Source organism: Pseudomonas sp. FG29, assembly GCF_057809355.1.
On sequence record NZ_JBMDJU010000007.1, the window covers coordinates 112,915 to 199,560 of the forward strand.

General features: G+C 62.2%; 83 protein-coding genes (1 of these 83 only partly in view). 32 read left to right on the top strand and 51 right to left on the bottom strand.

The features are described from left to right. Positions 1 to 852, bottom strand: partial view of a putative 2-dehydropantoate 2-reductase gene (locus ACODS1_RS10265; protein WP_489085566.1) — the 5' portion only. It extends 60 nt beyond the left edge of the window; the window shows 852 of its 912 coding nt (coding positions 1–852); the start codon lies at positions 850 to 852; the stop codon falls past the left edge of the window. After that, positions 849 to 1,811 (bottom strand): GGDEF domain-containing response regulator, encoded by a 963-nt coding sequence (locus tag ACODS1_RS10270; RefSeq protein ID WP_322980443.1) that lies wholly within the window; start codon positions 1,809 to 1,811, stop codon positions 849 to 851. The genes ACODS1_RS10265 and ACODS1_RS10270 overlap by 4 nt, the downstream gene beginning before the upstream one ends. A gap of 141 nt (positions 1,812 to 1,952) precedes the next feature. Between ACODS1_RS10270 and ACODS1_RS10275 the strand changes: the two genes are divergently transcribed. Both ACODS1_RS10275 and ACODS1_RS10280 read left to right on the top strand, forming a co-directional pair. After that, positions 1,953 to 2,432 (top strand): YajQ family cyclic di-GMP-binding protein, encoded by a 480-nt coding sequence (locus ACODS1_RS10275; protein WP_322980442.1) that lies wholly within the window; start codon positions 1,953 to 1,955, stop codon positions 2,430 to 2,432. A gap of 101 nt (positions 2,433 to 2,533) precedes the next feature. Continuing rightward, the gene (locus tag ACODS1_RS10280) at positions 2,534 to 3,361 is read left to right on the top strand and encodes a mechanosensitive ion channel family protein (protein ID WP_489085567.1); all 828 of its coding nucleotides are present in this window, start codon (positions 2,534 to 2,536) and stop codon (positions 3,359 to 3,361) included. A gap of 55 nt (positions 3,362 to 3,416) precedes the next feature. On the opposite strand, the gene ACODS1_RS10285 is transcribed toward ACODS1_RS10280, so the two are convergent. Together ACODS1_RS10285 and ACODS1_RS10290 are read right to left on the bottom strand one after the other, a co-directional pair. After that, positions 3,417 to 5,219, bottom strand: coding sequence for an AmpG family muropeptide MFS transporter (locus ACODS1_RS10285; RefSeq protein WP_322980440.1), 1,803 nt, complete (start codon positions 5,217 to 5,219; stop codon positions 3,417 to 3,419). A 40-nt stretch (positions 5,220 to 5,259) separates the two neighbouring features. Beyond that, a complete protein-coding gene (locus ACODS1_RS10290; protein WP_489085568.1) occupies positions 5,260 to 5,622 on the bottom strand; it encodes an MGMT family protein in 363 nt (120 codons plus the stop codon). Between the two features lie 198 nt (positions 5,623 to 5,820). Here ACODS1_RS10290 and ACODS1_RS10295 point away from each other — a divergent pair, with 198 nt between their 5' ends. Then, complete coding sequence (locus tag ACODS1_RS10295; protein WP_489085569.1) at positions 5,821 to 6,834, top strand: DUF481 domain-containing protein; 1,014 nt, start codon at positions 5,821 to 5,823, stop codon at positions 6,832 to 6,834. A gap of 54 nt (positions 6,835 to 6,888) precedes the next feature. On the opposite strand, the gene ACODS1_RS10300 is transcribed toward ACODS1_RS10295, so the two are convergent. Beyond that, positions 6,889 to 8,145: a uracil-xanthine permease family protein gene (locus tag ACODS1_RS10300; RefSeq protein ID WP_489085570.1), complete on the bottom strand. Its 1,257-nt coding sequence runs from the start codon at positions 8,143 to 8,145 to the stop codon at positions 6,889 to 6,891. 2 nt (positions 8,146 to 8,147) lie between these two features. Further along, on the bottom strand, positions 8,148 to 8,786 hold the full coding sequence (upp, locus tag ACODS1_RS10305) for a uracil phosphoribosyltransferase (RefSeq protein ID WP_489085571.1): 639 nt from the start codon (positions 8,784 to 8,786) through the stop codon (positions 8,148 to 8,150). 333 nt (positions 8,787 to 9,119) lie between these two features. Between upp and ACODS1_RS10310 the strand changes: the two genes are divergently transcribed. Further along, complete coding sequence (locus ACODS1_RS10310) at positions 9,120 to 9,677, top strand: hypoxanthine-guanine phosphoribosyltransferase (protein ID WP_489085572.1); 558 nt, start codon at positions 9,120 to 9,122, stop codon at positions 9,675 to 9,677. A 29-nt stretch (positions 9,678 to 9,706) separates the two neighbouring features. Here the strand turns inward: ACODS1_RS10310 and dauA are convergent, their stop codons facing one another. Beyond that, positions 9,707 to 11,449 (bottom strand): C4-dicarboxylic acid transporter DauA, encoded by a 1,743-nt coding sequence (gene dauA, locus ACODS1_RS10315; RefSeq protein ID WP_489085573.1) that lies wholly within the window; start codon positions 11,447 to 11,449, stop codon positions 9,707 to 9,709. A 174-nt stretch (positions 11,450 to 11,623) separates the two neighbouring features. Here dauA and ACODS1_RS10320 point away from each other — a divergent pair, with 174 nt between their 5' ends. Further along, entirely contained in the window at positions 11,624 to 11,911 is a 288-nt protein-coding gene (locus ACODS1_RS10320) for a PA4642 family protein (RefSeq protein ID WP_489085574.1), read from the top strand. Positions 11,912 to 12,030: 119 nt separating this feature from the next. Here the strand turns inward: ACODS1_RS10320 and rpsT are convergent, their stop codons facing one another. Beyond that, positions 12,031 to 12,309 carry a 30S ribosomal protein S20 gene (gene rpsT / locus ACODS1_RS10325; protein ID WP_322980612.1) on the bottom strand — a complete coding sequence of 93 codons (279 nt, stop codon included), beginning with the start codon at positions 12,307 to 12,309 and terminating at the stop codon, positions 12,031 to 12,033. A gap of 189 nt (positions 12,310 to 12,498) precedes the next feature. On the opposite strand from rpsT, the gene murJ reads away from it, so the two are divergent. The 6 genes from murJ (at position 12,499) to ispH (ending at position 19,899) form a co-directional block, all read left to right on the top strand. Next, complete coding sequence (murJ, locus tag ACODS1_RS10330; RefSeq protein WP_489085575.1) at positions 12,499 to 14,040, top strand: murein biosynthesis integral membrane protein MurJ; 1,542 nt, start codon at positions 12,499 to 12,501, stop codon at positions 14,038 to 14,040. Positions 14,041 to 14,102: 62 nt separating this feature from the next. Then, the gene (ribF, locus tag ACODS1_RS10335; RefSeq protein ID WP_489085576.1) at positions 14,103 to 15,053 is read left to right on the top strand and encodes a bifunctional riboflavin kinase/FAD synthetase; all 951 of its coding nucleotides are present in this window, start codon (positions 14,103 to 14,105) and stop codon (positions 15,051 to 15,053) included. Then, the gene (ileS, locus tag ACODS1_RS10340; protein WP_489085577.1) at positions 15,050 to 17,884 is read left to right on the top strand and encodes an isoleucine--tRNA ligase; all 2,835 of its coding nucleotides are present in this window, start codon (positions 15,050 to 15,052) and stop codon (positions 17,882 to 17,884) included. Before ribF ends, ileS begins: the two co-directional genes overlap by 4 nt. Next, positions 17,877 to 18,383, top strand: coding sequence for a signal peptidase II (lspA, locus tag ACODS1_RS10345; RefSeq protein ID WP_489085578.1), 507 nt, complete (start codon positions 17,877 to 17,879; stop codon positions 18,381 to 18,383). The genes ileS and lspA overlap by 8 nt, the downstream gene beginning before the upstream one ends. Next, positions 18,380 to 18,817, top strand: coding sequence for an FKBP-type peptidyl-prolyl cis-trans isomerase (locus ACODS1_RS10350; protein WP_322980428.1), 438 nt, complete (start codon positions 18,380 to 18,382; stop codon positions 18,815 to 18,817). The genes lspA and ACODS1_RS10350 overlap by 4 nt, the downstream gene beginning before the upstream one ends. 137 nt (positions 18,818 to 18,954) lie before the next feature. Next, positions 18,955 to 19,899: a 4-hydroxy-3-methylbut-2-enyl diphosphate reductase gene (ispH, locus tag ACODS1_RS10355; RefSeq protein ID WP_489085579.1), complete on the top strand. Its 945-nt coding sequence runs from the start codon at positions 18,955 to 18,957 to the stop codon at positions 19,897 to 19,899. Between the two features lie 174 nt (positions 19,900 to 20,073). On the opposite strand, the gene ACODS1_RS10360 is transcribed toward ispH, so the two are convergent. The 7 genes from ACODS1_RS10360 to ACODS1_RS10390 all read right to left on the bottom strand — a co-directional run bounded on the left by ACODS1_RS10360 (position 20,074) and on the right by ACODS1_RS10390 (position 28,636). After that, a complete protein-coding gene (locus tag ACODS1_RS10360; RefSeq protein ID WP_489085580.1) occupies positions 20,074 to 20,490 on the bottom strand; it encodes a type IV pilin protein in 417 nt (138 codons plus the stop codon). Continuing rightward, the gene (locus ACODS1_RS10365; RefSeq protein WP_489085581.1) at positions 20,490 to 25,562 is read right to left on the bottom strand and encodes a PilC/PilY family type IV pilus protein; all 5,073 of its coding nucleotides are present in this window, start codon (positions 25,560 to 25,562) and stop codon (positions 20,490 to 20,492) included. The genes ACODS1_RS10360 and ACODS1_RS10365 overlap by 1 nt, the downstream gene beginning before the upstream one ends. A gap of 12 nt (positions 25,563 to 25,574) precedes the next feature. Next, the gene (locus ACODS1_RS10370) at positions 25,575 to 26,093 is read right to left on the bottom strand and encodes a pilus assembly PilX family protein (RefSeq protein ID WP_489085582.1); all 519 of its coding nucleotides are present in this window, start codon (positions 26,091 to 26,093) and stop codon (positions 25,575 to 25,577) included. Beyond that, positions 26,090 to 26,959 carry a PilW family protein gene (locus tag ACODS1_RS10375; protein WP_489085583.1) on the bottom strand — a complete coding sequence of 290 codons (870 nt, stop codon included), beginning with the start codon at positions 26,957 to 26,959 and terminating at the stop codon, positions 26,090 to 26,092. Before ACODS1_RS10375 ends, ACODS1_RS10370 begins: the two co-directional genes overlap by 4 nt. A gap of 9 nt (positions 26,960 to 26,968) precedes the next feature. Beyond that, entirely contained in the window at positions 26,969 to 27,499 is a 531-nt protein-coding gene (gene pilV / locus ACODS1_RS10380; protein WP_489085584.1) for a type IV pilus modification protein PilV, read from the bottom strand. Continuing rightward, complete coding sequence (locus ACODS1_RS10385; RefSeq protein ID WP_489085585.1) at positions 27,483 to 28,043, bottom strand: GspH/FimT family pseudopilin; 561 nt, start codon at positions 28,041 to 28,043, stop codon at positions 27,483 to 27,485. The genes pilV and ACODS1_RS10385 overlap by 17 nt, the downstream gene beginning before the upstream one ends. A gap of 80 nt (positions 28,044 to 28,123) precedes the next feature. Next, positions 28,124 to 28,636, bottom strand: a complete 513-nt coding sequence (locus tag ACODS1_RS10390; protein WP_489085586.1) for a GspH/FimT family pseudopilin — start codon at positions 28,634 to 28,636, stop codon at positions 28,124 to 28,126. Between the two features lie 99 nt (positions 28,637 to 28,735). Between ACODS1_RS10390 and thiO the strand changes: the two genes are divergently transcribed. Beyond that, positions 28,736 to 29,833 carry a glycine oxidase ThiO gene (gene thiO, locus ACODS1_RS10395; protein WP_489085626.1) on the top strand — a complete coding sequence of 366 codons (1,098 nt, stop codon included), beginning with the start codon at positions 28,736 to 28,738 and terminating at the stop codon, positions 29,831 to 29,833. Between the two features lie 39 nt (positions 29,834 to 29,872). On the opposite strand, the gene ACODS1_RS10400 is transcribed toward thiO, so the two are convergent. The 4 genes from ACODS1_RS10400 to ACODS1_RS10415 all read right to left on the bottom strand — a co-directional run bounded on the left by ACODS1_RS10400 (position 29,873) and on the right by ACODS1_RS10415 (position 34,176). Next, positions 29,873 to 31,213: a sigma-54-dependent transcriptional regulator gene (locus ACODS1_RS10400; protein WP_489085587.1), complete on the bottom strand. Its 1,341-nt coding sequence runs from the start codon at positions 31,211 to 31,213 to the stop codon at positions 29,873 to 29,875. 2 nt (positions 31,214 to 31,215) lie between these two features. Then, positions 31,216 to 32,811, bottom strand: a complete 1,596-nt coding sequence (locus ACODS1_RS10405) for a sensor histidine kinase (RefSeq protein ID WP_489085588.1) — start codon at positions 32,809 to 32,811, stop codon at positions 31,216 to 31,218. After that, positions 32,801 to 33,043 carry a PP0621 family protein gene (locus ACODS1_RS10410; RefSeq protein WP_489085589.1) on the bottom strand — a complete coding sequence of 81 codons (243 nt, stop codon included), beginning with the start codon at positions 33,041 to 33,043 and terminating at the stop codon, positions 32,801 to 32,803. The genes ACODS1_RS10405 and ACODS1_RS10410 overlap by 11 nt, the downstream gene beginning before the upstream one ends. A gap of 140 nt (positions 33,044 to 33,183) precedes the next feature. Further along, on the bottom strand, positions 33,184 to 34,176 hold the full coding sequence (locus ACODS1_RS10415) for an outer membrane protein assembly factor BamD (protein ID WP_489085590.1): 993 nt from the start codon (positions 34,174 to 34,176) through the stop codon (positions 33,184 to 33,186). Between the two features lie 139 nt (positions 34,177 to 34,315). Between ACODS1_RS10415 and rluD the strand changes: the two genes are divergently transcribed. The 4 genes from rluD to ACODS1_RS10435 all read left to right on the top strand — a co-directional run bounded on the left by rluD (position 34,316) and on the right by ACODS1_RS10435 (position 37,880). Continuing rightward, positions 34,316 to 35,290: a 23S rRNA pseudouridine(1911/1915/1917) synthase RluD gene (gene rluD, locus ACODS1_RS10420; protein WP_489085591.1), complete on the top strand. Its 975-nt coding sequence runs from the start codon at positions 34,316 to 34,318 to the stop codon at positions 35,288 to 35,290. Next, on the top strand, positions 35,287 to 36,018 hold the full coding sequence (pgeF, locus tag ACODS1_RS10425) for a peptidoglycan editing factor PgeF (RefSeq protein WP_489085592.1): 732 nt from the start codon (positions 35,287 to 35,289) through the stop codon (positions 36,016 to 36,018). The genes rluD and pgeF overlap by 4 nt, the downstream gene beginning before the upstream one ends. A 133-nt stretch (positions 36,019 to 36,151) precedes the next feature. Beyond that, a complete protein-coding gene (locus ACODS1_RS10430; protein ID WP_322980412.1) occupies positions 36,152 to 36,742 on the top strand; it encodes a TetR/AcrR family transcriptional regulator in 591 nt (196 codons plus the stop codon). A gap of 28 nt (positions 36,743 to 36,770) precedes the next feature. Beyond that, positions 36,771 to 37,880: an NADH:flavin oxidoreductase gene (locus ACODS1_RS10435; RefSeq protein WP_489085593.1), complete on the top strand. Its 1,110-nt coding sequence runs from the start codon at positions 36,771 to 36,773 to the stop codon at positions 37,878 to 37,880. 119 nt (positions 37,881 to 37,999) lie between these two features. Here ACODS1_RS10435 and ACODS1_RS10440 read toward each other — a convergent pair whose 3' ends face one another. Next, positions 38,000 to 39,202 carry a glycosyltransferase family 4 protein gene (locus ACODS1_RS10440; protein WP_489085594.1) on the bottom strand — a complete coding sequence of 401 codons (1,203 nt, stop codon included), beginning with the start codon at positions 39,200 to 39,202 and terminating at the stop codon, positions 38,000 to 38,002. Positions 39,203 to 39,270: 68 nt separating this feature from the next. After that, entirely contained in the window at positions 39,271 to 40,002 is a 732-nt protein-coding gene (gene cysZ / locus ACODS1_RS10445; protein ID WP_489085595.1) for a sulfate transporter CysZ, read from the bottom strand. Positions 40,003 to 40,302: 300 nt separating this feature from the next. Between cysZ and trxB the strand changes: the two genes are divergently transcribed. After that, entirely contained in the window at positions 40,303 to 41,250 is a 948-nt protein-coding gene (gene trxB, locus ACODS1_RS10450) for a thioredoxin-disulfide reductase (RefSeq protein WP_322980408.1), read from the top strand. Positions 41,251 to 41,294: 44 nt separating this feature from the next. Here trxB and ACODS1_RS10455 read toward each other — a convergent pair whose 3' ends face one another. From ACODS1_RS10455 to yaaA, 16 genes are all read right to left on the bottom strand, one after another. Continuing rightward, complete coding sequence (locus tag ACODS1_RS10455; RefSeq protein WP_489085596.1) at positions 41,295 to 41,669, bottom strand: hypothetical protein; 375 nt, start codon at positions 41,667 to 41,669, stop codon at positions 41,295 to 41,297. After that, entirely contained in the window at positions 41,666 to 42,496 is an 831-nt protein-coding gene (locus ACODS1_RS10460; RefSeq protein ID WP_489085597.1) for an SDR family oxidoreductase, read from the bottom strand. The genes ACODS1_RS10455 and ACODS1_RS10460 overlap by 4 nt, the downstream gene beginning before the upstream one ends. 139 nt (positions 42,497 to 42,635) lie before the next feature. Further along, positions 42,636 to 43,100 (bottom strand): multidrug transporter, encoded by a 465-nt coding sequence (locus ACODS1_RS10465; protein WP_489085598.1) that lies wholly within the window; start codon positions 43,098 to 43,100, stop codon positions 42,636 to 42,638. A gap of 149 nt (positions 43,101 to 43,249) precedes the next feature. Further along, complete coding sequence (locus tag ACODS1_RS10470) at positions 43,250 to 44,686, bottom strand: mannose-1-phosphate guanylyltransferase/mannose-6-phosphate isomerase (RefSeq protein WP_489085599.1); 1,437 nt, start codon at positions 44,684 to 44,686, stop codon at positions 43,250 to 43,252. 96 nt (positions 44,687 to 44,782) lie between these two features. Continuing rightward, complete coding sequence (locus ACODS1_RS10475) at positions 44,783 to 45,430, bottom strand: alginate O-acetyltransferase AlgF (protein WP_489085600.1); 648 nt, start codon at positions 45,428 to 45,430, stop codon at positions 44,783 to 44,785. A gap of 24 nt (positions 45,431 to 45,454) precedes the next feature. Beyond that, positions 45,455 to 46,588: an alginate O-acetyltransferase gene (locus ACODS1_RS10480; RefSeq protein ID WP_489085601.1), complete on the bottom strand. Its 1,134-nt coding sequence runs from the start codon at positions 46,586 to 46,588 to the stop codon at positions 45,455 to 45,457. A 14-nt stretch (positions 46,589 to 46,602) separates the two neighbouring features. After that, complete coding sequence (locus ACODS1_RS10485; protein ID WP_489085602.1) at positions 46,603 to 48,066, bottom strand: MBOAT family O-acyltransferase; 1,464 nt, start codon at positions 48,064 to 48,066, stop codon at positions 46,603 to 46,605. 134 nt (positions 48,067 to 48,200) lie between these two features. Further along, entirely contained in the window at positions 48,201 to 49,274 is a 1,074-nt protein-coding gene (locus ACODS1_RS10490; RefSeq protein WP_489085603.1) for a mannuronate-specific alginate lyase, read from the bottom strand. 8 nt (positions 49,275 to 49,282) lie between these two features. Beyond that, entirely contained in the window at positions 49,283 to 50,713 is a 1,431-nt protein-coding gene (locus ACODS1_RS10495; protein ID WP_489085604.1) for an alginate O-acetyltransferase, read from the bottom strand. 12 nt (positions 50,714 to 50,725) lie between these two features. After that, the gene (algG, locus tag ACODS1_RS10500; RefSeq protein ID WP_489085605.1) at positions 50,726 to 52,258 is read right to left on the bottom strand and encodes a mannuronan 5-epimerase AlgG; all 1,533 of its coding nucleotides are present in this window, start codon (positions 52,256 to 52,258) and stop codon (positions 50,726 to 50,728) included. Between the two features lie 11 nt (positions 52,259 to 52,269). Further along, positions 52,270 to 53,709: an alginate export family protein gene (locus ACODS1_RS10505; RefSeq protein ID WP_489085606.1), complete on the bottom strand. Its 1,440-nt coding sequence runs from the start codon at positions 53,707 to 53,709 to the stop codon at positions 52,270 to 52,272. 14 nt (positions 53,710 to 53,723) lie between these two features. Further along, entirely contained in the window at positions 53,724 to 55,100 is a 1,377-nt protein-coding gene (algK, locus tag ACODS1_RS10510) for an alginate biosynthesis TPR repeat lipoprotein AlgK (RefSeq protein ID WP_489085607.1), read from the bottom strand. A 12-nt stretch (positions 55,101 to 55,112) separates the two neighbouring features. Then, positions 55,113 to 56,276, bottom strand: a complete 1,164-nt coding sequence (locus ACODS1_RS10515; protein WP_489085608.1) for a PilZ domain-containing protein — start codon at positions 56,274 to 56,276, stop codon at positions 55,113 to 55,115. 26 nt (positions 56,277 to 56,302) lie between these two features. Beyond that, positions 56,303 to 57,784: a mannuronan synthase gene (gene alg8 / locus ACODS1_RS10520; protein WP_489085609.1), complete on the bottom strand. Its 1,482-nt coding sequence runs from the start codon at positions 57,782 to 57,784 to the stop codon at positions 56,303 to 56,305. Positions 57,785 to 57,835: 51 nt separating this feature from the next. Continuing rightward, positions 57,836 to 59,146 carry a GDP-mannose 6-dehydrogenase gene (gene algD, locus ACODS1_RS10525; RefSeq protein ID WP_322980393.1) on the bottom strand — a complete coding sequence of 437 codons (1,311 nt, stop codon included), beginning with the start codon at positions 59,144 to 59,146 and terminating at the stop codon, positions 57,836 to 57,838. Positions 59,147 to 59,850: 704 nt separating this feature from the next. After that, positions 59,851 to 60,630, bottom strand: coding sequence for a peroxide stress protein YaaA (yaaA, locus tag ACODS1_RS10530; protein ID WP_322980392.1), 780 nt, complete (start codon positions 60,628 to 60,630; stop codon positions 59,851 to 59,853). Between the two features lie 167 nt (positions 60,631 to 60,797). Here yaaA and ACODS1_RS10535 point away from each other — a divergent pair, with 167 nt between their 5' ends. From ACODS1_RS10535 to moaE, 5 genes are all read left to right on the top strand, one after another. Further along, positions 60,798 to 61,148, top strand: a complete 351-nt coding sequence (locus ACODS1_RS10535) for a hypothetical protein (protein ID WP_322980391.1) — start codon at positions 60,798 to 60,800, stop codon at positions 61,146 to 61,148. A gap of 77 nt (positions 61,149 to 61,225) precedes the next feature. Beyond that, complete coding sequence (locus tag ACODS1_RS10540) at positions 61,226 to 62,617, top strand: PhoH family protein (protein ID WP_322980390.1); 1,392 nt, start codon at positions 61,226 to 61,228, stop codon at positions 62,615 to 62,617. Between the two features lie 148 nt (positions 62,618 to 62,765). Beyond that, on the top strand, positions 62,766 to 63,242 hold the full coding sequence (gene moaC / locus ACODS1_RS10545; protein ID WP_489085610.1) for a cyclic pyranopterin monophosphate synthase MoaC: 477 nt from the start codon (positions 62,766 to 62,768) through the stop codon (positions 63,240 to 63,242). Further along, entirely contained in the window at positions 63,239 to 63,481 is a 243-nt protein-coding gene (locus tag ACODS1_RS10550; RefSeq protein ID WP_268178830.1) for a MoaD/ThiS family protein, read from the top strand. The genes moaC and ACODS1_RS10550 overlap by 4 nt, the downstream gene beginning before the upstream one ends. A 108-nt stretch (positions 63,482 to 63,589) precedes the next feature. Continuing rightward, on the top strand, positions 63,590 to 64,045 hold the full coding sequence (gene moaE / locus ACODS1_RS10555) for a molybdopterin synthase catalytic subunit MoaE (RefSeq protein WP_489085611.1): 456 nt from the start codon (positions 63,590 to 63,592) through the stop codon (positions 64,043 to 64,045). 9 nt (positions 64,046 to 64,054) lie between these two features. Here moaE and ACODS1_RS10560 read toward each other — a convergent pair whose 3' ends face one another. From ACODS1_RS10560 to ACODS1_RS10590, 7 genes are all read right to left on the bottom strand, one after another. Then, positions 64,055 to 64,219 carry a hypothetical protein gene (locus tag ACODS1_RS10560; protein ID WP_322980386.1) on the bottom strand — a complete coding sequence of 55 codons (165 nt, stop codon included), beginning with the start codon at positions 64,217 to 64,219 and terminating at the stop codon, positions 64,055 to 64,057. 70 nt (positions 64,220 to 64,289) lie between these two features. Next, positions 64,290 to 64,628, bottom strand: coding sequence for a Rieske (2Fe-2S) protein (locus ACODS1_RS10565; RefSeq protein ID WP_322980385.1), 339 nt, complete (start codon positions 64,626 to 64,628; stop codon positions 64,290 to 64,292). 62 nt (positions 64,629 to 64,690) lie between these two features. Beyond that, positions 64,691 to 65,089, bottom strand: a complete 399-nt coding sequence (locus ACODS1_RS10570; protein WP_322980384.1) for a YbaN family protein — start codon at positions 65,087 to 65,089, stop codon at positions 64,691 to 64,693. After that, a complete protein-coding gene (locus ACODS1_RS10575) occupies positions 65,082 to 65,669 on the bottom strand; it encodes a biliverdin-producing heme oxygenase (protein WP_489085612.1) in 588 nt (195 codons plus the stop codon). Before ACODS1_RS10575 ends, ACODS1_RS10570 begins: the two co-directional genes overlap by 8 nt. Positions 65,670 to 65,768: 99 nt before the next feature. Beyond that, complete coding sequence (locus tag ACODS1_RS10580) at positions 65,769 to 68,366, bottom strand: TonB-dependent receptor (RefSeq protein WP_489085613.1); 2,598 nt, start codon at positions 68,364 to 68,366, stop codon at positions 65,769 to 65,771. 173 nt (positions 68,367 to 68,539) lie between these two features. Further along, positions 68,540 to 69,424 (bottom strand): FecR family protein, encoded by an 885-nt coding sequence (locus ACODS1_RS10585; RefSeq protein ID WP_489085627.1) that lies wholly within the window; start codon positions 69,422 to 69,424, stop codon positions 68,540 to 68,542. Positions 69,425 to 69,533: 109 nt separating this feature from the next. Further along, complete coding sequence (locus tag ACODS1_RS10590) at positions 69,534 to 70,055, bottom strand: RNA polymerase sigma factor (protein WP_322980610.1); 522 nt, start codon at positions 70,053 to 70,055, stop codon at positions 69,534 to 69,536. A gap of 575 nt (positions 70,056 to 70,630) precedes the next feature. Between ACODS1_RS10590 and ACODS1_RS10595 the strand changes: the two genes are divergently transcribed. Beyond that, a complete protein-coding gene (locus tag ACODS1_RS10595) occupies positions 70,631 to 71,518 on the top strand; it encodes a ChaN family lipoprotein (protein ID WP_489085614.1) in 888 nt (295 codons plus the stop codon). 273 nt (positions 71,519 to 71,791) lie between these two features. Here ACODS1_RS10595 and ACODS1_RS10600 read toward each other — a convergent pair whose 3' ends face one another. From ACODS1_RS10600 to ACODS1_RS10615, 4 genes are all read right to left on the bottom strand, one after another. Then, positions 71,792 to 72,577 carry a cyclic nucleotide-binding domain-containing protein gene (locus ACODS1_RS10600; protein WP_322980380.1) on the bottom strand — a complete coding sequence of 262 codons (786 nt, stop codon included), beginning with the start codon at positions 72,575 to 72,577 and terminating at the stop codon, positions 71,792 to 71,794. Between the two features lie 105 nt (positions 72,578 to 72,682). After that, positions 72,683 to 72,955 carry a TfoX/Sxy family protein gene (locus ACODS1_RS10605; protein WP_322980379.1) on the bottom strand — a complete coding sequence of 91 codons (273 nt, stop codon included), beginning with the start codon at positions 72,953 to 72,955 and terminating at the stop codon, positions 72,683 to 72,685. 112 nt (positions 72,956 to 73,067) lie between these two features. Next, entirely contained in the window at positions 73,068 to 73,412 is a 345-nt protein-coding gene (locus ACODS1_RS10610; protein ID WP_489085615.1) for a pentapeptide repeat-containing protein, read from the bottom strand. 86 nt (positions 73,413 to 73,498) lie between these two features. After that, positions 73,499 to 75,061: a bifunctional aminoglycoside phosphotransferase/ATP-binding protein gene (locus ACODS1_RS10615; RefSeq protein ID WP_489085616.1), complete on the bottom strand. Its 1,563-nt coding sequence runs from the start codon at positions 75,059 to 75,061 to the stop codon at positions 73,499 to 73,501. 114 nt (positions 75,062 to 75,175) lie between these two features. Between ACODS1_RS10615 and mrcB the strand changes: the two genes are divergently transcribed. From mrcB to ACODS1_RS10630, 3 genes are read left to right on the top strand one after another with little or no spacing between them, the layout of a single operon-like run. Continuing rightward, positions 75,176 to 77,494: a penicillin-binding protein 1B gene (gene mrcB / locus ACODS1_RS10620; protein ID WP_489085617.1), complete on the top strand. Its 2,319-nt coding sequence runs from the start codon at positions 75,176 to 75,178 to the stop codon at positions 77,492 to 77,494. 40 nt (positions 77,495 to 77,534) lie between these two features. Further along, positions 77,535 to 78,233 (top strand): tetratricopeptide repeat protein, encoded by a 699-nt coding sequence (locus ACODS1_RS10625; protein WP_322980375.1) that lies wholly within the window; start codon positions 77,535 to 77,537, stop codon positions 78,231 to 78,233. Beyond that, on the top strand, positions 78,233 to 78,559 hold the full coding sequence (locus ACODS1_RS10630) for a YqcC family protein (protein WP_489085618.1): 327 nt from the start codon (positions 78,233 to 78,235) through the stop codon (positions 78,557 to 78,559). The genes ACODS1_RS10625 and ACODS1_RS10630 overlap by 1 nt, the downstream gene beginning before the upstream one ends. Positions 78,560 to 78,571: 12 nt before the next feature. On the opposite strand, the gene ACODS1_RS10635 is transcribed toward ACODS1_RS10630, so the two are convergent. Next, on the bottom strand, positions 78,572 to 79,006 hold the full coding sequence (locus ACODS1_RS10635) for a DUF4124 domain-containing protein (RefSeq protein WP_489085619.1): 435 nt from the start codon (positions 79,004 to 79,006) through the stop codon (positions 78,572 to 78,574). Positions 79,007 to 79,413: 407 nt separating this feature from the next. Here ACODS1_RS10635 and ACODS1_RS10640 point away from each other — a divergent pair, with 407 nt between their 5' ends. After that, a complete protein-coding gene (locus ACODS1_RS10640) occupies positions 79,414 to 81,138 on the top strand; it encodes an acetolactate synthase 3 large subunit (protein ID WP_489085620.1) in 1,725 nt (574 codons plus the stop codon). Positions 81,139 to 81,140: 2 nt separating this feature from the next. Continuing rightward, positions 81,141 to 81,632, top strand: coding sequence for an acetolactate synthase small subunit (ilvN, locus tag ACODS1_RS10645; RefSeq protein WP_003243161.1), 492 nt, complete (start codon positions 81,141 to 81,143; stop codon positions 81,630 to 81,632). 54 nt (positions 81,633 to 81,686) lie between these two features. On the opposite strand, the gene ilvY is transcribed toward ilvN, so the two are convergent. After that, positions 81,687 to 82,568 (bottom strand): HTH-type transcriptional activator IlvY, encoded by an 882-nt coding sequence (ilvY, locus tag ACODS1_RS10650; RefSeq protein WP_489085621.1) that lies wholly within the window; start codon positions 82,566 to 82,568, stop codon positions 81,687 to 81,689. A 124-nt stretch (positions 82,569 to 82,692) separates the two neighbouring features. On the opposite strand from ilvY, the gene ilvC reads away from it, so the two are divergent. The 4 genes from ilvC to msrQ all read left to right on the top strand — a co-directional run bounded on the left by ilvC (position 82,693) and on the right by msrQ (position 86,367). Next, complete coding sequence (ilvC, locus tag ACODS1_RS10655) at positions 82,693 to 83,709, top strand: ketol-acid reductoisomerase (RefSeq protein ID WP_125875246.1); 1,017 nt, start codon at positions 82,693 to 82,695, stop codon at positions 83,707 to 83,709. 138 nt (positions 83,710 to 83,847) lie between these two features. Beyond that, positions 83,848 to 84,663, top strand: a complete 816-nt coding sequence (gene pssA, locus ACODS1_RS10660) for a CDP-diacylglycerol--serine O-phosphatidyltransferase (protein WP_322980370.1) — start codon at positions 83,848 to 83,850, stop codon at positions 84,661 to 84,663. 67 nt (positions 84,664 to 84,730) lie between these two features. Then, complete coding sequence (msrP, locus tag ACODS1_RS10665; protein ID WP_489085622.1) at positions 84,731 to 85,741, top strand: protein-methionine-sulfoxide reductase catalytic subunit MsrP; 1,011 nt, start codon at positions 84,731 to 84,733, stop codon at positions 85,739 to 85,741. After that, complete coding sequence (gene msrQ / locus ACODS1_RS10670; RefSeq protein ID WP_489085623.1) at positions 85,741 to 86,367, top strand: protein-methionine-sulfoxide reductase heme-binding subunit MsrQ; 627 nt, start codon at positions 85,741 to 85,743, stop codon at positions 86,365 to 86,367. Before msrP ends, msrQ begins: the two co-directional genes overlap by 1 nt. An 82-nt stretch (positions 86,368 to 86,449) precedes the next feature. On the opposite strand, the gene ACODS1_RS10675 is transcribed toward msrQ, so the two are convergent. Next, the coding region (locus ACODS1_RS10675; protein WP_489085624.1) for a hypothetical protein at positions 86,450 to 86,646 on the bottom strand (197 nt) is incomplete at its 5' end.

The following is an 86,646-nucleotide window of genomic DNA, read 5'->3' on the forward strand; positions in this document are numbered from 1 at the left end:
GAGGTGCGGCAGCGACAGGCCAAGATCGTTGGCGGCGGCACAGGCGTAGCCCAGCAGGTAGCGAATCTCGGTGCGGCGGCCCTGGCTGACGTCCTGGTACATCGAGGAGTAATTGGCTGCGGTGGCGTCGATCACGCGCAGCACGTCTTCGTGCAGGTGCTCGGCGGCGGCCGCCTGGCCACAGGCCTGGAGCAGCGTGGTGAGTTCGGCGCAGAGGCTGGCGACTTCGCCGGGGTAATCGCGCAGCCCGCCGTTGCGGCAGTCATGCAGCACGGTCAGCGGGTTGATCGCGCAGTTGAGCGCCAATTTGCGCCAGAGCTTGTCGAGGATCTCCGCGCTCCACTGGTGGGGAATGCCGGCTGCCTGCAGGTCGGCCAGCCATTGCGGGGCGGTCGGTCGCAGCGGATCACCCAGCCAGGTGTGCCCGGCTCCGGCGAAGACCACCTGGAAGTCGGCCTGGCGAAAGGCACCTTCGGTGCTCGAGGCATAAACGCAGCGCCTGCCCTGCAAGTGCCGGGCGACGGCGTCCTGGCTGCCGAGGCCGTTCTGCAGCAGTACCACGGTCGCATCCTGAGCGAGGCGCGGTGCCAGGCGTTTGGCTGCATCGAGTGCGTCATAGGCCTTGCTGGCCAGGAGCAGACGCTGGATTGGCGCATCGCTGTCGAGGGTTTCGGCTGCGATGGCGTAGCGCTGTGGTGCACCCTGTTCGATCAGCGTCAGACCGCCGGCTCGCGTGTAGTCGGCCAGGCGTTCCTCGCTGCGCAGGATCAGTCGCACCGGCAGGCCGGCACGAGCCAGGCGGGCCGCCCAGAGCGTGCCCAGGCTGCCAGCGCCGAGGACATGCCAGGTCATGGTTGCGGCAGGCGCAGTGCGGTCACGCGCCCGCTGGCATACGCCTCGGGTAACACACGTTCGGCATGCTGCAGCACCTGTTCGACCTCGATGGGCAGGGCTTTGGCGTCCAGCCCGACCAGGCTGATGCCGGCCTTGAGGCTGATGAAGCCTTCGCTGGTCTTGAATGCCTTGAGGTTGAGGCCGTCATGCAGGCGCTTGAAGCTGCTCGGCGAGCACTCGTGCAGATCCTCGAGCAGGGTGATCAGACCGAAGTGGTGATCGTCCAGGCGCGTCAGCACGTCGAGCGGGCGCACCAACTGCTGCAGGCGGCGGGCGATACCGTGTATCAGCTCGTTGTAGAAACGTTCGCCATGCTTGCTGCGCAGTTCGTTGGCTTCCTGCAGGCCGATCAGCAGGTAGCACAGGGCGCCGCCGCGCGATTCCACCTGGCGCAGGCTGTCAGCCATCTTCTGGCGCAGGTAGCGCGGGTTGCCCAGGCCGGTGAGTGGGTCGACGAGGTTGCGTCGTTCCAGGCTGGCGATGCTCTGGGTGAGCATGCGGTTTTCCTGCAGCAGGCGCTGCAGGGTGTTGCACAGACGGTCGGCTGCGTACACGCGCGGCACCAGCTGCTCGTTCATCGCCGCCTTGCTGATGAAGTCGTCGACGCCGCGGTCGAAGGCTTCGCCCAGCACGTTTTCGCCTTCCTTGCCGGTGAGCAGCATGATGTAGGTGTAGTGATCAGCCATCTCGTCGAGCTGGCGTACCCGGGAGGTCAGCTCCAGGCCGTCGATCTCGGGCATCAGCCAGTCGGCCAGGAGTACGCTGGCTGGGCGTTGTTCGAGTTGCGCCAGCGCCTCCACGGCGCTGCTGGCGAAACGCACGTCCTGATAGCCCGCCTGAGTCAGGGCGCGGCCGATCATGGCGCTGGAAAACTTGGCGTCGTCCACCACCAGGATGCTGAGATGGGGGTTGGGCATGGGGCAGGCTCGCGGGCAGGCAGGAAGAAGGGGGCCAAACGGCAGATAACAGTCTGGGTATAATGAGCCCGCTAAAGTTATCGTCAAGTCAGGCGCGTTCACTCCGTGAAGAGGATCGCGCCGTCCATCAGGAGCTCTCTCATGCCTTCGTTCGACGTGGTGTCGGAACTGGACAAACACGAACTGACCAATGCGGTCGACAACGCCATCAAGGAACTCGACCGCCGTTTCGATCTGCGCGGCAAGTGCAGCATCGAAAGCAAGGACAAGGCGCTGACCTTGACCGCTGAAGCCGAATTCATGCTCGAGCAGATGCTCGACATCGTCCGTAGCAGCCTGATCAAGCGCAAGATCGACTGCCAGTGCATGGAAACCAAGGATCCCTACGCTTCGGGCAAGGTGATGAAGCAGGAGGTCACCTTCCGTGAGGGCATCGACAAGGAGCTGGCGAAGAAGATCGTCGCTCATATCAAGGATGCCAAGCTCAAGGTGCAGGCCGCCATTCAGGGCGAGCAGGTGCGCGTCACCGGCAAGAAACGTGACGACCTGCAGGAAGCGATTGCACTGCTGCGCGGCCATGAATTCGGTATGCCGCTGCAGTACAACAACTTCCGCGATTGAACCTTTGCGGCGCTCGGGCGTCGCAACAAGGCTGATAGCACTTTGACCGCCATGGCCTGCCATGGCGGTTTCGTTTCATGTACGGGAAACAGGAGCAACCCATGGAGATGAACGTCGACGAACTGGTCAAGCTGTCCGAGGCCTGGCTGCCCGTGGTGCTGGAGTACAGCGGCAAGCTGACGCTGGCGCTGATCACCCTGGCGATCGGCTGGTGGCTGATCGGCAAGCTGACCAACAGCATTGGTCGCCTGCTGGAGGTGCGCAAGGTCGACCGCGTCCTGAGCAGTTTCATCGGCAGCCTGGTGAGCATCATCCTGCGCATCCTGCTGCTGATCAGCGTGGCCTCGATGATCGGCGTGGAAACCACCTCCTTCATCGCCATGATCGGTGCCGCCGGTTTGGCCATTGGCCTGGCGTTGCAGGGCAGCCTGGCGAACTTCGCCGGTGGCGTGTTGATCATGCTGTTCCGCCCGTTCCGCGCCGGTGACTGGATCGAGGCGCAGGGTGTATCCGGCAGCGTCGACAGCATCCAGATCTTCCACACCACGCTGAAGACGGCTGACAACAAGGTGGTGATCGTGCCCAATGGTGCGCTCTCCAATGGGCACATCACCAACTATTCGCGTGAATCCACGCGGCGTGCCGAGATCGTCGTGGGGATCGATTATTCCAGCGACATCAAGCGTGCCCGTGAAGTGCTGCTGGATATCGCCAACGACCCGCGCGTGCACCGCGATCCGGCGCCGGTGGTGTTCGTCACCGGGCTGGGTGATAACGCGGTCAATCTGTCGATGCGGGTGTGGGTCAATACTGGCGATTTCTGGCCGGTGACCTTCGAGTTCATCGAGCTGGCCAAGGAGCGCCTGACTGCTGCCGGGATCGGCATTCCCTTCCCGCAGCGTGTGGTGCACATGGCCAAGGCCGACTGAGCGCTGCCCTGATACGCAAGAGCCCCGGCATGTCCGGGGCTCTTTGCATCTGGCCTCAGGCCTTTTCCACTGCGGCGGGTTCGCTGCTCTCGGTCACGCTGGGTGCGTGCAGGTCGCGGCGCCATTGCAGAGCGATCAGCAGCAGGGTGGGCACGCCCATCAGTGCGGTGGCGAGGAAGAAGTGAGCGTAGCCGAGGTGTTCCACCATCACGCCCGAATAACCACCGATCAGTCTGGGTAGCAGCAGCATGATCGAGCTGAGCAGGGCGTACTGGGTGGCGGAGAACTTCAGGTTGGTCAGGCTCGACAGGTAAGCGACGAAGGCCGAGGTGGCCAGGCCGGCGCTGAAGTTGTCGCAACTGATGGTCACCACCAGCATGGGCACGTGCGCGCCCATGCCCACCAGTGCCATGAACATCAGGTTGGTCGCCGCCGATGACAGGGCGCCGACGAAGAGGATCGGCATGATGCCGAAGCGCACGATCAACAGCCCCCCGGCGCCAGCGCCGAGCAGGGTCATCACCAGGCCGAAGACCTTGCTGACGCTGGCGATCTGCTCCTTGGTGAAGCCCTGGTCGATGTAGAAGACGTTGGCCATTACCCCCATCACCGTATCCGACAGGCGATAGGTGGCGATCAGGGTCAGCAGCAGCAATGCCTGCCAGCGGTAGCGCAGGATGAAGTCGTTGACCGGCGTCAGCACTGGCGCCATGCCACCCCAGAACAGGCTGGAGATCGACAGGCCGGTGAGCAGGGTATAAAGCAGGGCGCGCAGGAAGGCGCGGTCGGCATACAGCAATTCCTGCAGGCTGATCTGGCCCTGGAATACCAGGCCCAGGTCGCTTTCGTAGAACTGCGTGAGCATCGCCGGCACCGAGATCAGCAGGATGATCAGCAGCAACACGGAGAGCAGTTGGTGGAAGAAGCCATATTTGGCTGCCGCCGTTTTCAGTACCGGAGCCAGGCCGCCCCAGAACAGCCCCGAGGCGCACACGCAGGCCAGCGTGCTGTAGAGCATGGCACGCAGGAAGGCGCGGTCGTTGTACAGCAGCTCCTGAGCGCTGACGTCACCCATCAGCATCGGCACCAGATCACTCTGGTAGAACTGGATGAACATCGTCGGCACGGAAATCACCAGCACGATCACGGCGAGCAGCGACAGCAACTGGTGGAAGAAGCCGTGCTTGGGCGGTGTGGCATGCAGATGCGGCGGTGCTGGTGGTTCACGCATCCAGATCGAGGTGAGTAACCCTGGCAGCATGAGCAGGGCGAACACCAGGTAGGTGCCGGCCCAGGCACTGAACTGGTAGTCCTTGGCCGTGGAACCGAAGCCCTCAGCGAAGTACAGCGCACCGGCGGTGGCCAGCAGCGCGGCAACCCGATAACCGGTCATGTAGGCCGCCGCCAGTGCCGCCTGATGGGTATCGCCGAGAATTTCCAGGCGGTAGGCGTCGATGGCGATGTCCTGGGTGGCCGAAGCGAAGGCGACCAGCACGGCCAGTGCAATCAGCCAGGACAGCTGCGTCTGCGGATCGAAGTTGGCCATGCCGACCAGACCGACGGCCACCAGGCCTTGCGACAGCACCAGCCAGGAGCGGCGCCGGCCCAGCTTGCCGAGTAGCGGCAGGCGCCACTGGTCGAGCATCGGCGCCCATACCCACTTGAAGGCGTAGGCCAGGCCGATCAGGCTGGCGAAGCCGATGGTCTCGCGGGCCACGCCTGCTTCACGCAGCCAGACCGAGAGGGTGGAGAACACCAGCATGTAGGGCAGGCCGGCAGCGAACCCCAGCAGCAGAAGCGCCAGCGTGGCGGGGTTGGCGTAGGTGGCGAGGGCTTCTCGCCAGGATTTGCGTGGCATCGGCTTCGAATCTGGGGGCTGCGGGTTGATTGCGCGCACTCTAACTGCTGTGCTCCATCGGGCGCCAGCCGTGACGACGCATATCCACACGTTCGTTCAGGATGCTAACGCCCTCGGCACGCAGGCGTGCGCGCTGCTCGGCACCGGACGCAGTGCCCGCCGGCAGGCTGATGCGCCCACCAGCGGCAATCACCCGGTGCCAGGGCAGGCGGCTGCCCTCGGGCAACTGGCTGAGTGTGCGCCCGACCCAGCGTGCTGCGCGGCCCAGGCCGGCCAGGCTGGCCAGTTCGCCATAGCTGATCACCTTGCCAGGCGGAATCTGTGCCAGGGCCAGATAAAGCGCTTCACGTCGGTTATCGAAGGGGACGGTGGCCACGTCCTGGGGCTCTGTCTTTCTATCCATGGGGGCTCTCATTGCACCGCCAAGCTCCATCATGCGTGATCGCCGGGATCATAGCCCGGCGCGCTCAAGGCTGTTGGACAGCACCATCGGGCGGAAAGTGCTGAACTCTGCTGCATCACGTCGGTCAGCTCTTGCTCTGCTGCCGAGCATCCGCATAATGCCCGGCTTTTTGCCCACTCGAGCTGATTATCCACGCTTATGTCGCGCCCAACTTCGTTATCCCTGCTCAGCCTGAGCATCGTTTTGTTCAGCGCCCCCGTACTTGCCGATACCGTCTGGTTGAAGAACGGTGATCGTCTGACTGGCACCATTCGCGTCTTCGACGGCAGCAAGCTGCTGCTGCAGACCGACTATGGCGGCTCGATCCCGCTGGACTGGAAAAAAGTTGCCACGCTGGAAAGTGACCATGAGTTGCTGGTCAAGATGGGCCCGGTCGATGGCGAACGCGCCAAGTCGCTGCTGGCCGCCGAGTCAGGCAAGGTCACCCTGGCCAACGGTGGTGCGCCGAAGACGGTGGAGCTGGCGCAGATCGAGCAGATCATGAAGCCCAAGCCGCTGATCGAAGACTTCGTCTGGAAGGGCAATATCGACCTGGCCATGGACTACAAGCGTGCCGAGCGTGACACCGATGACTACGACGTGGACATCGACACCAAGGCCCGGCATGGCCAATGGCGGCACAACGCTCAGTTCGAGTACAACCGCGAGCTGAAGGACGACGTGGTCAGCACCGACAACTGGTCGACCGAATACGCACTCGACCGCTTCCTCACCGAGAAGCTGTTCTGGCAGGGGCGTCTCGAATACAAGCGTGATCGAGTCGAGGAGCTGGAGCGCCAGCGCACGGTCGGTACCGGTCCGGGTTACCAGTTCTGGGATGACGAGCTGGGCGCATTCTCTGTCGCTACCTTGGCCAACCGCAGCGACTACAGCTTCAGCAACGGTGAGCAGAATCGCTTCTACGAGCTCAGCGTGAAGTGGGATTACAACCGGTATCTGGTAGGCAAGACGGTGGAGCTGTTCAGCTCCGGCGAAGTGGGCAGGCCGCTGAGCGGCGCGGCCGATTTCAGCCTGGATGCCGAGGTAGGCCTGCGCTACAAGGTCACCGATTGGGCCTCGCTGAACATGAAGGCCGAGAAGGACATGGTCAGCGGCGCCGAAGGCGATCTGGACGAGACCCGCTACACCCTTGGCTTCGGTGTCGGCTGGTAAGTTCAGGCTGGCAGTAAAGAAAAAAGCCCGGAATCGCTTCCGGGCTTTTTCGTTTCAGTGCTCTTCCAGGTTCTTGTTGCGCCAACCTTCGCCGCCAGGTAGCAGCAGGTTGAGCACCAGTGCAGCGATGGCGCACAGGGAGATACCCGACAGGGCGAATTCCTTGCCGCCGATCACCATGCCACCGATACCGAACACCAGAGTGATCGAGACGATCACCAGATTGCGCGCCTCGGACAGATCCACCTGATGACGGATCAGGGTGTTGAGGCCGACCACGGCGATGGAGCCGAACAGCAGGCAGAGAATGCCGCCCATTACCGGCACCGGAATGGCCTGCAGCGCCGCACCGAACTTGCCGATGAAGGCCAGGGAGATGGCGAAGATCGCCGCCCAGGTCATTACCTTGGGGTTGAAGCTCTTGGTCAGCATCACCGCGCCGGTGACTTCGGCGTAGGTGGTGTTGGGCGGGCCGCCGAACAGGCCGGCTGCCGAGGTGGCCAGACCGTCGCCGAGCAGGGTGCGGTGCAGGCCAGGCTTGCGCACGAAGTTCTTGCCGGTCACGGTGCCGACCGCAATCACCCCGCCGATGTGTTCGATGGCCGGTGCCAGGGCGACCGGCACCATGTAGAGGATGGCACCGAGGTGGAACTCGGGCAGCATGAAGTTGGGCATGGCCAGCCAGGGCGCTGCGGCGATGCTGCGGGTGTCGATCACCCCGAAGAAGACTGAGAGCAGGCAGCCGACGGCGATACCGGAGAGGATCGGCACCAGGCGGAACAGGCCGCGGCCCATCACCGCCACGAGAACGGTGGTGGCCAGAGCCGGCATGGAGATGAACATGGCGGTCTGGTAGGGCACCAGTTGCGCCGCGCCGTCACCGGTCTTGCCCATGGCCATGTGCACCGCGACCGGCGACAGGGCCAGGCCGATGGAAATCACCACCGGGCCGATCACCACAGGCGGCAGGATGCGATCGATGAAGCCTGGCCCCTTCAGTTTCACGGCCAGGCCCAGGAGCATGTAAACGAAGCCGGCGGCTACCACGCCACCGAGCACCGCCGGCATGCCGAACTCACCCTTGGCGGCGATGATCGGCGCGATGAAGGCGAAGCTCGAGGCCAGGAACACCGGCACCTGGCGGCCAGTCGCCAACTGGAACAGCAGGGTGCCGATGCCAGCGGTGAACAGCGCCACGTTGGGATCCATGCCGGTGATCAGCGGCATCAGCACCAGCGCACCGAAGGCGACGAAGAGCATCTGCGCGCCAGAGAGGATCTGCTTGGGCAGCGGATCGTTGTACTCGTTCATGCTCAGGCGTCCTTCTGCTTGGTGCCGAAGATCTTGTCGCCGGCATCGCCAAGCCCGGGGATGATGTAGCCGTGTTCGTTGAGGCACTGATCGATGGACGCGGTGTAGATGATCACGTCCGGGTGGGCGTCGTTCACCGCCTTGATGCCTTCGGGCGCGGCGACCAGCACCATGGCGCGGATCTCCTTGCAGCCTGCCTTCTTCAGCAGGTCGATGGTGGCGACCATGGAACCGCCGGTGGCCAGCATTGGGTCGATGATCAGCGCCAGGCGCGAGTCGATCTCGGGCGCCAGTTTCTCCAGGTAGGTGTGTGCCTGCAGAGTTTCCTCGTTGCGTGCCACGCCGACCGCACTCACCTTGGCGCCGGGGATCAGGCTGAGCACACCATCGAGCATGCCGATACCGGCACGCAGGATCGGCACCACGGTGATCTTCTTGCCGGCGATCTTTTCGGCCTGCACCGGGCCGGCCCAGCCCTGGATCTCGTAGTGCTCCAGCGGCAGGTCGTTGGTGGCCTCGTAGGTCAGCAGGGCGCCCACTTCCTGAGCCAGCTCACGGAAGTTCTTGGTGCTGATATCGGCACGGCGCATCAGGCCGATTTTGTGACGGATCAGCGGGTGGCGGATCTCGCGGATGGGCATGGGGTGGTCTCTCCGGCTGGCTGAACGTCCGCCCGCACCCCTGCGACGACTCGGCTCTGATGTGAGCGACTGCGCGTCGCGGTCACAGCGGAACCTGAGCCACACCATTGGGCACGGGCGGATTGTGAAAAAATCGCGTTAGATTAAAGCATTGCTCGTGCCAAGTGGTGAGCGATCATGCGCTTGCGCGCTAAATCCTGGGTGCGAAGCTACGCTTGTCCGTCCGGGCTTGTACGAGGCTGCGCGGGTCTGTACCTTTGCCCGTTTTTATCTGACGGCTCGATCAGCTTTTACCTGCTTGCGCCGCCGCCACCAGCCTGAGAGAGAAACGTCATGTCTGCCGATCTCGTGCATATCCGCCAAGTCATGGCGGAAGCCGATTGCCTGTTCACCGAAGCCCAGGTGGAGGCCGCCATCGATCAGGTGGCCGCCCGCATCAATGCCGAACTGGCCGAGCGCAACCCGGTGGTGTTCTGCGTGATGAACGGTGGGCTGATCTTCTCCGGCAAGCTGCTGACCAAGCTGGCTTTCCCGCTGGAGGCCTCCTACCTGCATGCCACGCGTTACCGCAACGAAACCAGCGGTGGCGAGCTGTTCTGGAAGGCCAAGCCGGAAGTCTCCTTCATCGACCGCGACGTGCTGATCATCGACGACATCCTCGACGAAGGGCACACCCTCGGCGCGATCATCGATTTCTGTCACCACGCCGGTGCGCGTGCCGTGCATACGGCGGTGCTGATCGACAAGGAGCACGATCGCAAGGCGCGCCCGGATCTGAAAGCCGACTATGTAGGTCTTTCGTGCATCGACCGTTACATCTTCGGCTACGGCATGGACTACAAGGGCTACTGGCGCAACGCAGCGGGCATCTTTGCGGTCAAGGGGCTGTAAGAGCCCCTCTAGCCTCGGGCGTTAGCGGCTCACGCGCCCGACTCGGATAGCTTCACGGTGCTATCCAGCCAGCGCAGGGCTTTCTCCCGCGCCTGCGGCAGATCACGCACGTAAGCCAGTTGCCCGGCTCGCCGGTGAATGCCGGCGTGGCGCAGTTGCAGCCGTACCTGTGCACTGGGGCCACTGAGGATCAGAGCGATGCCTTGCTGGCGATAGTCGCGCAGCACGTTGTCCAGCGCGGCGATGGCCGTCATGTCCAGCAAGGGCACGGCGCTGATGTCGACGATCACCACCCGAACGCCCGTGCTGAAGCGGCGCAGCACGCTCAGCGCCTTTTCCGCTGCACCGAAGAACAGCGGGCCGCGAATGGTATAGGCCAGCACCGCTTCCGGTAGATCGCGCAATGCCTGGCGTTGCTGGCGATCCAGTGCGGCGGTGTCGGTCAGTTCGCTCATGCGCTTGATGAACAGGCCGGCTGCCAGCAGCAGGCCCACGGCGACGGCCAGCACCATGTCGAACACGACCGTCAGCACCAGGCAGGTAAGCAGCACCAGCACGTCGCCGCGTGGTGCGATGCGCAGAGTATGCAGTACGTGTTTGGGCTCGCTCATGTTCCACGCCACCATCAATAGCAGCGCCGCCAGGGCGGCCATTGGCAGGTAGCTGAACAGCGGCGCGAGCAGCAGGATGGCGGCGAGTACCACGCCGGCATGGACGATCGCAGCCAGCGGCGAGAACGCGCCGGCGCGTACGTTGGCGGCGGTGCGGGCAATGGCGGCAGTGGCGGTGATGCCACCGAACAGCGGGGCGAGCAGGTTGCCCAGGCCCTGGCCGATCAGCTCGGCGTTCGGATCGTGCTTGCTGCCGGTCATGCCATCCGCCACCACGGCGCACAGCAGTGATTCGATGGCGCCGAGCATGGCGATGGCGAATGCCGGGGCGAGCAACTGGCGGATCAGTTCGAATGACAGCTGCAAGGGCTGACCATCGGCGCCCGGCAGATTCCAGGGCAGTGCCAGGGTCGGCAGGAATGGCGGAATGCCGGGATGCTCGATGCCGTCGAGGCTGTAGCTGAAACGCTCGCCGAGGGTCGCCACATGCAAGCCGAAATGTTCCAGCGCCAACGCCAGCAGGGCGCCGAGCGTCAGAGCAATCAGGTGGGCCGGTATCCGCGGCACCAGTCGTGGCCATACCAGCAGGGTGGTCAGCGTGCACAGCGCCACCAGGCTGTCGCCGAGGCTCAGGCTAGGCAGGCCGCGCACCAGCAGCACCAGTGTCTCGGTCAGGTGTTGTGCGCTGCCGGGCAGGGTCAGTCCGAGCAAATCCTTGATCTGCAGGACGGCGATGACGACGCCGATACCGGCGGTGAAACCCAGCGTGACGGGGTAGGGCACGAATTCGATCAGGCGTCCGGCGCGCAGCAGGCCCAGGCTGATGAGAATGAGGCCGGCCATCAAGGTGCACAGCAACAGGCCGCCGAGGCCGTATTGCTGGGTGATCGGTAGCAGGATCACGACGAATGCTGCGGTGGGGCCGGAAATATTGAAGCGCGAGCCGCCGAACAGGGCGATCAGCGGCGCGGCGATCAGTACCGTGTACAGGCCATGCTGCGGGGCGGCGCCGACGGCGATGGCCAGGGCCATGGCCAGCGGAATGGCGATGATGCCGACCGTCAGTCCGGCGCTCAGGTCGCCGCGCAGAGCTTTCCAGGAATAACCGGCGCGCAGGGTCTGGCGCCAGGCGGCAAACAACGGCAATGACAGGCGTGACATGGCGGCTCCCGGTCGGCTGGCCGCCATTATAGGGGCGCCGTCGGTGCGCGTGGTATTGATCTGGGTCGGCTGTGGTGGTTGCAGCACGCCGTATCAGCGTTGGCGGCTGCGCGTTGAGCGTGGCCGGTGGCAGCGTTACACTTGCGCCCCTTTCTACAGATGGCGGAGTGGGCGATGCGTAAAGACAAGAAGCAGGTGATCGGCGAAGAGATCAGCGATGACTCGATCAAGCTGTTCCTCGGCGTGGAACCGGCCGATGCCACGCCACCGTCCCTGCACAAACTGATCAAGGCCTATCGCGGCCTGCGCATCGACGACTTCGAGCGCTTCGTCGGTTTCTTCGTCGAGGCCGGTTATGACCTCTCGGCGTGCGATGCTCAGGGTCATGACTTCATTGCCCTGATTCAGGATCAGCGCAATGCCGAGCCGTACATCGAGGTGATCAAGGCCGCGCGCGGCTGACGCACGCCGGCTGTATCGATGCCCGCGTATCGCAAGAGCGCGGGCATTTTTCCGTGCGTAGATTGCAGGCAATAAAAAACCGGCCACTGGGGCCGGTTTTTCAAGAACCTGCGCGCGGCTTAGGCGGCAGCAGCTTCGCCCAGCGCTTTGATGTGCGCGTTCAGGCGGCTCTTGTGACGAGCGGCTTTGTTCTTGTGGATGATGCCTTTGTCAGCCATGCGGTCGATGACCGGAACGGCAGCGGTGTAGGCAGTCTTGGCAAGCTCGTGGTCTTTGGCAGCAATGGCCTTGACGACGTTCTTGATGTAAGTACGAACCATCGAGCGCAGGCTGGCGTTATGGCTACGGCGCTTCTCAGCCTGTTTGGCGCGTTTTTTGGCAGAAGGTGAGTTGGCCACCGTCAAGCTCCTCGAAAACTGGGGGGTTTACACAAATTAAGGCCGCGAATCATGCCGACATGACTATCGGCTGTCAAGTCCGCGGGCACTTTTCGCCGCTGGCCTGACCAGCGGTGGCTCGATACACTCGACGCTTTTGCGAGCGGGGGATTGTCCACGTTCGCGACCGTCCGGAATAGCCCAACCTTCATGAATTTGCTCAAATCCCTGGCCGCCGTCAGCTCCCTGACCATGCTTTCACGCGTGCTGGGGTTCGTGCGCGACACCATCATCGCCCGTACCTTCGGCGCTGGCGTGGCGTCTGATGCCTTCGTGGTCGCCTTCAAGTTGCCCAACCTGCTGCGCCGTATCTTTGCCGAGGGGGCGTTTTCCCAGGCATTCGTGCCGATCCTGGCCGAATACAAGATGCAGCAGGGCGAGGAGGCGGCGCGTACCTTTGTCGCCTATGTCAGCGGTTTGCTGACCCTGGTGCTGGCGCTGGTCACCGCCTTGGGTGTGCTGGCTGCGCCCTGGATCGTCTGGGCCACGGCGCCCGGCTTTGCCGATGATGCCGAACGCTTCGATCTCACCGCCGACCTGTTGCGGGTGACCTTTCCTTATATATTGCTGATCTCGCTATCCTCGCTGGCTGGGGCGATCCTCAATACCTGGAATCGCTTCTCCGTGCCGGCCTTCGTGCCGACGTTGCTCAACGTCAGCATGATCATCTTCGCGCTGTTCCTCGCGCCTTATTTCGACCCACCGATCATGGCGCTGGGCTGGGCGGTGCTGGTCGGTGGCCTGGCCCAACTGCTCTGGCAACTGCCGCACCTCAAGCGCATTGGCATGCTCGTGCTGCCACGCCTGAACCTGCGCGATAGCGGCGTATGGCGGGTGCTCAAGCAGATGGGGCCGGCGATCTTCGGCGTCTCGGTAAGCCAGATTTCGCTGATCATCAACACCATTTTCGCCTCCTTCCTAGTCGCCGGTTCGGTGTCCTGGATGTACTACGCCGACCGCCTGATGGAGCTGCCTTCCGGCGTGCTCGGCGTGGCCCTTGGGACCATCCTGCTGCCAGCGCTGTCCAAGACCTACGCCAGCCAGAACCGTGACGAATACTGCCGCTTGCTCGACTGGGGGCTGCGTCTGTGCTTTTTGCTGGTGCTGCCCTGCACCCTGGCGCTGGCGATTCTGGCCGAGCCTTTGGTGGTATCGCTGTTCCAGTACGGCAAGTTCGGCGCTGAAGATGCGCTGATGACCCAGCGGGCGTTGGTGGCCTACGCGGTCGGCCTGTTGGCGCTGATCCTGATCAAGATCCTCGCGCCGGGGTTCTACGCTCAGCAGAACATCAAGACGCCTGTGCGCATCGCCATCGTCAGCCTGTTTGCGACTCAGGCGATGAACGCCTGGTTTGTCTTCGGTCTGGAGCTGGCGCATGTTGGGCTGGCGCTGTCGATCAGCCTGGCGGCCTGCCTCAATGCTGGCCTGCTGTACTGGCAGCTGCGCCGTGCTGATATCTTCCGGCCTTTGCCGGGGTGGGGGCTGTTCCTGGCAAAGCTGGTGGTCGCGGTGGTGGTGATGGTCGCGGCGCTGCTGGGCATGCTCCACTTCATGCCGGCCTGGGGCGAGGGTGAGATGCTGGTGCGTCTGCTACGCCTCGGCGCGTTGGTGGCGGTCGGCCTGGTCGCTTATTTCGGCATGCTCCTGCTGCTGGGTTTCCGCCCGCGCGACTTTGCCCGCAAGGCGCTGTGATGCCTGTTGTGCGCGGCGCGCTGTGCGTATAATCGGCCACTTTGTGAACAAGAAGCCTGTGTATGCAGCTGGTTCGAGGTCTTCATAATCTGCAGCCGCCCGAAGGGGGCTGTGTGGTCACCATCGGTAATTTCGACGGCGTTCACCGTGGGCACCAGGCCATCCTGGCGCGTCTGCGCGAGCGTGCCGCCGAGTTGGCCGTGCCCAGCTGCGTGGTGATCTTCGAGCCGCAGCCGCGCGAGTTCTTCGGCCCGGATACAGCACCGGCGCGTCTGACCCGGCTACGCGACAAGCTCGCCTTGTTGGCGGCAGAAGGCGTCGATCTGGTGCTGTGCCTGGCCTTCAATCGCCGTCTACGCGAGTTGTCTGCGGCCGAGTTCGTCCAGCGTGTGCTGGTCGATGGGCTGCGGGTGAAGGATCTGGAAATCGGCGACGATTTTCGCTTCGGCTGCGACCGCGCCGGCGATTTCGAATTTCTCCAGGCGGCTGGCCAGCGCCATGGCTTCAGTGTCGAGGCCTCGACCACCATCGAGGTGCTCGGTGGCCGTGTCAGCAGCACCCGGGTGCGCGAGGCATTGACCGCTGGCGATTTCGAGCTGGCCGAAGCCCTGTTGGGCCGGCCGTTTCGCATCGCCGGGCGTGTGCTGCATGGGCAGAAGCTGGGTCGTCAGCTCAATGCGCCCACCGCCAACATCCAGCTCAAGCGGCGCAAGGTGCCGTTGACCGGGGTTTATCTGGTGAGCTGCGTAATCGATGGCGTGATTCAACCAGGCGTCGCCAATATTGGCGTGCGTCCCAGCGTTGCCGGTGACGGCAGCGCCCATCTGGAAGTGCACCTTCTGGATTTTGCCGGCGACCTCTATGGCCGGCGTCTCTCGGTGGCTTTCCACCACAAGCTGCGTGATGAGCAGCGTTTCGCCTCGCTGGAGGCCTTGAAGGCGGCGATTGCCGCCGATATCGCCGCTGCCCGTGAATATTGGCAGAGCCACCCGCTGATGAAGAGCCCGAAATGACCGACTACAAAGCCACGCTGAACCTGCCCGATACCCAGTTCCCGATGAAGGCCGGCCTGCCGCAACGCGAGCCGCAGACCCTGCAGCGCTGGAACGAGATTGGTCTGTATAGCAAGCTGCGCAAGATTGGCGAAAGTCGGCCGAAGTTCGTCCTGCACGACGGCCCGCCCTATGCCAACGGCAGCATTCACATCGGTCATGCGCTGAACAAGATTCTCAAGGACATCATCACCCGCTCCAAGACCATGGCCGGCTTCGACGCGCCGTACGTACCGGGCTGGGACTGCCATGGCCTGCCGATCGAGCACAAGGTCGAGACTACCTTCGGCAAGAACCAGCCGGCGGATCTGACTCGTGAACGCTGTCGTACCTATGCCGCCGAGCAGGTCGAGGAGCAGAAGGCCAACTTCATCCGCCTCGGTGTGCTGGGCGACTGGGAAAACCCCTACCTGACCATGAACTTCGCCAACGAGGCCGGTGAGATCCGCGCGCTGGCGGAAATGGTCAAGAACGGTTTCGTGTTCAAGGGCCTCAAGCCGGTCAACTTCTGCTTTGACTGCGGCTCGGCGCTGGCCGAGGCCGAGGTCGAGTACCAGGACAAGAAATCCGAAGCCATCGACGTGGCCTTCCCGGTCGCGGACGCCGACAAGCTGGCCGCCGCCTTCGGCCTGGCCAGCCTGAGCAAGCCGACGGCCATCGTCATCTGGACCACCACGCCCTGGACCATTCCGGCCAACCAGGCGTTGAACGTGCATCCCGAGTTCACCTACGCGCTGGTGGACGTGGGTGATCGCCTGCTGCTGCTGGCCGAGGAAATGGTCGAAAGCTGCATGAAACGCTACGACCTGCAAGGGCAGGTGGTCGCCACCGCGCCGGGCGCGGCGCTGGAGCTGATCAACTTCCGTCATCCGTTCTATGACCGCCTGTCGCCGCTGTACCTGGCCGACTACGTCGAGCTGGGTGCTGGCACCGGCATCGTTCACTCGGCGCCGGCCTATGGTGAGGACGACTTCCATAGCTGCAAGCGCTACGGCATGAGCAACGACGAGATCCTTAACCCGGTGCAGAGCAACGGTGTGTACGTCGACTCGTTGCCGTTCTTCGGCGGCCAGTTCATCTGGAAGGCCAACTCGGCCATCGTTGCCAAGCTCGAAGAGGTCGGCGCGCTGCTCAAGCACGAGACCATCAGCCACAGCTACATGCATTGCTGGCGCCACAAGACGCCGCTGATCTACCGCGCCACCGCGCAGTGGTTCGTCGGCATGGACAGCCAGCCGAAGGAAGGCGGCACCCTGCGTGAGCGCTCCCTGGCGGCCATCGAGCAGACCAAGTTCGTCCCGGCCTGGGGCCAGGCGCGTCTGCACAGCATGATCGCCGGCCGTCCGGACTGGTGCATCTCGCGTCAGCGCAACTGGGGCGTGCCGATCCCGTTCTTCACTCACAAGGAAAGCGGCGAGCTGCACCCGCGCACCGTCGAACTGATGGAAGAGGTCGCCAAGCGCGTCGAGCAGGAGGGCATCGAGGCCTGGTTCAAGCTCGATGCCACCGAGCTGCTGGGCGTCGAGGCCGATCAGTACGACAAGAGCCGCGACACCCTGGACGTGTGGTTCGACTCCGGTACCACGCATTGGCACGTGCTGCGTGGCTCCCACGCCGAGCTGGCGCATGCTCAAGGCCCGGTTGCCGACCTCTACCTGGAAGGCTCCGACCAGCACCGTGGCTGGTTCCATTCCTCGCTGCTGACCGGCTGCGCCATCGACGGCCACGCGCCGTACAAGGAACTGCTGACCCACGGTTTCACCGTCGACGAGCAGGGCCGCAAGCAGTCCAAGTCGCTCGGCAACGTGGTCGCGCCGCAGAAGGTGATCGATAGCATGGGCGCCGACATCCTGCGCCTGTGGGTGGCCTCGACCGACTATTCCGGCGAGATGGCCGTCTCCGACCAGATCCTGCAGCGCAGCGCCGATGCCTACCGCCGCATCCGCAACACCGCACGTTTCATGCTGGCCAACCTCAATGGTTTCGACCCGGCCAAGGATCTGCTGCAGCCCGAGCAGATGCTCGATCTCGATCGCTGGGCGGTGGATGCCACCGCGCGCCTGCAGGACGAGCTGACCGAGGCCTACAGCGAATACCGCTTCTGGAACGTCTACTCCAAGGTGCACAACTTCTGCGTGCAGGAACTGGGTGGCTTCTACCTGGACATCATCAAGGATCGTCAGTACACCACGGCGGCCGACAGCGTGGCGCGTCGCTCCTGCCAGAGCGCGTTGTTCCACATCTGCGAGGCGCTGGTGCGCTGGGTGGCGCCGATCCTGGCGTTCACCGCCGAGGAAATCTGGCAGTTCCTGCCGGGTGAGCGCGCCGAGTCGGTGATGTTGGCCACCTGGTACGAGAACCTGGCGCGTCTGCCGCAAGGATTCGAGCTGGACAACGCCTATTGGGAGCGCGTCATGGCGGTCAAGGGCGCGGTCAACAAGGAGCTGGAAGCCATGCGCGCAAGCAAGGCCATCGGCGCCAGCCTGCAGGCTGAAGTCACCCTGTTCAGTGATGACACCTTGAGCGGCGATCTGGCCAAGCTCGGCGACGAGCTGCGCTTCGCGCTGATCACCTCGGCCGCTGCCACCGCGCCGTTGGCGGATGCGCCGGCCGATGCCGTCGTCACCGAGGTGCCGGGGCTGAAGCTGAAGATCGTCAAGTCCGTGCACGCCAAGTGTGGCCGTTGCTGGCACCTGCGCGCCGACGTCGGTAGCCACGCCGAGCATCCGGAACTCTGCAGCCGTTGCGTGAGCAACATTGAAGGCGAAGGTGAGGTGCGCAAGCATGCCTGACGCCCGTTTCGGCAAACTGCCCTGGCTGCTGCTCAGCGTGCTGATTCTGATCGGCGACCGGCTGACCAAGGATTTCTTCGAGGGCAGCCTGAGCATGTACCAGCAGATCGTGGTCATTCCGGACTACTTCAGCTGGACGCTGGCCTACAACACCGGTGCGGCGTTCAGCTTCCTGGCCGACGCTGCCGGCTGGCAGCGCTGGTTCTTCGCCGGTATCGCCGTCGTCGTCAGCGTCGTGCTGGTGGTTTGGCTCAAGCGCCTCAAGCGCAACGAGACCTTGCTGGCTGTGGCGCTGACCATGGTGCTGGGCGGCGCGCTGGGCAACCTGTATGACCGCGTGGTGCTGGGCCACGTGGTCGATTTCATCCTGGTGCACTGGCAGAACCGCTGGTACTTCCCGGCGTTCAACCTGGCCGACACCTTCATCACCATCGGTGCCATCCTGCTGGCACTGGATATGTTCAAGAGCGACAAGTCGGCGAAGGAGGCTACGCAATGACAGATGTACGCATTGGCCCGGATCGGGAAGTGACCCTGCACTTCGCCCTCAAGCTGGAAAGCGGCGACGTGGTCGACAGCACCTTCGATAAGCAGCCGGCGACCTTCAAGGTCGGTGACGGCAACCTGCTGCCGGGTTTCGAGCAAGCGTTGTATGGTTTCAAGGCGGGTGACAAGCGCAGTGTGCAGGTGCAGCCGGAGCAGGGCTTCGGCCAGCCTAACCCGCAGAACGTGCAGATCATGCCGCGTAGCCAGTTCGAGGACATGGAGCTTTCCGAGGGGCTGCTGGTGATCTTCAACGATGCCGCCAACACCGAGTTGCCGGGTGTGGTCAAAGCCTTCGACGACAAGCAGGTGACCATCGACTTCAATCATCCGTTGGCCGGTAAGGTGCTGCAGTTCGACGTGGAAATCATCGAGGTCAAAGCGCTCTAACCAGTAGTGCTGACCCTGTAGGAGCGGCTTTAGCCGCGAGCTCTTCTTGCAGCCTGCACTGATCCCGCGCAGGCTGTATCTTTCGGGATCGACTCAGCATGTCTTTGCGATCCCCGATCAATACCGAGACAGCCAGCATGTATATCAAACTCGCCAATCCCCGCGGCTTCTGCGCCGGCGTTGACCGCGCTATCGAGATCGTCAACCGCGCCCTGGAAGTATTCGGCCCGCCCATCTACGTGCGCCATGAAGTGGTGCACAACAAGTTCGTGGTCGAGGACTTGCGTGCCCGTGGCGCCGTGTTCGTCGAAGAGCTGGATCAGGTGCCGGACGACGTCATTGTCATCTTCAGTGCCCACGGCGTCTCCAAGGCCGTACGCGATGAGGCCGCGCGCCGTGGCCTGAAGGTCTTCGACGCGACCTGTCCTTTGGTGACCAAGGTACACATGGAGGTCGTGCGTTACAGCCGCGAAGGGCGTGAGTGCATCCTCATCGGTCACGAGGGCCACCCGGAAGTGGAGGGCACCATGGGCCAGTACGACGCCAGCAACGGCGGCGCCATCTACCTGGTCGAAGACGAAGCGGATGTCGCCGAGTTGCAGGTGCGTGACCCCGAAAACCTGGCGTTCGTGACTCAGACCACGCTGTCGATGGACGATACCAGCAAGGTGATCGACGCGCTGCGAACGAAGTTTCCTGCTATCGGTGGCCCGCGCAAGGACGACATCTGCTACGCCACGCAGAACCGCCAGGATGCGGTCAAACAGCTCGCCAGCGAATGCGATGTCCTGCTGGTAGTCGGCAGCCCTAACAGCTCCAACTCCAACCGCCTGCGCGAACTGGCCGAGCGCATGGGCACCCCGGCCTATCTGATCGATGGTGCGGAAGACATGCGCTCCGAATGGTTCGCCGATGCCAAAGGCGTCGGCATCACCGCAGGCGCTTCCGCGCCTGAGGTATTGGTACGCGGCGTGGTGGAACAACTGCGCGCCTGGGGCGCTGAAGGGGAGACCGAACTGGATGGCCGACCGGAGAACATCACGTTTTCCATGCCGAAGGAATTGCGGGTGAAGGCGATCTAGTCGTTAAGAGCGCGTGGGTTTAACGCGCCGTTTCTAGCCGCATTCCTGGGCGAATAGAAATGCCTGACAGGAAGCGATACTGCTTTTGAGCCCTATAAGAACGCCGCGACTCCCTTAGGAGCGCGGCGTCTTTTTTGGGCACTTGGCGTGCAGCTATAAACCGGCTTTGGTCAATTAACGCCAGCAGTCGTTTGTGCTACTGCTACCACTCTTGCCTTTTGTTCCTTGGGCATTGAGTGTCAGATTTCCGCACTTCGTATCGTTTGCCTGCGCGCCTTGTGGGGTGGCTGTCAATGTGTAGCCGCCACCACCGCTTCCGACGCTGAGGCTGTATTTGCCCGTTTGCGAGCTGCTGCTGGAGAGCCCCAACTTGCCTATGTCATCTGTTGCCGTGATATAGGCGTTGGTCTGAGCATAATAACGCTCCTGGCGAGCCGCGGCGTCATTCAGCATCGCCATCCCTTCTGCACGATTACTGCGTAACACGTATTCTTGGTAGCTTGGGTACGCGATGGCTGCAAGGATGCCAATGATCACGACCGTGATCATGACTTCCAGCAAGGTAAAACCTGCTGCAGATCGAGCTTTCATCAATCTTTCTCCGGGAGAATTTGCCAACTTTGCCGACCCGATACGCTAGGGCCAAAATTGATATTTACCGATGCACCATCGGTGGTGAAGAACTTGTCACCGCTGAGGGTAAACCCGCCAGCAGGGCTCTCGAAGCCTGAAACGCTCTGGCCATTGTAGTTATCGCTTGCGTTGACGACACCGTCGTTGTTGAAGTCGAAAACCGCAAAGTTGGTGCGTCCCCCAGTATAGGGGTTGATGCCATAGTTGCGACCGACCAGCCCTGCAGCGCACGGGTCGCTGGAAGGTGTCAGTGTGCTGAGGAACAGCACCTGGCCCCTTGCGGCCATCTCGTTGACGATACGTTCACCTTCGGCTGTACCTCCGACGACCAAGTCCAGATACCACCCATATTTCCCAGTGCTCCCGTTACGCCATGTCACCGCTGTATCACTCAATGTTCTTACTGTGCGGCTGATGGTCGTTTGGCCGTTTTGGAAGGTTGCAGTAGTGCTCGTCAAGGACTGCCCTTGCAGATTCGAACGTGAAATGCTGGGAGCGTCGCTACTGGCCGTAGCTTGCCCGGTCGTTTTCTGATCCCAGATTCCGTAGATCGTCTGAATGACGGCATTTTCCTCTCTGGATTTATCCGCCTCCCGGAAGTAGCGGCCTGTACCAAACATGATTATGTAACCATTCATGCTGGGGTGACGGACTAACGAGGGCGGTGCCGTAATGGGCTGTACCTGATCCGTGCCTGTGCGAGCCGTAAACAGTGGGCTACCACCGTAGGACACCTTGAAGTTACTCACGGCAATATTGGACGTATGGCTCAGCGGATTGCGCGCCGTGCCATCTGCATTGGTTCCTGCATTGTCGATCAGGTCGAAGCGCCACAGATTGCCTTTCAGGTCTCCTGCATAGACATAGTCAGCGTAGCCATCACTGTTATTGTCGGCTACCCGAACAGTGGAAAGACCATTATTGGTATCCGCATCTGCGGTAGGAATTTTCTTGATCAAATTGCCTGTAGCGATATCGATCAACATCAGTACAGCTCGACCACTGTCGCTGTCATAACCGTTGCCAGTGACTACAGCCCATTGACCGCTGTGCAGCTTGGCAATAGTGGGAGTGGGGAAGCTGTAACCCATGTCGCTGGGCGTGTTGGCAGGTGAACCGGCAGGGATGTCTTGGCCGACATTGAACTCCCAGAGCAGAGAGATATTCGCAGGATCCGTGATATCCAAGGCGAATAGAGCGCGTCCACCAGCACGCAGTGTGCCGACTAACACAGTGCGCCATTGGTTATCGATGTAGACATCACGAACCACCGGAGTGCCATCGACGTAGAACTTGTGAGCGGCCCCCTGTTCATTGTAGTTGGGTGAGGTGAGTCGATAGAGCTCAGGGATGACGGCTGTGGGCACGAAGGCGAACTGTTCTTCGCCACTATCATTGAACGCATGCAGCATGCCGTCGTTGGCGCCAACATAGATGCGCTTGCTACGACTCGCCTGGGCAGTCGCGAAGTTTCCGTAGTTACCGCTTGGCTCGATGCTGTCAGCCAGATAGGCAAGATACTGGGCTCCACCGACGACGATGGGGTTGGAATTGATGATGTCTCCGAGCAACGAGTCCCGGGCTCGGAAGTTGGCATTCGCAGTACCTTTTACGAAGTCCAGTCTGTTCTGCCCAAGTGTCTGGTTGGCGGTGCTCATGGTGCCATTGGTCATCGTAGCAGGAGTGCCCGTGGCCAGATCAGTTGCCATGGCAGCCTGAAGGTTGACGCGTTGGCCGGCATTATTTACCGCTTCCCGGCTCGCCAGGTTGTTCCAGGTCAGTTCCTGAAGGCCTGTCCCATTTGCAGTCGACATCCGAATGGTTCGTCCAGAGGCTGACAATTGCGAGCTGGCACTCCACAAACGGCTCCTTGTGCCAGTGCTTCTGTCGAGTTGTTCCTTGATCAGGTCACCGCTCCACGTATTGATCCTGTAATCGGTGCGATAGATATAAAGATCGTCGGAGGCTTCGTTACCGGCGACAGAAACGGCAGGGCTGGTTACCGAGTTGTTCGACTGCTCAAGGTTATTGAAGGCCTTGGTCAACTGCTCTCTCAGGGTCAGGGCATTGGTGACCAGGAAATAGTTGTCAGGATCGCCGGTGATCTTGGTGGTATCACGACCTGGCATGCCGTATTTGGCGGCATACCACAGCGGGCTCTTCAGGAGTACCGCGTTGCTTGCACTGGCAGAGGGAGTGAACGTGCGCGATGCGGTTGGCGGAAGCCCTTCACATTCCGAACTGCTGGTATTGGCAACGCACCAACCAGCTGGGCGTCCCGGTGGAGTATTGAGGCGATAGCGGGTTTGTCCGTCACAACTGGCTCTGTTGCCGTTGTTGGCGGTTCTGTCTCTCAGGTCGCATATCTCAAGGTAGATGCCATCCGTTTGTGCTCCGGTGCCGGAAATAACATAGCCCATATGTTGCTGCATACCGCCAGCCGCATATTCGGAGACTAAGTTGACCTGAAGTTGATCGTTGGCAGTGACGGACAAGGTATAGAGCGCAATGGCATCCATGTCATGGTCAGCGCCTTGCTCGACGTCTTCGTAGTTGATCCGGAAAACCGCATAAGGGCGTCCGCCATTGACCGACGTGTCTCGATCACTGCCGTCTGGATCAGTATTCGCAATCTGTTGAACGTAGAAATCGACAATCTGGTTGGTCGGCTGAAACTCAGCTGTATTACTAATACCGCTACCACCCACTGATTTGGCGAAGGGTACCAAGGTGATGCGACTGTTACCTACGGGGAAATTGATCTGAGGCAGAGGTGAGGCAAGTGCAACGGCATAGGTCTGCAACATCCGGCTGCCGCCGATCACGTTTCTGGCGGCAAAGCGGGCAACGCCGGCTGAGTAATAAGTACCTTGCTTACTTGGTTCCTCTGGAGCTAGCCCACGAAGGGTGGCCAAGTCGGTGATGGTCTTGGCCGTTGGTGCGTTATCGGAAACGCCATTGGACTCGCCAATGAATACGCTCTTACCGACCAAGCCTTCTGCCACGCCAATTGCATTAGTTTCAGTCGAGGCATTCAAACCCTGAATGGAGGTGGGGTCATTTGAGTTCGAGAATGCTTCGCCATTGGCCTGCCAGCTGGATTTTCCTCCTGGCAGTTTGTAGTCGTAGGACGGGTTGATATCACTGATGACAGTCATCGCCGGGAGCGAGCAGGCAGGGTAGTTGCCGCCACTTGTGCTGTAAGGCGCAACCCACGCAGGTTTATCCAGCCCCAATGTCTGATCGGCGCCGCTGGTGCCAGTGTAGTTGTACAAGGAAGTTGGAGCGCTTGCGCCAGAAAAATAGCGTAGCGTCTCATACATCATTTCGCCTACAGGGTTACCCCACATGTAGCAGTTGTCACTTTGAGCGAGCGGTCGGGTCGTGATCCAGTCGCAACTGTAAGTGTTGCTGCCATAATTGAAGCTATAGATGCGTAATTTGTTGATGGTCGCAACAATTCCGTTACGCTGCGGCGATGGATTATTTATCGGGTTCGAGCAATAACTGGCATCAGAGGAGCAAAATTGTCCGGTATAAGGATCCACTTCGCGGGTGAAACTGCCCATGTTGGCGCGCAAGATACCGCCGCTCATGCTCTTTTCATAAGAGCCAGTCAGCAAGCCAAAATGCATTCTGTTGGTTTCGCCAAAGTCATGAAGAATGCCTGTAGGCTTAACGGCACCACTGCCATAAATTTTGCAAGTGCTGTCTCTTAATGTCTGACTGCCTGTTGGGCAAACTTCAACGCGTACATTGTAGTCCGTTAGTGTGCTGGTGGCAGCAGCTGGCAACTTCCAGTAGAGCCCCCATTTGTCGCCGCCAGTTCCCTCTTCATGACGGAAAGTTACTTGGTAACTTTGTCCCCCTATAAGGGCAATGCTTCCTGAGTGCTGGTTAAGTGAACCGTCAGAGTTATTATTGGCATGGCCCCCGTACCAAGAGGCTACTAAGGTGCTCCCTATCTGTACGTCGACAGCATCGTCACCATCCACTGCGAACGTATAGTTTCCGGTGCTTGGAGGGGTCAGTGTCGCTGTAATCGTGGTGTGGTAGTTATCATCATTACATCCGTTACCATTGAAAGGGTTGCCATCCCTGTCTTTGAATATCTGTGTGGCCGGGCCGCTTCCACAACGTCTGGGGTTGCCACTGTTATTCGTGAAGAGCGAATCCATTTCAGCTTTGTTATTGGGGCTAGCAACGCTATCCTTCCATGTCGTTACCGTGACATTGCTTAGAACGTTTGCTGGAACCAGCACCCAGCCTGCCGGAGACGGGCCCCCGGATGTGCAGTTCGCCGTGCCACCTGTGCTGGTGACGCACTCGTCCATAGCCACAGGGCGCTCTTTTGACACCCAGTTCCAGACTCGGAAGGTTGTATTGGTAAGAACACGTAATTGTGGAATGCCCGTATCTTGAGTCTTGGATACCACCGCGAACATATGGTGATAACCTGTTGCGGGCTGAGAGAGGGGTGTGAAATCTGTGATGTTGTAGCCATCAGTGGAGTTGTATTCCTTACCCCATGCATGGGCATCGCGAGGAATGTAAGCGCCCTGTAGAAGGGTCCTACTCTCCGTGTCCGTTACACGGAAACCGCCATAAAGCACTTTGCGCAGTGCATCCATGCGCGAGGTGGTCAGATAGTTAAGGTAGTCACCACTCCACTGCCCGCTGCAGCGCTTGTTCGTTGCCAAAGCTGTCGGTACAAACGTTCCATCTGTATAGGTATAGCAAACGTTGGAGTTGAAGTAGCCGAAGTAGTCGATGCCCCCTTGGGTGCTACCAAGATATCCTTTGTAGCCGACATCGATGATGCCATCGCCATTGAGATCGGAGGCATCGTTGTAGGCTTCGTAATAAAGTTTATGGTCGCGCCCCATGACCAGCATATTGAGGGGAGGAGTAGCTCGGCTTACGAATAGTGGCGTCTGCGCGGGATTGTTTGCTCCGCCTGCTGCGAATGCTGGAGTGGCTAGTATTGACAATGTCAGTGCGCTGACCTGAAGGAGTGCATGAGTTCGCATTATGATTTACCTTCAGTTGAATACTTTGGCAGTGGTGGATCGAAGATTGGCGTTTTGCCCGTTTTCGGTATTTCCGGCTTTCGCATTGATTTCGTAACGGAAGGTGCCGATACCCAGCATCATATTGCCGTACTCAGGGTTTTCCGCCTGGCCTTGCGTGGCGCCTGAAGGGGCTGCTACTGCATACCATTTTATCTGCAGGCCACTTTCTCCCGTTACTGGTGTGTAACTTAGAGAAGTGGTGAAGCTTTGAAGATAGGCTGGTTGACTGTTCAAAAAGCAGTAACTGCCTGTGCAGTTATTCTGCTCGCGAGGCTTTAACGGTGTAGTGAGAAGACCTTCGCCTTGTCGGAGCGCTGCTTCTCCATAGTTCACAAGCTTTTGCTGCTCTGCCATATTGCCGGTGATCCGGCTTTCCAATGCGGTTTCACGGGCGCCTGAGAGCGCCAATAGGGTGATGACCAGCAGCATGATCAATGCAATGAAAAGTGCAGCGCCGCGTTCTTTATGGGGAAGTCGGTGGGGCATCATGGCATTAGATTCCTTAACATCACGGTACTTTGCGAAACTTGATAGAGTTGGCCTTTATCATCTGCTTTTAGTGCAGTAACCACGCTGTCGCTGTTCGCCAGGCCAGTCAGTGCCTGCCAATGATTGAGGGCATCGCCCACGGCAACCGATTCTCTAAGATTTGCGCCAGAGCTACGCATCAGTGCGGTATAGCGTACGGCCAGAATGGGAAGGTTCGTCGCGGCTGTCGTGTATTGACTGATATTACGAGGGTCAGCAGCACTGCCTACGCCGAACTCGTAGCGCAGGTCGACAAGCCCGGAGACCAGTTCGCCTGTCTGAGCTGTGCGTCCGTCGAGAACTGCACCTGCCAGATTGGTATGAACCCGTGTGCATTTGAGGGTGCCTGATAGGCTATTGGCGTCTTTCTCGAAAAAAAGCCGCTCAACGACGATCTCATTCGCACTGGTATAAGGCCCTGCTTCCAAAGCCGTCGCTGTCGCTGGCAGATCACCAAGGCAGTTGCGCTCCAGATGATCGCGAGGCTGATAACGAATGCAGATAGAGTCCAACGCCGTCCGTTTGACTGTTACGCCTGCTGCGAATGTCCCACAGCTCGCCAAATTCGTTTCGGAGGGGGCCGGGAAAGCACTTTCCGGTTGCTCGTCTGGACGGCGACGATAACCTGCCTTGGTTAGCTCCTGTTGCAGCATCAAAAGCGCATAGCGACCTGCCTCCAGGTTTTCGGTCTGATTCTGTTGGAAGGAGTAACTGCGCTTGTTATCGATATAGATCTGGGTAACACCCAATATGAGGAAGCTGCTGATTGCGAGTGCAACCATGAGTTCGACCAGCGACAAGCCTGCTTGCGTGCGTTGGTAATTCATTTCGGCACCTTATATCTGAGTCCGCAGGCGGTAGTAGCAAACTGTCGAACTGGTTCCGTCCGCATTCAGGCATTCGCCTGATTTGGCATGCCAGGCGATCTGTATCTCGACAGCATTGCCACTGTTGTTACAAGTGCCTGCTGCACTCGTGCGGCAGATGTGAAAATCACTTTTCAGCAGGCTTTCGTCGTCTTCGCTCAGAGCACCTACTGGAAGCATCTTCGCAACCTTGTCCGCCCAGCAGCCCAACTGTCCTGATGCATTGGCCGGCAAGGGGAAACAAGTTGACGGTTTTTCTGGGAAGTCTGCTGCTGCTGCCTTGTAAAAGCCTGACGAAGCCGGCAACCCCGTTGGCATGGCCCGCATCATTTCAGCCAGGTCGTTGGCCAGTGTCATGGCGACATTGCGTTGAGCTGAGTCCTGTGTGTACTGAATGGTACGGGTCTGCAGCGCAACCATACCAAGCACACCTACGCTTATGAGGAGCAATGTCACCAGGACTTCGATCATGCTGAAGCCGTGTTCAGCTCTGCGCTTCATCGGAGGTTTCCTCTGGTTGCGAGTAGGTGCATGTGCTCATCTGATCACTGGCTTGAGAACCACTCTTGCCCCGGGGCCAGGTGCGCGTGCTACCGCTAGGGGTGACATGGATGGTGTAGCCGTTGGCGGCATCATCACCTTTGCAGGTGATAAAGGTCGCTTCGGTTCCACTGCCGTTGTAACGGAAAGTCAGCTCGCTCGTGCTGGCGCTGATGCTGACTTCAGACGGTACCGCCATGCTTCGCAACACTTCATCAGATGTGCAATCCGTCTTGACGCGCCATTCTCCATCCTCTTGGCAGACTTTGATGAGGGTGCGTTGTTCGGCAGCAGCACTCCGGGCGAACTGAAGCAGGGAGAGCAGTTCATTGTTGACCGACTGAGTGCGGTTGTTGGCAATGAATTGGGTGAAGCTCGGTAAAGCGATCATCGCGAACACGCCGAGCAAGGTCACGATGATCATGAGTTCGATCAGGGTGAATCCTCTCTGTCGTGATGGTAGGCAAGTGGAATGCTTGCATGGATTCGCCAGAGTGATGGGCATGACATGGCTTCTGAATGGTAAAGGGCAGCTAAATACTGCCGCTCATGTTGGCGCATGTCCTTTCTCTCGGGATGACTGGTTCAGCTGTCGGTATGATCGGTCTGACAGCAAGCTGAGCCAGGTTCGGCATCCTCCTTTTTCAGCCGTCCTTGGCGGTTGAGGGTAAGTTGCCAGTGCATCTCGTGATGACAAAAAGTGAAGCTGCCGTTGCTGGCGCTGGTCATGCCATTGGCTCTGAATATGACGTTCTGCCCCCCAAAGCCCCGCCAACAGAGTTTGTATTGACGATCAGGGGTGAAACTTCTGACCAGTTGCTGATCTTTGAGGCGAATCAACAGCCAGTGATGTTGCCACCCCCCATCACATTTCTCTCCGTTACTGGAGCCACAAAGAACGTGGGTGTTTCGTTCAGTGATCGCTTGCGTTCGTGCGTGATTGAGAAATGCTATCAATTCGTTGCGAATGCTCTCGGCTCGACTTTGCTCGACCAAGTAGCCATAAGAGGGGGGGATCAGGCTGATCAAGATACTCAGTACGGCGAGTGCTATTAGAAGCTCATGCAAGGTTAGGGCGTTTTGGACGTGCTTTTTCACGGGGGCTTCCTCTGCGCGTATGATCCACGGCCTTCCTGACCGCTTCTTTGGTTTTAGACCCTGATAGGGCGCTGTCAATTTTTCTGGGGGAAACGGGTGTTGCTTAGAGATGTCGTTTTGGTTGGCGGAGGCGCCATTGGTCTGCTGTCTGCCATGCTCCTGGCTCGGCAAGGTATGTCAGTCACCGTGCTTGAAGCCGGCGAGGCCGGCCGCGAGTCTTCCTGGGCCGGTGGCGGTATCGTTTCGCCGCTCTATCCCTGGCGTTACAGCGCGGCAGTGACGGCCTTGGCGCATTGGTCGCAGGATTTCTACCCCGGGTTCGGACAGCGCTTGCTGGCGCAGACGGGGCTCGATCCCGAGGTGCATGTCACCGGGTTGCACTGGCTGGATCTGGATGATGAAGCCGAGGCGTTGAGCTGGGCCGAGCGTGAAGGGCGGGATCTGCATTCGGCGGATATCGCGTCGGTATATCGCCAGGTTCCGGTGCTCGGTGCGGGGTTCGCGCGCGCCATTCATATGCCGGGTGTGGCCAATGTGCGCAACCCTCGTCTGGTCAAGGCGTTGCGTGCGGCGCTTGCCGCTATGCCGAACGTCGAGATTCGTGAGCACTGCCCAGTGACCGGTTTCATCCGCGAGGACGGTCGTATCCGTGGCGTCACCGCCGGCACTGAGTTGATTCGCGCCGAGCGGGTGGTGCTGGCTGCTGGAGCCTGGAGTGGCGAGTTGCTGAAGACGCTTGGTCTGCAGCTACCCGTCGAGCCGGTAAAAGGGCAGATGATCCTGTACAAGTGCGCCGAGGACTTTCTGCCGAGCATGGTGCTGGCCAAGGGGCGCTATGCGATTCCGCGCAGGGATGGCCATATTCTCGTCGGCAGTACGCTGGAATATGCCGGGTTCGACAAGACGCCGACCGACACTGCGCTGGAGAGCCTCAAGGCTTCCGCCGAGGAGCTTTTGCCGGCGCTCGCCGGTGCTCAGGTGGTCGGGCATTGGGCGGGATTGCGCCCGGGCTCGCCGGAAGGCATCCCCTTTATCGGCGAGCTGCCATCTCATCCGGGCCTGTGGCTCAACTGCGGGCATTTCCGCAATGGCCTGGTGCTTGCCCCGGCCTCCTGCCAGTTGCTGGTCGATCTGATGCTGGAGAGCGAGCCGATCATCGATCCGGCGCCTTATGCGCCGGGCAATCGCCTGGGTTAGCTGCGCGGCAGCGCCAGCGACTGCCGCTGGCGCAGCATTTCAGTCGATACCCAGCTTCTTCAGGCGATAGCGCATCGAGCGGAAGGTCAGGCCCAGGCGTTGGGCGGCGGCCGTGCGGTTCCAGCGGGTTTCCTCCAGGGCCTGCATGATCAGCTTGCGTTCGATGTCTTCGAGATAGTCCTCGAGGTTGTCGATCTGCGCAAGGCTTGCTTCACCGCCTTCATTACCCAGGCCGCTGGCATCGGCCAGGCGCAGATCATTGGGCGTGATCTGGTCGTCTTCGCAGAGGGTATAGGCACGCTCGAGCATGTTCTCCAGCTCGCGCACGTTGCCGGGGAAGCGGTAGTTCTTCAGCTTCTCCAGCGCCTCGGGGTGCAGTTTCGCGGCAGTCAGGCCGGGCGCGTCGGCCAGGCGCGCGAGCATGACTTCTGCCAGTTGGGCGATGTCTTCGCGACGTTCACGCAGCGGCGGCACACGTAATTCGATTACGTTGAGGCGGTAGTAGAGATCCTGGCGGAAGCGGCCGGCAGCGACTTCGGCGGCCAGATCCTTGTGCGTGGCGCAGAGGATGCGTACGTCGACCACCACTTCCTGCTGGCCGCCAACGGCGCGCACGGCCTTTTCCTGAATCGCGCGCAGCAGCTTCACCTGCATGGGCAGCGGCAGGTCGGCGACTTCGTCGAGGAACAGGGTGCCGCCATTGGCTGCCTGGAACAGCCCCTGCTTGTCTTCGATGGCGCCGGTAAAGCTGCCTTTCTTGTGGCCGAAGAATTCGCTTTCCATCAGCTCGGACGGAATCGCGCCGCAGTTGACTGGTACGAAAGGGCGCTCGGCACGCGGCCCCTGCTCGTGGATCAGGCGCGCTACCAGCTCCTTGCCGCTGCCCGATTCACCGCTGATGTAGACCGGCGCCTGGCTACGGGCGAGTTTCTGGATTTGCTTGCGCAGCGACTTCATGGGCGGAGAGTCACCGAGCAGGCGGCTGTCGACCGGCACGTCCTGGTCTTCCGGCGTGCGCAGGCGCATGGCGGCGGCGACCAGTTCGCGCAGGCGGCCGAGATCCACCGGCTTGGTCACGAAGTCGAACGCGCCGGCTTTGAGGGCGTTGATCGCCGTATCCAGGCTGCCGTAGGCGGTGATCATCGCCACCGGTACCTGCGGGTGGCGCTGCTGGATGTGCTGCACCAGGTCGAGGCCGGTGCCGTCCGGCAGGCGCATGTCGGTCAGGCACAGATCGAAAGGTTCACGCGCCAGCCATTCGCGCGCTTCCTTGACGTTGCGCGCGCTGCGGGTATCCAGCTTCATGCGGCCGAGGGTGATTTCCAGCAGTTCGCGGATATCGGGCTCGTCGTCGACGATCAGGGCTCTCTGGCGGTTCATGCTCAACTCAGCTTGCGCGGATGGGCGAAGGTGATGCGGAAGCAACTGCCGCCTTCTTCGCGGGGTTTGTAATCGAGGCGGGCCTGGTTGCTCTCGCACAGCTCGCGCGAGATGTACAAGCCAAGGCCGGTGCCCTTGTTTTCCGTGGTGTAGAAGGGCTCGAAGATATGCTGCTCCTGCTCCGGCGGCACGCCAGGGCCGTCGTCGAGAATCTCCAGCACGGGCAGATCGCTTTCCGCATCGCGGAACAGGCGCAGCCAGACCTGGCCAAACCGGTGCTTCTGGGCACTGTAGCGCAGGCCATTCTGTACCAGGTTGGTCAGCACCTGATTGAGCTGGTGCGGATCCATCCGAGTCTGCAATCCGCCGCCGCGTGCCTCCAGGTGGAGCTGGCGGTCGGCGGGGGCCGAGCTGCGAAACTCGCTGGCGAAGCGATGCAGCCAGTACTTGAGGTCGAGCAACTGCGGCTCGGCCTGGCGACGGCGGGAAAGCTGCAGGACGTTTTCGATCACCAGGTTCATGCGTTTGGAGTGATCCTGGATGATCTGCGCCAGGCGCTGATCCGGGCCTTGCAGGTCTTCGGACTCCTGCAGCAACTGGGCAGCGTGGCTGATGGCGCCCAGCGGGTTGCGAATCTCGTGGGCGATGCCGGCGGTGAGGCGGCCGAGGGAGGCAAGCTTGAGTTGCTGCGCCTGCTGGGCGATCTGCGAGATATCGTCGAGGAACACCAGCGTGTGCTGCGCCTCGCCGCGCTGCAGGGAAATGAAGCTGGGTTGCAGGATTGGGCCATCCGCCTGGGCTTGCAGATTCTCCGGGCGCAGGGTCGGGTTGTGCAGCCATTGCTGCAGGCGCTTGACCAGCTCCGGGCAATGCGGATCGATGATCTTGCCGCTCAGCTCGCCGCGCCCGAGCAGTTGTGTCGCGCCCTGGTTGGCCAGCAGCACGCGGTGCTGGGTATCGAGCACCAGGATGCCGGTGCGCATGCGCTGGATGATCTGCGTGTTGAGTTCTTCCAGGTTGGCCACGTCGGCGGCGCGCTGTTCGGCCAGCGTCTCGCTCAGGCGCAGGCGGCGGGTAATGCCCTGAATGAACAGCGCGCCGGCAAAGCACAGTGCCCCCAGCGCGCCGGCCTGCACGAACTGGCTGGAGGCTGCCGGGTAATGCAGGCTCAGGTAGAAGGTGGTGAAGATCAGGGCAATGGCGGTGATCGCCGCGATCAGCAGGCCGATGCGTCCGCGCAGGAGGATGTTGGCGATGGCGACGGCAACCACCAGCAGGTTGCCGATGCCGCTGGGCGTACCGCCAGCGGCGTAGAACAGCGCCGATAGGAAGATCACGTCGACCAGCGCCAGGCTGAACAACTGCACCAGGTGCTTGGGCCTGTGCACCAGTACGGCGATGAAGATGTTGAGGATCAGGTAGATCCAGCTGCCAGTGCGGAACAGCTCGATATGCACGACGTCCAGAAACTGCTCGTCGAGCTTGCTGGAAATCAGCAGCACCAGCGCCAGGCCGATGCTGAGCCGGTAGAAGTTGTAAAGCCGGAGAATCCGCCGTGCAGGCGTGCTGTCGAGGGCGGTGGTCGTATCAGCGATCACCGGATTGCGTGCCTTGTTCGAGGTGCGCCTGGCTGCAGAACCAGCGCTGATCCTGTTTCAGCGCCTGGGCCTGAGGAACGTGCACGCCGCAGTGGTCGCAACGCACCATGGGCGCGGCGTCCTGCTGCCGGGAGGATTGCCTGGCAGCCTTCGGTGCGCTGATGTAGCGACGCCAGACCCAGACCGCAGCGCAGATGATGGCGATCCAGAACAGCAGGCGAAACAGACCCATGGTGCACTCTTCTTCGTGATTGAGGCTGGCAGTTTAGCCAAGCCCACGCCGTCGGCACAGTGGCTAAATGGCACGTACTGCGCAGTTCGCAGGCACAAAAAAGGAGGCCGTGGCCTCCTTTTTTGTGCTGATGCCTTCGGTCAGTCGAACAGGCCGAAGGTCAGGTAGCTCCAGAACGAGCGCTTCTTCTCGGTCTCGCCGGTCTTGGCGTCCTGCTGCAGCTCGCGCGGGATCTGCTGCACGGCATCTTCGTACTGGCGGATCACGTCCTGGTTGGCGCGGGTCTCGCCCGGCGGCAGCGGCGCTTCGGTATCGAGCAGGCCGAGGGTGGCCTTGGCCAGCCAGGAGCGGTTGTCGTCTTCCTCTTGCAGCGGGACGAACTGGCCGTCCTGCAGGCTCGGGTGATCCGGGTAGTTGAGTTTGAGGGTTTCCAGGCTGGTGGCCGCCAGGTCATTCAGCGCCAGGTGCTGGTAAGCCTCGGTCATGATCGCCAGGCCGTCACCGACCGCCGGAGTTTCCTGGAAGTTCTCTACCACGTAGCGGCCACGGTTGGCCGCGGCGACGTAGGCCTGGCGGGTCAGGTAGTAGTGGGCGACATGCACTTCGTAGGCAGCCAGCAGGTTGCGCAGGTAGATCATCCGCTGCTTGGCATCCGGCGCGTAGCGGCTGGTCGGGTAGCGGCTGGTGAGCTGGGCGAACTCGTTGTAGGAGTCGCGCGCCGCGCCCGGGTCACGCTTGGTCATGTCCAGCGGCAGGAAGCGCGCCAGCAGGCCGCGATCCTGATCGAACGAGGCCAGGCCCTTGAGGTAGTAGGCGTAGTCGACGTTGGCATGCTGCGGGTGCAGACGGATGAAACGCTCAGCCGAGGACTTGGCAGCCTCCGGCTCGACGTTCTTGTAGTAGGCGTAGATCAGTTCCAGCTGCGCCTGCTCGGCATAACGGCCGAAGGGGTAACGCGACTCCAGCGCCTTGAGCTTGGCGACGGCCTGGGTATAGCTACGGCTGTCCAGGTCGGCCTGGGCCTGCTGGTACAGCTCCGCCTCGCTGAGGTTTTCATCGACCTCCGGCTGCTTGGAAGAGCAGGCGGCGGTAAGGGCGAGGATGGCGATCAGCAGCAGGTGTTTCACTTGCATAGCGGCTTGCGTCCCTGTGACGGCTGCAGGGCCGTCCTGTTATGATGAGCGCCCCCTGGAAACCCCTGGGGCAAAGACGCCGTATTTAACCACAAGCCCGTCGCCGAAACCAAAGGCCGGGCACCCGCCGTTGCCGAAGATGACTTCCACGATTAAACAGCCCATCCAACTCCAGGCCGAAGTGCCGTTCGAACTGGGCGGCCAGCGCCTCGATCAGGTCGCCGCACAATTGTTCGACGAGTTCTCTCGTTCGCGTCTTTCCGCCTGGATCAAGGACGGCCGCCTGACCGTCGACGGCGAAGTAGCGCGCCCGCGCGACACCGTGCATGCCGGCTCGAAGCTGGTGCTCGATGCCGAGCAGGAAGCCCAGGGCGAATGGATCGCACAGGACATCGAGCTGAACATCGTCTACGAGGACGAGCACCTGCTGGTGATCGACAAACCTGCCGGTCTGGTCGTGCACCCGGCCGCCGGGCATGCCGACGGCACCTTGCTCAATGCTCTGCTGCATCACGTGCCGGACATCATCAACGTACCGCGTGCCGGCATCGTCCATCGTCTGGACAAAGACACCACCGGCCTGATGGTGGTCGCCAAGACCCTGCAGGCTCAGACCAATCTGGTCGAGCAACTGCAGAAGCGTACCGTCAGCCGTATCTATGAATGCATATGCATTGGCGTGATCACCGCCGGCGGCACCATCAACGCGCCTATCGGCCGCAGTTCCAGCCAGCGCCAGCGCATGGCGGTGACCGACGGCGGCAAGCCGGCGGTCAGTCATTACCGCGTGCTCGAGCGCTACCGCTCGCACACCCATGTGCGGGTCAAGCTGGAAACCGGGCGTACTCACCAGATTCGTGTGCACATGACCCATGTCGGCTACCCGCTGGTGGGCGATCCGGTCTACGCCGGGCGTTTCCGCATCCCGCCCGCAGCCAGCCAGAGCCTGGTGCAGAGCCTCAAGGAATTTCCGCGTCAGGCCCTGCATGCCCGTTTTCTCGAACTCGAGCATCCGGCCACCGGCCAGCGCATGAAGTGGGAATCGCCGCTACCGGACGATCTGGTCTGGCTGCTGACCCTGCTGCGTCAGGATCGCGAGGCCTTCGTCGGGTGAGTGCCCACGACTGGCTGACGCCCGACTGGCCCGCGCCGGCCAACGTGCGCGCCTGCGTTACCACGCGCAGCGGTGGTGTCAGCGTTGCACCGTTCGACAGCTTCAATCTGGGCGACCATATCGACGACGATCCGGCAGCAGTGACGAGCAATCGTCAACACCTGGTCGATACGCTCGGCTGCCAACCCGCCTGGCTGCGTCAGGTGCACGGCATCGTGGTGGCTGAGGCCGATCCGGCGACCGTCATCGAAGCCGACGGTAACTGGACGTCCACGCCCGGTATCGCCTGCACGGCAATGACTGCCGACTGCCTGCCAGCGCTGTTCTGTGACCGTGCCGGTACCCGCGTGGCAGCAGCTCATGCCGGTTGGCGCGGGTTGGCTGGTGGGGTGCTGGAGGCGACCGTCAAGGCGCTGGATGTAGCGCCGCAGGAGCTGCTGGTCTGGCTCGGCCCGGCCATCGGCCCGACGGCGTTCGAAGTGGGTGGCGAAGTGCGCGAGGCCTTCGTGCAACAGCATGCCGAGGCTACCGCGGCGTTCGTGCCTAGCGTCAACGCCGGCAAGTTCATGGCCGATATCTACCAACTGGCGCGTATTCGTCTGGCCGCCATCGACGTAACCGCCGTCAGCGGCGGTGGCCTGTGCACCTATAACGACCCGCGTTTCTATTCCTACCGTCGCAGCGCCCGCACCGGGCGTTTCGCCTCGCTGATCTGGCTGCAGCCCTGAGCTTGAAGTAGGGCGGGTGAAACCCGCCAGATCGACTAGCGGCGGGTTGCACCCGCCCTACGGGTTTTGGCCTTTAATCACGCTTATCAATAGTGCTGTGCCGAGCGAGACGACCGGTCATATGCTCGGCGCCATGAACAGCATTCGACTCGACAAGCGCGACCTGATCCTCAGCAAAGGCTCGGCGGTGATGACCCGGCGCGGTTACCACGGCACCGGCGTGCTGGAGATCGTCCAGGCGGCCGGGATTCCCAAGGGCAGCTTCTATCACTACTTCGCCAGCAAGGAAGACTTCGCTCTGCAGGCGCTGGCTTTCATCTATCGGCCGCGGCTGGCGCGTTATGCCCAGGCGCTGAATGATCCGGCGCTGAGCCCGCGTGCACGCATCCTCGCTTACTACCGCGACCTGCTGGCGCACTTCGCTCGGCAGGAGACGCCGCAGTACCACTGCTTCATCGGCAGCCTGAGTTTCGAGATGAGTGAGATGCTGCCGGCGATCGGCGCCGAAGTTGCCGCTATCCAGCAGGCCTCGGTGGACATCCTGCGTGGCTGCCTGGAGCAGGCGCAGGCCGCCGGCGAACTGCCGGCCGACGAGGACTGCGGCAACCTCGCCACCTTTATCAGCGACGCCTGGCAGGGCGTGTTGGCCCGCCTCAAGGTCGGTCGCAACCTGCAGCCGCTGCACGCTTTCGTCACCCGCCTGGAGCGTTTGCTGCAGGCCTGATTAACCGTTCAACCCCAGAGGAAAGATGATGAGCGCTCCCGTTCAAGCCCTGTTCGCCCCGTTCCGCCTCGGTAACCTGGAGCTGCCGACCCGTGTGGTCATGGCGCCGATGACCCGCTCCTTCTCGCCCGGTGGCGTGCCCAACGCCCAGGTCGTCGAGTACTACCGTCGCCGTGCAGCCGCAGGTGTAGGCCTGATCGTCACTGAGGGCACCACCGTCGGCCACAAGGCTGCCAACGGCTACCCGAACGTGCCGCGTTTCTACGGCGAGGATGCCCTGGCCGGCTGGAAGCAGGTGGTTGACGCCGTACATGCCGAGGGCGGCAAGATCGTCCCGCAGCTCTGGCATGTGGGCAACGTGCGCAAGCTGGGCACCGAGCCGGATGCCAGCGTGCCCGGCTATGGCCCGATGGAGAAGGTCAAAGATGGCCAGGTGGTTGTGCATGGCATGACCCAGGCCGATATCGATGAGGTGATCGCCGCCTTCGCCCAGGCCGCGCGCGACGCCAAGGCCATCGGCATGGACGGCGTGGAGATCCACGGCGCCCACGGCTACCTGATCGACCAGTTCTTCTGGGAAGGCAGCAACCAGCGCACCGATGGCTATGGTGGCGACCTGGCGGCGCGTTCGCGTTTCGCCATCGAGCTGATCCGGGCGGTGCGCGCCGCAGTCGGCCCGGACTTCCCGATCATCCTGCGTTACTCGCAGTGGAAGCAGCAGGACTACACCGCGCGCCTTGTGCAGACCCCGGAACAACTGGAGGCCTTCCTCAAGCCGCTGTCCGAGGCTGGCGTGGACATCTTCCACTGCTCGACACGCCGCTTCTGGGAGCCGGAGTTCGAAGGCAGCGACCTCAACCTGGCTGGCTGGACGCGCAAGCTCACCGGCAAGCCGACCATCACCGTCGGCAGTGTCGGCCTGGATGGCGAGTTTCTGCAGTTCATGGTCAAGACCGACAAGGTGGCCGAGCCGGCCAGCCTGGAAAACCTGCTCGAGCGCCTGAACAAGGAGGAGTTCGACCTGGTCGCCGTGGGCCGTGCGCTGCTGGTCGACCCGGATTGGGCGCTGAAGGTGCGTGAAGGCCGCGAGCAGGACATTCTGCCGTTCAGCCGCGATGCGCTGACCACGCTGGTCTGAGCCCGCTTCTATCGGGTGCCGCGATTCGGCGCCCCATTTTTCTAGCCCCGGCACATCGGGGCTTTTTTATGCCTGCTGCTACGTGGCTCCGTAGGGCGAGTGAAACCCGCCAGATGGTCTCAGTGGCGGGTTTCACCCGCCCTACGGGCAAGCTCCGCGTGGGCGCCGAGTTGCGCCTGAGGTTGCATGGCGCTGCGCAGGTGAGTCTCGAACTGGGTGACGATGCCGTCCCAGCTCAGGTGGCTGGCGTGGCGCCGTGCGTTCAGGCGTATCCGCCGCAGCATTTCCGCGTCTGCCAGAGCCTGACAAGCCGCCTCGCAGAAGCCAGCTTCATCGCCGGGGCGAGCGACCAGACCATTGTGACCGTGGTGTATATGCTGAGCCGCTGCGGCCTGATCGAAGGCCACCACGCCGAGGCTCGAGGCCAGGGCCTCCAGCACCACGTTGCCGAAGGTTTCCGACAGACTTGGGAACAGGAACAGATCCCCCGAGGCGTAGTGTCTGGCCAACTCTTCCCCGCGCTGCAGACCGCAAAACGCGGCGTCGGGCAGTTGCGCCTGGAGGCTGGCACGCAACGGGCCGTCGCCGACCAGGATCAGGCGCATGCGCCGTTGCGGATAGCTTCCCTGTAACTGACGGAAAGCCTTGATCAGCAGCCCGAGATTCTTCTCCGCCGCCAGGCGGCCGACATGCAGCACCGCCAGGTCATCTGCGCCGAGCCCCCAACTGGCGCGCAGCTCATCACTGCGTTTGCGGGGGTGGAACAGCTGGCTGTCGACGCCACGGGCAAGCAGGGCCAGGCGCTCGAACTCGCGACGCTCCAGGTCTACCTTCTGCCCGACGCTGGGTACCAGGGTCAGCTGCGTACGGTTGTGGAACCAGCGCAGGTAGTTGGTCATCGCCCGCGTCAGCAGGCCGATGCCGTAGTGGCCGGTGTACTGCTGGAAGTTGGTGTGAAAGCCGCTGACCACCGGAATCGCCAGGCGCCGTGCGGCGCGTAGCGCAGAGAAACCAAGCGGGCCTTCGGTGGCGATGTAGAGCACATCGGGGCGCTGTCTTTTCCAGCGCCGCAGCAGCTTGTGCAGCGAGGTCTGGCCCCATTGCAGGCCGGGGTAGCCGGGTAGCGGCCAGCCACGGGTGAGCAGCAATTGCGGGTCGGGTTGCGCCGCCGTGTCGGTGCTTTGCCGGGGGCGCACCAGCTGCACACGATGGCCGCGCCCACGCAGGCCCTCGACCAGACGGCCGAGGGTGTTGGCCACGCCGTTGACTTCCGGCGGGAAGGTTTCACTGATCAGCGCGATATGCAGAGACGATGCGTTCATGAACGCAGTCTCTGCCTGTGCGATGTAAGGTCTGTGACGCTTGTGTTGCGTCTTCGTGACGAGCGCGACTAGCCGCGCTCGCGCACCCAGAACAAGGTCGCACCGGCCACGGCGGCCGGCATCATCAAGATGTTCAGCCCCGGCACCAGCAGAGCCAGGTAGGTGATGCCGCCGAAGCTCATGCTCTGCCAGCGCTTCTCGCGCAGCCAGGCGAGCATGTCCGGCCAGCTCATCTTGTTGTTGTCTGCCGGGTAGTCGATATATTGCACGGCCATCATCCACACGCCGAACAGCAGCCACAGCGGTGCGGCGACCAGGTTCACCACCGGGATGAAACTGAGGATCAGCAGGGCGAGGGCGCGGGGCAGGAAGTAGGCCAGCTTGCGCATCTCCCGGCTGAGGGTGCGCGGCACCATGGCGGTCAGTTCGGCGACGCTGAACGGCGGGAAGTGATCCTCGCCGCGCACGACGACTTCCACCTTCTCGGCGAGAAAACCGTTGAACGGCGCGGCGATGATGTTGGCCAGCAGGGTGAAGGTGAAGAACACCATCAGCAGCACCAGCACCACGAACAACGGCCAGAGGATGTATTGCAGAAAGCTCAGCCAGCTCGGCAGGGTCGGCATGAAGGTATCGACCCAGCCGCTGAACTCGCTGAGCGCGAAGCCGATCAGCAGGGCGAACAGGATCAGGTTGACCGCCAGCGGCAACAGCACGAACAGGCGCAGGCCGGGGCTGAGCACCAGCTTGAGGCCTTCGCGCAGGTATTGCGGGCCGGACAGAACGGGAGCGGCGGGCATGATGGCCTCCTGGATGACGATTTGGCGCGACCATACCGACTTCCCCGGCAGGGCGAAAGTTCAGCGCATGGTGTCGCGCCGATAGGGTGGCTCTATGCCGCGAATTGGCAATGCATATTTCCCAGCCCGGAACCGCCCGGATAGCCTTGCGCCCGGTCTCGTTTTCACGGGGCTCTCATCCTTCCAAGCCTTCCCCTAGTGCTTCGAGAGCTCCCTTTTATTTCGTCGCCTTGCGACGTGAGGATGGCCAGCGGCCATTCTCGTCGATGCCGGCCCAGCAGGCTGGCGAGGAGTAGTTTCATGGCCATCGCTCGCCACGCGCGCGTCATCATCCTGGGTTCCGGGCCTGCCGGTTACAGCGCTGCGGTCTATGCCGCGCGCGCCAACCTGAAACCGCTGTTGATCACCGGCATGCAGGCCGGCGGCCAACTGACCACCACCACCGAAGTGGACAACTGGCCGGGCGACCCGCATGGGCTGACCGGCCCGGCGTTGATGCAACGCATGCAGGAACACGCCGAGCGCTTCGAGACGGAGGTCGTCTTCGACCACATCACAGCTGTGGATCTGGCGGGCAAGCCCTTCACCCTGGTCGGTGACAGCGGCCGTTACAGCTGTGATGCGCTGATCATCGCCACCGGTGCTAGTGCCCGCTATCTCGGCTTGCCCAGCGAAGAGGCATTCATGGGGCGTGGCGTGTCGGCTTGCGCCACGTGTGATGGTTTCTTTTATCGCGGCCGCGAAGTGGCGGTGGTTGGCGGCGGCAATACTGCCGTCGAGGAAGCGTTGTACCTGTCCAACATCGCCAGCAAGGTCACCCTGATTCACCGGCGCAATGCCTTCCGTGCCGAGAAGATCCTGCAGAACAAGCTGCAGGCGCGGGTCGCCGAGGGCAAAATCGAGCTGCAGCTCAATGCCGAGGTCGACGAAGTGCTGGGCGATGCCAGCGGCGTCACCGGTGTACGCCTCAAGCAATACGGCGGTGCCTATCGCGAGCTGAAGGTGGAGGGTTTGTTCGTGGCCATCGGTCACACGCCCAATACCAGCCTGTTCGAGGGCCAGCTGGCGCTGAAGGACGGCTACCTGGTGGTCAACGGTGGGCGCGACGGCAATGCCACGGCCACCAACATCCCCGGCGTATTCGCTGCCGGCGACGTGGCCGATTCGGTGTATCGCCAGGCCATTACCTCGGCGGGGGCCGGTTGCATGGCCGCGCTGGATGTCGAGCGTTACCTCGACGGGCATTGAGCGACGGCTAGTCGTTGCCAGGGCTTGGTTCGGTTGATGCCGCGTCAGCCGTGCCGGCCATGGCGTGGCGAAAACGCCAGCCAGGCCAGCACCGGGTAGCAGAGGTAATGCAGGCTAAACAACAGAAGGCCCATGGGGCTGGGCGTGTCCTGCATGTACATCATGCCCAGCAACCCCAAGTAGAGCAGCCCGAGCACGCCGCCATAGAGCAGGGTGAAGCGCCAGCGCTCGGCATTGCTCGGCGCGCGCCCGACTCTCCAGTGAAAGACCAGTGCCAGGCCGGCGGCGATGGCGGTGGCGATCAGCAGGGTGGTGAACACGCCGCCCAGACGTACGAAGGTGCGCAGCAGCAGGTTTAGCGCTATCGCCGCAATCACTCCGGCAAGGGCGTAGTAGCGCAACTGCATGGAATCGTTCATAGCGAACGGGCCAGGCCGAAGCGCTTGCGCAGCACCCGCTCGAGCAGTGCCTTGGGCAGCAGTGCGGCGAGCAGCGGCAGGGCGCGGCTGCCATTGCCCAGGCGCAGCAAGCGTGGGCGTTTGTCGCGTTGCACGGCGGCCAATAGTTGCGCGGCGAAGTCGCTGGCCGGGGTGGGCTTGTCCTGCGAGGCGCTGGCGCGGGCGCGGATGCCTTCGCGCAGCGGCCACCAGGGCGAGTCCTGGCGGATCAGCGCCTCGGCCTGTTGGCTGGCATTGGCGCCAAAGCTGGAGGCGATGGCGCCGGGCTGTACCTCCATCACCTCGATGGCGAAGGGCGCCAGTTCCATGCGCAGGGCATCGCTCAGGGCGTGGACGGCGGCCTTGGACGCGCAGTAGGCGCCAGCGAAGGGGGTGACCAGCACGCCCGAGACGCTGCCGATGTTCACCACCAGGCCACGGCTGCGGCGCAGCAGCGGAAAGAAGGCGCGGGTGACGCCGACGATGGAAAACACGTTGGTTTCGAACTGCCGCTGCATGGCCTCCACGCCGCCGTCGAGCAGCGGGCCCATGGCGCCGTAACCGGCGTTGTTGATCAGTACGTCGAGGCCGCCGATTTCCTCGCTCAGGCGTGTGGCCAGTTGCTGCAGGGCATTGGCGTCGTTCACGTCGAGCTGTACGGCGTGGAAACCGGCCTGCTGCAGATTAGCCAGATCCGCCTCCTTGCGCGCCGTGGCCCAGACGGCATAACCGGCGGCCTTGAAGGCATCGGCCAGGGCGCGACCGATGCCGCTGGAGCAGCCGGTGATGAGGACGCTGGGTTGAGGCATTGGGCTGGGCTCCCTGAGGCGAATGGATGTGCAGCTTAGCACTCGCAGAGGACGCTGCCCGAGTCTGCTCATGCGAGCCGTTCGTGGTGGCGTAGCGCATTTGTAGGGGACGAATCAGCTTGGCAGGCGTCAGCGCGGGTTAACGGGCGAAGCGGCCTTGCAGGCGTTCGGCGCGAAACTCCAGGGTATTCGGACGGTAGCCGCTGCGCAGGTCGGGCAGGGGCAGGCAATCCTGCCAGCTGTCACCGGGCAGCAGGTCGCCGGGGCCGTCGTAGCGCGGTGATTCGTAGAGGCGTTGGGCCAGGTTGGTGCTGGTGCCGGGACGGTAGGCGCTGACCTCCCAGTGCAGTTCCTGCAGGGCGGCATCGCTGCCGTTCTTCAGTTCGACGGCCAGTGGCCGGTCGCCCGGGCATTGCTGCGGTGCGTAGTGGATGCGCAGTTCCAGGTGGGCGAGATCGCGGGCGTCGCGGCTTTCCTGCCAGAGCACCCAGCAGGCGACCAGGCCGAGGCCGAGCAGGGCGGCTGCCGATACGGGCAGGGCCTTGGTCGGATAACGGATCAGCAGGATCAGCCAGGTAATGGCCAGTACGGCACCGAACAGCATGAGAGCAGCCCTTTGCGAAGTCTGCTCTCATCCTACACAAGGCCCCCAATCAGGGTAACCGCGTGTGCCGTTGCAGGCTGTGACAGGACGTAGCCCGGATGCAATCCGGGGCCGAGATCGCCCCAGCTTGCATCCGGGCTACGAACACCTCAGTGGGCGGCGCCAGCAGCCAGTGCATCGCTGCGGCCGTACACGTCTTCCAGGCGCTCGATGTCGTCCTCGCCCAGGTAGGTGCCGGACTGTACTTCGATGATTTCCAGCGGGATCTTGCCCGGGTTGGCCAGGCGGTGAACCGAGGTCATCGGGATGTAGCAGGACTGGTTTTCGGTGAGCAGGAACTCACGCTCGTCGCAGGTCACCTTGGCCGTGCCGGATACCACGATCCAGTGTTCGGCGCGGTGGTGGTGCATCTGCAAGGAGAGCTGTGCACCCGGCTTGACGGTGATGTGCTTGACCTGGAAGCGCCCACCCATGTCCACCGAGTCGTACGAGCCCCAGGGGCGGTAGACCTCGCAGTGGTTCTGGGTCTCGCTGCGGCCTTGCGCGTCGAGCTTGCCGACCAGCTTCTTGACGTCCTGCACGCGATCCTTGTGCGCCACCATCATGGCGTCCTTGGTTTCCACCACGACGATGTCGTCCAGGCCAAGCACCGACACCAGCTTGCCGTTGCCGTGGATCAGGCAGTTGCGGCTGTCCTCGACCACCACGTCGCCCTTGGTGACGTTGCCCGCCGCGTCCTTGTCATGCACTTCCCAGATCGACGACCAGCTACCGACGTCGTTCCAACCGGCAGTCAGCGGCACCACGCAGGCTCGGTTGGTCTTCTCCATCACCGCGTAGTCGATGGAGTTGTCCGGGCAGCAGGCGAAGGTGGCCTGGTCGATGGCGATCTCGGCGTCCTTGCGCTGGCTGCGTTCCAGGGCCAGCAGGCAGGTGTCGTAGATGTCCACGTCGTGGTGCTTGAGCTCTTCGAGGAAGCGGCTGGCACGGAACAGGAACATGCCGCTGTTCCAGTAGTAATCGCCGCTCTTCACGTACTCGGTGGCGCGCTGGGCGTCGGGCTTCTCGACGAAGCTGGCAACACGCGCCACGCCCTCGGGCAGGGCGCCGTCAGCCTGGCCACGAATGTAGCCGTAGCCGGTTTCCGGGCGGCTGGCCGGTACGCCGAACAGCACCATCTCGCCCTTTTCGGCCGCCACGGTGGCCAGCGCCAGGGCCTGGCGGAAGGCTTGCTGATCATCCAGCACATGGTCGGCCGGCAGCACCAGCATCAGCTCGTCACGGCCTTCGGCCAGCAGTTGCAGCGCGGCCATGGCTACGGCCGGCGCGGTGTTGCGACCGAAGGGTTCGAGCAGCAGCAGTTGCGCCTGCTGGCCGATCTGCTCCAGTTGCTCCTGGACGATGAAGCGGTGCTCCTGATTGGCCACCAGTACCGGCGGCTGCATGCCCTCGATGGAAAGGCGCTGCAAGGTCTCTTGGAACAGGGTTTTCTCGCCGGTCAGGGCGAGGAACTGCTTGGGGTACTGCTTGCGCGAAAGAGGCCAGAGTCGGGAGCCGCTGCCACCGGAAAGAATGATGGGGGTCATGATGTGTCTCTCCTTAACCGTTGATCGAGATGGATGCCCGTGTCGTGTCGGTGCGGCGTGTGCCCGCCGTTTTCCTTGTTCTGAAAACCTGTTGCCTCAACCGTCGATGGGGCGCTTGACCCACACCGGCGACAGCTTGCCCTGACCGCCAGTGACGAACAGGCTGACCACTTCGCCGCGTTCGAGGGTGACCGGCTTGAGGTCGGTGATCTTCTTGTCGCCGGCATACAGCGCCAGGCCGACTTTCACCGGGTTGATTTCGCGGTCACCACGGCCGTTCGGCGCCACGTCGGCAACCACTGGCGTCTTGCCATCGGCGGTCTTCACGCTGAGCTTGCTGTCGCTGAGGTTCTGTACGCGCAGCATGGCTTTCTGCTTGTTGGTGAAGGCCGGTTCTTCGACCAGGCGCGGCGCGCCGCCGGTCTGGTTGACCAGGGTGTAGTAGTGCGCGGCTTCCAGCTTCACCGGCAGGGCCGTGCTGCCGACCTGGGCCTGGTAGCTGCCGGCCGGGAGGAATTTGAAGTCGCTGGAGCCCAGCGGCGCGACCTGCTTGAGCTGCACCTCGCCGACATTGACGTCCAGCTCGGCATTGCCGGCGTTGTAGGCGCGGACGAAGGCCGAGCCCTTGGGCGCTTTCGGCCCGTATAGCGCCGCGTCACCGGCATGGGCCTGGAGCATGCCGAGGCCGAGCGCCAGAGCGCAGGCACCGAGGGTGAAGCGGCGAAGCGTGGTTTGAGTCTTCATGGATAGTCCTCCTTGGGGGATGGGTCAGCGGCTGCTCGCCGCCAGCTTCTGTTGCTCGCCGTTGCCCTTGAGCGACGCGAGCCATTGCGGGTCGAATTCGGTGAAATCGCTGTTCATCGGCAGGTAGCGCTCGGGGAATTCCCAGATCACCAGTTGCGGCGGGTCGTTCTTAAGTTCGTCGCTCTGCAGGTACTTGAGCATTGGCACCAGCGGGCCCTGGCCCTCTTCGGCGTGGTTGGCCAGATCGCGCTTGAGCGACTGGCGCAGGGCACCGGCGAAGTTCCAGTTGGGGTTGGCGCTGTAACTGGTGCCGACCAGGGCCACCGGCAGGTCGCTGTCGCCGAACAGATCACCACCGCCGTCCTGAGCGCTGTGGGTTTCGCGCTGCTGCAGGCGATCGGCGCGTGGCAGCAGGTTTTCGAACAGCGGCGCCAGCGGCAGGAAGCGGGTCAGATCGCCTTCGTGATCGCGCGTTTCCACCGTTTCGGTGACGAACTCCTGCGGCTCGCCACGCAGCTGCACGGCGCTGCGTACCACGTCGGCCAGGGCGCGTGCGGTGACTTCGGCACCTTGCGGCGTCCAGTGCGTGTCGGTACGCAGGAACATCGGCGCTTGCTGCTTGCCGGCCTGCAGCGGGCCGAGCAGATCGGGCGCGGCGATACCGGCTTCACGCACGGCACTGTGGAAGCGCGGGTAGAGGCTGTCCTGCTGGGCGCTGGGATGATGCGCGCCGGTGTGCTCGGGGTAGAGGCGGGTCTTGGCCGGGATGATGGCCAGCAGCAGATGGACGTTGCGTTCTTCCAGCTGGCGCTGCACGCCCCGGATCAGCGCCAGGTTGTCGCGCATCTGGCGCTGACCGTTGGCCACTGGGTCGAACTCTTCGTCCGAGTACAGCCAGCCGTCCTCGCCGATCACCAGGCCGGCGCGGCCCTCGCCGAAGGCCAGGTATTCCAGGGCCGCCCACAGGTTGATGCCGGCCTGTTTCAGCGGAAACTGCTCGTCATAGTAGTGCTCGAAGTTGCGTGTCAGCTCACCATCGAGCAGATCCGGGTGCTTGGGGGCGCGGTAGCCACCCAGCTTAGCCAGGGCGATCAGGCTGGTGAGCAGCATGATGGCGATGAACAGGGCGACGTGAAGGGTCTTGAAAGTACGACTCATGACAGTGCCTCCGTTCAGAACTGGAAGTAGAGGAAAGCGGAGTAGCTCTGCGCCGAGAGCTTGAGCAGCGAGGCGCAGAACAGCAGGAGCAGGGCGCCCTGCACGATCAGCGCGCGGCTGTGCACGCGGCTCATCACCCCGGCACCACTGGCCAGCAACACGGCTGAACCATTGCCGGGCTGTGCCTGACGCTGGCCGAGGAACTGGCGCGCGCCATTGACTGCGATCACCACCCAGGCCAGGGCCAGGGTGACCATCTGCAGGCTGCTGATCTGCGCCAGGGTCAGCTCGCTCAGGTGCCAGTTGTCGAAGCTGAACAGTGCCGCGTACATGCGCCCGGCAACGTGCAGGTTCTCGGCGCGGAAGATGACCCAGCCGAGCATCACCAGCAGCAGGGTGAAGGCCCACTTCAACAGGCTGAACGAGGTCGGCGCGGCCTTCACGCCCAGGGCGCGTTCGATGGCCAGCCAGGTGCCGTGCCAGGCGCCCCAGATCAGGAATGTCCAGTTGGCGCCATGCCAGAAGCCGCCCAGCAGCATGGTCAGAAACAGGTTGCGATAGGTGTTGAAGGTGCCGTGACGGTTGCCGCCCAGGGGCACGTAGAGGTAGTCGCGCAGCCAGGTCGACAGGCTGATGTGCCAGCGCCGCCAGAACTCGGTGATCGACTGGCTGATATAGGGCTGGTTGAAGTTCTCCATGAAGCGGAAGCCCATCATCAGGCCCAGGCCGATGGCCATGTCGCTGTAACCGGAGAAGTCGAAGTACAGCTGCGCGGTGTAGGCGATCATGCCCAGCCAGGCGTCGCCGGTGCTGGGGTTCTGCAGGGCGAAGCAGTGATCGACCAGCGGCGCCAGGCTGTCGGCGATGAACACCTTCTTGACGAAGCCCTGCATGAAGCGCGTGGCGCCTTCGCTGAACTTGTCCACGCTATGGGTGCGATCGGTGAACTGGTCGGCCAGATCCTTGTAGCGCAGCACCGGGCCTGCGATCAGTTGCGGGAACAGGGCGATGAACGCGGCAAAGTTGATCAGGTTGCGGGTTGGCTCGGTGTCCTTGCGGTACACGTCGATCAGGTAGCTGATCGACTGGAAGATGTAGAAGGAGATACCGATGGGCAGGATCACCGAGGTCAGTACGAAGGGCTCCAGGCCCATCGATTCGAGCACGGCGTTGATGTTGGCGACGCCGAAGTTGGCGTACTTGAAGTAGCCCAGCGTCGCCAGGTTGCCGACCACCCCGGCCACCACCCAGCGCCGCGCCGCGTCGGTGCCGGCATGGGCGTGGATGCGCAGGCCGAAGACGTAGTTCCACAGCGTCACGGCGACGAACAGCAGGAGGAAATCCACCCGCCACCAGGCGTAGAAGGCGTAGCTGCCGATCAGGATCAGCAGGTTGCGCCCGCGATTCGGGCACAGGTAGTACAGGCCGAGAAAGATCGGCAGGAACAGAAACAAAAAGACGTTGGATGAAAAGACCATCCTTGCTTCTCCGTGAAGACTCGGGGCAGCGCCCCCCTTTCCCCCCGCGAGCGGAGGGTTTGTTTTGTTACGCCCGGTAGGCGCCGATTCATCCGCGAAAATCGCGGCTAAAGCGGAATGCCGCCCAGCCGCTCCTACGGTTTTTCGAACACCTGGGTCACCTCACCGCCGAGGCGGAAGCTGTTGAACGGCCCCATCTCCTGGTTCAGTTCGCGGGCCTGCGGGCCGCAGTCATAGAGGCTGCAGTAGGGCGCCAGCCAGGCGTACTTGTAGTCCTTGCGCAATTCGCTCATGTCCTGTTCGGTGCCGCTGCGCTGGGCAAAGGCCTGTGGATCCTTTGCGCCTTGCAGCACACGCTCGGCCAGACGCTGCAGGGCGCCATGGTTCTCGCCGCGCAGGTCGACGCCGTTGGCCTCGGCGAAGGCGGCGATCATCGCCAGCGGCGGCAGGGCGTAGTTGTGGTAGGCCAGGGCGCGCTGGCGACGGCGTATCTCGTTGGCCAGGAAGCCCTCGTTGTCGACTTGCCCGGCGGCGATGCGGAACTGGCTGACGGACCAGTCGAACAGGTCGCGACGATCGCTGACCACCGCCACCGCCATCACCGACCAGGCAGCCCAGTAGCTGTGGTTGTTGATCTTCTTCAGCGGCAGGTCGCTCCACTCGCGCACCGTGTGTTCGGCCAGGTTGACGAACCAGCGCTCGATGCGTGCGCTCTGCTGCGGGTAGTCCTTCAGCGGCTGCGACTCGGAGAACTTCAGGCGCAGCCAGGCACCGGCCAGACTGCCGAGCGCCCATTTGCGCATCGACTTGCCGGTGTGGTTGAACTGCTCGGACTCCAGCGCATCGGCGCTGGCCCAGCGGTCGATCCATTCGATGGCGCATTCCAGGCGCTCACGCTGGCCTGTGCGCATGTAGCCGGTGATCATTCGTCCGGCTTCCTTCTCCAGGCGGTTGATGTCGGCAGTCTGCTGGCGGAAGTCCTTTTCCGCTTTGGCATTGAGCGTGGCACGTGCGCTGTCGGAGCCGGCGTACTTGCTGGTGAACTGCATCTCGCCGGTATAGGGCTGGGGCACCGCCGGGCAGGCCGGAGCCTGCCCGTCACGCTGTTCCACGGCGGCGCGATAGCCGACGGGAGGCTGTAGGGCGGCCTGTGCCGCACCGCTGAGCAGCAGTGCGGTGAACAGGGCCAGGGGCGAGAGTCTGTGCATGGCGAACCTCAACTGTCGGTAGCGTTGTGGGCGACCTGCTGGCCGTTGCCGGCTGGCCGCTGGCACAGGCTGGCCTGCACCTTCACGTCGTCGGCGCTGTCTTCGGGCTTCTGCACTTCCAGGGCGAAGAAGTTCTCCTGGCCCCAGCCCGGCCCGTCACGCAGCTCGAAGGTGAAACGCCCGTCGGTGTCGACGGTGTTGGGCTTCTCCAGCTTGATCTGCTCGCGCTGGCCGTTGAGGTACCAGATGGTCGCGTCGATACGCTTGATCGAGGTGTCGCTGAAGCGCAGATCGAGCTGATGGCGATTGCCCGGCAGGGTCAGCAGGTTCTTCTCGCCGTTGACGAGGATTTCGTTGCTGCCCGGATGCAGGCGCGTTTCCTTGGCGAGCAGCTCGGTCTGGCCGCTGCAGCCGTTGTTCAGGGCGGCCATCATCTGCCGGTGGATCTTGTCCGAGGCCAGGTCATAGAGCGGTGAGAACTCCCAGACGATGATCTTCGGCGGATCGTTCTGGAACGCGTCGCTGGCCAGGTATTCGAGCATCGCCCCTTCCAGGCCACCGCCGGGGAAGGCTGCGTTGAGCACGTCGGTGCCCAGGTACTGTTCGAGAAAACCACCGAAGTTGTAGTTCTTGCCGCTGTGGCTGGTGCCGATCAGGGTGATCTTCGGGCTGCTCTCGTCACCGAACAGGGCATCGCCGCCGCTGGCGTCCTTGGGCTCGGTGAGGAACTGGTCGACGTACTGCACGGCGTAGCCGGTGCCACAGAGCTGGCTGGCGACGTTCTGCATGGTGCCGGTCTTGCCCATCAGGCCGATGCGCTGGGTGACGAATTCCTTCTGCGGGATCTCGTCGAAACCGGGGATGCGCTTGATCGTTTCGGCCACCAGGCGTGCGGTGCGTTCGGCGCCATAGGGCGTCCAGTGCTGGTCGCGGCGGAAGTAGAACTCTTTGGCGTCCTTCTCATCGGTCAGTGGCGTCAGATCCGGCACCCAGATGCCCAGTTGCTCGAAGCGCGCCAGGGTCTGGCGGTAATTGCGCAGGGCCTTGTCGTAGTCGAAGCGCTGGTAGTCCTCGGGGGCGAGTTTTTCCCGGTTGACCAAGCCACGCGTCGGTTGGTAGACGACCACCAGTTCCACGCCGCGCTGCTTGAGGCCGTCACGCAATTCCTTGAGGTAGCGATAGCCGGTTTCGTCGGTGCCAAAGGTGGTGCGCAGGTCTTCCACGCTGCGGAACAGCCAGCCTTCACGGGCGTCGCGCAGGGTGACGAAGTTCTTCATGTAGTTGGTGGTGTAGTTGCTGGCGTCATGTGCTGCTGGGCACAGCGAGCAGCAGTCCTCGACCTGATACTGCGGAGCCGGGCTCTCGGCTGCCTGCAGCAGGCTGCCGTAAGTGGCGCAGGTCACCGCCAGGGCGAGGGTCTTGAGTTTCGATACGCTCATGCTTGGGCCTCGTCAGTTGGTCATCTGCTCGGGGTCGATAGGGTCGATCAGCACGGGCTGGCGCTTGCGCAGCAGCAGGTCGAGGATTTCGTCCTGCTTCTCGCCGAGGACGCCGGCCAGCTGGATGCCGCTGCTCTTGCGCGGGGCGAGCATCTTCACGCGGTACAGTTCGACGGACAGGGGCGAGTCGATGTTGATCGGGCTGGAGCCGTTACCGGCCAGGGTGCCGCCGACGATGATCATGGAAATCTTGGCGTCATAGGGATCGAGCGTCAGGTCGCGCTCGGTGTCGGAAAGATCCTTGATGTGGCCGTACACGCCGGTCAGCTGGTTGAGCGCGGCGACGTTCTCGTACAGGCGGATGTTCTCGCTGTTGCGAATGCGGATGCCGTGGCGCTTGTTGCCCAGCACCTGGTTGCCCCACAGCAGGTTGTCGCCGCTCTCGTACAGGGTGATGCCGTCGGAGTGGTTCTCATACGTCTTGTTGTAGGCAATGACGTTGCGCACGCTGTCACGGTCGATGACGATGCCGGAGAGCTCGTTGTCGTAGCTCTGGTTGTTGATGATCCAGCTGTCGTTGACCTCACGGGAGATGATGATGCCGTGCTTCTTCTTGGTACCGAACACGGTGTTGTCGGCGATGATCAGGCCGTGCGAACGGTCGTGCGGGTCGATGCCGTAGACGATGTTGTCGCGGTAGGTGTTGCCCTTGATCACCACGTTCTGCGCTTCGTAGCAGTAGAAGCCGTACCAGTGGTCGACGAACTCGGAGTCGATCAGCCAGCCAGTCGGTTCAGGGCGTTGCAGAACCTTGTGTTGGTTCGGTGTGTACTGGGTAATCGACACGCCGTAGGACTTGGAGTTGTCGTAACCCAGGCTGGTGATCACGCTGCTGGCGATATACAGCTCGCTACCGCCCCAGGACACCAGGAACGGGCGGAACTCCTTGGGATCACGGAAGGTGGCCGGCGCGTTGTCGCGCTCGCGCCAGGCGGTGACGCGGGTATCGGTGATGAACATCAGGCCGTCGTTGACCAGGAATGCACCGCGCTCCTGCGACAGGCGCAGTTCGCGGGTGTCCTTGCCGACGTGCAGCGCTGCGCCTTGGGCGACGACGATGGGCAGACGGGCGATGTACACCCCCGGCGCCTGCTCGGCGAACTGGCTGTCGGGCAGTGCCTTGGCCAGATCCTGCGCGGTGACCACGCCGCCTTCGATGAAGATCGCCTGGGGCATGCCCTGCTGGCGCTTGATCCATTCGCGCAGGCGCTCGTTGCCGCCGGTGAAATCCTTCAGCGCGTCCTGGCGCAGCATGCGCCGCACCACCACCTTGCCTTTGGCGCCGTGCGGGATCTTGGCCAGCACGGCCTCCTTGGTGTAGCCGGACAGATCCGGCAGCTTGGGCGCTTCCATGTGCAGCTCGTCGGCCGGCGCGCTACGCACGCGGTAGTCGAGCAGGTTGTCCTGCGGGTTGGCCTGGGCCAGCGGCGCCGTGAGACACAGCGCGCTGAGCAGCAGGGGTAGGGCTAAGCCATTGGGTTGCATGATCCGATCCCTCAGAAGCGCCAGATGAAGTCGACGAAGGCGCGGTGCATCACCGAGTCGGTGCCGCTGCCATAGGCATCGCCCGGGCGGAATACGCCGGCACGCAGGCGCACCAGGGCCGAGCGCTCGTCCAGTTGTTCGGCGACGGCCGCCGGCAGCAGGCCCTGCTTGAAGTAGCGGGTCAGCACCACGTCGACTTCCTGGCCGAGGTCTTTCTCGCCGGCCACCAGCGGCGCGGTGATGCCGCTGTCGCCGACGTCCTGATCGCCATCGACGCGCCAGAAGCGGTGGTAGACCAGGCTGGCGTCGTAGTCCTCGTTCAGCTCCCAGGAGCTGAACACGCTGGCGACCTGCAGGTTGGACAGCTCACCGCGGAAGGCCTCGCCGTAGCGGTGCAGGCGCGATTCGACACCGGTGAAGTTGGCGCGGTTGCTCTGCAGACCGGTCTGCATGAACTGGTGCGATTCGCTGTCGTCGCCACCGCCGCTGCCACGGGAGTAGGCCGCACCGACCTTCCATTGATCGTCGAGGTCGTAACGCAGGCCCAGATCCACGGCCCAGGCATCGACGTCCTGGCTGCGCGAGCCGGTAGCCTGGCGTTCGTTGCCGACCACCTGCTGCTGCAGTTGATCGGTGTCGCCCTGGAGCCAGGTGACTTGTGCCCAGTAGTTGAGGCGATTGCGCGAGTTGCGCTCGAAGAAGCCGCCATCGGCATGCAGGCCGTACCAGGTCAGATCGCCGGTGTAGCGTTTGCTCAGTTCGTCGAGGCGTTCGCCGGGGCGGGCCAGGCTGCCGTCGTCACGGCTGTGATGCAGGTTGGCGCCGATGCGATGGCCGGGTGTCCACTGATAATCGAGCCCGGCGAAGAAGTGACGACGGTCTTCATCTTCCGGCGCCAGATCATCGAGGTCGGTGCGGTATTCGGAGAAGCGCTCGGCAACGCCGACTTTGGCTTGCAACAGAGTGGTGTCGAACTGCCACTGCATGGCTTCGATGTTGGTATCCATCCAGGCACCGTCATCGCTGCGCAGGCGCTGGCGACCCACGCGCAGGTGCTCGCCGGGGTAAGCGGTGAGGCCACTGTAGTCGACCCAGAATTCGCGCATGGCCAGGTAGCTCTTGTCCGGCTGACGCGCGTCGGCGTTTTGCGTGTCGCTGGTGTCGTCACTCTGCAGCGTGTCGGTTTCGACGATGTCGGTGGCGGTGACCGCCTGGCCCATGGCGAAGGCGCTCCAGTCGCCACGCTCGCCATAGACCCAGGGGCGCAGGTCGAGGCCGAGACCGTTGACGTCGCCACCCTCACGGGTGCCGAGGTCGCGGTCGTCTTCCGACTGCGCGGTGATCTTCACATCCAGGCCGAAGTTCTTCGGCGCATCCGCCGCCCAGGCTGTGCTGGCGGCCAGCAGGCTGGCGCTGAGGCCCAACTGGGTGACGATACGATTCAACTGCATGCGTGCATCCTTGTTCATGGCTGGCTGACCTGCAGGGCGGCCTGCTGCTGCAGGACGTTGCCGCGTAGCTGGCGCTCTTCGCGCAGCAGGCGCTGGCCTTCGGCCAATTGCGCCGGCGTCAGGTTCTGGGCGACGGCGTCAGCCAGCTCCTGGGTCTGCGGGGTGTTGCGCGGCAGCGCCAGTTGGCTGAAGACATAGGCATTGACCGGATTCGGCTTGATGCCGCGGCTCTGGCTGTACATCTGCGCCAGGGCGAAGTCGGCACTGAGCTGGCCGGCACGCGCGGCGCTGAGCAGGTGGTCGAGGGCCTTCTGTGCGTAGACCTCGCCGAGGTAGCCACGCAGGTACAGCTGGCCCAGGTAGTAGTTGGCGCTCGGTTCGCTGGGGGCGGCCTTGCGCAGGTGCTCTTCGGCCTTGTGCGGCTCTTTGGGCAGCAGCTTGCCTTCGTAGTACAGGCGTCCGAGCAGCAGTTCGGCGCGCGGCAGGGCGGCTTCGCGGCCCTTGTCCAGGTAGCCGAGCAGGGTTTCGGTATCGCCCTGTTGCGGGTAGTCGTAGAGCAGGCGCGCCAGGCTGACCCAGGCGGCCGGGTAATCCGGGGCGATGGTTTCCAGCAATTCCTGCGCGCGTTGCGGTTGCGGCTGGCCCAGTTCGGCGTCGCTCAGCACATGCGCCACGGCCTCGACCTGGCTGGCCGAAACGCGCCCAGCACGGTAGCCGGCGAGCAGGCGCTCGGTCAGGGCATCGCGAGCGTCCTCGCGATTCTGCTTCTGGTAGACCTCGGCCAGTTCGGCGTAGCAGGCTTCTTCCTGAGTCAGGCGTTGCTGGCAGATGCGCTCGATCTCGCCGAGGTGCTGATCGTAGGAACCTTCACTGCGATACAGGAGAATCTGCGCCAGCTCGGCCTGTGGCCGGCCTTGCTGACGCCAGTCATGGATACGCTGGGCGACATTCATGGTGGGGAAGTCCTGTGAGTAGAACAGATAGAGTTCGGCCAGTGGCAGCAGCGCGCTGGGCTCGCCGGCTTGGTTGGCGCTTTCCAGCAACTCGGCGGCCTCGCGCCGTTCGGCCAGGGTGCTGCCGGGCTTGCGCGCCAGCAGCTTGCCGAGGCGCGCCTTGGCACGGGGCGATCCATCCAGGGCCTGGCGATAGATGCGCTCGGCCTCAATCAGATCCTGGGTCTGGCCACCCGCCGCGTAGATGTCGGCCAGGCCGATCTGCGCGTCGCTGTAGCCCATCTCGGCGAGTTGGCGGAAATTCCACTCGGCCGTCTGCTGGTCGCCGTTCTGCAGGGCCTCGCGGGCCAGGCGCTCGTCCGGCAGGCCGGCGCAACCGGCCAGCGTGGCGCTGACAGCGAGGCCGAGCAGGGCAGGGCGAAGAAGGGGCATGCTCACGGCGTGACCTCCTTAGCGGCCTGCCGCGACGGCGCGGTCGACCAGGCCGCCCAGCGACGGGCCACGGTCGATGACCACGTCCACCGGTTGCCCGGCGAGGCTGGCCGGCAGGGTCTCGTCCGGCTTGATGACGACGCGGATGTCCGAGCTCAGGCCGCCGTCGTGCAGGGCGCTGCTGACGATCTGGCCGTGGCGCGCTTCGTCTTCACCGGCAACCTTGAAGGTGACCGGGGTGCCGGGGCGCGCCTGCTCCAGGTTGCGGTAGGAGAAGCTGGCGCTGACGGTGGCGACGCCGTCCTGTGGCACCAGTTCGAAGATCACGTCGCCCTTGCTGGCGAACTGGCCGTCGGCCACCAGTTGGCGGGAGACCTTGCAGTTGCACGGGCTGGTCAGGGTGCCCTGCATCTCGCGGGCGAACAGCGCTTCGATCTGGCTCGGGTCGAGCTGGTCGTCACCCAGATGGCCCTTGAGCATTTCCAGCATGCTGGTGGTGAAGGTGGCGATCGGCGCGCCCTTTTCCACCACGCCATCGGGCTGTACCAGCGCCTCCACGCTGCCTTCACGCGGCATGGTTACCTGCAGCGCCGGCAGGCTGATCTGTGCCGACTGTGCGTGGGTGACGAAGTACAGGCCATAGATCGACTTGCCGATGTAGCCGAAGGCGGCCAGGCCGATGAGGAAGATCGCACCGCTGAAGGTCACGGCGCGCAGGCGACCGAATACGCCCATGCCGCCACCGGCGCCGTTCTTGCGCGCCTTGGTGAAGTTGTCGCGCTGCAGGATGTGCAGCACCTCGCCGACGTTGACCAGCTCACCGGCCAGGTGGGCGCTGATCAGGTGGCGCAGGGCGGCCGCCTCACGGGCGCCGATGTTGTGGAACTGGCAGCCGACACGGTTGTGTTCGGCCTGCACGGCGTTGATCTGAAATTCCACGTCCAGGCCCAGCACCAGGCTGTCGAGCTGGAACTGCAGCTGGCCGCGATGAAAATCACCGACCTTGTGCGTGGTTTTCTCGCTGGTGAAGCTGAAACCGCCTGCGGAGACATCCTGCAGACGTGCATCGATGCGCTCGCCCTTGGCGTTGGTAAAGCGCAAACGCCCTGGCAGCTTGACGCGGGCATGCTGGCGCTGGGCCTCGGACTCATGGACGACGTTGAGATTGGCGACGGAGTTCATGGTGGCTAATTCCTATTCGAGTACGGTCAAACCAGCGCCAGCAGCGCGGCGATAAATACAGAGGCAGCAGAAAAGGTCATGGCGCGCGACGACCAACTGTTGAACCAGTTGGCGAAGCTGGACAGGCCGCGGTTGAGCTTGGTGTTCTGGCGCGTCCAGGACTGTTGATCGAGGCGGAAGAACACGTAGATCTTCACCAGCGCGCCGACGATCTGGTTGTAATAGAGCAGCGCCGGGTAGGCAGGGCCGATGCGGTGCCCGGAGAGCATCAGCAGCAGGGTCAGGATCAGCCGCGTCGTGCCGATCCACAGCAGGTAGATCAGCAGGTACATCACGCTGTACTTGATGCTGGCGATGATCGCCACGCACAGGCCGAGGATGCAGGTCCACATCGACACGCGCTGATCGAACAGCACCAGGCTGGTGAAGGCGCCGAGGCGACCCATACCCAGGCGCAGGGCGCGCGAGTTCTGCCGCAGATTGTTGCCGTACCAGCGGAACATCAGCTTGCGGCTGGCCTTGATGAAACTCTTCTCCGGCGGGTGCTCGACCGTGTTGATGGCGGCGTCCGGCACGTAGAAGGTGTCGTAGCCCAGGCGCATCAGGCTGTACCAGCTGGACTTGTCGTCCCCGGTAAGGAACTGGAAGCGACCGAGGCGCCAGTGCTCCAGGTGATCGCTTTCCACGTCGCGGATGAACTCGGGGTCGGTCACCACGCTGGCACGGAATACCGACATGCGGCCGGTCATGGTCAGTACGCGCTTGGAGAGCGCCATCGAGCACATGTTGAGGTGGCGCTGAGCGAAGCGCAGCTTGTGCCACTCGCTCATGATGTAACTGCCACGTACCTCGCAGAACTCGTTGGTGGTCAGGCCGCCGACATTGGGGAAGAGCTTGAACCAGGGCACGGTCTTCTTCACCACGTCGGCTTCGAGCACGGTGTCACCGTCGATCACCGCGACCACCGCATCGCGATCCGGCATCTGCCGGGAGATGGCGCGGAAGCCGTGGGCCAGACCGTCACGCTTGCCGGTGCCGGGGATGCGCACGATGTCCAGGGTGACGTGCGCCGGCGGCTCAGCCTGGGCCCAGAGGTTCTTGATCAGCAACTCGTCGGACAGCTCGACGATGGAGCAGACCACGGTGCACGGGTAGCCGCAGTCGATGGCTTCGCGGATCACCGAGCGGTAGACCATTGCTGTGGTCAGCGCATCGATGCGGAAGCTGGTGACCATCAGAAATACATGAGAGGGGTCGGCGTCCTTGCCGAGTTTTTGCACCTTGCGGCGATACCAGGGGTACACCAGGTAAAGGAACAGGCAACCGCGCACGAAGTGCATGGCGCCCATGGAATAGCGCCAGATGCCGACGATGCCGATGAGCAGGAGGAAGTCCCGCGATTCGGGGTCGAACACCGTGCGCGGCAGAGCCAGTGCCAGGAGCATCAGCAGGCTGAGATAGAGCATCCAGCCGCTGGCTTCGTTGAGACCGTGCTTGAGCTTGTCCATATGCGTCTCCGGCTATCGCCCGGCCTTACCGGGCGACAGCTCGCGGCCCCGTTACCAGCAGATACCTTCGGCCACGCCATTGCTGGCGTGGGGCATGAAACCGACCAGGTCGATCACCCGCTTGCCGCTCGGCGCCTGTTCGGCCAGCTTGGCGAAACGCTCGTCGCTGTTACCCAGGACGATGATGTCGGCCTTGGCCACCACGTCGTCCAGGTCACTGTTGAGCAGCGAGGAGACGTGCGGGATCTTCGACTCGATGTAGTCCTTGTTGGCGCCATGCACGCGGGCGTACTCGACGTTGCGGTCGTAGATGCTCAGGTCGAAACCCTTGCCGATCAGCATCTCGGCCAGTTCCACCTGCGGGCTTTCGCGCAGGTCATCGGTGCCGGCCTTGAAGCTCAGACCGAGCAGGGCGACCTTGCGCGAGTCATGGCTGGCGATGATGTCGAAGGCCTTCTGCACCTGGGCGGCGTTGCTGCGCATCAGCGAGCCGATCAGCGGGGCTTCCACGTCCAGGCTGCCGGCGCGGTAGTTCAGCGCGCGCACGTCCTTGGGCAGGCAGGAGCCGCCGAAGGCGAAGCCGGGCTTCATGTAGTACTTGGAGAGGTTCAGCTTGTGGTCCTGGCAGACCACGTCCATCACCTCGCGGCCATCGACGCCAACCGCCTTGGCGATGTTGCCGATCTCGTTGGCGAAGGTGACCTTGGCCGCGTGCCAGACGTTGCAGGTGTACTTGATCATCTCGGCGACTTCGATGTCCTTGCGGATGATCGGCGCGTCGAGCTCGCTGTAGATGCTTTCCAGCAGGTCACCGGAGGCGGTGTCCAGCTCACCGATGACAGTCATCGGCGGGAAGTCGTAGTCCTTGATCGCGGTGCTTTCGCGGAGGAACTCGGGGTTCACCGCCAGGCCGAAATCAACGCCGGCCTTCTTGCCCGAGCAGTCTTCGAGAATCGGCAGTACCACGTTCTTCGCGGTGCCCGGCAGCACGGTGCTGCGCACGACAACGGTGTGACGTTCGTTCTTGTCGCGCATGGCCATGCCGATTTCGCGGCACACGCCTTCGATGTAGTTCAGCTCCAGGTCGCCGTTCTTCTTGCTCGGCGTGCCGACGCAGATGAACGACACATCGCTTTCCAGCACTGCTGCGGCGACATCGGTGGTGCCGCGCAGGCGGCCCTGGCGCAGGCCCTGTTGCAGCAGTTCTTCCAGGCCCGGCTCGACGATGGGCGACTTGCCACTGTTGATCAGGTCGATCTTGTGCGCGGAGATGTCCACGCCAATCACGTCATGGCCGCGCGCCGACAAACAGCCTGCGCAGACGGCGCCTACATAACCCAAACCGAAGATACTGATTCGCATGGTTTTCACCTCATCCTTTCGATGCAGTTTCAAATAATGGCCAGTTGGCCAAAACGAGTCCGTGAACTTGCTTTTTTAAAGAGAGCGAGTTCATTCAGGCATAAGTAAAGTGTGGCGTCGGAAGTGACACCGAGTATGGGCTTATATGTGCAGCAGTGGCCCTTTGATATTGATCGTTTGGCCTGGGAAGGCCTCTGTATCAGTACTTTGGCGAGGCGTTGAATCTCCCTTAAAGTGTCGCCAACTTTCTTTGGGGTGAAACAAGCCGACGAAGGTGAGTTCGTTTTTCGGCAGGCTAGGTCAATAAGAAAGTTATGGCTTGAAATGGTTACGGGCTGTATGAGTCGCGGGGGTTTCCGTAAGTTCCTACCGTTCGTCCTGAGGCTGAACCGCAGCTGAACGCGAAATTGATCGCATAATGATGGCAAGTTGCAAAGTGCACGATCAGCAGCGGCGGATTAATGGTTGCGAAACTATCCGATAACTAAGCGGTGCAATAAGTTCGATGCGAAGTGAAGTTGCGCTGAAAGTGTGAAGCTATACCGGTTTCTGCGTTCACAGCGCAGCGGCGCGGGAATTTCTACGAAGCGCAGCGCTCGTGCGCTGGAGAGGGGCGGGGAGAGCAAGTGAGGCGGGGGTGTAGGCGAGGCGGCCGCGCGCCAGGCAGAACCGATGAACGGTTGCCTGGGGCGGCCGCTAGAGGATCAGTCTTCGGCGTGATCGCGCAGGAAAACCAGGCTGTTTTCCTTGGAGTGCTCGGCGCTGTAGCGATAGCCCTGGTAGTTGAAGTCCTTCAGGCCTTCCGGGTTGGTCAGGCGCTCCTTGATCACGTAGCGCGCCATAAGACCGCGGGCCTTCTTGGCGTAGAAGCTGATGATCTTGTACTGGCCGTTCTTCAGATCCTTGAACTCGGTGTCGACGATGCGTGCATTCAGCGCCTTGCGTTTGACCGCACCGAAGTATTCGTTGGAGGCCAGGTTGAGCAGCACGTCATCGCCCTGAGCGGCCAGGGCTTCATTCAGCCAGCCGCTGATGCGCTCGCCCCAGAAGGCATACAGATCCTTGCCGCGGCCATTGACCAGCTTGGTGCCCATCTCCAGGCGATAGGCCTGCATCAGATCCAGCGGGCGCAGCACGCCATAGAGCCCCGAGAGCATGCGTAGGTGCGTCTGGGCAAAATCGAAGTCGTCTTCGGAGAAATCCTCGGCATTCAGGCCGGTGTACACGTCGCCCTTGAACGCCAGCAGCGCCTGCTTGGCGTTGGATGGATTGAACGGCCGCTGCCAACTGCCGAAACGTGCGGCGTTGAGGCCGGCGAGCTTGTCCGACAGGTGCATGAGGTCGGCAATCTGCGCCGGGCTGAAATCGCGCAGTTGGGCGATCAGTTCCTGGGCGTGGTCGAGGTGTTCGGGTTGGGTGAAGCGCGGGGTCGCCGGCGGCGTCTCGTAGTCGAGGGTCTTGGCCGGTGAAATCACCATCAGCATGAGCAGATCTCCAGAAAAGCGTGGGGGCGATTCTAGAAGCTTGCTGGTGGACAAGGCCACCTATCGGCTCGATTGAGGGCGCCTCTAAAAACGTAGGCGAGGCAGCCAGCGCAAGGCAAAAACAGGCGAAAAACGGTCGGAGTCGCGCTCGACTTTACGAGCTGTAAATGAGCATTTTGATCGGACTCGCGCACGAGCCTGTTTTTAACGCAGCGATGGCAACGCAGGTAGTTTTTAGAGGTGCCCTTGAGGGAAGGTTGCACCGAGTTGGCGCGAGGTTGCAGCAGGGTGGGGCGCCGATTATGGGCAGCGCTGGAGGTAGGACTTCGGACTGTAACGGGCTACTGGAGGAGCGCCAAGCGCTATTCGTCGATGGGAAAAATAAAATTCAAAAAGCTGAAAAGTTCTTTTGCCTGTCATCTTTTTTGGAGTATCTAAAAAGCAAGACCGCCGAAACCTGCGCACAGGTGGCGGCCATTGGCCCTCACCTTGCTTGCCCCCTTTCGGCCCCGACCTGAAAAGTCGGCGGTCTCTGTCCGGCGCAGCACCGCCCCTGGTATTGCGTCGCCCGGCTACGACAAGAAGGTGACCGAGTATGGATGACCACGGACGCTCCAAGCCCACCGCTCCAACCCTCTACGCCCTCGACACCAACGTCCTGATCCACGATCCCAACGCCTTGCTGAACTTCGAAGAACACCACGTCGCGATTCCGATGACGGTGCTGGAGGAACTCGACAAGCTGAAATCCGGCAAGCACGGCGTCGCTGCCGAATGCCGCCAGGCGATCCGTCTGATTGACCAGATTCTCGCCGGTGCCGAACCCGAAGACGTCGAGCGTGGCGTTCCCATCCAACGTGGCAAGAGCGGCCCCTGCGGGTTCCTGTCCATTCTCATGAGCAAGAGCGCGGCACCCGTGACCTGGCTGCCGGAAAACCTCAACGACAACAAGATCATCAACCAGTTGGTGGAGCTGAAGTCGCGCAATCCGGGCCTTTCCGTGGTGCTGGTGACCAAGGACATCAACATGCGCCTGAAGGCGCGCGCCTGCGGTATCGATGCCGAGGACTACCACACCGACCAGTTGGTCGACGACGTCTCGCTGTTGTCCAAGGGCTACCACGACCTGCCGGGTTCCTTCTGGGATCGCGTGAGCAAGGTCGAAACGCGCCAGGATCACGGCCGTACCTGGCATCGTGTGCAGCTCACCGACAACTTGCCGGCGGTGCACATCAACGAGTTCATCCTCGATGAACAGGGCTTCGTCGGCTGGATCAAGGCGATCAAGGGCGATGAGCTGGTGATCCTCGACATGCACCAGGAGCCGCTGCTGCATCAGGAGGCCTGGGGCCTGAAACCGCGCGACATCCATCAGGCGCTGGCGCTGTTCGCGCTGCTCGATCCGGACATCCATCTGGTCAACCTGTCCGGCGCCGCCGGCTCCGGCAAGACCATCCTGGCGCTGGCCGCGGCCATCGAGCAGACCATGGTCAGCAAGCGCTACCGGCGCATCATCGCCACCCGCAGCGTACAGGGGCTGGATCAGGAGATCGGCTTTCTGCCCGGCACCGAGGCGGAGAAGATGGAGCCCTGGCTCGGCGCGATTACCGACAACCTCGAAGCACTGCATATGGAGGACGAGAGCACCCACGGCAGCGTCGACTACATCCTGCAGAAGGTGCCGCTGCAATTTAAGTCGCTCAACTACATCCGCGGGCGCAGCTTCCAGCAGAGCCTGATCCTCATCGACGAATGCCAGAACCTCACCCCCCACCAGATGAAGACTATCATCACCCGTGCCGGTAACGGCTCGAAGGTGGTGTGCCTGGGTAACCTGGCGCAGATCGATACACCCTACCTGTCGGCGCCCAGTTCGGGCCTGACCTACCTCACCGAACGCTTCAAGGACTTCCCGCACGGCGTGCACATCACCCTGCAAGGGGTGCCGCGCTCGATCCTCGCGGAGTACGCGGAAACCCATATGTAGCCGTCTTCAGGTCCCTCTTGCTCTTGCTGAAGAGGGGTAATGACAGGCTTGCAAGCCGACGCCCCTGCCCATGGCCGGGGCGTTTTTGTAACTGCCAAATCCTGACCGGCGGGCTTACAATCGGCCGATTATCGCCAGGAGCTTTCCCGTGCTGACCCACCTCGATTCCCAAGGCCGCGCGCATATGGTCGACGTCACCGACAAGGTGACCACCTTTCGCGAAGCCACCGCCGAAGCGCGAGTGCGCATGCTCCCCACCACCCTGCAGATGATCGTCGCCGGTGAGCATCCCAAGGGCGATGTGTTCGCCGTGGCGCGTATCGCCGGCATTCAGGCGGCGAAGAAGACCAGTGATCTGATCCCCCTGTGCCACCCACTGATGCTCACCGGGGTCAAGGTGGAGCTGCGTGCCGAAGGTGATGACTGCGTGCATATCACTGCGCGCTGCAAACTGTCTGGGCAAACCGGTGTCGAGATGGAGGCACTGACGGCCGCCAGCGTCGCTGCGTTGACCATTTATGACATGTGCAAGGCTGTGGATCGCGGCATGGTCATCGAGCAGGTGCGTCTGCTGGAAAAGCTCGGCGGCAAGAGCGGTCACTACAAGCTGGAGGAGCAAGCATGATCCGCGTGCAGTATTTCGCCCGTTACCGGGAAGCCCTGGGCCGCGACGAGGAGCAGGTCAGCGGTGATTTCGTCACCCTCGATGACCTGCGCCTGCATCTGTTGGCCCGTGGTGGCGAGTGGGAAGTCCTCAGCGAGCAGAACCTGATGTGCGCACGCAACCAGGAGCTGTGCAGCCTCGACGAACCGCTGGCCGAAGGCGACGAAGTGGCCTTCTTCCCCACCGTGACCGGCGGTTGATACGGCTGACTGTCGCGGCTGAAGCCCCTCCCACAGATCAGCCTTGTAGGGTGGGCTTCAGCCCACCAATGATTCCGCCAACCGCAGCTCCCATCAAACGAGGCGCCCATGACCATCCGCGTCCAAACCCAGCCCTTCGATCCCGGCACCGAACTCAACGCCCTGCATGCCGCCAACCTCGGCATCGGCGCGGTGGTCACCTTCGTCGGCTACGTGCGTGACTTCAATGAAGGCCGCGAAGTGGCTGGCATGTTCCTCGAGCACTTCCCCGGCATGACCGAGAAGGCCCTGGCCAAGATCGCCGATCAGGCACGCGAGCGCTGGCCGCTGCTGGGTATCGAGATCATCCACCGTATCGGCCGCCTGGAGCCGGGCGAGCCGATCGTTTTCGTCGGTACCAGCAGCGCCCATCGTCAGGCCGCGTTCGACGCCTGCAACTTCATCATGGATTACCTGAAGACGCGCGCACCGTTCTGGAAGAAAGAAGATACCGCCGAGGGCCCGCGTTGGGTCGAGGGCCGGCACAGCGATCAGGACGCCGCACAGCGTTGGCAGCGCGACTGAGACGGTGAATCAGGCCAGCGCCAGGTGCACGCGTAGGGCGATCGGTACCAGCATCATCAGCACGCCAACTCCCAGTATGCGCACGCCCCACTCGTGCTCGCGGAAGTTGAACCCCACGCCCAGCAGCAAAAAGCCGCCAACCAGCAACGCCAGCATCAGGTGGTAGTGATCCATTGCTCATCTCCCGCGCGGTGACTCTGGAATTGAGTCTAGACGCTGGGTTGGCGAGCGGGCCTGACCCGGATCAATATTCGCCGGTCTGATCGGCAGGCATCAGCCAGATGCCTTCGGCGTCTTCACGGCAGGCCAGGGCCTGCAGCGCCTGCCCCGCGCAAGGGCCCGCCACGCATTCACCGGAGTCGATGAGAAACAGCGCGCCGTGGGTGGCGCAGCGGATCAGGCTGGCACTGTCGTCGAGGAACGCGTCGGGCTGCCATTGCAGGCCGACGCCTCGGTGTGGGCAGCGATTGCGGTAGGCATAGACCTGGCCGTCCTTGCGAACGATGAACAATGACAGCGAATCGACGAGAAACCCCCGGCTCTGGCCTTCGGCCAGTGCGTCCGAGGAACATAGGTGAATCATCGCGACCTCCTGGGCTGGAGGGCGATTATCGCGCAGGCCGCACGCATGCGGCCAGGCGAGGTTCAGGGCTTGCGCTTGTCAGGCCTTGACCAGATCCACAGATTACCCAGCGCCATGCCCAGCACCAGTGCATAGAGCCAGTAGCCATGGGGCAGGGTAAGCAGCATCAGCAGCAACCCCAGCAGCATCGACAGGCTCGCGGCGATCTTGGCGCTGCGGCTGATCGTCTTGCCATTGCGCCAGTTGGCCAGCATGGGGCCGAACACGCGGTGGTTCTCCAGCCAGGCACTCAGGCGTGGTGAGCCATGAGCGGCGGCCCAGGCGGCGAGCAAGATGAACTCGGTGGTTGGCAGGCCCGGCACGACCAGACCGACCATGCCGACCCCCAGGCTAATGTAGGCCAGCAGGACGTAGAGCAGCCGTGCCAGTCGCGAGCGTTGCGCCAACGGTTCTTCAGGCATGGGCACTGGCACGGGCATAGCTGTGCTGCAGCAGTTCGGCGAAGCGCTCGAAGGCCGCCAGCGCGCCGGCTTCTGCTTCGGCTTGCTGCGCTTCGCTCAGTGGCAGGGCGTCGAGGCTGCGGGTGAAGCGCTTCCAGCCCTCGGCACGACCACCCGCGGGCTCGCCCAGATGACGCGCGCCGAAGTGCTGATCCAGACCCAGCGCTGCGACGCGCTTGAGCAGGAAGGCGGCGCCGAGCTTGGAGCCTTCGGAGACGAACAGCCAGCCCAACGCGGCGGCCTGCGAGGCGGGCGGTTCGGTCACGGGCAGTGTTTGTGGCACGTCGGTTTCCAGGTCGGCAAGATCGGCAAGTGCCTGTTGCGCCCGGCAGCGTTGGGCCAGGTCATCGAAGAGCTGGTTCAGCTCGGCATCCTGATAGAGCGCCTGCAGTTGCGACTGGAAGAGGTACTGCGCCGCGACGAACGGCGCGAAGTTTTCCCGGCTGGAGAAGGGGTCATGGGCTTTGACGGCCGCGTCGAGACGCTCGTGTACCGCATGAGTCGCCTGATTCAGGCGTTGGGAGAGCAGGGCATTGGACATGGGGGATTCCTTGTGGCTGTGGACATTTTCAACACGGGACATATCAGCGGATAACAACGCTCCGGCTACTCGTGTGCCAGAGCGTTCCCATTGCTTCGCTCAGATATCCCAGACCAGGTTGATGGCGAAGTTGCGTCCCGGCTGGGTCAGGCGTTCGAGGTTCGCCGGGCTGGTCACCGAGGCTTCACCCACGCTGTCATAGCCGCGTACGTCATCCCACAGCCAGTACTGCTTGTCGGTCAGATTGTAGAGGCCGGCGTTGAGCGTCAGATCCTCGCTGAGCTTGTAGTAGCCCGTCAGATCGAGGATGCCGAAGCCCGGCGTGGCGAACTGGCTGGTGGTGCCGTCGGGGATGTTGAAGTTGCTGTCGTCGATGCGTGTCTTGCGCTTGACCAGCGTCCAGCTGAGCAGGCCACCATAGTTCGGCTGGTCGTAGCCCAGGCCGAATACCCCGGTCAGCGGGTTGACGCTGTTGAGCTGCGCGCCGGTATCGTCGTCGCGGCCACGGGCGTAGGCGATCGAACCTTGCGTGTAGAGACCGGGCATGGCGCCGAAGCTGTCCAGGTTCAGGCGCCCCTTGGCCTCGACACCCCGGATGCTGGCATGAGCGATGTTGACGCTCTTGAACGTGGTACCGGTGGTGGCCAGGCTGGCATCTTCGTCGATGAAGTCGCGGTACTCGTTATAGAAGGCCGTGACCTCGAAGCTACCGGCACTGAAGCGACCCCGCAGGCCGCCTTCCACGCCGCGGCTCTTTTCCGGTTCCAGATCCGGGTTGGGCTCGACGGTATAACCGCTCGAGAGGTTCTCGAAGCGACCGTAGAGTGCCTTGGCAGTTGGCGTGCGGAAGCCCTCGGCGTACTGGGCGAAGCCGGTGTAGTGGTCATCGAAGGCGTAGGTCATGCCGAACTTCGGCGAGATGCGGTGCCAGACCTTGTCATCGTCGTCGTAGGCGGTCACCGAACTATTGGCGATGGTGGCGAGAAATTCGTCGGTCAGCTCTGGACGCATGCGCGTGTAGTCATAGCGCAGGCCCGGGGTGAAGCTCCACTGGTTCCAGTGAATCTCGTCCTGGGCGAACAGGCTGTAGGTTTTGATGGTGGGATCCGGGAAGTCGCTCTGTGGCGTCAGGGTATCGGAGGCATTGCTGCTGATGGCGCCAACGCTGGTGCAGTTGGCGCCCAGTACGCGCAGGCAAACGCCGTAGCCTGTGCGCAGGCCGGTGACTTCCTCGCGCTTGAGGGTGGTGCCATAGGTCAGCAGGTTGTCGGTCGCGCCGATGGCGAAGGCCTTGTCCAACTGGGCGTCGAAGACCCACAGACGATCCTTGTAGGTGGTATCCCGATAGCGCATCACGTCGCGGGTCGCCGCACCGGTGAAGAAGTTCTTCGGTACGTAGTGTTCCACCGTGCTCTGGTCGGTCTTGGCCAACTGGTAGTTCAGGCTCCACTTGAGGTTGTCGGCCAGCAGGCTATCGAGCGCCAGGCTGTGTTCCAGGCCGAAGCGTTCGCGGCTGATGGTGTCGTTGCCGTGGCGCGACTCATAGTAGTTGAAACCACTGCCGGCGTTATAGGGGCCGCCTACGGCGCTGAGCTGGTTGGTGTCGCGGTCGTCCTTGTACTTCTCGTAGGTCAGTTGCAGGCGATCCGTGTCGTTGTAGTTCCAGCCCAGCTTGGCCAGCAGGTTGGTGGTGCGGACATCCCCCGGGTTGGCCTCGCTGCGGTTCAGGCCAATGCCGCCGTCGTTGCCATGGGATTCGGTTTCGTGGCCGTTGCGTTGCGACAGGTGCAGCAGGGCATCGAAGTCGCCTTGGCGACCTGCCACGGTGCCTGAGGTCAGCCAGCTCTCGTCCGCCGAGCTGTAGCCGGTCTTGAGACGAGCGCCGACATCCTTGCCGGGCTTGATGATGTCGTCGGCATCCAGGGTGAAGTAGCTGACCGCACCGCCAATGGCGCTGCTGCCATAGAGTGCGGAAGCCGGGCCACGGAGGATTTCCACGCGCTTGACGATCTCCGGGTCGACGTAATTGCGGTGGGTTTGGGCGTAGGGGCCGTTGAAGAAACTGTTGGGAATGTCCACGCCATCGACCTGGGTCAGCACTCGGTCACCATCGATGCCGCGGATGTTGTAGCCGGTGATGCCGGCACGCTGCCCGGCGCCGCCAACCGACACCCCGGGCTCGTCACGCACCAGTTGCTTGATCGTGTTGACGTTGTTGCGGTCCAGATCGGCGCGGCTGCGCCCGCTCACTGTGCTGGCGACCAGATCCGCGTTCTGCGCCTGGCGTGTGGCGGTGATCGTCTGGGGCTGCAGCTCGAGGCTATTGGCGGCCAGGGCGCGATACAGCACGACATTGCGCGGACCTACCGAGCGATAACCCAGGCCACTGCCCACCAGCAGGCGCTTGAGCGCCTGCTCCGCCGGCAGACGACCATTGACCCCGGGCGAAGTAATGCCTTCGGCCAGTTCGGCCGGTAGGCCAATCTGCCACCCCGTTGTGCTGCTGAAGGCATTGAGTGCCTCGGCCAGAGGCTGGCGGCTGATGCTGAACTGGTAGGCGGACTGCGTCTGCACGCTGTCGGCAGCCAGGGCTGCCGATGGCGGGATGGCGCCCAGGGAGATGGAAAGGGCCAGCAGTGTCAGGCAAGCGGGCGCGCGCAGCGGCTGCAGGGCGGTACGGCACAGGGGAAGCGACATGTGAGTGCTCTCGGTCGGTCAGTTGAGTGATTGAAATGCGAATCACTTTCGTTGGCATTTGACTGGACGAACGAGGGCTTACGAATGCGTAAAAAAACTTTCAGAAATCTCTGAAGGGCGACAGAGCCGGGCTCTGTCGAACGTGGCGAGGCTCTCGCTGGCCCTCGCCGGGGTCAGTTGAGCACCAGAACGTGTGGGTACTCGTGCAGATCCAGCGCTGCGATCTGTGCCAGGGAACGCATGGCGCCCAATGGATCATCGAGGCGGTAGTTGGCTGTCACCCTGACGCTACCTGGCTCTGCACGCTGGTCGAGAATCCAGCCAGGGTAGTAACGCTGCAGTTCGGCCAATACCTTTTCCAGCGGGCAGTTTTCGAACACCAGGCGTCCATCCACCCAGGCCAGCTGCTGGCTGCTGCGGCGACGTTCGCCAAAGCCGTCAGGGCCGATACGTATGCTGTCGCCGGCATTCAGACTTACGCGGATGTCGCCGCGCTGGGTGCTCAGGTCGGCTTCACCGTGGCGGACGCTGATTTCCGCTTCGTCCCGCAGGTAGCGTACGGCGAAGGCTGTTCCCCGTACGCTGACGCGCACGGGCCCCGCATCGATCTGGAAAGGGCGCTGCGCATCGGCCGTTACTTCGAAGTAGGCTTCACCGCGTAGCAGTCGCGCCTGGCGCTGTTGGTCGTCGATGTGGCTGGTGAGCAGGGTGTCGGTATTGAGCAGGATGCGCGAGCCATCGCTCAGGCTCAGGTCGCGCTGCTCGCCAGTGCTGGTGGCGTGGTCGGCACGCAGGCGCAGGGGCAGGTCGGTACGCAGGGTCACGCCGAGAGTGAGCAGGACGCAGGCCGCGGCTGCGTAGCGTCGCCAGTGCCGCCGTCGTGTGGGTCTGGTTTGGCGTTGCTCAAGAGCGGCGGCGGCATGGCTGAGCAGGGGGGACTGCCAGGCATGTTGCACACGTTCGAAGGCCCGGCGGTTTTCGTGGCTGGCCTGCAGCCAGATATCGAATTGCTCACGGGTGGCCGCATCCGCATCGGGTAGGCGGATCAGCCAGTCCATGGCTTGCTGCAGACGGATTTCGGCTGCGCGTTGATCAGGGGCGTTCACCGGGCATTCCTGACGAAGGGGGAGCCGATTGTGGAGCAGTCGCGGTCGGATAGGTAGTTCGTCATGATTGCTCCTCGAAGCGGCTGAGCACGCCGATGCAGATGGCCATGATCAGTTTCAGTTCCTTCTGTACCGTACTCGATGAAACGCCGAGTTGCTCGGCAATCTCGGTATAGCTGCAGCCATGCAGGCGGCTGAGGACGAAGATGCGCTGCTGGCGTGGAGTGAGCCGTTCTAGGGCGGTGCCCAGGCGTTCAAGGAGTTGCTTGGCCTGATGCCCTTCCTCCGGGGATGGAGCCTCGCTCGCCACATCCAGCAGGACATTGGCAGGTACGTCTTCGAGTAGTGTGCGCGATCGCATGCGCACATGCCGAAGGTGATCCAGCGCAAGATTGCGCCCGGTCTGGAAAAGAAAGGGCTCCAGGTGGTCGACCTTGTGCAAGCTCAGGGTATGGGCGACGCGCAGGTAGGTGTCCTGCACCAACTCCTCCGCAATACTGGGATTTTTCACCATGCGAACCAGCGTGCGCAGTAGCGGCAGGCGTTGCGCCATGAACACTTTGTCAAGATTGGAACTGCTCACTGACGTCCATCTCGCGAACAAATGATAAATATTATCATTTGTGTCTTTGCCTCGTGCAAGGATTGCTACGTCATCTTGGTGCAAGTGCTTTTCATATGTTTCAGGTCTGTCGTGGCTGACCTTCCCGTCCCTCGAAGCTGGGCGAGACGCCTATCTGGAAGGCTGGGGTTGCGATGAATGATGGCGCTGCGCACCGTCTATGCCGGAGCATCCGGTCTGTCGCCGCTATCTCGAACTGTTCGGCGGTGAGCGGCAGCGTCCCCACCTGGCGAGTGCTGGTGCCGGTACGAGCCGTCTCGGTAGGGACTGATTGACCCACGGCATCGGTACACGACGCTTGAGGCGGTGCTTGGCTGCGCCGTGCTGGTCATGGTGCACGGTTTCAACCTGGCGGCGCGTTGCTGTGATCGCCTATTGTTATTGCACTCGGTGCCACGGCATTGGGTGCGCCCGAACAAGTTTTTCGTGCTGCGGCTCTACGCCTGATGTTGGAGCTGAAGGTCTTGGTCAATAGGCATCTGCAGCGGGGACATCGGTTGGTCGTAGCACGCTGATCGTCACATCTGGAGTCACTCATGCGAAAAACACTGCTGCTGTGCGGCGTACTGCTGCTCGCCGCCTGCCAGAGCCACGGGAGGTTGCCGCCGCCCGCACCGCTCGCGCCACTGGCGCAGGATCACCCCGACTTCGGCATGATCAAGGATCTTGCCACTGGTGAGACGCTTAGCGCCGAGGAGTTGGTCGATCGCCTGGCTGCACTGCCTCGGGTGCTGGTGGGTGAACGTCACGACAATCCGGATCATCATGCCTTGCAGCTCTGGCTGTCTCGCGAGCTGTCGGCGCGTCGTCCGCAAGGCAGTGTGTTGATGGAAATGATCAATCCGGATCAGCAGTCGCGCATCGAGCAGGCTCAGCGCGAGAGGCGCGCGGGACGGACGCTGGCCGATCCGATCGAGTCGCTGGCCTGGCAGCCAGGCTGGAGTTGGTCGCTCTATGGGCCATTGGTGCAACATGAGCTGAGCCAGCCTTATCCATTGCTGGCTGCCAATCTGGATCGTGCCGAGATTCTGGATATCTATCGCAAGCGCCCAACCCTTCAGGGCTCGGCCTCAACGGCCAGCAGCGTTCAGCAACGTCTGCTGGCAGATATTCGCCAGTCCCATTGCGACATGCTGCCGGAGAGTCAGTTGCCCGCCATGCTCGCCGTGCAGCAACAACGAGACCGCCGTATGGCCGAGGCGCTGCTGGTCGCACCGCAGCCGAGCCTTTTACTGGCAGGCGCTTTCCATGCGCGCAAGGATTTGGGTGTGCCCCTGCATCTGGCCGACCTCGGGGCTTCCGCTCGTCAGGCCGTACTGATCCTGGCCGAAGCAGGGCAGCCGGTGGACGCGCGCATGGCCGACTACGTCTGGTATACGGCGGCCATGCCGCAAGAGGATCTCTGTGCCAGCTTGAGACGCTGATCGCGCGCGGTCTGGTTCGAGCGTTTTTTCGACAGGCAAAAAAAGACCCGGCAAAAGCCGGGTCAATAACCGTGATTAGCCTGATGAGGAGATAATCTGAAGAGTCCGACTGAATGGTCTCTTTAGCTTATCGGCTGATCTCGCGACCAGTTGTGGTAATAATAACAATTCTCATTTTGATGTCAACGGCTTTTTGAGAACTTTTCTCATGTTTTCTCAGGTGCCGTTAAAACCAGAAGCCCGGCTTGGTGCCGGGCTTCGTATGGGGCGGGTTCAGCTACGTAGCTGGGTGACTTCCTTGTTCAGCAGATCGATGCGGCGCGCCATGCTCTCGATCAGGCTGTGAGCGATGCGGGGATTGCTCTGCATCAGACTGAGGAACTGCTCCTTGGGAATCACCATGACCGTGCAGGGTTCGCTGGCTACCACGGTGGCGCTGCGTTTCTCCCGAGTGAAGACCGCCATGGCCCCGAAGATCTCGTCCTTCTGCACGTCGCCGACCTTCTGCCCATCGACATAAGCCTCGGCATGACCTTCGATGATGATGAACACATGATCGGCATCGTCGCCCTGGTGGATCAGCTCTTCACCCGCGGCGAAATGCTGGAAGCCGGTGGCCGGACGAATCTCGGGCTGCTTGAGGCGTGCCAGCGCATCGGAGAGCAGGGCCGTGTGTCCGATCAGGTAATGGATGAATTGTTCCTGGCGTTGCTCGCTGGCATGGATGTGCTGGAACACTTCGCTACGCGAATAGGGAATCAGGCTGATGGGCTCTTCGCTGCTGTAACGGCAACTGGGCAGCTCGATGCCCTGGCGCAGGCCCACCAGATCGCCTTCGTGCAGGTAGAACAGCGGGCGTTCGTCGACCAGTGCATGCAACAGGCCGCTTTCGATGATGAACAACTGGTTGCCTGGTAGTGCCTGGCTAAGGTCGTCCACGCGATCGAGGCGCAATGGTTCGCCGATGGGTTTCAGCCCTTCCAGCAAGTGAGCGGGGATGCTCTGCAGGCGGTTGATCAGCTGATCGGCGTAAGCCGGTTGCTCCCCGAGTAAATACATGACCGTAATTCCTTGAACTGGCTGGGCTGTCTGAACGTACGAACGTCCCTGAAACAATAGGCTGTGGCGCTTGTGCCGGCAATCCTCCCGAGTGCGGGTTGTGAGCTATCTCTTGTTGTTTTGCGAGGATTCTTCCAGTTGTCCGTTGAGCTGGGCCTTGTGCGCATCGGGCAGTTCGCTCCAATGCACGCCCAGAAGCGCGCCCTCGATGGCATACAGCAAGACTTTGGATGCTCGGAAGCCCCGTGCGCGTACGGCACGATAGGCACCGACGGCTCCATAGCGGCGCAGGTCGCTGGCGCTGTGGATGCCGACGGCATGGAGCCACTGCGCCGAAGTCTTGCCCAGGTTCTTCAAATGCTGCAGTTCGTCGTTCATGGGGCCTCCCTGCGTGGGGTTGCGTACGTATGGGCGGGCCGAGGTGTCGGCTGGAGTGTGCCCATGTGGCACGAAAACCCGTGTGACGTGGTGGTGCGTTGCATGAGTTCGGCTATTTGGTGCGATAGCGCAGGCGCGTGCCGAAGTTCACCGACATGAGAATTTCGTCGGCGGTCAAATCGACAGGGAAGTAGGCCCCGGAGATCTGCGCATGGGCCAGGCTCGCACCCTCGATCTTGGAATAGCGAAAATCCAGGCCGCGCAGATCCGCGCCGCGGAAGTAGGCATCGGTGAAATTGACGCCTTCGGTGTCCATGTTGCGCAGGTCAAGACCGCGGAAGTCACCGCCGGAAAGATCGACTTCGCCATCCCTGGGTTTCTGTGCATTGAACCCCTTGATGTCGTCGTTGTGCAGCAGGCGGTAAAGCGGATGGTCAAGCTGACGTGGCTGTCTCATGGCGGGTACCGGTGACGGACTCACCGGAAGTATAGAAGGCGCGGCGTACTTTGCCCGGTACGCCGCGCCAGTGAAGCGGCGAGGCGTCAGATACCCGGCAGCTTCTGCCGGATCCGCTCGATCAGGCTGTCCAGGCTGGCGCTCTCGTTGGTATCCACCCGCCCGCTATGCAACTGCTCCTCGACTTCCAGTGGCTCACGCGCTGCCTGTTGCGCCTCGATGACGGCCATCGTCGCGTCGGATGGATCGCGTCCTTCGCTTTGGCGCTGGCTCAGCCAGGCTGCAATGACGGCATCCGGTGCGTGGCAGTCGAGAATGAGGAAGGGCGCGCCGCTTTCTTCTGCTGCCTGGCAGGCCGCCTGGCGCTGCGCAGTCTTGAGATAGGTGGCGTCGATGACCACCGGGAAGCCGGCGTGCAGTACCTCGCGCGCCAGTTCATGCAGGCGCCCGTAGGTCGCCTGGCTGGCGTCTGCGCTATAGATACCGCTCTGCAGTTGGCCTGTATGGGCCGTATCCTGCTCGCCGAACAGGCGTTTGCGCTCGACATCAGAACGCAGGCGAATGGCGCCCAGCGCCTCGACCAGGCGCATGGCGACGTGGCTCTTGCCGACGGCGGATACGCCATGGGTGATGGCCAGGAAGGGCGTCGGGATGGCGCTGTAGCTTTCCGCCAGCGCGGCGTAGGCGCGATACTGGCGCAGGATCACCGCTCGTTGTACCGAGTCCTGTTCCTGGCCCAGGCGGAACAGGCTGACCTTGCCACGTACCATGGCGCGGTAGGCCTTGTAGAAGTTCAGCAGTTCCAGGCTCTGGTAGTCACCGGTCTGCTCCAGCCAGGAACTGATGAAACGACGCGCCATGCACTTGAGCCCGCGATCCTCGAGATCCATGGCGAGGAAGGCGGCGTCCGAAGCGATGTCGATCAGGCGAAATGGCTCGTTGAATTCGATGCAATCGAACAGCACCACCTGGCCGTCGATCTGCGCGACGTTACCCAGATGAATGTCACCATGGCATTCGCGGATGAAACCTTGCGCCTTGCGTTCGGTCAGCAGCGGCTCAAGGCGTTCATAGCTGGACTGGGCCCAGGCTTCCAGCGCTTCCAATTGCTGCAGGTCGGCCTTGTCGCTGAGCATCGGGCGAATCTGGTCGAAGTTCTGCTGCACCGGTTCCATCACTACTTGCGGAGTCCCCAACGGGTGATCCTGTGCGACCTGCGGGGCGTTCAGATGAAAACGTGCGATCTGATCGGCGAGCGCGTCGATGTGACGCTCATCCAGTTCACCGCGCGCCTGGATGGCGCTGAGCAGTTGATCCTGCGGAAACTGACGCATCTTCAGGGCATATTCGATGGCCGGGCCTTCGCCACCCAGGCTAGGCGCCTGCTCGCTGCCACAAATAGGCAGCACTTCCAGGTAGAGGTCGTCAGTCAGGCGCTGGTTCAGGCGCAGTTCTTCCTCACAGAAATGCTGGCGTGCCGACAGCTCGGTGAAGTCGAGAAAACCGAAATTGACTGGCTTTTTGAACTTGTAGGCATAGGGGCCGGTGAGCAAAACCCAGGAAATGTGGGTCTCAATCACGCGAAACCCTTCCACCGGATGAGGGTAGAGGGCCGGGTTCTGTAGCGCGGCAATCAGGCTTTGGCTCACGTTCGATCCTTGTCATTACGCTGTTAGAGCTCGGCATTATGGCCGCTGCGAACGGCCATGCAAACCATCCGGGCAGCCCTGCTGGCCTCCAGGTAAAGTGCGTATAATCCCGCCATGACTCGAAAACGCTCCCCCCGCTCAAGCAAGAAATCCCGCTCCTCCGGTTTGCGCCCCTGGCTCGCCTGGGGATTCAAACTCGGTCTCGTCGGCCTGGTTGTCCTCGCCGGCTTCGCCGTTTACCTCGATGCCGTGGTGCAGGAAAAATTCTCCGGCAAGCGCTGGACCGTTCCGGCCAAGGTCTATGCCAGGCCGCTGGAGCTGTTCGTCGGACAGAAACTGAGCAAGGACGATTTCCTGCGCGAGCTCGATGCGTTGGGTTATCGCCGCGAAAGCAGCGCGAGCGGCCCAGGCGCCGTGGCGGTCGCAGGCAACACCATCGATATGTACAGCCGTGGCTTTCAGTTCTACGAGGGCACCGAGCCTGCTCGGGCAATCCGCGTGCGCTTCTCTGGTGATTACGTTGCCGGCCTGACCCAGGCCGGCGGTGCCAATCTCGCCGTGGCGCGACTGGAACCCATGCTGATCGGCGGGTTGTACCCGGCGCATCAGGAAGACCGCATCCTGATCAAGATCGACCAGGTGCCGGCCTACCTGATCGATGCGCTGGTTGCCGTGGAAGATCGCGATTATTTCGAGCACTTCGGCGTGTCGCCCAAGGGCATTGCCCGTGCCATCTGGATCAACGCCACGTCCGGGCGTCTGGTGCAGGGGGGCAGTACCCTGACCCAGCAGTTGGTCAAGAACTTCTACCTGACCAACGAGCGCACCCTTCTGCGCAAAGCCACCGAAGCCATGATGGCGGTGCTGCTCGAGTTGCATTACGACAAGCGGGAAATTCTCGAGGCGTACCTCAACGAGGTGTTCCTCGGTCAGGACGGCCAGCGCGCGATCCATGGTTTCGGCCTGGCCAGCCAGTATTTCTTCAGTCAGCCGATTTCCGAGTTGAAGCTGGAGCAGGTCGCGCTCCTGGTGGGCATGGTCAAGGGGCCGACCTACTTCAACCCCAGACGTAACCCCGAGCGCGCGATGACTCGGCGTAACCTCGTGCTCGACCTGCTCGCCGAACAGGGCTCGATCACGCCTGAAGAGGCCGCCGCTGCCAAGCAAAAGCCCCTGGGTGTGACGCAGCGTGGCAGCATGGCCGACAGCTCCTTCCCGGCCTTCCTCGATCTGGTCAAGCGCCAACTGCGTGAAGACTATCGCGAGGAAGACCTGACCGAGGAAGGCCTGCGCATCTTCACCAGCTTCGACCCCATCCTGCAGCTCAAGGCCGAGGAGGCGCTCACCGAGTCGCTGAAGCGTCTGGCCGGGCGTAAAGGGGTGGATGAGGTGCAGGCCGGCATGGTCGTGACTAACCCCGAAACCGGTGAGATTCAGGCACTGATCGGCAGTCGCCAGCCACGCTTCGCGGGGTTCAATCGTGCTCTCGATGCCGTGCGTCCCATCGGCTCGCTGGTCAAGCCGGCCATCTACCTGTCGGCGCTGGAGCGACCGAGCCAATACACGCTGACCAGCTGGCTGGAGGATGAGCCGTTCTCCGTCAAGGGGCAGGATGGCCAGGTCTGGACGCCGCAGAACTACGACCGCCAGGCCCATGGCTCCATCTTTCTGTATCAGGGGCTCGCTCACTCCTACAACCTGTCGACGGCCAAGCTCGGCCTGGAAATCGGTGTGCCCAATGTCCTCAAGACCCTTCAGCGAATGGGGATGAAGCGAGAGTGGCCGGCTTATCCGTCGATGTTGCTCGGGGCGGGGGCGTTGACCCCGATGGAAGTGGCGGACATGTACCAGACGCTGGCCAATGGCGGTTTCAATACCCCGCTGCGTGGCATTCGCAGTGTGCTGACGTCCGATGGCCAGCCGCTGGGCCGCTATCCGTTCAAGATTCAACAGCGCTTCGATCCCGGCGCCATCTACCTGGTGCAGAACGCCATGCAGCGCACCATGCGCGAAGGTACCGGACGCTCGGTTTACAGCCAGTTGCCCAGCTCGCTCAACCTGGCCGGCAAGACCGGCACCAGTAACGACTCGCGTGACAGCTGGTTCGCAGGCTTCAGTCAGGATCTGCTCGCCGTGGTCTGGCTCGGCCGCGACGATAATGGCCCGACCCCGTTGACGGGGGCGACCGGCGCGCTGCAGGTCTGGACCGGCTTCATGCGCAAGGCTGATCCGTTGCCGCTGGACATGCCGATGCCGGACAACGTGACCATGGCCTGGGTCGATCGTACGACCGGGCAGGGCTCGGCTTCCGGCTGCCCTAACGCGGTACAGATGCCTTATATTCGCGGCAGTGAGCCAGCGCCCGGAGCCGGCTGTGGCATCCAGGCGCCGGTCGACTCGGTGATGGACTGGGTGCGCGGTTGGCTGCAATGACCGGCTGGCTGCCTTCACCCTTACTTGAAGAGGATTGGATGTGAACAAGAAGTGGCTTGTCGCCCTGCTGGCAACGACGGCTCTTGCAGGTTGTAGCACGGTGCCGCGTGGCTCGATTCCGGTGGTCGATGCCGGCACGCCGTTGTCGGCCGGCAGCATCGCCGGCTCTAGTGCTCCCACACCTGCTGCGGCCCAGCCGCGGCAGATCGAGGAGGACTCCGGCGTAGTGGTGATGGTGCCGCAAGGCGCTGTTTCGTCGCCGCTGCAGACCGGGCCGCAAGCCGCTCCCTCGAGTGGTGGTCTGACCTTCGACGAGCCGCCGGTGAGCAGCGGCCAAGGCAGTTTCTCTGCGTCTCCTGCTCCCAGTGCGCCGAGCGGCATCCCCAGTGGCGGTGGCCTGGCTGCAGACGAACAACTGGATGGTCCGGTGCTGGCGCTGCTGACCACCGCACAGCAGCAGCAGGGCGGCGGTGACCTCAATGGCGCTTCCTCCAGTCTCGAGCGTGCCCAGCGCATTGCCCCGCGTGAGCCGCAGGTGCTCTATCGACTGGCCGAGGTACGCTTGGCACAGGGCGATGCGGCGCAGGCCGAGCAATTCGCGCGACGCGGCCTGACCTATGCCTCGGGTCGTCCGGCGCTGCAGGCCAGTCTGTGGAATCTCATCGCGCAGGCGCGTGAGCGTCAGGGCGATGCAGCCGGTGCTGCGCAGGCGCGTGAGCAAGCGCGGGTCAGTCTGTAATGGATGAACGTGCCTCGCAGGTCGCCGATCAACTGTTGTTGATCGAGCGTGAGCTACGTCAGTTGGGCTGGTGGCAGAGCGAGGCGCCGAGCGCCGAGGCGCTGGCCAGCCAGACGCCTTTCTGCGTCGATACCCTGGCGTTCGAGCAGTGGCTGCAATGGATTCTTCTGCCGCGGATGAAGGTGCTGCTGGAGAGCGGTGCTCCGCTGCCTGCGGTGTCCGGCATCAAGGCGATGGCTGAGATGGCCTATCGCGAGCAGCCCGTCAAAGTGCGGGGGCTGCTCGATGTGCTTGGTGAGTTCGATCGTGTGCTGACGCGTGCCTGAGCCTGCAAGCGTTTAGCGACAGGTCTCGTCGATGGACTTTTTCAGCTCGGTGATGCGCTGCTGACGCTCGTCTTCACCGATGCGGCGCAGCTCACCATTGTCGCCCTCGATTCTGACGCGAGGGTTGTTCTCCAGTTGCGCGAGGTTGGTACGTGCACTTTCGCAGTACTTCTTGCGTTCGGCCTCTTGCTTGGCGACCTGATCCTTGACCTGATCGTCGATCGCTTTCTGCTGGGCGTCGTCCGAAGCTGGCGGTGTTGTCAGGGCGGGCGCCGGCGCACGGGGCGGTGGCGTTGCGGTGTTGATGGACGTGGCGTCCTGGCCCTGCGGCGGCTGTGCGCCAAAGTGGGTGACGCCCTGGTCGTCCACCCACTTGTAGATCTGGCTGGCCATGGCGGAAGTGCTCAGGGCGAGCAACAAACTGCCAGTGAGGATCATGAGGCGCATGCTGTTTCCTTTCTTAGAGAGCCGCGGGACTGCTGGTTACTATAACCAAAAGCCGCCATTGTTCATCCTGCGCTGTGTCACAGGTGAGGATCGTTGGGTGGCGCTGCACGCATCGCTTGACTTGCCAGCGGCTAACCCGAACAATCGCCATTCCATCGCAGTGGAGTCCGCCGCAAGCGTCCTCCAGCTCGGTGCAAAGAGGCGCTATCCGTGCCGAACCGTGACACCCGCAACGCGTTACCTCGCGCTGGGAGGGTCAGCCCCGCAAGACCATGGGCTGCTCCGTTACTCGTCAAGCTGATGTTCCGAATCCACGATCACCATCGTGCATGTCCGCTGACAGTAAGACCTACTTAAAGGGCCGCTCGTCTGTCGGGTGGCACACTGGCGTTCAAGAGGTGAAAAACGTGGAGCTCTTATCTGGCGCTGAAATGGTCGTCCGCTTCCTGCGTGACGAAGGCGTTAAGTACATCTATGGGTACCCGGGCGGTGCCCTCCTGCATATCTACGATGCCCTGTTCAAAGAGCCGGAAGTGACTCACGTCCTGGTTCGTCACGAGCAGGCCGCGACCCACATGGCAGATGGTTATGCCCGCGCTACCGGCAAGGCCGGCGTGGTGCTGGTAACCTCCGGCCCGGGTGCGACCAATGCCATCACCGGTATCGCCACGGCTTACATGGACTCGATTCCCATGGTCGTGATTTCCGGTCAGGTGCCGAGCAACATGGTCGGTACCGATGCCTTCCAGGAAACCGACATGGTCGGTATTTCCCGTCCGATCGTGAAGCACAGCTTCATCATCAAGCACCCGTCGGAAATTCCCGAGGTGCTGAAGAAGGCGTTCTATCTCGCTGAATCCGGCCGCCCCGGCCCGGTCGTGGTCGACATTCCGAAGGACATGGGCGATCCGACCCAGAAGTTCGAGTACGTCTATCCGAAGAAGGTCAAGCTGCGCTCCTACAGTCCGGCCGTGCGTGGCCACTCCGGGCAGATCCGCAAGGCGGCCGAGATGCTGCTGGCCGCCAAGCGTCCGGTGATGTACTCCGGTGGCGGCGTGATCATGGGCAATGCCTCCGCGCCCCTGACCGAGTTGGCGCAGATGCTCAATCTGCCGGTGACCAACACCCTGATGGGCCTCGGTGGCTACCCGGGTACCGATCGCCAGTTCCTCGGTATGCTCGGCATGCACGGCAGCTACACCGCCAACCTGGCGATGCACCATGCTGACGTGATCCTGGCTGTCGGTGCGCGCTTCGATGACCGCGTGATCAACGGCGCGGCCAAGTTCTGCCCGAACGCCAAGATCATCCACATCGACATCGACCCGGCTTCGATTTCCAAGACCATCAAGGCCGACATCCCGATCGTTGGCCCGGTGGACAGCGTGCTGACCGAAATGGTCGCCATCCTCAAGGAAATCGGTGAAACCCCGAACAAGGAAACTGTTGCCAGCTGGTGGAAGCAGATCGACGAGTGGCGCGGTAGCGGCCGTCTGTTCCCTTACAACGAGGGTGACGGTTCGATCATCAAGCCGCAGACGGTGATCGAGACTCTGTGCGAAGTGACCAGGGGCGATGCCTTCATCACCTCCGATGTTGGTCAGCACCAGATGTTCGCCGCACAGTACTACCGCTTCAACAAGCCCAATCGCTGGATCAACTCCGGTGGCCTGGGCACCATGGGTTTCGGTTTCCCCGCCGCGATGGGCGTCAAGATGAACTTCCCGGAAGCCGACGTGGCTTGCGTGACCGGCGAAGGCAGCATCCAGATGAACATCCAGGAGCTGTCGACCTGCCTGCAGTACGACCTGCCGGTGAAGATCGTCAACCTGAACAACGGCGCGCTCGGCATGGTTCGTCAGTGGCAGGACATGCAGTACAGCAGTCGCTACTCGCACTCCTACATGGAGTCGCTGCCTGACTTCGTCAAGCTGGCGGAGGCTTATGGGCATGTAGGCATGCGCATCACCGAGCTCAAGGATCTCAAGCCGGGTCTCGAAGAGGCCTTCGCACTGAAGAATCGCCTGGTGTTCCTCGATATCGCGGTGGATACCAGCGAGCACGTCTACCCGATGCAGATCCGGGATGGCGCAATGCGTGACATGTGGCTGAGCAAGACGGAGCGTACCTGACCATGCGACACATCATTTCCCTGCTGCTGGAAAACGAGCCGGGCGCACTGTCCCGCGTGGTCGGTCTGTTCTCCCAGCGTAACTACAACATCGAAAGCCTCACCGTTGCGCCGACCGAGGATCCGACGCTGTCGCGTCTGACCCTGACCACGGTCGGTCATGACGAGGTGATCGAGCAGATCACCAAGAACCTCAACAAGCTGGTCGAGGTGGTCAAGCTGGTCAACCTGTCGGAGAGCGCCCATATCGAGCGCGAGCTGATGCTGGTGAAGATCAAGGCCACTGGCGCCCAGCGTGCCGAGGTCAAGCGCACCACCGACATCTTCCGCGGCCAGATAGTGGATGTGACCAGCAGCGTCTACACCGTGCAGCTGACCGGTACCAGCGACAAACTGGACAGCTTCATCCAGGCCATCGGCACCGCGTCGATTCTGGAAACCGTGCGCAGTGGTGTCACCGGCATCGCTCGAGGCGACAAGGTACTGAGTATCTGATCGCTGTGGTTGCAGAGAGCCCCGCCTGGTGCGGGGCTTTTTATTGCCTGAGATTCAGCGCTGGCGATTCCAGAAGGCGGCGATCAGTGGATCCTTGAGGCGCTTCTCCAGCGCGAACAGGCCAATGTCATAAGCCGTCAGTGGTGGCTGGATGTCGTAGATGCGAATGCGGGCGGTCAGAGGGCTGTTGTCCAGCACGATCTGCGGCACCACGCCGATACCGAAACCCAGGCTGACCATGCTGACGATCGCTTCGTTACCGCTGACCTGGGCATAGATGCGCGGCTTGATGTTGTGGTGTTTGAGCCAGCGGTCGGTGCGCGTTCTGGCCAGGCCCTCCTCGGAGAGAATCATCGGTACGTCCCTCCAGCTCTCTGCCGTCGGCTGCCGCAGTTGTTCCTCACTCAGCAACTGTGGGGCTTGAGGGCCGATGAAGCGCAGCTCCGAGCGAGTGATCGACTGAAATTCCACGCCTGCCGGCAGGGTGTCTGGCCTGGCGCCGATGGCCAGATCTTCCTGGCCTTGCTGCACGCGCTCGACGGCTTTGGCCGGGTCGCCGGTATGCAGTTTCATTTCGATGCGTGGGTAATCCTGGCGAAAACTGCTGAGGATGTCATAGAGGAAGCTGTAGCTCGCGGTCACCGAACAATACAGGGACAGCTCGCCATGCAGGCTTTGCTGATCCTGCATGAAGGTCTGGCGTATGGCTTGCCAACCATTCATCACCTCGCTCGCGTATTCACGAAACTGCTGGCCCTCACGGGTCAGGCGAACCGAGCGGTTGTCACGCAGGAACAGGGGCGCGCCGAGTTCCTCCTCGAGCTGCTTGATGCTGCGGCTCAGTGCAGAAGGGCTGACGTGCTGTTCGCGGCTGGTCTTGCCGAAGTGCAGGTTGTCTGCCAGGGAGAGAAAGAGCCTGAGGGAGTGGCTGTCCATTTTTGTTTCACATATCGGCACGTTGTGTTGCAAATATATCATTTTACGCAATGGATAAGATCACATAAGGTGCTTGCGTCGCGGTGCTTGCACCCATCCCTTTCGATTCAAAAGAGCCAAGAACATGAAAGTTTATTACGACAAAGATTGCGACCTCTCCATCATCCAGGGCAAGAAAGTCGCCATCATCGGTTATGGCTCCCAGGGCCACGCTCAGGCCTGCAACCTGAAGGATTCCGGCGTTGACGTCACCGTGGGTCTGCGTAAAGGCTCCGCCACCGTTGCCAAGGCCGAAGCTCATGGCCTGAAAGTGGCCGACGTTGCCACTGCCGTTGCTGCTGCCGACCTGGTCATGATCCTGACCCCGGACGAGTTCCAGGGCCAGCTGTACAAGAACGAGATCGAGCCGAACATCAAGAAGGGCGCTACCCTGGCCTTCTCCCACGGCTTCGCTATCCATTACAACCAGGTCGTGCCGCGTGCCGACCTCGACGTGATCATGATCGCGCCGAAGGCCCCGGGCCACACCGTACGTACCGAGTTCGTCAAAGGCGGCGGTATCCCTGACCTGATCGCCGTTTACCAGGACGCCTCCGGCAATGCCAAGAACGTTGCCCTGTCCTACGCCTCGGGCGTTGGCGGCGGCCGTACCGGCATCATCGAAACTACCTTCAAGGACGAGACCGAGACCGACCTGTTCGGTGAGCAGGCCGTTCTCTGCGGCGGTACTGTCGAGCTGGTCAAAGCCGGTTTCGAAACCCTGGTCGAAGCTGGCTACGCGCCGGAAATGGCCTACTTCGAGTGCCTGCACGAGCTGAAGCTGATCGTCGATCTGATGTTCGAAGGCGGTATCGCCAACATGAACTACTCGATCTCCAACAACGCCGAGTACGGTGAGTACGTCACCGGTCCGGAAGTGATCAACGCCGAATCCCGTGCTGCCATGCGTAACGCTCTGAAGCGCATCCAGAACGGCGAATACGCCAAGATGTTCATCACCGAGGGTGCTGCCAACTACCCGTCGATGACTGCATATCGCCGCAACAATGCCGCTCACGGCATCGAAGTGGTCGGTGAGAAGCTGCGTGCGATGATGCCGTGGATCGCAGCCAACAAGATCGTCGACAAGACCAAGAACTAAGGTCTGCGATGTGCGAAAGAACGCGGCTTTATGCCGCGTTTTTTCATTATTGGGCAGTGCTTCTGGTATAAAGCCTGGGCGTCGGCGCCGCTGCGAGCGCTGCCGACCATTCTTCAAATCCGTAGCAAGGTGTTGTTCATGAGTGAAGGTCACGAAGAGCCGAAGCGGGCGGGCGAGGATATCGAAAGCCTGCTGCCCATCGACGAGCATGTGGAAGAAGGGCACGACGCCGAGGGGCGCAAGGTGCGTCATCGCGGGATCTACCTGCTACCGAACCTGTTCACCACGGCCAATCTGTTCGCCGGTTTCTACTCCATCATCAATTCGATGAACGGCAACTTCTACGTCGCTGCGGCGACCGTATTTGTAGCCATGGTGCTCGACAGTCTGGACGGCCGAGTCGCGCGCCTGACCAACACGCAAAGCGCATTCGGTGCCGAATACGATTCGCTTTCCGATATGGTCGCTTTCGGCGTCGCCCCGGCACTGCTCGCATTCGAGTGGGCATTGGGCAGCATGGGCAAGGTCGGCTGGATGGTCGCCTTCATCTATGTGGCCGGCGCCGCGTTGCGCCTGGCGCGCTTCAATACCCAGATTGGCAGCGTCGACAAGCGCTACTTCATCGGCTTGGCCAGCCCGGCAGCTGCCGGTGTTGTTGCCGGTACTGTCTGGGCGTTCAGCGATTTCGGTATCCAGGGTTCCAATATGGCTTTCCTTGTGGCGCTGCTGGTCGCTGCAGCGGGATGCCTGATGGTCAGCAATATCAAGTACTACAGCTTCAAGGATCTCGATCTGAAGGGGCGCGTGCCATTCGTGGCCATCCTGGTCGTGGTGCTGGTGTTTGCGGTGGTGTTCAGTGACCCGCCACGCATCCTGTTGCTGATTTTCCTGGCCTACGCCGTTTCCGGTCCTATTCAGTACCTGTTGCAATTGCGCCGCCGTAAAACGGTATGACGCTGTAATTTCTTCCCTGTCCCGTGGTCTACAGTTCGTTTCTCAAACCGTAGACCACGGAGTCACCATGCTCATCCGCGTCCCTTCTCCCTCTCGGTCCCTTGAGTCCGAAGTCACCCCCGAGTCCGTCTATCTTTCCCGGCGCAAGCTGATGCAAGGCTCACTGGCCCTGGCGGGAATGGCAGCCATGCCGGCCTGGGTGCACGCGGACACGCCTGGCAGTTACGCCGATGTGGAGTCGGCCAAGGCTCCGGCCTGGTTCGAAGAAAAGCTTCCCGGTACTCGATGGCAGGCCGTTCGTGCTGAAGGCGAGAGCATTACGCCCTTCAAGGATGCGACGCACTACAACAACTTCTATGAGTTCGGCACCGGCAAGGGTGATCCGGCCGCCAATGCCGGCAAGCTGCAGGTCGAGCCATGGACGGTGATGGTCGACGGTGAGGTGGGTAAGCCAGGGCGCTATGCCATCGAAGACCTGGTCAAGCCGCATGCCTTCGAAGAACGCATCTACCGGCTGCGCTGTGTCGAAGCTTGGTCCATGGTCATTCCCTGGCTGGGATTTTCTCTGGCGGATTTGCTCAAGCAGGTAGAGCCCACCTCGGCGGCTCGTTATGTCCGTTTCGAGACGCTAGTCGATGCGCAGCGCATGCCCGGACAGCGCTCAGGCTTTTCACTGATCGATTGGCCCTATGTAGAAGGCTTGCGTCTGGATGAGGCCATGCATCCACTCGCCTTCATGGCTGTTGGTATGTACGGCCGCGTATTGCCAGGGCAGAACGGGGCTCCTCTGCGCTTGGTCGTACCCTGGAAGTATGGCTTCAAGAGCATCAAGTCCATCGTGCGCATCAGTCTGGTTGCAGAAGCGCCGAAGACCACCTGGGAGCGTATCGCCCCTAATGAGTACGGCTTCTATGCGAACGTCAATCCGCAGGTCGATCATCCACGCTGGTCGCAGGCGACCGAACGACGTTTGCCCAGCGGGTTGTTCAGCCCAAACATCGTCGATACGCGCATGTTCAATGGCTACGACGAAGTGGCCGAGCTCTATGCCGGTATGGATTTGAAGAGGTATTACTGATGCGCTATCGGTTCTGGCGCATCGCTGTTTTCATCGCTGCAGCGATACTGCCTCTGTATTGGTTGTATTGCGCGTCCGTCGGGCTCCTGAGTCCTGATCCTGGCAAGGTGCTTGTGGACAATCTCGGTCTCGGCGGTTTGATTCTGCTGCTGATCACGTTGGCGATGACCCCTTTGCAGCAGCTGACCCGGTGGGGAGGCTGGATCGCGGTACGGCGCCAGTTGGGATTGTGGTGTTTTGCTTATATTGCCTTGCACCTGGCGGGCTATGCGCTGTTCATTGCGGGGCTGCGGCTGGATCGGGTTGCACATGACCTGTATGAGCGTCCCTACATCATTGTTGGTGCGTTGGCGTTTGCGGGATTGCTGGTGTTGGCGCTGACGTCCAATCGCTTCAGCATCAGGCGACTTGGGCGCAGATGGAAGGCGCTGCATCGTTCGGTCTATGTCATCTTGCTTCTGGCGCTGCTGCATATGCTTTGGGTGGTACGCGCTGATCTGAGCGAATGGCTGGTCTATGCGCTGGTCGGGGGCTGCTTGCTTTCGGTTCGTGTGCCTTATCTGGCTGCTGCGGTTCAGCGCTTGGGTGGCCGCTGGCGGGAAAATCCGAAGAAAATTGAAATATAAGCTTGACGCGCAATCTGCTGGATGTAGAATGCGCGCCACTTCAGCGATGAAGCGCTTCAAAAACTTCTTGTTAATCAATAAGTTAAGTTGAATGAGGGGCTTGCAAAGCTGGAATTGGCGTGTAGAATGCGCGTCGGTCGACAGGGTGGTGGTTTGATTCTGTTGGTGGTTCGGTCAGGTGGATCGAAAGCGGTAGAAAAGAGGTGTTGACAGCGGTTTTGAAAGCTGTAGAATGCGCCTCCCGCTGGAGAGAAGAAGCTCTGATCGAAAGCGCAAGTG

What these genes read in the sequence shown, in the direction of transcription:
- ACODS1_RS10270 (WP_322980443.1), bottom strand. Translation starts at nt 1,811, where the DNA reads ATGCCCAACCCCCATCTCAGCATCCTGGTGGTGGACGACGCCAAGTTT.
- ACODS1_RS10275 (WP_322980442.1), top strand. Translation starts at nt 1,953, where the DNA reads ATGCCTTCGTTCGACGTGGTGTCGGAACTGGACAAACACGAACTGACC.
- ACODS1_RS10280 (WP_489085567.1), top strand. Translation starts at nt 2,534, where the DNA reads ATGGAGATGAACGTCGACGAACTGGTCAAGCTGTCCGAGGCCTGGCTG.
- ACODS1_RS10285 (WP_322980440.1), bottom strand. Translation starts at nt 5,219, where the DNA reads ATGCCACGCAAATCCTGGCGAGAAGCCCTCGCCACCTACGCCAACCCC.
- ACODS1_RS10290 (WP_489085568.1), bottom strand. Translation starts at nt 5,622, where the DNA reads ATGGATAGAAAGACAGAGCCCCAGGACGTGGCCACCGTCCCCTTCGAT.
- ACODS1_RS10295 (WP_489085569.1), top strand. Translation starts at nt 5,821, where the DNA reads ATGTCGCGCCCAACTTCGTTATCCCTGCTCAGCCTGAGCATCGTTTTG.
- ACODS1_RS10300 (WP_489085570.1), bottom strand. Translation starts at nt 8,145, where the DNA reads ATGAACGAGTACAACGATCCGCTGCCCAAGCAGATCCTCTCTGGCGCG.
- upp (WP_489085571.1), bottom strand. Translation starts at nt 8,786, where the DNA reads ATGCCCATCCGCGAGATCCGCCACCCGCTGATCCGTCACAAAATCGGC.
- ACODS1_RS10310 (WP_489085572.1), top strand. Translation starts at nt 9,120, where the DNA reads ATGTCTGCCGATCTCGTGCATATCCGCCAAGTCATGGCGGAAGCCGAT.
- dauA (WP_489085573.1), bottom strand. Translation starts at nt 11,449, where the DNA reads ATGTCACGCCTGTCATTGCCGTTGTTTGCCGCCTGGCGCCAGACCCTG.
- ACODS1_RS10320 (WP_489085574.1), top strand. Translation starts at nt 11,624, where the DNA reads ATGCGTAAAGACAAGAAGCAGGTGATCGGCGAAGAGATCAGCGATGAC.
- murJ (WP_489085575.1), top strand. Translation starts at nt 12,499, where the DNA reads ATGAATTTGCTCAAATCCCTGGCCGCCGTCAGCTCCCTGACCATGCTT.
- ribF (WP_489085576.1), top strand. Translation starts at nt 14,103, where the DNA reads ATGCAGCTGGTTCGAGGTCTTCATAATCTGCAGCCGCCCGAAGGGGGC.
- ileS (WP_489085577.1), top strand. Translation starts at nt 15,050, where the DNA reads ATGACCGACTACAAAGCCACGCTGAACCTGCCCGATACCCAGTTCCCG.
- lspA (WP_489085578.1), top strand. Translation starts at nt 17,877, where the DNA reads ATGCCTGACGCCCGTTTCGGCAAACTGCCCTGGCTGCTGCTCAGCGTG.
- ACODS1_RS10350 (WP_322980428.1), top strand. Translation starts at nt 18,380, where the DNA reads ATGACAGATGTACGCATTGGCCCGGATCGGGAAGTGACCCTGCACTTC.
- ispH (WP_489085579.1), top strand. Translation starts at nt 18,955, where the DNA reads ATGTATATCAAACTCGCCAATCCCCGCGGCTTCTGCGCCGGCGTTGAC.
- ACODS1_RS10360 (WP_489085580.1), bottom strand. Translation starts at nt 20,490, where the DNA reads ATGAAAGCTCGATCTGCAGCAGGTTTTACCTTGCTGGAAGTCATGATC.
- ACODS1_RS10365 (WP_489085581.1), bottom strand. Translation starts at nt 25,562, where the DNA reads ATGCGAACTCATGCACTCCTTCAGGTCAGCGCACTGACATTGTCAATA.
- ACODS1_RS10370 (WP_489085582.1), bottom strand. Translation starts at nt 26,093, where the DNA reads ATGATGCCCCACCGACTTCCCCATAAAGAACGCGGCGCTGCACTTTTC.
- ACODS1_RS10375 (WP_489085583.1), bottom strand. Translation starts at nt 26,959, where the DNA reads ATGAATTACCAACGCACGCAAGCAGGCTTGTCGCTGGTCGAACTCATG.
- pilV (WP_489085584.1), bottom strand. Translation starts at nt 27,499, where the DNA reads ATGAAGCGCAGAGCTGAACACGGCTTCAGCATGATCGAAGTCCTGGTG.
- ACODS1_RS10385 (WP_489085585.1), bottom strand. Translation starts at nt 28,043, where the DNA reads ATGCCCATCACTCTGGCGAATCCATGCAAGCATTCCACTTGCCTACCA.
- ACODS1_RS10400 (WP_489085587.1), bottom strand. Translation starts at nt 31,213, where the DNA reads ATGAACCGCCAGAGAGCCCTGATCGTCGACGACGAGCCCGATATCCGC.
- ACODS1_RS10410 (WP_489085589.1), bottom strand. Translation starts at nt 33,043, where the DNA reads ATGGGTCTGTTTCGCCTGCTGTTCTGGATCGCCATCATCTGCGCTGCG.
- ACODS1_RS10415 (WP_489085590.1), bottom strand. Translation starts at nt 34,176, where the DNA reads ATGCAAGTGAAACACCTGCTGCTGATCGCCATCCTCGCCCTTACCGCC.
- rluD (WP_489085591.1), top strand. Translation starts at nt 34,316, where the DNA reads ATGACTTCCACGATTAAACAGCCCATCCAACTCCAGGCCGAAGTGCCG.
- ACODS1_RS10430 (WP_322980412.1), top strand. Translation starts at nt 36,152, where the DNA reads ATGAACAGCATTCGACTCGACAAGCGCGACCTGATCCTCAGCAAAGGC.
- ACODS1_RS10435 (WP_489085593.1), top strand. Translation starts at nt 36,771, where the DNA reads ATGAGCGCTCCCGTTCAAGCCCTGTTCGCCCCGTTCCGCCTCGGTAAC.
- ACODS1_RS10440 (WP_489085594.1), bottom strand. Translation starts at nt 39,202, where the DNA reads ATGAACGCATCGTCTCTGCATATCGCGCTGATCAGTGAAACCTTCCCG.
- cysZ (WP_489085595.1), bottom strand. Translation starts at nt 40,002, where the DNA reads ATGCCCGCCGCTCCCGTTCTGTCCGGCCCGCAATACCTGCGCGAAGGC.
- trxB (WP_322980408.1), top strand. Translation starts at nt 40,303, where the DNA reads ATGGCCATCGCTCGCCACGCGCGCGTCATCATCCTGGGTTCCGGGCCT.
- ACODS1_RS10455 (WP_489085596.1), bottom strand. Translation starts at nt 41,669, where the DNA reads ATGAACGATTCCATGCAGTTGCGCTACTACGCCCTTGCCGGAGTGATT.
- ACODS1_RS10460 (WP_489085597.1), bottom strand. Translation starts at nt 42,496, where the DNA reads ATGCCTCAACCCAGCGTCCTCATCACCGGCTGCTCCAGCGGCATCGGT.
- ACODS1_RS10465 (WP_489085598.1), bottom strand. Translation starts at nt 43,100, where the DNA reads ATGCTGTTCGGTGCCGTACTGGCCATTACCTGGCTGATCCTGCTGATC.
- ACODS1_RS10470 (WP_489085599.1), bottom strand. Translation starts at nt 44,686, where the DNA reads ATGACCCCCATCATTCTTTCCGGTGGCAGCGGCTCCCGACTCTGGCCT.
- ACODS1_RS10475 (WP_489085600.1), bottom strand. Translation starts at nt 45,430, where the DNA reads ATGAAGACTCAAACCACGCTTCGCCGCTTCACCCTCGGTGCCTGCGCT.
- ACODS1_RS10480 (WP_489085601.1), bottom strand. Translation starts at nt 46,588, where the DNA reads ATGAGTCGTACTTTCAAGACCCTTCACGTCGCCCTGTTCATCGCCATC.
- ACODS1_RS10485 (WP_489085602.1), bottom strand. Translation starts at nt 48,066, where the DNA reads ATGGTCTTTTCATCCAACGTCTTTTTGTTTCTGTTCCTGCCGATCTTT.
- ACODS1_RS10490 (WP_489085603.1), bottom strand. Translation starts at nt 49,274, where the DNA reads ATGCACAGACTCTCGCCCCTGGCCCTGTTCACCGCACTGCTGCTCAGC.
- ACODS1_RS10495 (WP_489085604.1), bottom strand. Translation starts at nt 50,713, where the DNA reads ATGAGCGTATCGAAACTCAAGACCCTCGCCCTGGCGGTGACCTGCGCC.
- algG (WP_489085605.1), bottom strand. Translation starts at nt 52,258, where the DNA reads ATGCAACCCAATGGCTTAGCCCTACCCCTGCTGCTCAGCGCGCTGTGT.
- ACODS1_RS10505 (WP_489085606.1), bottom strand. Translation starts at nt 53,709, where the DNA reads ATGCAGTTGAATCGTATCGTCACCCAGTTGGGCCTCAGCGCCAGCCTG.
- ACODS1_RS10515 (WP_489085608.1), bottom strand. Translation starts at nt 56,276, where the DNA reads ATGAACTCCGTCGCCAATCTCAACGTCGTCCATGAGTCCGAGGCCCAG.
- alg8 (WP_489085609.1), bottom strand. Translation starts at nt 57,784, where the DNA reads ATGGACAAGCTCAAGCACGGTCTCAACGAAGCCAGCGGCTGGATGCTC.
- algD (WP_322980393.1), bottom strand. Translation starts at nt 59,146, where the DNA reads ATGCGAATCAGTATCTTCGGTTTGGGTTATGTAGGCGCCGTCTGCGCA.
- yaaA (WP_322980392.1), bottom strand. Translation starts at nt 60,630, where the DNA reads ATGCTGATGGTGATTTCACCGGCCAAGACCCTCGACTACGAGACGCCG.
- ACODS1_RS10535 (WP_322980391.1), top strand. Translation starts at nt 60,798, where the DNA reads ATGAGCATTTTGATCGGACTCGCGCACGAGCCTGTTTTTAACGCAGCG.
- ACODS1_RS10540 (WP_322980390.1), top strand. Translation starts at nt 61,226, where the DNA reads ATGGATGACCACGGACGCTCCAAGCCCACCGCTCCAACCCTCTACGCC.
- ACODS1_RS10550 (WP_268178830.1), top strand. Translation starts at nt 63,239, where the DNA reads ATGATCCGCGTGCAGTATTTCGCCCGTTACCGGGAAGCCCTGGGCCGC.
- moaE (WP_489085611.1), top strand. Translation starts at nt 63,590, where the DNA reads ATGACCATCCGCGTCCAAACCCAGCCCTTCGATCCCGGCACCGAACTC.
- ACODS1_RS10560 (WP_322980386.1), bottom strand. Translation starts at nt 64,219, where the DNA reads ATGGATCACTACCACCTGATGCTGGCGTTGCTGGTTGGCGGCTTTTTG.
- ACODS1_RS10565 (WP_322980385.1), bottom strand. Translation starts at nt 64,628, where the DNA reads ATGATTCACCTATGTTCCTCGGACGCACTGGCCGAAGGCCAGAGCCGG.
- ACODS1_RS10570 (WP_322980384.1), bottom strand. Translation starts at nt 65,089, where the DNA reads ATGCCTGAAGAACCGTTGGCGCAACGCTCGCGACTGGCACGGCTGCTC.
- ACODS1_RS10575 (WP_489085612.1), bottom strand. Translation starts at nt 65,669, where the DNA reads ATGTCCAATGCCCTGCTCTCCCAACGCCTGAATCAGGCGACTCATGCG.
- ACODS1_RS10580 (WP_489085613.1), bottom strand. Translation starts at nt 68,366, where the DNA reads ATGTCGCTTCCCCTGTGCCGTACCGCCCTGCAGCCGCTGCGCGCGCCC.
- ACODS1_RS10585 (WP_489085627.1), bottom strand. Translation starts at nt 69,424, where the DNA reads ATGGACTGGCTGATCCGCCTACCCGATGCGGATGCGGCCACCCGTGAG.
- ACODS1_RS10595 (WP_489085614.1), top strand. Translation starts at nt 70,631, where the DNA reads ATGCGAAAAACACTGCTGCTGTGCGGCGTACTGCTGCTCGCCGCCTGC.
- ACODS1_RS10600 (WP_322980380.1), bottom strand. Translation starts at nt 72,577, where the DNA reads ATGTATTTACTCGGGGAGCAACCGGCTTACGCCGATCAGCTGATCAAC.
- ACODS1_RS10605 (WP_322980379.1), bottom strand. Translation starts at nt 72,955, where the DNA reads ATGAACGACGAACTGCAGCATTTGAAGAACCTGGGCAAGACTTCGGCG.
- ACODS1_RS10610 (WP_489085615.1), bottom strand. Translation starts at nt 73,412, where the DNA reads ATGAGACAGCCACGTCAGCTTGACCATCCGCTTTACCGCCTGCTGCAC.
- mrcB (WP_489085617.1), top strand. Translation starts at nt 75,176, where the DNA reads ATGACTCGAAAACGCTCCCCCCGCTCAAGCAAGAAATCCCGCTCCTCC.
- ACODS1_RS10630 (WP_489085618.1), top strand. Translation starts at nt 78,233, where the DNA reads ATGGATGAACGTGCCTCGCAGGTCGCCGATCAACTGTTGTTGATCGAG.
- ACODS1_RS10635 (WP_489085619.1), bottom strand. Translation starts at nt 79,006, where the DNA reads ATGCGCCTCATGATCCTCACTGGCAGTTTGTTGCTCGCCCTGAGCACT.
- ilvN (WP_003243161.1), top strand. Translation starts at nt 81,141, where the DNA reads ATGCGACACATCATTTCCCTGCTGCTGGAAAACGAGCCGGGCGCACTG.
- ilvY (WP_489085621.1), bottom strand. Translation starts at nt 82,568, where the DNA reads ATGGACAGCCACTCCCTCAGGCTCTTTCTCTCCCTGGCAGACAACCTG.
- ilvC (WP_125875246.1), top strand. Translation starts at nt 82,693, where the DNA reads ATGAAAGTTTATTACGACAAAGATTGCGACCTCTCCATCATCCAGGGC.
- pssA (WP_322980370.1), top strand. Translation starts at nt 83,848, where the DNA reads ATGAGTGAAGGTCACGAAGAGCCGAAGCGGGCGGGCGAGGATATCGAA.
- msrP (WP_489085622.1), top strand. Translation starts at nt 84,731, where the DNA reads ATGCTCATCCGCGTCCCTTCTCCCTCTCGGTCCCTTGAGTCCGAAGTC.
- msrQ (WP_489085623.1), top strand. Translation starts at nt 85,741, where the DNA reads ATGCGCTATCGGTTCTGGCGCATCGCTGTTTTCATCGCTGCAGCGATA.